The organism is Buchnera aphidicola (Brachycaudus cardui), from assembly GCF_005081945.1.
GTDB classification, from domain to species: domain Bacteria; phylum Pseudomonadota; class Gammaproteobacteria; order Enterobacterales; family Enterobacteriaceae; genus Buchnera; species Buchnera aphidicola_AN.
Map to the genome: position 1 here is coordinate 57,672 of NZ_CP034879.1, position 115,343 is coordinate 173,014.

General features: G+C 25.1%; 104 protein-coding genes, 4 tRNA genes, 1 other RNA gene and 2 pseudogenes (1 of these 111 only partly in view). 74 read left to right on the top strand and 37 right to left on the bottom strand.

Annotated features, from left to right (window positions below):
- Positions 1 to 5: 5 nt before the first annotated feature.
- The 3 genes from D9V67_RS00265 (at position 6) to cysE (ending at position 1,938) form a co-directional block, all read left to right on the top strand.
- A complete protein-coding gene (locus D9V67_RS00265) occupies positions 6 to 437 on the top strand; it encodes a rhodanese-like domain-containing protein (RefSeq protein WP_158358943.1) in 432 nt (143 codons plus the stop codon).
- A gap of 142 nt (positions 438 to 579) precedes the next feature.
- Positions 580 to 1,026, top strand: a complete 447-nt coding sequence (gene secB, locus D9V67_RS00270; protein ID WP_158358945.1) for a protein-export chaperone SecB — start codon at positions 580 to 582, stop codon at positions 1,024 to 1,026.
- 87 nt (positions 1,027 to 1,113) lie between these two features.
- Positions 1,114 to 1,938 carry a serine O-acetyltransferase gene (gene cysE, locus D9V67_RS00275; protein ID WP_158358947.1) on the top strand — a complete coding sequence of 275 codons (825 nt, stop codon included), beginning with the start codon at positions 1,114 to 1,116 and terminating at the stop codon, positions 1,936 to 1,938.
- Between the two features lie 96 nt (positions 1,939 to 2,034).
- On the opposite strand, the gene rpoD is transcribed toward cysE, so the two are convergent.
- From rpoD to rpsU, 3 genes are all read right to left on the bottom strand, one after another.
- Positions 2,035 to 3,873: an RNA polymerase sigma factor RpoD gene (rpoD, locus tag D9V67_RS00280; RefSeq protein WP_158358950.1), complete on the bottom strand. Its 1,839-nt coding sequence runs from the start codon at positions 3,871 to 3,873 to the stop codon at positions 2,035 to 2,037.
- A gap of 157 nt (positions 3,874 to 4,030) precedes the next feature.
- Positions 4,031 to 5,764 carry a DNA primase gene (dnaG, locus tag D9V67_RS00285; RefSeq protein ID WP_158358952.1) on the bottom strand — a complete coding sequence of 578 codons (1,734 nt, stop codon included), beginning with the start codon at positions 5,762 to 5,764 and terminating at the stop codon, positions 4,031 to 4,033.
- A 73-nt stretch (positions 5,765 to 5,837) separates the two neighbouring features.
- Complete coding sequence (rpsU, locus tag D9V67_RS00290) at positions 5,838 to 6,053, bottom strand: 30S ribosomal protein S21 (protein ID WP_009874014.1); 216 nt, start codon at positions 6,051 to 6,053, stop codon at positions 5,838 to 5,840.
- Between the two features lie 191 nt (positions 6,054 to 6,244).
- Between rpsU and tsaD the strand changes: the two genes are divergently transcribed.
- Entirely contained in the window at positions 6,245 to 7,249 is a 1,005-nt protein-coding gene (gene tsaD / locus D9V67_RS00295) for a tRNA (adenosine(37)-N6)-threonylcarbamoyltransferase complex transferase subunit TsaD (RefSeq protein WP_158358954.1), read from the top strand.
- A gap of 39 nt (positions 7,250 to 7,288) precedes the next feature.
- On the opposite strand, the gene ribB is transcribed toward tsaD, so the two are convergent.
- Both ribB and rfaE1 read right to left on the bottom strand, forming a co-directional pair.
- Positions 7,289 to 7,927, bottom strand: coding sequence for a 3,4-dihydroxy-2-butanone-4-phosphate synthase (gene ribB / locus D9V67_RS00300; protein WP_158358956.1), 639 nt, complete (start codon positions 7,925 to 7,927; stop codon positions 7,289 to 7,291).
- Positions 7,928 to 8,134: 207 nt separating this feature from the next.
- A complete protein-coding gene (gene rfaE1, locus D9V67_RS00305) occupies positions 8,135 to 9,082 on the bottom strand; it encodes a D-glycero-beta-D-manno-heptose-7-phosphate kinase (protein WP_158358958.1) in 948 nt (315 codons plus the stop codon).
- 192 nt (positions 9,083 to 9,274) lie between these two features.
- Between rfaE1 and D9V67_RS00310 the strand changes: the two genes are divergently transcribed.
- Positions 9,275 to 10,501: a tRNA CCA-pyrophosphorylase gene (locus D9V67_RS00310; RefSeq protein WP_158358961.1), complete on the top strand. Its 1,227-nt coding sequence runs from the start codon at positions 9,275 to 9,277 to the stop codon at positions 10,499 to 10,501.
- Positions 10,502 to 10,568: 67 nt separating this feature from the next.
- Here D9V67_RS00310 and D9V67_RS00315 read toward each other — a convergent pair whose 3' ends face one another.
- The 5 genes from D9V67_RS00315 to cysK all read right to left on the bottom strand — a co-directional run bounded on the left by D9V67_RS00315 (position 10,569) and on the right by cysK (position 15,219).
- Entirely contained in the window at positions 10,569 to 11,366 is a 798-nt protein-coding gene (locus D9V67_RS00315; protein WP_158358963.1) for an undecaprenyl-diphosphate phosphatase, read from the bottom strand.
- Positions 11,367 to 11,448: 82 nt separating this feature from the next.
- Positions 11,449 to 11,952, bottom strand: coding sequence for a PTS glucose transporter subunit IIA (gene crr, locus D9V67_RS00320; RefSeq protein ID WP_158358965.1), 504 nt, complete (start codon positions 11,950 to 11,952; stop codon positions 11,449 to 11,451).
- Between the two features lie 49 nt (positions 11,953 to 12,001).
- Positions 12,002 to 13,717 (bottom strand): phosphoenolpyruvate-protein phosphotransferase PtsI, encoded by a 1,716-nt coding sequence (ptsI, locus tag D9V67_RS00325; protein WP_158358967.1) that lies wholly within the window; start codon positions 13,715 to 13,717, stop codon positions 12,002 to 12,004.
- A 150-nt stretch (positions 13,718 to 13,867) separates the two neighbouring features.
- Entirely contained in the window at positions 13,868 to 14,125 is a 258-nt protein-coding gene (locus D9V67_RS00330; protein WP_158358968.1) for an HPr family phosphocarrier protein, read from the bottom strand.
- Positions 14,126 to 14,250: 125 nt separating this feature from the next.
- Entirely contained in the window at positions 14,251 to 15,219 is a 969-nt protein-coding gene (cysK, locus tag D9V67_RS00335) for a cysteine synthase A (protein ID WP_158358971.1), read from the bottom strand.
- Between the two features lie 260 nt (positions 15,220 to 15,479).
- Here cysK and ligA point away from each other — a divergent pair, with 260 nt between their 5' ends.
- Positions 15,480 to 17,501, top strand: coding sequence for an NAD-dependent DNA ligase LigA (gene ligA, locus D9V67_RS00340; protein WP_158358973.1), 2,022 nt, complete (start codon positions 15,480 to 15,482; stop codon positions 17,499 to 17,501).
- Positions 17,502 to 17,506: 5 nt separating this feature from the next.
- Here the strand turns inward: ligA and D9V67_RS00345 are convergent.
- Positions 17,507 to 17,579 (bottom strand) — tRNA-Lys (locus D9V67_RS00345).
- Positions 17,580 to 17,598: 19 nt separating this feature from the next.
- Positions 17,599 to 17,674 (bottom strand) — tRNA-Val (locus D9V67_RS00350).
- A 193-nt stretch (positions 17,675 to 17,867) separates the two neighbouring features.
- On the opposite strand from D9V67_RS00350, the gene gltX reads away from it, so the two are divergent.
- Positions 17,868 to 19,295: a glutamate--tRNA ligase gene (gltX, locus tag D9V67_RS00355; protein ID WP_158358975.1), complete on the top strand. Its 1,428-nt coding sequence runs from the start codon at positions 17,868 to 17,870 to the stop codon at positions 19,293 to 19,295.
- A 202-nt stretch (positions 19,296 to 19,497) separates the two neighbouring features.
- A tRNA-Ala gene (locus D9V67_RS00360) sits at positions 19,498 to 19,570 on the top strand.
- A 146-nt stretch (positions 19,571 to 19,716) separates the two neighbouring features.
- On the opposite strand, the gene fliE is transcribed toward D9V67_RS00360, so the two are convergent.
- A complete protein-coding gene (gene fliE / locus D9V67_RS00365) occupies positions 19,717 to 20,031 on the bottom strand; it encodes a flagellar hook-basal body complex protein FliE (protein WP_158358977.1) in 315 nt (104 codons plus the stop codon).
- Between the two features lie 253 nt (positions 20,032 to 20,284).
- On the opposite strand from fliE, the gene fliF reads away from it, so the two are divergent.
- From fliF to fliR, 12 genes and pseudogenes are all read left to right on the top strand, one after another.
- On the top strand, positions 20,285 to 21,952 hold the full coding sequence (fliF, locus tag D9V67_RS00370; protein WP_158358979.1) for a flagellar basal-body MS-ring/collar protein FliF: 1,668 nt from the start codon (positions 20,285 to 20,287) through the stop codon (positions 21,950 to 21,952).
- Positions 21,949 to 22,944: a flagellar motor switch protein FliG gene (gene fliG, locus D9V67_RS00375; protein ID WP_158358981.1), complete on the top strand. Its 996-nt coding sequence runs from the start codon at positions 21,949 to 21,951 to the stop codon at positions 22,942 to 22,944. The genes fliF and fliG overlap by 4 nt, the downstream gene beginning before the upstream one ends.
- Positions 22,937 to 23,605 carry a flagellar assembly protein FliH gene (locus D9V67_RS00380; RefSeq protein WP_158358983.1) on the top strand — a complete coding sequence of 223 codons (669 nt, stop codon included), beginning with the start codon at positions 22,937 to 22,939 and terminating at the stop codon, positions 23,603 to 23,605. The genes fliG and D9V67_RS00380 overlap by 8 nt, the downstream gene beginning before the upstream one ends.
- Positions 23,563 to 24,960, top strand: coding sequence for a FliI/YscN family ATPase (locus tag D9V67_RS00385; RefSeq protein WP_158358985.1), 1,398 nt, complete (start codon positions 23,563 to 23,565; stop codon positions 24,958 to 24,960). Before D9V67_RS00380 ends, D9V67_RS00385 begins: the two co-directional genes overlap by 43 nt.
- 33 nt (positions 24,961 to 24,993) lie before the next feature.
- Complete coding sequence (locus D9V67_RS00390; protein WP_158358988.1) at positions 24,994 to 25,437, top strand: flagellar export protein FliJ; 444 nt, start codon at positions 24,994 to 24,996, stop codon at positions 25,435 to 25,437.
- A gap of 8 nt (positions 25,438 to 25,445) precedes the next feature.
- The gene (locus tag D9V67_RS00395) at positions 25,446 to 25,757 is read left to right on the top strand and encodes a hypothetical protein (RefSeq protein ID WP_158358990.1); all 312 of its coding nucleotides are present in this window, start codon (positions 25,446 to 25,448) and stop codon (positions 25,755 to 25,757) included.
- The gene (locus tag D9V67_RS00400) at positions 25,754 to 26,587 is read left to right on the top strand and encodes a flagellar hook-length control protein FliK (RefSeq protein WP_158358992.1); all 834 of its coding nucleotides are present in this window, start codon (positions 25,754 to 25,756) and stop codon (positions 26,585 to 26,587) included. Before D9V67_RS00395 ends, D9V67_RS00400 begins: the two co-directional genes overlap by 4 nt.
- Positions 26,588 to 26,706: 119 nt before the next feature.
- Positions 26,707 to 28,029: a flagellar motor switch protein FliN gene (gene fliN, locus D9V67_RS00405; RefSeq protein WP_261979688.1), complete on the top strand. Its 1,323-nt coding sequence runs from the start codon at positions 26,707 to 26,709 to the stop codon at positions 28,027 to 28,029.
- Positions 28,030 to 28,040: 11 nt separating this feature from the next.
- Positions 28,041 to 28,367: pseudogene (gene fliO / locus D9V67_RS03200) on the top strand (flagellar biosynthetic protein FliO); the annotation flags it as partial.
- A gap of 78 nt (positions 28,368 to 28,445) precedes the next feature.
- The gene (gene fliP / locus D9V67_RS03205) at positions 28,446 to 29,180 is read left to right on the top strand and encodes a flagellar type III secretion system pore protein FliP (protein WP_261979704.1); all 735 of its coding nucleotides are present in this window, start codon (positions 28,446 to 28,448) and stop codon (positions 29,178 to 29,180) included.
- A 64-nt stretch (positions 29,181 to 29,244) separates the two neighbouring features.
- Positions 29,245 to 29,514: a flagellar biosynthesis protein FliQ gene (fliQ, locus tag D9V67_RS00420; protein WP_158358997.1), complete on the top strand. Its 270-nt coding sequence runs from the start codon at positions 29,245 to 29,247 to the stop codon at positions 29,512 to 29,514.
- Positions 29,514 to 30,290 (top strand): flagellar biosynthetic protein FliR, encoded by a 777-nt coding sequence (gene fliR, locus D9V67_RS00425; protein WP_158358999.1) that lies wholly within the window; start codon positions 29,514 to 29,516, stop codon positions 30,288 to 30,290. Before fliQ ends, fliR begins: the two co-directional genes overlap by 1 nt.
- A 157-nt stretch (positions 30,291 to 30,447) precedes the next feature.
- On the opposite strand, the gene rpmG is transcribed toward fliR, so the two are convergent.
- Both rpmG and rpmB read right to left on the bottom strand, forming a co-directional pair.
- Entirely contained in the window at positions 30,448 to 30,615 is a 168-nt protein-coding gene (gene rpmG, locus D9V67_RS00430) for a 50S ribosomal protein L33 (RefSeq protein ID WP_158359001.1), read from the bottom strand.
- Positions 30,616 to 30,618: 3 nt separating this feature from the next.
- Positions 30,619 to 30,855 carry a 50S ribosomal protein L28 gene (gene rpmB / locus D9V67_RS00435; RefSeq protein WP_158359003.1) on the bottom strand — a complete coding sequence of 79 codons (237 nt, stop codon included), beginning with the start codon at positions 30,853 to 30,855 and terminating at the stop codon, positions 30,619 to 30,621.
- A gap of 331 nt (positions 30,856 to 31,186) precedes the next feature.
- On the opposite strand from rpmB, the gene D9V67_RS00440 reads away from it, so the two are divergent.
- Complete coding sequence (locus tag D9V67_RS00440) at positions 31,187 to 34,054, top strand: translocation/assembly module TamB (protein WP_158359005.1); 2,868 nt, start codon at positions 31,187 to 31,189, stop codon at positions 34,052 to 34,054.
- Positions 34,055 to 34,059: 5 nt separating this feature from the next.
- Here the strand turns inward: D9V67_RS00440 and ppa are convergent, their stop codons facing one another.
- The gene (gene ppa / locus D9V67_RS00445; protein WP_158359008.1) at positions 34,060 to 34,593 is read right to left on the bottom strand and encodes an inorganic diphosphatase; all 534 of its coding nucleotides are present in this window, start codon (positions 34,591 to 34,593) and stop codon (positions 34,060 to 34,062) included.
- Positions 34,594 to 34,784: 191 nt separating this feature from the next.
- On the opposite strand from ppa, the gene pmbA reads away from it, so the two are divergent.
- Positions 34,785 to 36,125: a metalloprotease PmbA gene (pmbA, locus tag D9V67_RS00450; RefSeq protein WP_158359014.1), complete on the top strand. Its 1,341-nt coding sequence runs from the start codon at positions 34,785 to 34,787 to the stop codon at positions 36,123 to 36,125.
- An 87-nt stretch (positions 36,126 to 36,212) separates the two neighbouring features.
- On the opposite strand, the gene rnpB is transcribed toward pmbA, so the two are convergent.
- Both rnpB and rsmI read right to left on the bottom strand, forming a co-directional pair.
- Positions 36,213 to 36,590, bottom strand: an RNA gene (gene rnpB, locus D9V67_RS00455) — RNase P RNA component class A.
- Between the two features lie 20 nt (positions 36,591 to 36,610).
- Positions 36,611 to 37,471: a 16S rRNA (cytidine(1402)-2'-O)-methyltransferase gene (rsmI, locus tag D9V67_RS00460; protein ID WP_158359017.1), complete on the bottom strand. Its 861-nt coding sequence runs from the start codon at positions 37,469 to 37,471 to the stop codon at positions 36,611 to 36,613.
- A 108-nt stretch (positions 37,472 to 37,579) separates the two neighbouring features.
- Here rsmI and D9V67_RS00465 point away from each other — a divergent pair, with 108 nt between their 5' ends.
- The 4 genes from D9V67_RS00465 to dapE all read left to right on the top strand — a co-directional run bounded on the left by D9V67_RS00465 (position 37,580) and on the right by dapE (position 43,261).
- On the top strand, positions 37,580 to 38,800 hold the full coding sequence (locus D9V67_RS00465; RefSeq protein WP_158359019.1) for a beta-ketoacyl synthase N-terminal-like domain-containing protein: 1,221 nt from the start codon (positions 37,580 to 37,582) through the stop codon (positions 38,798 to 38,800).
- A gap of 244 nt (positions 38,801 to 39,044) precedes the next feature.
- Positions 39,045 to 39,995, top strand: coding sequence for a transaldolase (gene tal, locus D9V67_RS00470; protein WP_158359021.1), 951 nt, complete (start codon positions 39,045 to 39,047; stop codon positions 39,993 to 39,995).
- Positions 39,996 to 40,033: 38 nt separating this feature from the next.
- Positions 40,034 to 42,031 carry a transketolase gene (gene tkt / locus D9V67_RS00475; protein WP_158359024.1) on the top strand — a complete coding sequence of 666 codons (1,998 nt, stop codon included), beginning with the start codon at positions 40,034 to 40,036 and terminating at the stop codon, positions 42,029 to 42,031.
- Positions 42,032 to 42,133: 102 nt separating this feature from the next.
- Complete coding sequence (gene dapE / locus D9V67_RS00480) at positions 42,134 to 43,261, top strand: succinyl-diaminopimelate desuccinylase (RefSeq protein ID WP_158359026.1); 1,128 nt, start codon at positions 42,134 to 42,136, stop codon at positions 43,259 to 43,261.
- Positions 43,262 to 43,385: 124 nt separating this feature from the next.
- On the opposite strand, the gene D9V67_RS00485 is transcribed toward dapE, so the two are convergent.
- The 3 genes from D9V67_RS00485 to aroC all read right to left on the bottom strand — a co-directional run bounded on the left by D9V67_RS00485 (position 43,386) and on the right by aroC (position 46,265).
- Complete coding sequence (locus D9V67_RS00485) at positions 43,386 to 43,637, bottom strand: outer membrane protein assembly factor BamC (protein ID WP_158359028.1); 252 nt, start codon at positions 43,635 to 43,637, stop codon at positions 43,386 to 43,388.
- Positions 43,634 to 44,518, bottom strand: coding sequence for a 4-hydroxy-tetrahydrodipicolinate synthase (gene dapA / locus D9V67_RS00490; RefSeq protein ID WP_158359030.1), 885 nt, complete (start codon positions 44,516 to 44,518; stop codon positions 43,634 to 43,636). The genes D9V67_RS00485 and dapA overlap by 4 nt, the downstream gene beginning before the upstream one ends.
- A 682-nt stretch (positions 44,519 to 45,200) precedes the next feature.
- Entirely contained in the window at positions 45,201 to 46,265 is a 1,065-nt protein-coding gene (aroC, locus tag D9V67_RS00495; protein WP_158359032.1) for a chorismate synthase, read from the bottom strand.
- 236 nt (positions 46,266 to 46,501) lie between these two features.
- Between aroC and smrB the strand changes: the two genes are divergently transcribed.
- The 12 genes from smrB to metG all read left to right on the top strand — a co-directional run bounded on the left by smrB (position 46,502) and on the right by metG (position 58,725).
- Complete coding sequence (gene smrB / locus D9V67_RS00500) at positions 46,502 to 47,041, top strand: endonuclease SmrB (RefSeq protein ID WP_158359034.1); 540 nt, start codon at positions 46,502 to 46,504, stop codon at positions 47,039 to 47,041.
- 254 nt (positions 47,042 to 47,295) lie between these two features.
- A complete protein-coding gene (gene hisG, locus D9V67_RS00505) occupies positions 47,296 to 48,195 on the top strand; it encodes an ATP phosphoribosyltransferase (protein ID WP_158359036.1) in 900 nt (299 codons plus the stop codon).
- A gap of 6 nt (positions 48,196 to 48,201) precedes the next feature.
- Positions 48,202 to 49,515: a histidinol dehydrogenase gene (gene hisD, locus D9V67_RS00510; RefSeq protein WP_158359038.1), complete on the top strand. Its 1,314-nt coding sequence runs from the start codon at positions 48,202 to 48,204 to the stop codon at positions 49,513 to 49,515.
- Positions 49,505 to 50,584 carry a histidinol-phosphate transaminase gene (gene hisC / locus D9V67_RS00515; protein ID WP_158359040.1) on the top strand — a complete coding sequence of 360 codons (1,080 nt, stop codon included), beginning with the start codon at positions 49,505 to 49,507 and terminating at the stop codon, positions 50,582 to 50,584. The genes hisD and hisC overlap by 11 nt, the downstream gene beginning before the upstream one ends.
- A gap of 19 nt (positions 50,585 to 50,603) precedes the next feature.
- On the top strand, positions 50,604 to 51,665 hold the full coding sequence (hisB, locus tag D9V67_RS00520; RefSeq protein WP_158359042.1) for a bifunctional histidinol-phosphatase/imidazoleglycerol-phosphate dehydratase HisB: 1,062 nt from the start codon (positions 50,604 to 50,606) through the stop codon (positions 51,663 to 51,665).
- The gene (gene hisH / locus D9V67_RS00525) at positions 51,665 to 52,255 is read left to right on the top strand and encodes an imidazole glycerol phosphate synthase subunit HisH (protein WP_158359045.1); all 591 of its coding nucleotides are present in this window, start codon (positions 51,665 to 51,667) and stop codon (positions 52,253 to 52,255) included. The genes hisB and hisH overlap by 1 nt, the downstream gene beginning before the upstream one ends.
- A 4-nt stretch (positions 52,256 to 52,259) precedes the next feature.
- Complete coding sequence (gene hisA / locus D9V67_RS00530) at positions 52,260 to 52,997, top strand: 1-(5-phosphoribosyl)-5-[(5-phosphoribosylamino)methylideneamino]imidazole-4-carboxamide isomerase (protein WP_158359047.1); 738 nt, start codon at positions 52,260 to 52,262, stop codon at positions 52,995 to 52,997.
- Positions 52,979 to 53,755, top strand: a complete 777-nt coding sequence (gene hisF / locus D9V67_RS00535) for an imidazole glycerol phosphate synthase subunit HisF (RefSeq protein ID WP_158359049.1) — start codon at positions 52,979 to 52,981, stop codon at positions 53,753 to 53,755. The genes hisA and hisF overlap by 19 nt, the downstream gene beginning before the upstream one ends.
- Positions 53,749 to 54,363 carry a bifunctional phosphoribosyl-AMP cyclohydrolase/phosphoribosyl-ATP diphosphatase HisIE gene (hisIE, locus tag D9V67_RS00540; RefSeq protein WP_158359051.1) on the top strand — a complete coding sequence of 205 codons (615 nt, stop codon included), beginning with the start codon at positions 53,749 to 53,751 and terminating at the stop codon, positions 54,361 to 54,363. Before hisF ends, hisIE begins: the two co-directional genes overlap by 7 nt.
- A 393-nt stretch (positions 54,364 to 54,756) precedes the next feature.
- Complete coding sequence (gndA, locus tag D9V67_RS00545) at positions 54,757 to 56,169, top strand: NADP-dependent phosphogluconate dehydrogenase (protein WP_158359053.1); 1,413 nt, start codon at positions 54,757 to 54,759, stop codon at positions 56,167 to 56,169.
- Positions 56,170 to 56,353: 184 nt separating this feature from the next.
- A complete protein-coding gene (dcd, locus tag D9V67_RS00550) occupies positions 56,354 to 56,935 on the top strand; it encodes a dCTP deaminase (RefSeq protein WP_158359055.1) in 582 nt (193 codons plus the stop codon).
- A 146-nt stretch (positions 56,936 to 57,081) separates the two neighbouring features.
- A complete protein-coding gene (metG, locus tag D9V67_RS00555; RefSeq protein ID WP_158359057.1) occupies positions 57,082 to 58,725 on the top strand; it encodes a methionine--tRNA ligase in 1,644 nt (547 codons plus the stop codon).
- Positions 58,726 to 58,768: 43 nt separating this feature from the next.
- On the opposite strand, the gene tilS is transcribed toward metG, so the two are convergent.
- Together tilS and D9V67_RS00565 are read right to left on the bottom strand one after the other, a co-directional pair.
- Positions 58,769 to 60,094: a tRNA lysidine(34) synthetase TilS gene (gene tilS, locus D9V67_RS00560; RefSeq protein ID WP_158359060.1), complete on the bottom strand. Its 1,326-nt coding sequence runs from the start codon at positions 60,092 to 60,094 to the stop codon at positions 58,769 to 58,771.
- 43 nt (positions 60,095 to 60,137) lie between these two features.
- Positions 60,138 to 60,211 (bottom strand) — tRNA-Val (locus D9V67_RS00565).
- 169 nt (positions 60,212 to 60,380) lie between these two features.
- Between D9V67_RS00565 and D9V67_RS00570 the strand changes: the two genes are divergently transcribed.
- The 11 genes and pseudogenes from D9V67_RS00570 to tyrS all read left to right on the top strand — a co-directional run bounded on the left by D9V67_RS00570 (position 60,381) and on the right by tyrS (position 70,441).
- Positions 60,381 to 60,992 (top strand): riboflavin synthase subunit alpha, encoded by a 612-nt coding sequence (locus D9V67_RS00570; RefSeq protein ID WP_158359063.1) that lies wholly within the window; start codon positions 60,381 to 60,383, stop codon positions 60,990 to 60,992.
- A 99-nt stretch (positions 60,993 to 61,091) separates the two neighbouring features.
- Positions 61,092 to 61,673: an electron transport complex subunit RsxA gene (gene rsxA / locus D9V67_RS00575; RefSeq protein ID WP_158359065.1), complete on the top strand. Its 582-nt coding sequence runs from the start codon at positions 61,092 to 61,094 to the stop codon at positions 61,671 to 61,673.
- A 2-nt stretch (positions 61,674 to 61,675) separates the two neighbouring features.
- Positions 61,676 to 62,173 carry an RnfABCDGE type electron transport complex subunit B gene (locus tag D9V67_RS00580; RefSeq protein WP_158360063.1) on the top strand — a complete coding sequence of 166 codons (498 nt, stop codon included), beginning with the start codon at positions 61,676 to 61,678 and terminating at the stop codon, positions 62,171 to 62,173.
- A 109-nt stretch (positions 62,174 to 62,282) separates the two neighbouring features.
- A pseudogene (gene rsxC, locus D9V67_RS00585) lies at positions 62,283 to 63,779 on the top strand (electron transport complex subunit RsxC); the annotation flags it as partial.
- Positions 63,780 to 63,843: 64 nt separating this feature from the next.
- Complete coding sequence (locus tag D9V67_RS00590) at positions 63,844 to 64,875, top strand: RnfABCDGE type electron transport complex subunit D (RefSeq protein ID WP_158359069.1); 1,032 nt, start codon at positions 63,844 to 63,846, stop codon at positions 64,873 to 64,875.
- Entirely contained in the window at positions 64,872 to 65,492 is a 621-nt protein-coding gene (rsxG, locus tag D9V67_RS00595) for an electron transport complex subunit RsxG (RefSeq protein ID WP_158359071.1), read from the top strand. The genes D9V67_RS00590 and rsxG overlap by 4 nt, the downstream gene beginning before the upstream one ends.
- Positions 65,493 to 65,499: 7 nt before the next feature.
- Positions 65,500 to 66,186, top strand: coding sequence for an electron transport complex subunit E (locus D9V67_RS00600; RefSeq protein ID WP_158359073.1), 687 nt, complete (start codon positions 65,500 to 65,502; stop codon positions 66,184 to 66,186).
- 7 nt (positions 66,187 to 66,193) lie between these two features.
- Positions 66,194 to 66,826, top strand: coding sequence for an endonuclease III (gene nth, locus D9V67_RS00605; RefSeq protein ID WP_158359075.1), 633 nt, complete (start codon positions 66,194 to 66,196; stop codon positions 66,824 to 66,826).
- Between the two features lie 24 nt (positions 66,827 to 66,850).
- The gene (locus D9V67_RS03210) at positions 66,851 to 67,297 is read left to right on the top strand and encodes a hypothetical protein (protein ID WP_261979692.1); all 447 of its coding nucleotides are present in this window, start codon (positions 66,851 to 66,853) and stop codon (positions 67,295 to 67,297) included.
- A gap of 176 nt (positions 67,298 to 67,473) precedes the next feature.
- Positions 67,474 to 69,024 carry a primosomal protein N' gene (priA, locus tag D9V67_RS00610; protein WP_261979693.1) on the top strand — a complete coding sequence of 517 codons (1,551 nt, stop codon included), beginning with the start codon at positions 67,474 to 67,476 and terminating at the stop codon, positions 69,022 to 69,024.
- 145 nt (positions 69,025 to 69,169) lie between these two features.
- Entirely contained in the window at positions 69,170 to 70,441 is a 1,272-nt protein-coding gene (tyrS, locus tag D9V67_RS00615; RefSeq protein WP_158359077.1) for a tyrosine--tRNA ligase, read from the top strand.
- A gap of 1 nt (position 70,442) precedes the next feature.
- Here the strand turns inward: tyrS and D9V67_RS00620 are convergent, their stop codons facing one another.
- Positions 70,443 to 70,841 (bottom strand): iron-sulfur cluster assembly accessory protein, encoded by a 399-nt coding sequence (locus D9V67_RS00620; RefSeq protein ID WP_158359079.1) that lies wholly within the window; start codon positions 70,839 to 70,841, stop codon positions 70,443 to 70,445.
- A 144-nt stretch (positions 70,842 to 70,985) separates the two neighbouring features.
- Here D9V67_RS00620 and ydiK point away from each other — a divergent pair, with 144 nt between their 5' ends.
- The 12 genes from ydiK to yajC all read left to right on the top strand — a co-directional run bounded on the left by ydiK (position 70,986) and on the right by yajC (position 83,223).
- Positions 70,986 to 72,068 carry an AI-2E family transporter YdiK gene (gene ydiK, locus D9V67_RS00625; protein ID WP_158359081.1) on the top strand — a complete coding sequence of 361 codons (1,083 nt, stop codon included), beginning with the start codon at positions 70,986 to 70,988 and terminating at the stop codon, positions 72,066 to 72,068.
- A gap of 238 nt (positions 72,069 to 72,306) precedes the next feature.
- Entirely contained in the window at positions 72,307 to 73,353 is a 1,047-nt protein-coding gene (locus D9V67_RS00630) for a 3-deoxy-7-phosphoheptulonate synthase (protein ID WP_158359083.1), read from the top strand.
- Between the two features lie 160 nt (positions 73,354 to 73,513).
- Positions 73,514 to 75,442, top strand: a complete 1,929-nt coding sequence (gene thrS, locus D9V67_RS00635; protein ID WP_158359086.1) for a threonine--tRNA ligase — start codon at positions 73,514 to 73,516, stop codon at positions 75,440 to 75,442.
- A 3-nt stretch (positions 75,443 to 75,445) separates the two neighbouring features.
- Positions 75,446 to 75,985, top strand: a complete 540-nt coding sequence (gene infC / locus D9V67_RS00640) for a translation initiation factor IF-3 (protein ID WP_158359088.1) — start codon at positions 75,446 to 75,448, stop codon at positions 75,983 to 75,985.
- 91 nt (positions 75,986 to 76,076) lie between these two features.
- Positions 76,077 to 76,274: a 50S ribosomal protein L35 gene (rpmI, locus tag D9V67_RS00645; RefSeq protein WP_158359090.1), complete on the top strand. Its 198-nt coding sequence runs from the start codon at positions 76,077 to 76,079 to the stop codon at positions 76,272 to 76,274.
- 41 nt (positions 76,275 to 76,315) lie between these two features.
- Positions 76,316 to 76,672 (top strand): 50S ribosomal protein L20, encoded by a 357-nt coding sequence (rplT, locus tag D9V67_RS00650; protein ID WP_158359092.1) that lies wholly within the window; start codon positions 76,316 to 76,318, stop codon positions 76,670 to 76,672.
- Positions 76,673 to 76,900: 228 nt separating this feature from the next.
- Positions 76,901 to 77,890, top strand: coding sequence for a phenylalanine--tRNA ligase subunit alpha (gene pheS / locus D9V67_RS00655; RefSeq protein WP_158359095.1), 990 nt, complete (start codon positions 76,901 to 76,903; stop codon positions 77,888 to 77,890).
- Positions 77,891 to 77,899: 9 nt separating this feature from the next.
- On the top strand, positions 77,900 to 80,284 hold the full coding sequence (pheT, locus tag D9V67_RS00660) for a phenylalanine--tRNA ligase subunit beta (protein WP_158359097.1): 2,385 nt from the start codon (positions 77,900 to 77,902) through the stop codon (positions 80,282 to 80,284).
- A gap of 4 nt (positions 80,285 to 80,288) precedes the next feature.
- The gene (locus D9V67_RS00665) at positions 80,289 to 80,588 is read left to right on the top strand and encodes an integration host factor subunit alpha (protein ID WP_158359099.1); all 300 of its coding nucleotides are present in this window, start codon (positions 80,289 to 80,291) and stop codon (positions 80,586 to 80,588) included.
- 51 nt (positions 80,589 to 80,639) lie between these two features.
- A complete protein-coding gene (gene queA / locus D9V67_RS00670; protein ID WP_158359101.1) occupies positions 80,640 to 81,707 on the top strand; it encodes a tRNA preQ1(34) S-adenosylmethionine ribosyltransferase-isomerase QueA in 1,068 nt (355 codons plus the stop codon).
- 47 nt (positions 81,708 to 81,754) lie between these two features.
- A complete protein-coding gene (tgt, locus tag D9V67_RS00675) occupies positions 81,755 to 82,864 on the top strand; it encodes a tRNA guanosine(34) transglycosylase Tgt (protein ID WP_158359103.1) in 1,110 nt (369 codons plus the stop codon).
- 26 nt (positions 82,865 to 82,890) lie between these two features.
- Positions 82,891 to 83,223 (top strand): preprotein translocase subunit YajC, encoded by a 333-nt coding sequence (gene yajC, locus D9V67_RS00680; RefSeq protein ID WP_158359105.1) that lies wholly within the window; start codon positions 82,891 to 82,893, stop codon positions 83,221 to 83,223.
- A 15-nt stretch (positions 83,224 to 83,238) separates the two neighbouring features.
- Here the strand turns inward: yajC and glyS are convergent, their stop codons facing one another.
- Entirely contained in the window at positions 83,239 to 85,317 is a 2,079-nt protein-coding gene (glyS, locus tag D9V67_RS00685; protein WP_158359107.1) for a glycine--tRNA ligase subunit beta, read from the bottom strand.
- Positions 85,310 to 86,230, bottom strand: coding sequence for a glycine--tRNA ligase subunit alpha (gene glyQ, locus D9V67_RS00690; protein ID WP_158359109.1), 921 nt, complete (start codon positions 86,228 to 86,230; stop codon positions 85,310 to 85,312). Before glyQ ends, glyS begins: the two co-directional genes overlap by 8 nt.
- A 184-nt stretch (positions 86,231 to 86,414) precedes the next feature.
- Here glyQ and folE point away from each other — a divergent pair, with 184 nt between their 5' ends.
- From folE to rplY, 3 genes are all read left to right on the top strand, one after another.
- Positions 86,415 to 87,083, top strand: a complete 669-nt coding sequence (gene folE, locus D9V67_RS00695) for a GTP cyclohydrolase I FolE (protein ID WP_158359111.1) — start codon at positions 86,415 to 86,417, stop codon at positions 87,081 to 87,083.
- Positions 87,084 to 87,303: 220 nt separating this feature from the next.
- Positions 87,304 to 88,146 carry a deoxyribonuclease IV gene (gene nfo, locus D9V67_RS00700; protein WP_158359113.1) on the top strand — a complete coding sequence of 281 codons (843 nt, stop codon included), beginning with the start codon at positions 87,304 to 87,306 and terminating at the stop codon, positions 88,144 to 88,146.
- 40 nt (positions 88,147 to 88,186) lie between these two features.
- A complete protein-coding gene (gene rplY / locus D9V67_RS00705) occupies positions 88,187 to 88,471 on the top strand; it encodes a 50S ribosomal protein L25 (protein WP_158359116.1) in 285 nt (94 codons plus the stop codon).
- Positions 88,472 to 88,546: 75 nt separating this feature from the next.
- On the opposite strand, the gene D9V67_RS00710 is transcribed toward rplY, so the two are convergent.
- On the bottom strand, positions 88,547 to 89,317 hold the full coding sequence (locus tag D9V67_RS00710; protein ID WP_158359118.1) for a DedA family protein: 771 nt from the start codon (positions 89,315 to 89,317) through the stop codon (positions 88,547 to 88,549).
- Positions 89,318 to 89,483: 166 nt separating this feature from the next.
- On the opposite strand from D9V67_RS00710, the gene D9V67_RS00715 reads away from it, so the two are divergent.
- The 3 genes from D9V67_RS00715 to D9V67_RS00725 are packed head-to-tail and all read left to right on the top strand — an operon-like array spanning position 89,484 to position 92,487.
- Positions 89,484 to 90,767 (top strand): peptidylprolyl isomerase, encoded by a 1,284-nt coding sequence (locus tag D9V67_RS00715; protein ID WP_158359120.1) that lies wholly within the window; start codon positions 89,484 to 89,486, stop codon positions 90,765 to 90,767.
- A 47-nt stretch (positions 90,768 to 90,814) separates the two neighbouring features.
- Positions 90,815 to 91,627 (top strand): 16S rRNA (adenine(1518)-N(6)/adenine(1519)-N(6))-dimethyltransferase RsmA, encoded by an 813-nt coding sequence (gene rsmA, locus D9V67_RS00720; RefSeq protein ID WP_158359122.1) that lies wholly within the window; start codon positions 90,815 to 90,817, stop codon positions 91,625 to 91,627.
- Positions 91,628 to 91,671: 44 nt separating this feature from the next.
- Entirely contained in the window at positions 91,672 to 92,487 is an 816-nt protein-coding gene (locus D9V67_RS00725) for a symmetrical bis(5'-nucleosyl)-tetraphosphatase (RefSeq protein WP_158359124.1), read from the top strand.
- Positions 92,488 to 92,520: 33 nt separating this feature from the next.
- On the opposite strand, the gene folA is transcribed toward D9V67_RS00725, so the two are convergent.
- From folA to ribF, 8 genes are all read right to left on the bottom strand, one after another.
- Positions 92,521 to 93,003 carry a type 3 dihydrofolate reductase gene (folA, locus tag D9V67_RS00730; protein WP_158359126.1) on the bottom strand — a complete coding sequence of 161 codons (483 nt, stop codon included), beginning with the start codon at positions 93,001 to 93,003 and terminating at the stop codon, positions 92,521 to 92,523.
- 96 nt (positions 93,004 to 93,099) lie between these two features.
- Positions 93,100 to 96,321 carry a carbamoyl-phosphate synthase large subunit gene (carB, locus tag D9V67_RS00735; protein ID WP_158359128.1) on the bottom strand — a complete coding sequence of 1,074 codons (3,222 nt, stop codon included), beginning with the start codon at positions 96,319 to 96,321 and terminating at the stop codon, positions 93,100 to 93,102.
- A gap of 17 nt (positions 96,322 to 96,338) precedes the next feature.
- Entirely contained in the window at positions 96,339 to 97,499 is a 1,161-nt protein-coding gene (gene carA / locus D9V67_RS00740; protein ID WP_158359131.1) for a glutamine-hydrolyzing carbamoyl-phosphate synthase small subunit, read from the bottom strand.
- Positions 97,500 to 97,622: 123 nt separating this feature from the next.
- Positions 97,623 to 98,441, bottom strand: a complete 819-nt coding sequence (dapB, locus tag D9V67_RS00745) for a 4-hydroxy-tetrahydrodipicolinate reductase (RefSeq protein WP_158359133.1) — start codon at positions 98,439 to 98,441, stop codon at positions 97,623 to 97,625.
- Positions 98,442 to 98,446: 5 nt separating this feature from the next.
- Positions 98,447 to 99,409, bottom strand: coding sequence for a 4-hydroxy-3-methylbut-2-enyl diphosphate reductase (gene ispH, locus D9V67_RS00750; RefSeq protein ID WP_158359136.1), 963 nt, complete (start codon positions 99,407 to 99,409; stop codon positions 98,447 to 98,449).
- A gap of 69 nt (positions 99,410 to 99,478) precedes the next feature.
- Positions 99,479 to 99,934 carry a signal peptidase II gene (lspA, locus tag D9V67_RS00755; protein WP_158359139.1) on the bottom strand — a complete coding sequence of 152 codons (456 nt, stop codon included), beginning with the start codon at positions 99,932 to 99,934 and terminating at the stop codon, positions 99,479 to 99,481.
- A complete protein-coding gene (ileS, locus tag D9V67_RS00760; RefSeq protein ID WP_158359141.1) occupies positions 99,934 to 102,753 on the bottom strand; it encodes an isoleucine--tRNA ligase in 2,820 nt (939 codons plus the stop codon). The genes lspA and ileS overlap by 1 nt, the downstream gene beginning before the upstream one ends.
- Positions 102,754 to 102,783: 30 nt before the next feature.
- Positions 102,784 to 103,725 (bottom strand): bifunctional riboflavin kinase/FAD synthetase, encoded by a 942-nt coding sequence (gene ribF, locus D9V67_RS00765; protein ID WP_158359144.1) that lies wholly within the window; start codon positions 103,723 to 103,725, stop codon positions 102,784 to 102,786.
- Between the two features lie 199 nt (positions 103,726 to 103,924).
- On the opposite strand from ribF, the gene rpsT reads away from it, so the two are divergent.
- On the top strand, positions 103,925 to 104,194 hold the full coding sequence (gene rpsT / locus D9V67_RS00770; protein ID WP_158359146.1) for a 30S ribosomal protein S20: 270 nt from the start codon (positions 103,925 to 103,927) through the stop codon (positions 104,192 to 104,194).
- A gap of 53 nt (positions 104,195 to 104,247) precedes the next feature.
- Here the strand turns inward: rpsT and dnaJ are convergent, their stop codons facing one another.
- Positions 104,248 to 105,384 (bottom strand): molecular chaperone DnaJ, encoded by a 1,137-nt coding sequence (gene dnaJ / locus D9V67_RS00775; RefSeq protein ID WP_158359148.1) that lies wholly within the window; start codon positions 105,382 to 105,384, stop codon positions 104,248 to 104,250.
- Between the two features lie 113 nt (positions 105,385 to 105,497).
- Positions 105,498 to 107,411 (bottom strand): molecular chaperone DnaK, encoded by a 1,914-nt coding sequence (gene dnaK / locus D9V67_RS00780; RefSeq protein WP_158359150.1) that lies wholly within the window; start codon positions 107,409 to 107,411, stop codon positions 105,498 to 105,500.
- 386 nt (positions 107,412 to 107,797) lie between these two features.
- Here dnaK and ndhC point away from each other — a divergent pair, with 386 nt between their 5' ends.
- The 6 genes from ndhC to nuoG all read left to right on the top strand — a co-directional run.
- Positions 107,798 to 108,175 carry an NADH-quinone oxidoreductase subunit A gene (gene ndhC, locus D9V67_RS00785; RefSeq protein WP_158359153.1) on the top strand — a complete coding sequence of 126 codons (378 nt, stop codon included), beginning with the start codon at positions 107,798 to 107,800 and terminating at the stop codon, positions 108,173 to 108,175.
- 124 nt (positions 108,176 to 108,299) lie between these two features.
- Positions 108,300 to 108,965, top strand: a complete 666-nt coding sequence (locus D9V67_RS00790) for an NADH-quinone oxidoreductase subunit B (protein ID WP_158359154.1) — start codon at positions 108,300 to 108,302, stop codon at positions 108,963 to 108,965.
- Between the two features lie 123 nt (positions 108,966 to 109,088).
- A complete protein-coding gene (gene nuoC / locus D9V67_RS00795) occupies positions 109,089 to 110,891 on the top strand; it encodes an NADH-quinone oxidoreductase subunit C/D (protein WP_158359156.1) in 1,803 nt (600 codons plus the stop codon).
- A 31-nt stretch (positions 110,892 to 110,922) separates the two neighbouring features.
- The gene (gene nuoE, locus D9V67_RS00800; RefSeq protein WP_158360065.1) at positions 110,923 to 111,402 is read left to right on the top strand and encodes an NADH-quinone oxidoreductase subunit NuoE; all 480 of its coding nucleotides are present in this window, start codon (positions 110,923 to 110,925) and stop codon (positions 111,400 to 111,402) included.
- Positions 111,399 to 112,733, top strand: a complete 1,335-nt coding sequence (gene nuoF, locus D9V67_RS00805; protein ID WP_158359158.1) for an NADH-quinone oxidoreductase subunit NuoF — start codon at positions 111,399 to 111,401, stop codon at positions 112,731 to 112,733. The genes nuoE and nuoF overlap by 4 nt, the downstream gene beginning before the upstream one ends.
- A 57-nt stretch (positions 112,734 to 112,790) precedes the next feature.
- Positions 112,791 to 115,343, top strand: partial view of an NADH-quinone oxidoreductase subunit NuoG gene (nuoG, locus tag D9V67_RS00810; protein WP_158359161.1) — the 5' portion only. Its footprint extends 177 nt past the window's final position; only the first 2,553 of its 2,730 coding nucleotides appear in the window; the start codon lies at positions 112,791 to 112,793; its stop codon lies off the right edge, out of view.

Below are 115,343 nucleotides of genomic sequence, written 5' to 3' on the forward strand. Positions count from 1 at the left end.
AATTTATGCAGGATATAATGTTTTTTATTAGTGAACATTTCATACTGAGTAGTATATGGTTTGTTTGTCTAATAATTTTAACATTGTTAATGATTAAAAATTTATTTTTACAATGTAAATTTATTAATAATATAGAAGTGATCAAATTAATAAATAAAAACAATGCTATTGTAATTGATACCCGTTCTTTAGAACTTTTTAAAAAAGGTCATATTATTAATTCTATTAATATACCATTAAAAAATTTTTGTTTAAAAAATATTCAAGCAGTAGATACATATAAATCTTCTCCTATTATTCTTATATTAAATGAGACATATCAATATAATAATTGTATCAAAGAATGTATCAAGAATGGTTTTCATCAGATTTATATTTTTAAAAATGGCATATATTATTGGAATTTAGATCATTTGCCACTTGTTGTTAAAGATTGATACTGGTAATAAATATTTTTTGTTTATAAATTATTTTGAATAAAATTTATTATCAGAAATATATTATCTGTATACAAATAACAATATAAATATAATTTTATTTCTTAAATAGATCAATATTTATTAAATTTATGGATATATTATGTCAGAAGAAAAAGTAAAGAAAAAATCCTTTGAAATTCAACGTATTTATATAAAAGATGCTTCTTTTGAAGCACCAAATACACCTAGTGTGTTTCATTTAGACTGGAAACCTATTGTTAAATTTCATTTAAATACTTTTTTTAAAAAAATAGAAAAAAATATTTTTGAAATTGTTTTACAGATAAAAATTATTGTTAAGATTAAAGAAAGTCTAATATTTTTATGTGATGTAGATCAAGCTGGTATTTTTTTTATTGCAGATTTAAACGAAAAAATATTAAATTATTATTTATATTCTTATTGTCCTAATATTTTATTTCCTTATGCCCGTGAATGTATCTCTAGTTTAGTTTCGCATGCTAGTTTTCCACAGATGAATCTTGCTCCTATCAATTTTGATGCTATGTATGATAATCATATGAAATTTAAAAAAAATAGTGAATAAAAATCATCTATTAATTTAATTTTATTACAGATGATATAAATATTTTTTTAATAATAAAACATAATAAATATTGTTTTGGAGAAAATTATGTATTTTTTAGAAAGATCAAAAATATGGAATAAAATAGTCCGTCAAGCTTCTTTTTTATTAAATGAAGAACCAATTTTATCAGATTTTTATACAAATAGTATATTACAACATAATAATTTAATTGATTCTTTGAGTTATATATTAGCAAATAAATTATCTACATCTATGCTTTCTGCAAAAAAAATGCAAAGTATATTTCATGATATATATTCTAATAATTCTTCTATGTCAAATATTGTAGTAAAAGACATAAAAACTATATTAAAAAAAGATCCAGTAGTAAAAGACTATTTAACACCCTTATTATATTTTAAAGGTTTTCATGCGTTAGAAGCTTATAGATTAAGTCACCACCTGTGGAATCTAAAACAAACATCATTCTCTATATATTTACAAAGTAGAGTATCTACTGTTTTTGCAGTTGATATTCATCCAGCTGCTCGTATTGGTTCTGGCGTAATGTTAGATCATGCTACTGGTATTGTGATTGGAGAAGGTGTGATTATAGAAGATGATGTTTCTATTTTTCATTCAGTTACATTAGGTTCAACCGGTAAAAATAATAGTGAAAATAGACATCCTACAATTAGGAAAGGAGTTATTATAGGTGCTGGAGCAAAAATATTAGGAAACATTGAAGTAGGTTCAGGTGCAAAAATAGGTGCTGGTTCTATAGTATTAAAAAACGTTCCTTCATATGTAACAGTCGTTGGAGTACCAGCAAAAATTATCGGTGAATTAGATAGTAAAAAATATTTTTCGATAGAAGAAAAAAGTAATTTATCATGCACAAATAGATTTCAATATGGAGATGGTATTTAATTGATAATTTTTTATAAAATAAAAACTTCTGTTTTTATTTAAAAAATAGTATACAAAATATACCAGCACAGAAGTTTTATTTTATATTGAATAAATTTAATCATCTAAAAAACTACGTAATACTTCAGATCTACTTGGATGACGCAGTTTTCTCAGTGCTTTTGCCTCTATTTGACGTATTCGTTCTCGAGTAACATCAAATTGTTTACCAACTTCTTCTAAAGTATGATCAGTATTCATATCAATTCCAAAACGCATACGAAGTACTTTTGCCTCGCGTGCTGTAAGACCTGATAAAACATCATGTGTTGCTGATCGTAGACTTTCAGATGTAGCTGAATCTAATGGTAGCTCTAAAGTAGTATCTTCTATAAAATCACCTAAATGTGAATCATCATCATCACCAATTGGTGTTTCCATTGATATTGGTTCTTTAGCTATTTTTAATACTTTTCTAATTTTATCTTCAGGAATAAGCATTTTTTCAGATAGTTCTTCTGGAGTAGGTTCGCGACCTATTTCTTGTAACATTTGTCTAGAAATACGATTTAGTTTATTAATTGTTTCAATCATATGAACTGGAATACGAATGGTGCGAGCTTGATCAGCGATAGATCGAGTGATAGCTTGTCGAATCCACCAAGTTGCGTAAGTAGAAAATTTGTAACCACGACGATATTCGAATTTATCAACTGCTTTCATTAGACCAATATTTCCTTCTTGAATTAAATCCAAGAATTGTAATCCTCTATTTGTATATTTTTTTGCAATAGAAATGACTAAGCGCAAATTAGCTTCGACCATTTCTTTTTTTGCACGTCTAGCTTTTGCTTCTCCAATAGACATACGTTTATTGATATCTTTAACTTGTGCAATTGTTAAACCAGTTTCTTCTTCAATTTCAATTAACTTATTCATACTAATAAAGACAGCTTCTTTTACTTTTTTTAAATTTTCAGACCATGGTTTATTGGTATTTTGTTCTTTTATAAACCAGTTGTTATTAATTTTGTTTTCTGAAAAAATTTTAATGAAGTTTTTTTTAGGCATTTTACATTTTTCGACGCATAATTTCATAATAATTCTTTCTTGGACTCGCACTCTTTCCATCATATATCGCATATTATTAACTAAATGATCAAATTGCTTCGGCACTAATCGAAACTGTTTAAAAACTTCTGAAAGATTATAAATTTCTAATAATGCATCTTTATGCGTTCTATTTTTATTTTTTATTGCATTATTTGTATTATTATACTGCATTCGTAATTCAGAAAATTTTTCATTGGCTAATTCTGGATCAATACTATGATCATCTTCATTCTCTTCTTGATGATTTTCTTCATCTTCTTCAGAATTTTGCTCTTCATCTAAAAGTTCAGAGCCTATATGAATAGATGCGCTAGAAAAAACTTCCTCTACGTTTGGATCTACAAAACCAGTTATTATATCCGATAATCGTATTTGTCCAGTTTTAATGCGATCATATTGTTCTAAAAGATAAGTAATTGCTTCTGGATATTCTGAGACTGAACATTGAACTTGATTTATACCTTCTTCAATACGTTTAGCTATATCAATTTCTCCTTCTCGTGTTAATAATTCTACTGTTCCCATTTCTCTCATATACATGCGGACAGGATCAGTAGTTCGTCCTAATTCTGATTCTACGCTAGATAATACTTGTGTTGCTGCTTCGACTGCATCATCATCTGTATCTGTATTTATTTCGTTTAAGATTAGATCATCAGCATCAGGTGCTTCTTCAACGACTGGAATTCCCATATCATTAATCATCTGAATAATATCATCGATTTGTTCAGAATCAATAATCTCTTCTGGTAAATGATCATTAACTTCAGCATATGTTAAATATCCTTGCTCTTTACCATGTGTGACAAGGAGCTTGAGTTGTGATTTTGGGTTGTGATCCATAAGATGGCATCCAAATTCTGTTAATTTTATGAAAATTAATTGACTATATTGTCAATGATGAACAATAATGAAGTTATTTTAAATATATAAAAAAATATTTTTTATTTCAATTGGTAATAAGATGAATGGCTATTTATTTTTTTGAAAGTGTTGTATATTATTTTTTTGATAATGCTTTATTAATAGACCAAATCTCTTTTTTTTCAATTATAGTTAATCCTCTTATTCTTTCTTGAGCAATGAGATATTCTTGTCTTTCTTCAAGAATTTTATCATATATATTCATTAATAAATCTAAAAACATATTTTGAATTTCTTCTTGAATAATCATATGATCCCATCTAGCTAAAGTTTTTAAAATATTAATTATTTTAGTATCTCTATAAAATTCTAATAATTGACCTGTATTAATATGAGGATTAGAAAGACATGTTTTTAATATTTCTAAAAAAATTGGTAATCCCTTTACTTTTAAATTTTTAAATTTTATTATTGAAGGTGCTACTGTCGATAAAGCAGGATTTTGTATCAGTAATGCTATAAGAACTCTCATAGGAGTTCTTTTAATTTGAAATTGTGATCTATATGTTTTTTTAATTTCATATTCATAGAGAAATTTTTCAAATTGATGATCATCTAAAATTCCTATTAGTCTACCTAATATTTGACGTAAATAAATACGTATTGTATCACTAGAAATACTATTGATTAATGGTAATGCACGTACACTCAAACTGAACTTATCTTCAGATGAAGATAAATTGAAATTACGTAATAGACATTTAAAAAAAAATTTTGGCATAGTAATTGCGTTATTAATACGTTTCTGAAAAGCATCTCTGCCTTCTTTTCTTATAATTGAATCAGGATCTTCATTTCTCGGTAATAATATAAATTTTAATGTTTTTTGATCTGATATATATGGTAAAGCTTTTTTTAAAGTCCGCCAAGCTGCATTTTTACCTGCATCATCACCGTCATAGCAATACACGACGATATCAGTATTCTGAAAAAGAAGTTGAATGTGTTCACTAGTTGTTGAGGTGCCTAATGGAGAAACTACATAATTAATATTATATTGTGTTAATGTTATAACATCAATATAACCTTCGACTACTAATAAATATTTTGGTTGTTTGCATTTTTTTTTAACTTGATATAGTCCATAAATATATTTTCCTTTATGAAAGATATCTGTTTCAGGTGAATTAAGATATTTTGGTAAACTATTATTTAGTGAACGACCACCAAAACCTATAATTCTTCCATGAAGATCTTGTATAGGAAATATTATACGTCCTTGAAATTGATCATATTTATATCCTTTTTTGTTAATATGAATTATATTATAATGAATAAATTTTTCTTCTAATTCTTTACTAATATGAAGATTTGTAGAAAAATTTTTCCAATTAAAACTAGAAAATCCAAGTAAAAAAAAATCAATCATTCTTTGATTAATACCTCTTTCAGCTAAATAATGGTAAGCTGAATCAGTAATATTTATATTTTTCTGATATAATTTACATAGTTTTTCCATAAATAAATATAAATTTTGTTTTTTAATATAAAAATTATTATTTATTTTATTTTCAAATGGTATTTTTACACCATGCATTATTGAAAGTTCTTCAATACTTTCAATAAAACTTAAATTTTCATATTTTATTAAAAAATCAATAGCATTTCCATGTGCATTACATCCAAAACAATAGTAAAATTGTTTTTCATAACTTACAGTAAAAGATGGAGTTTTATCATGATGAAAAGGACAGTTGGTTTGATAATTTTTACCATATTTTTTTAATGTTATGCGTGTATTAATTAGTTCTACAATATTGGTACGAGATAGTAGTTCAGTAATAAAATATTTAGGTATTTTTCCAGACATATACTTTGATATTATAGAATTTATGTCCGTTCTTAAAGAAGAACGGTTTTTTAATAGTTTTTTAAAAATACATTTAATACATACGAATACGTCTTGCATTTTCTCGTGTAAGTTTTTTTGCAAGACGTTTTACTGCAGAAGCTTTAGCTCTTTTACGTTCTGTAGTTGGTTTTTCATAAAATTCTCTTCGACGAATTTCTGCTAGAATTCCAGCTTTTTCACAAGAACGTTTAAACCGACGAAGTGCTACATCAAATGGTTCATTTTCGCGAACTTTTATGATAGGCATATAAACATTTACCTCAAAAATTTGTTTTACTAAATTAAATGCATATTACAATATCTGCTTAAGAAAGTAGATTAATAGATCCTATATCAATCTGTATGATATTGTAAAGTAGCATTTTGTATCTTTAATATAGTTTTTAATAAATTATTTGTTAATTATTAAAAAATAAGCTTATAAGGTTGTAAATAATTATGAAAGTATTAGGCATTGAAACTTCCTGTGATGATACAGGAATTGCTGTATATGATAGTGAAAAAGGTTTATTGATTAATAAAATCTATCATCAAAAAAAATTATATAATATGTATGGAGGCGTAATTCCTGAGTTATGTTCTCGTGAACATATACGGTCAATAACTATTTTATTAAAAAAAATATTTCAAAGTGATAGTATTATTCAGGATATTGATATTATTGCATATACTGCTGGACCTGGTTTAGTCGGATCTTTATTAGTTGGTGCTACATTTGCATGTTCTTTAGGATTTTCTTTAGACATTCCAGTTCTTCCTATTAATCATATGGAAGCTCATTTATTATCACCTATGTTAGAATGTAAATCAATTGAATTTCCATTTATTGGATTATTAGTATCAGGAAAACATACTGAAATTATTGCTGTTCATGCATTAGGTAAATATGAAATACTCGGAAATTGTTTAGATGACGCAGCAGGAGAAGCATTCGATAAGATTGCAAAATTATTAGAATTGCCATATCCAGGTGGATCTGAACTATCTAAATTAGCATGTCAAGGAATTAAAAACCATTTTTATTTTCCTCGTCCTATGATAAAGCATCCAGGATTAAATTTTAGTTTTTCAGGATTAAAAACTTTTACTACTCAAGTTATCCATGAATCTGGTAAAAATATGCAAGAAAAAGCTAATATTGCAAGAGCTTTTGAAGATGCAGTAATTGATATATTGTTAATTAAAACTAAAAAAGCATTAAAACAGAAAAGATGGAAAAATTTAGTTATAGCTGGTGGTGTAAGTGCAAATCATCTTTTACGCAAAGAAGCAGAAAAAATGATGGAAAAATATTTTAATGGCCAAGTATTTTATAATAGTTTAGAATTTTGTACAGATAATGGTGCAATGATTGCATATGTTGGATTTTTACGCCATCTAGAAGCAAAAAATCCTCAATTAGATATTTTAGTTAATCCAAAATGGTCTATTAGTGACTTATAACCTTTATTTTATTCTATAGAATAGTTGCTATCAATATAATTATATATTTTTAATGTATAAGATTAAATCTTGAATAGTTAATATTGGCATTTTATTTTTTTTAGAAAATATAATTACTTCAGGTGTACGAGCCATAGTTCCATCTTTATTGGTTAATTCACATATTACTCCAGCTGGTTTAAAACCTGCTAATGAAACAATTTCAATAGCAGCTTCTGTATGTCCTGCTCTTGCTAAAATTCCACCGCTATTGGCTCTTAATGGAAAGACATGTCCTGGTCTATTTAAATCACTAGGTTTAGCGTGATCTGCGACTGCAGTTTTTATAGTAGTAAGTCTATCTTGAGCTGATACACCAGTAGAAACACCTTTAGCAGCTTCTATTGTCACTGTAAATCCTGTACGATATTTACTAGTATTTTTTTTAACCATCATAGGTAAATCAAGTTTTTTTCTTCTAGATTCTGTAATACAGAGACATACGATACCGCTACCATATCGAATGCTTAAAGCCATTTGTTCTACTGTCATATTTTCACATGCAAAAACAAGATCTCCTTCATTTTCACGTGTTTCATTATCTAATATAATAATACCTTGACCAGATTGTAGAGCAAATATTGCTTTTTTAATTCTCTCTATAGGTGTTCCAAATTGATATAAGAGCGCTTGGTTCATTTTAAAAAACCTTTTTTATGTATTAATACTCATTATTTAAAAAATAACATTTGTAAAATAAATGGCTTATATAATTAATATCTTATAATTGAAATATTTTTTTATAAATAATAGTTATTATATATTGAAATAAATGTGAGATCAATGTAGAAAATTATAGCTCTGATTTAGAGATAATATTTTTTGAATAAATATAAACATATTTTTTTATTGAAAATTTAATGCAGAATTTAATTCATTAATTGTTATAGTTTCAGTGCCAACTTTTTTAATAACTATACTAGCTCCAACATTAGCATAAAAACATGCTTCTTCTAAAGAATATCCTATAGATAAAGAAGCAGCAATTATAGAAATTACAGTATCTCCGGCTCCAGTAACATCTCTTGTTATTTTTGATATAGCAGGAAAATGAATTGGTTTTTTTTCCGATTGAAATAAAGTCATGCCATTTTTAGAACGAGTGACTAATAATGCTGATAAATTTAATTTAGATAATAATTTTATCCCTTTTTGTAAAATTTCTGTTTCTTTATAACATTTTCCAACTATTTTTTCAAACTCAGAAAGATTAGGTGTTAATAAGCTCGCTCCAGAATATTTTTTAAAATCCATTCCTTTAGGATCAATAAGTATAGGAATAGACATTTTTTTTGCTAAATGAATTATTCTGCTAATATGAACTAAAGTACCTTTTGCATAATCTGATAATATTAAAACTTTACAATATGGCAATGAATGAATAATTTTTTCATATAAAAAATCAATTTTTTCAGTAATATATTTTTCTTGAAAATCCACTCGAATTAATTGTTTATTTTCTGAAAAAATACGAATTTTAGTAATTGTTTTATTTTTTTTTATGGAAATAAGATCGCAATAAATTCTAATATGATTTAAAAGTTTTTTTAATATGATACCTTCATTATCTATTCCAATAAAACCAATTATTTTAGAATTACCACCAATTTCTGCAATGTTTTTTGCTACATTTGCAGCACCTCCAGGTTGTTTATTTATGCTATGAATTTTAATGATGGGAGCTGATTTTTCAGAAAGCATAGAATTATTTTTACTATACCAATAGCAATCTAATATTAGATCTCCCACGACAAGAACAAATGAATTTGTAAAATCAATATTTTTTTTTTTCATGATTTTATCTCTCAGATTAAAAGTATTTTAATAATTTATTTATTTTATAAATAAAAAATAATTATATTTTATATATCTTATCTATAAGATAATTACAAGATTTAATTACTGAAATCAATATTTTTTTAAAAAAAGTTTTATTTTTTTTATATTCTAGAATAGAATTTTATTCTTTATTACGAGAAAAAAATTATGAAAATATATTTAGTAGGAGGAGCAGTTCGTGATGCTTTACTAAACTTACCTATTAAAGACAAGGATTGGGTCGTAGTCGGTGGAACAAAAGAAATACTATTAAAAAAAAATTTTCAACAAGTTGGAAAAGATTTTCCAGTATTTTTACATCCAGAAACACATGAAGAATATGCTCTAGCAAGAAAAGAAAGAAAATCTGGAAGAGGCTATACTGGATTTGATACTGATAGTAACACTAATGTAACTTTAGAAGATGATTTAATAAGACGAGATTTAACAATTAATGCTATTGCTCAAGATGAATATGGTAATTATATTGATCCTTTTGAAGGAAAAAAAGATATTGAATGTCGTTTAATACGTCATATTTCTGAATCTTTTATAGAAGATCCATTACGTGTTTTACGTACAGCAAGATTTGCTGCTGCTTTAGTACATTTAGGATTCACAATTGCAAAAGAAACGATTGATTTAATGTCTATTATAGTGAAAAAAAAAGAGTTATTGTATTTAACTGCGAATAGAATATGGAATGAAACGGAAAAAGCTTTTCAAACTTCTAATCCTCATGTATATTTTCAGATACTACATACTTGTAAAGCACTTCAATTTTTTTTTCCAGATATGTATTTTTTATATGAAAACAATTTTTTTTTAAAATATAATACGTTCAATAAACATATTATATTGATGGGATTAGCAAAAATATCAACATTTGAAAAAAAAATTGATATACGTTTTTCTTATTTATGCCAGTTTTTATCTATTAATCAAATGTTTTTAAAGACTTCAAAAATTTTTTATGATACTCATTCTGCTTCTATGATTAAAAATTTATGTAAGCGTTTTAATATTCCATCTTATATTCGAGATATAGCTGTTTTAAATACTGGTTTTTGTATTTTTTTAAAGACTATTAATTATCAATCATCTAAAAATATTGTCAGAATGTTTTATAAAATTGATGCGTGGAGAAAGCCAAATCGTATAAAAAAATTATCATTTTTAATTAATTTTAATTCTTTCAATATTTTTAAATCTAATTTTTTCCCTTCTCAATCAAGTTATTTTTTAAAAAAATATTTTTCTGTTGTACAAAATGTTTCTATTCAACTAATTCTAAATCAAGGATTTACAGGATCTGCAATTAAACATGAATTAATACGTTTAAGAATTAATAAGCTTGAATCGTGGCGTTTTAAAAATATGAAATATTATAATTAGGTATATAGGTATCAAAATTAAAAGTATAACTATATTTTTTTTATTTTTTTTAAAATATATTATGAATCTAATTTATTAAATAAATTAATCCAACTATTATAAATCGATATATTGCAAAAAATATTAGTGACTTTTTATTAATTATTTTTAATAATTTTTCTATACATAATATAGAAACTATAAAAGAAATAATAAATCCAATAAAAAATATTGGATATTCTGATATGTTAACGTTTTTAAAATTGTTTATTAATTCGAAAAAAGATGATCCCATTAGTAATGGAATAGAGATAATAAAAGAAAAATCTATTGCCACTGAACGTTTAATCCCCAATAGTACTCCTGCTCCTATAGTTGCGCCAGATCTTGAAAAACCCGGACATAAACAAAAAATTTGGAACAAACCTATGATAATAGCTTCATAGAAATTGATTTGATAAAGATTTAATGTTCGATATTGTTTAGGTTTAAATATTTCGGAAATAATAAGAAACAAACCACCAAATATTAATGAATACATAACATTATTAGTATTAAAAAGTAGTTTAATCTGTTTATAAAATATCAATCCTAAAAATATTGTAGGCACAATCGAAATAAAAATATGTAAAAAATTAGTTTTTTTATTTTTAATATTGATTTTAACCTTTAATATTTTAATGATTTTTTCACGAAAAAAATATAACATTGCTAATGAAGAACCAAATTGAATAAACATTTCTAATATGTTCGTATTATTATTTTCTATTCCTAACCAATGAGAAGCAATAATCATATGTCCTGTAGAAGAAACTGGAAGAAATTCTGTTATACCTTCAATTATTCCAATAATAATAGAAGTAACAATTTTATATACATCAATCATATTTTTCCTACTATTTTTTTAAATTTAATGTTAAATAGATTAAAACGGTACTAAAGAATAGCACCGTTTTTCTATTGAAAAATTAATTATATAAGGTAATAATAATTGATTTTCCAGCAATAATAGTACCTGATGATTTTTCTATTTTTTTAAAATTTTCCATATTTGAAATTACAACAGGAGTTAATACAGAAAAAGATTTTTTTGTTAAAAAATCTAAATCGAATGAAATAATTTCATCTCCTATTTTTACTTTTTCATTGTCTGTTGCTATTTTTGTAAAACCTGACCCTTTTAATTTCACAGTGTCAATGCCAAAGTGAACAAATAATTCAACGTTGTCTTCTGAAATAATTGAAAAAGCGTGTAGACTTTCAAATATTTTTCCAATAGTTCCATTAACTGGTGCAACTATTTTATTTCCTGATGGTTTAATTGCTATTCCATCACCTACTATTTTCTTAGAAAAAACAAGGTCTGGTACATCTTCGATATTGACTATATCACCTGATAAAGGTGCGATAATGTCTATTTTTTTAGAAAAAATGGGATTTTTACTTTTAAACAAATCAGAAAAGAAATTCATTTTTGTCTCCTAAGTACTTTTTGATTATGTTTTAGTGTATTATCACCTCTTAATAATTCATAAAATTTTTTACTAAATTAAGTATTTCTTTAGTAGTTGGCAACGTTAGTGCTTTTTGTGCTAATTTTTTAGCATCAGAAAAAGATGTTTTACGAATAATTTCTTTTATTTTTGGAATACTTATTGAACTCATACTAAATTCATCTAGTCCCATACCTAATAATAGAACAGTAGCACGTTCATCTCCTGCAAATTCTCCGCACATACCTGTCCATTTTCCATTCTTATGTGAAACATCAATGACTTTTTTGATTAATTTTAAAATAGATGGATTCATAGGATTATAGAGATGTGAAATTAAATCATTTCCTCTATCAACAGCTAAAGTATATTGTGTTAAATCATTAGTCCCAATACTAAAAAAATCCACTTCTTTTATTAAATAATCAGAGATTATAGCTGATGCTGGTGTTTCTATCATAATGCCAATTTTGATATTTTTATCAAATAAAATGTTGTTATTATGTAGTTGATTTTGAATGTTTTTAATCTCTAATTTTAATATTCTAATTTCTTCTACAGAAATTATCATAGGAAAAAGAATATGTATTTTACCAAACGCAGAAGCTCTAAGAATAGCTTTTAATTGTGCTTGTAAAATCTCTTTTCTATCCATTGATATTCGTATTGCGCGCCAGCCAAGAAAAGGATTATCTTCTTTTGGTAGGTTCATATAAGGAAGATCTTTGTCGCCACCAATATCCATTGTTCGTATAATGACAGGTTTATTTTTCATTAATTCTGCTATTTTTTTATACGACTGAAATTGTTCATTTTCAGTTGGTAAAGAGGTTCTTCCCATAAATAAAAATTCTGTACGATAGAGACCAATACATTCTGCACCATTATTCTGTGCAGAATTAATTTCCTGTATATTACCAATATTAGAACCAATTTTAATATTATGTCCGTCAAGAGTAGTAGCAGGTAAATTTTTTAAATTTATCAATTTATTTTTTTTATAAAAATAAATATTTTTTACTTCTGTTTTTTGGTTTATTAATTCATTAGAAGGATTTATGAAAATTTCGTTTTGAATACAATCTAAAATAATATAATCATTATTTTTTACTATATTGGTTACGTTACCAGTACCCACAATAGCAGGAATTTCTAGTGATCTTGCCATAATTGAAGTATGTGATGTTCGACCACCTAAATCAGTAATAAATCCTAAAACATAGTTTAAATTTATTTGTGCTGTTTCTGAAGGAGTTAAATCTTTTGCAATTAAAATAACTTCACGTGTGATATGATTTAAATCAATAATATTTAGATGGAGTATGTTTTTTAACAAACGTTTTCCAATATCTCTTACGTCAATTGCTCTATTTTTTAAATATTCATCTTTAAGTTTTTCTAAAGCTTTTGCTTGTCCTTCAATAATAAATTCAGTAGCTGCTGCAGCACATATTTTTTTTTCTTTAATTAAAGAGATTATTTCTTGTTCTAATTCTTCATCTTCGAGAAGCATAATATGACCTTCAAAGATACTTTCCTTTTTTTCTCCAAATTTTTCTCTAGCTGTAATTTTAATTTGTGTTAGTTGTTCGATTGATTTTTTTCTACCTTTAAAAAAATTTTCTATTTCTTGTTTAATATTTTTAATATCAATTGTTTTCCGGTTAATAACAATTTCTTCTTCTTTTAATAAAAGAGCATGTCCAAAAGCTATACCCGGTGATGCTAAAATGCCTGAAATCATAACATTACCTTTAATAAAGTTTATCCATTCAGAGAGGAAAAATATGGCAGGTCAGGCGAATATATTTTTTCATAAAATAATCCGGAAGTTATTTTTTATATAACCTCCGAGATCCGCGTAAAAATTTATAAATTATCTCTGTATGATAATTTATTCTAATTCTGTCATTATTTTAGATAAATGTTCAATTGATTGTTTTTCATCTTCTCCTTCAGCAGATAATGTAATAATACTACCTTGAACTAATCCTAGTGTTTGAATTTTAAATAAACTTTTTGCATTAACTGTTTTGCCATTAAATATAATAGAAATATCAGAAATAAATTTTTTTGCTTCTTTTACAAATTGAGCTGCAGGACGGGTATGTAATCCATGTGGAGCAGTTATTGTGATTTGGTTTTGAAACATTTTTTTCCCTTAAATAGTTTTAGTAAAATAGTGTTCAGGTTTATATTTTTTCAAATAATGAAAATACAACTTCTGCAATAAAAAATACTAGATAATCAAGTTTTTTATTACAGAAGTTGTATTTTTTAAAAATATTTTTTACATTCAAACAATGTAGAAAATAATTCTGTACTTAAATAACGCTCTCCTGAAGACGGTAATATAACAACTATTTTTTTGTTTAAAAATTTTTTTTGTTTTTGAAGTTTAAAGGCAGCAAATAAAGCTGCACCTGAAGAAATACCTGCTAATATTCCTTCTGTTTTCATTAATTGTTGAGCGGTCAGTATTGATTCTTCACTTGAAACAGTAACGACTTCATCAATTAATGTTAAGTCTAAATTTTTAGGGATAAATCCAGGTCCGATACCTTGAATTTTGTGTGGTCCAGGTTTTATTTTTTTTCCAGATAAAAATTGTGTAATTACAGGTGATTCAGAAGGTTCAACTGCAATACTGATAAAATTTTTATTTTCCTTGTTTTGTTTTATATATCTCGAGATACCTGTAATAGTGCCTCCTGTTCCTACAGCAGAAATCAAAACATCTACATCACCATTAGTATCATTCCATATTTCAGGACCAGTGGTTTTTTGATGAATTTCAGGGTTTGCTGGATTTTCAAATTGTTTTAACAAAAGATATTTTTTAGTATCATATGATACAATTTCATCTGCCTTAGATATTGCTCCTTGCATTCCGAATTTTCCATTTGTTAATACTAAGTTGGCACCTAAAGATTTGAGTAGTTTTTTTCTTTCCATAGACATGGTATCTGGCATGGTAAGAGTTAAGCGATAGTTTCGAGCTGCAGCAACATAAGCTAATGCTATTCCAGTATTTCCACTAGTCGCTTCTATTAATTCTATATTTTTAGTCAGTGTTCCATTTTTTTCTGCATTCCATATCATATTAGCACCAATTCTGCATTTCACACTAAAACTAGGATTTCTAGATTCTATTTTGACAAAAATGTTTCTATTTCCTATATTTTTTAAGCGAACTAAAGGTGTGTTTCCAATAGTTAAAGAATTATCTTCATATATTTTACTCATCTTTTTCTCTTAATTTTTTTAAAGCTATTTTAATAAAAAGTTTTTAGTATGTAATAAGAATCTTATTTTTTTATAAAATTTTTTTTATTATACTGCTTTTTGTCTATTTTAAAAAAACCTATCTTTTATATTTTAAAAATAAATATTTTTTTATTATAAGTAAAAATTATATAATAAAAAATATTTTGAAATACAAATATTATTAATTTATAACATTTGAGATAATTTAAAGTTCATCTTTTTAAGCATATAATAAATTTATGACATCTATTAAAAATAAAATCGATCAATTACGAAAAAATATTTTGAAATATGAATATTTTTATCATAAATTAGATCAACCAATTGTTTCTGATGCAGAATATGATTATTTACTTCACAAATTGTATAATCTAGAATTAAAGAATAAACAATTTATTACTGCTGATTCACCTACTCAAAAGATAGGATCTAACTTATCAAATAAATTTCAAAAAATAACACATTTTTCTCCTATGTTATCTTTAGATAATACATTTAATGTACAAGGATATTTAGATTTTGAAACAAGAATTAAGAAATTTCTAAATGTTAATCTTGAAATTTCTCTATGTTGTGAATTAAAAATAGATGGTATAGCTATTAGTATTATCTATGAAGAAGGTATATTTATACGAGCAGCAACTCGAGGTGATGGCTATAAAGGAGAAAATATTACTGTAAATGCAAAAATGATTAAATCTATTCCATTAAAATTAACAGGATGTGATATACCTAAAAGATTAGAAATTCGAGGGGAAGTATTTATGTTAAAATCTGATTTTTTAGAATTAAATGAGATATCTCAAATTGAAAAAAATAAATCTTTTTCTAACCCTCGAAATGCAGCTGCAGGTTCATTACGTCATATCGATCCAAAAATCACAGCTGAAAGAAAATTAATGTTTTTTTGTCATGGTTGTGATTTTTTCTCAGAAATAGAAAAATTTACTACTCATTATGAACGATTGATGCAGTGTTCAGTATGGGGATTACCAGTTAATAAAGAAATGAAAAATTGTTCTAATTATACAGAAGTATTTGATTTTTATAAAAAAATTGAAAAAAAAAGACATGTTTTTAATTTTGATATAGATGGTATTGTTGTCAAAGTTAATTCATTAGAATTACAAAATAAATTAGGTTTTAATAGCAAATCACCAAGATGGGCTATAGCTTTGAAGTTTTCTTCTTTAGAAAGAATAACGCGATTGAATAGTGTAAAATTTCAGGTTGGTAGAACAGGTGCAATTACTCCCGTTGCGTGTTTTGAACCAGTTTATATATCTGGTGTTACAATTCGAAAGGCTTCATTGCATAATAAAAATGAAATAGAGCGATTAAATTTACATGTTAATGATTTTATTGTGATATGTCGATCTGGGGATGTTATACCAAAATTGTTAAGTGTTGTTACAGCTACACGTTCTAGTTATTCAAAGAAAATTATTTTTCCTGTATTTTGTCCAATTTGTAATACAAAACTTCTAGAAAGTAAAGAAGACAAAGTAATTCGTTGTCATGCTGGATTAATATGCGATGCTCAGAAAAAAAAATCATTACAACATTTTTTTTCAAAAAAATCTTTAAATGTAAGAGGTTTAGGTCCTAAAATTATTAATGAATTAGTTGACAAAAAATATGTTAATAACCCAATAGATTTTTTTTATCTTAGAGAGATTGATTTAATTAAATTAAAAAAAATAGGATCTAAAAAAAGTCTAGAAATTATTAGTGCTATTAATCAATGTAAAAAAACTACTTTTAAACGTTTTATTTATGCTTTAGGAATATTAAATGTAGGTGAGATTGCTGCAGAAAAAATTGCAAACTATTTTTTAACGTTAGATAAGTTAATTAATACTAGTATTCTAGATCTAAATAATATAGATGGAATCGGAAAAGTTATTGCATATAATATATGGAACTATTTTTCTATTGATTCAAATCGCGATATGATTTTTAATTTAGTAAAAAAAGTAGGAATTTCTTGGGATGATCGAGAAATTTTCATGAAAAAAAAGAAAAATACATATTTTTCTGGTAAAAAAGTGGTTTTAACAGGTATTTTTGATAATTTTCAACGAATAGAATTAAAAAATATTTTAATTAATTTAGACGCTATTGTTTTAAACCATATTTCTAAAAATACAGATTTATTGATTGTTGGAAAAAAATTTGGTTCTAAATTTTTTCAAGCTAAATTATTAAAAATAAAAACTATTAATGAAGACGAGTTTCAATATTTAATATCATTAAAATAATATTTTGGGTCGTGCAGGATTTGAACCTGCGACCAATTGATTAAAAGTCAACTGCTCTACCAACTGAGCTAACGACCCTATTTTGTTATTTTTATTTTGGTGGGTGATGACGGACTTGAACCGCCGACTTCCTCCGTGTAAAGGAGGAGCTCTACCAACTGAGCTAATCACCCTAAAACTGAATTTATAGCTTTATTGTAAAGCTAGAAGAAATAGAGTCAACCTTTTTTTAAAAAATAATATTTGTTTGTTGTAAATTTAATCATTATGATTAAATTATAGTCTATATTTTTTATTGAAAATTAATAATAAATATTATGAAAAGATTTATTATTTTTTATAATATCAAATATTTTTAAGGTATACATGAAAATAAAAACGCGTTTTGCTCCTAGTCCTACTGGAAATTTACATATTGGAAGTATTCGTACTGCGTTATATTCTTGGTTATTCGCAAGGCATAATAATGGAAAATTTATACTTCGCATAGAGGATACAGATCTTGAACGTTCTCAACAAGTCTCTGTTGATTCTATTTTTAATGGATTAAAATGGTTAGGATTAAATTGGGATGAAGGACCTTATTTTCAAAGTCAAAGATTAGATCGATATAAAAAAGTTATTAATAATATGATAGATAAAGGTGATGCATATAAATGTTTTTGCTCATCTGAAAAATTAGAAGAAATACGAAAAAACCAAATTCAAAAGGGTTTTAAACCACGCTATCCTGGAATTTGTAGGAATTTAAAATATAAAAATATATTTAATCAAGATTATGTCATAAGATTTAAAAATCCTAGTACTGGAAAAGTAGTTTTTAATGATAAAATTAGAGGTAATATTGTTTTTGACAATAAAGAATTAGATGACCTTATAATTCAACGTTCTAATGGCATGCCTACTTATAATTTTTGTGCGGTAATAGATGATTTAGACATGCAGATTACTCATGTGATTCGTGGAGAGGATCACATTAATAATACACCTCGTCAAATTAATATCATGAAGTCTTTAGGCGCCGAAATACCAATTTATGCGCATTTATCAATGATTTTAGATGAAGATAAACATAAAATTTCTAAAAGAAAAAATGCTTTAAGTATAACTGAGTACTATAAAAAAGGATTTTTACCAGAGGCGTTATTAAACTATATAGTTCGATTAGGCTGGTCTTATGGTGACAAAGAAATTTTTAGTGTATTAGAAATGCAAGAATTATTTAGTTTAAAGTCTATAAGTAAATCTTCTAGTATTATTAGTACAAAAAAACTGTTATGGCTAAATAAATATTATATTAACAACCTATCAGTAAGTTATATCTGCAATCTTCTTAAAATTTATATGATAGAAGAAAATATTATTATAAGTAATGGTCCTAATTTAGAACTACTATTTAAACTGTTAAGAAATCGTTATCATACATTGAAAGAAATAGCTAAATCTTGTCGGTATTTTTATGAAGAATTTAATGATTTTAACAAACAAGCAGCAGAGAGATATTTGCTAATAAATAATTTTTCTATTTTAGATAAATTATATAAAAAAATAAAAAATTTAATTGTTTGGAATCATTATGCAATCTCTGAAGTTATTAATAATTTATCTGAAGATACCTTAGTAAATATAAAAGAAATTAATATGATTTTAAGAGTAGCGATAACAGGTAATGTGTGTTCACCTAGTATAAGTTCTGTTATTGATTTAGTTGGTCGAAAAAAAACTTTATTAAGAATAAAAAAAGCAATGGACTATATTAATCATTTATCTATTAATAAAAAAATAGATAATTAAGTATCCTTTAAAAAAATAAACTTTAAATTATTTATAAAAAATTTGACACATATAATTTTTAGTAAGATTATAATGAAGTTTTTACTAATAAAAATATATCCTTAAATAATTTACATAAATTTTTAAAGCTTTGTTATATATAAATTATTTTATGAAGAAATAAATTGACAGAATTCACCTGTTTTTATATTGTAATATTTTTGGGGTTATAGCTCAGTCGGTAGAGCACTTGCATGGCATGCAAGATGTCAGCGGTTCGATTCCGCTTAGCTCCATAAAATTTGTTTTTATATTAAATATTATTAAATATTTAACTAAAAAATTAAAATAAAATAGAATATTAGTCTTAATAAATTTTTAATCTAAAAAAATATTTGTCATATTATAATGTGCTGAATAAGATTCAGCACATTATTAAAAATCAAATTTGTTGGCTCATTATTTCTTGATATGCTGATACAATTTTATTTCTTACTTGAATTGCCATTTGCATAGAAAGAGAAGATTTTTGTAAGTTTATCATGACATCATTTAAAGATATTCCTGATTGATTTAATACAAATTTTTCAGCATCTTTTGTTGCGTGTTTTTGAATTTTGCTTATTTCTCCCAATGCTGTTTTTATACAGTCAATGAAATTATTAGATTCTACATTATTTTGTGAGATATTTTTATATTTGTCTAAAAAATTGACTTTTGTATGCAAATTTTGATAATCAATATTATTAATTAACATAATCTTCCTCTATAAATGATATTTATTTAAATGATACTTATTTTTTTAAGATTTACAAAGATTATTATATCTTAATATAAAATAAATGAAGAAAAAGTTTTTTTTATACTAAAATAATAGTTTTTTATATATTATTAATAATAATTTACTTGAAAACAATTGAACAAGAAATTTTTTTATTTCATACTATTAGTACAATTATTTCATTGTTACTAAATTGTAGTTAGAACTAACTATCAGATAGGAAGATTTCATGAATTTTAGTGCTATAGAAGATTCAGTGTTAGAAGAGAAAAAAAAATTTAATAATTTTTTATCTCGTTTTTTGAAAAATTCTCGTGTTTTAATCATTTTATTAACAGCTACAGTGATTACTGCTGTTTCTGTTTCAATATGGATAAAATCTCCTGAATATCAAATTTTATATAATCATTTATCTGATGAAGATAGTGGAGCTATTGTAAATCATTTAAATCAAATGAAAATTCCTTATCAATTTACTGATGCTTCAGGTGCAATATCTGTTCCAAAAAACAAAGTTTATGATATTCGTTTGCGTTTAGCAGAAAAAAATCTTCCACGAGGTAGAGAAATTGGTTTTGAATTATTAGATAAAGAAAAATTTGGCATAAGTCAATTTAATGAACAAATCAATTATCAGCGTGCTTTAGAAGGAGAACTAGCTCGTACTATACAACGAATTAATATTGTAAAAAGTGCTAGAATACATTTAGCATTCTCTAAACCATCATTATTTTTACAAGAAAATAAAAAACCATCAGCTTCTGTGATTTTAGAACTGCAAAATGGAAGAGCATTAAATATAGAACAAATTAATGCAATATTACATTTAATTTCAAGTAGTGTTTCTGATCTTTCTATTGAAAATATCACTATTGTTGATCAATCAGGACAATTGTTAAATCAGCCTTTTTCAAGTCATCAACAAATTAATAATTTACAGTTTAAATATTCTGAAGATATTGAATCGCGTTATCGAAATAGAATAAAAAATATTTTAGAGCCATTAGTCGGTATTGGTAATGTTTATGCACAAGTCACTGCTCAGATAGATTTTAATGATCAAGAAGAAACACAAGAAAAATATTTACCAAATACTAATCATAAAAATCAAGCAATACGATCTTATCAAAATAGCATTCACGATGAAATAAATCATAAGAATATACCAACAGCGTTATCTAATAATATTACATTTGATAAAAATATTAGAAATATGAAAAATGATAATCTCATTAGAAAAAGAAATTTTTTAAAGAATACTAAAAAATTAGATAATACTTATGATCCTTTAAATTCTAATATTAATCGTGATAATACAGTTAATTATGAGTTAAATCATAGCGTATCACATATTAAAATGAATATAGGAGAAATTAAAAGATTATCAGCTGCAGTTTTACTTAATTTTGTTAAAGATAAAAACGGAAAAGAAATTCCTTTTACTGCAGAAAAAATAAAAAATATTGAATATTTAATACGTGAAACAATAGGGTATTCTAAAGTACGAGGTGATAGTATTCACGTTGTTAATGCATCTTTTACTAATAATAAATATCATAAAAAAATTCCTGTTCCATTAAAGAATTTAGATTCATTTGAATCTTCAAATTTTCTATTTAATTCTGCACCATGGTGTGTTGCTATTATCTTTCTCTTTTTCTTATTAAAAAGATATATTTGTCCTTTTTCAAGAAATGATTCTACTAAAAATAGTATAAAAAACGAAAAAAAACATATAGAAAATTATGAGAATATAGAAAAAAATATTGCTGAACAAGAAGATATGAAGAATAATTTTCATACAGATAAAATAATTCATCAAATTTGTAATATATCTAATCAGAATCCACGTACTATAGCGTTGATTATTCGTGAATGGATGAGTGATAAAATATGATTTTAAATGGTACTGAAAAAAGTGCATTATTATTAATGTCCATAGGAGCTGAACAAGCAGGGAAAATATTAAAACATTTAACTCCTTTTGAAGTACAAGAACTTCTCACTTCTATGGTAAACATAAAAAGAGTTTCAACAAAACAATTAAATGAAACATTGCATGAATGTTATAATCTTGCAATAAAAAATAATGCTTTTAATTTTAATAATAGCGATAATTATCTTGTAGATATGTTAGAAAAAGCATTAGGAGAAAAGAAAGGAAATTCTTTATTACAAGAAGCACTAGATATTCGCAATGCTAAAATATGTATTAAAGCGCTTAATTGTATGGATCCTGAAAAACTTGCTTTTTTATTAAATCAAGAACATCCTCAAATTATTACAACAATACTTATATATCTAGATAGAAAACATTCTGCTAAAGTGCTTTCTTTTCTTAGTAATACAAAACGTGCTGAAATTATATTGAAGATTACAGAATTTCATGGAATTGAAGAATCTAGTTTAGTTGAATTAAATAAAGTGATTGAAAATTTAATGCAGAATAAGAAATTAATTTTATCAGAAAAAGGAGGTATAAAAACTGCTGCTAAAATTTTAAATTCTATGACCATTAAAGATGAAAAAGAAACAATAAAAAAAATTAGCGCATTTAATAAAAAATTATCAAATGACATTATTAATGAAATGTTTTCATTTGAAAATGTAGTGGATTTAGATGATAATTATATTAAAATTCTTATTGAAAATATTGAAAAAGAAAAATTATATATTGCACTTCAAAACACAAGCTCTATTATTAGAGAAAAGTTTTTTAAAAATATGACTGAAATAGAATCAAAACAGTTATCTTTAAGTTTAGAAAAACAATCTTATATTTCTAATCTTTCTATAAAAAACGAACAAAAATTAATTTTGATAATGATTAAAAGTATTATAGATAAGGGGTATTTTGCATTAAATAATTTAAGAGAGTATTATGCCTAATTTAATATTAGAAAAAAAATGGACACGATGGTATCCAAAAAAAATATTTTTCAAAAATAAAAAAAATAATAAAAAATTTTTATATAGTTCAGATCAATATACTCAAGACGACTTTTATTTAGATGTACATAATAAAAAACAATGTCATCAAGACGAAAAAAATAATATATCAACAATAGATATAACAACGACAAAAGAATATACAATAGGTTTTGAAAAAGGATTGTCAGAAGGTGTACAAGAAAATATTTTATTAAAAAATCAACTAAATAATTTACTTTTAGATTATGAAAAATCTTTCTCTGAACTTGAAAAAATACTATATTCTCGTGTATTAAAAACAGTATTAATAGTTTCATCCTATGTCATTGGACATAAAACTAATATTGATGAATTAATTTTGCTGAAGTCTATCAAAAAAACTATCAACAAAGATGGTATGTTTTTGAAAAAACCGCATCTAATTATTCATTCTAATAATAGACTTTTAATAGAAAAAACATTCAAAAATTTTTTACATACTTATAAATGGAAATTAGTATGTGATGATAATATAGATATAAATAGTTTTAAAATTACATCAGAAAGCAGTGATATAGATGTTACAGTTGATGCTAGATGGCAAGAATTATGTCGTCTTCTTTATTCAGAGGAATATTAATGCATTTAAGATTTACTCAATTGTTAAATAAGCTTTCTTCATTTGAAAACAGAGTGAATAAACTTCCTCATTCTATTATTTATGGTCGTCTTATTAGTATTAATGGTTTAGTTTTAGAAGTAGTAGGATTAAAAGTTCCTATTGGGGCTCAATGTGTTGTTGAAAGAATAATAGATGGAAAAAACTTGAATATTGATACTGAAGTAGTAGGTTTTTCACAAGAAAAAACATTATTATTATCTTTAGAAGAAATTCAAGGTGTATTTCCAGGTGCTCGCGTTTTTTTAAAAACAAGTAGCAATATAAATTATTTTATAAAGAAAATCCCATTGGGAATAGAATTGTTAGGAAGAGTCGTAGATGGAAGAGGTCAGCCATTAGATGGATTATCTCCATTAAGCGATGAATGTTATTCTATAAATAAAATTAATAGCATTAATCCATTAAATAGAAAGCCAATTACTAAAATTTTAGACACTGGAATACGTGCGATTAATGCGCTTTTAACTATTGGACAAGGCCAAAGAATAGGTATATTTTCTAGCTCTGGAATCGGGAAAAGTATTTTACTTGGTATGATAGCAAAATATACTCAAGCAGATATTATTGTTATTGGATTAATTGGAGAAAGAGGACGAGAAGTAAAAGATTTTATAGAAAATATACTCGGTAAAAAAGGATTAAAACGATCAGTAATAGTGGCGGCTCCTGCAGATACATCACCTTTAATAAGAATACAAGCAGCGTCTTATGCCACTAGTATTGCAGAATATTTTTGTAATAATAATAAGCATGTATTGCTAATTATGGATTCTTTAACTCGTTATGCTATGGCACAACGAGAAGTGTCCTTGTCTTTAGAAGAGCTACCTGTTTCAAAAGGTTATCCATCTTCAATATTTTCAAAAATTCCTAGTTTAGTAGAACGTATAGGTAATACTAATAAGGGTTCAATTACTGCTTTTTATACAGTTTTAACTGAAAGTGAAGATGATCAAGATCCTATTTCATATTTAGCACGTTCGATATTAGATGGACATATTATTTTATCTCGCTATTATGCTGATTTAGGTCATTATCCTGCAATTGATATTGGATCTTCTATTAGTCGTGTCATGCCAGATATTATCGATTCTCAACATTATAGAGAAGCCTGTTATTTTAAAAAATTAGTTGCTTCTTATCAAAGAAATCGAGATTTAATAAATGTTGGCGCTTATGTTTCTGGAACTGACGCAGTATTAGATAATGCTATTAAACTTTGGCCGAAATTAGAAAAATTTTTACAACAGGAAGTATCAGAAAAAAGTAATTATTCTATTGCTCGTCAAGATTTAAAGAACATATTATTTTGATATGTCAAAATATTGGATATATATATTACACTAATGAAATATAAAAAACATTTTTTATCTATTTTAGAGAAAATAGAAATACAAAAAATAGAAAAAGAAATCATTAATCTTAAAAATATGTTCTTAAAACAAAAACATAATAATCAACAATTAGAATTGTTAGTTGAGTATGAAAAGGAATATATAAAAAAAACATACAATCAATTGTTATCAGGAATGTGTATATATCAGTGGAAAAATTATAATAACTTCATTTCAATGTTACGTGTAATTATTAAAGATAATCGAGATATGCTTAAGAAAAATCAAGAAGTAATTAAAGAAAGATTAAACATTTGGTCTAAAAGTCAAAAAAAATTACAATTTTGGAAAAATTTAAATTTTATAAATAAAACACAAATATTAAATATCAAAAGAATAGAAGAACAGATACTTAATGATAATTATATTCAATTAAAGTTTTTTAAAAAAGGATAAGCATTATAATGTTAGAAATTATTGATAATACAACATCACAAAAAAATATTTTTTCTAATATTAAAAATAATACTTTTAATATTATTAACGAATTATGCAGATCTAAATCTTTATTTTATGAATTACAAAAAACTTTACTTACCCAAGCAATAGAATTTGAAAACGTCTCTACAGAAGATAAAAAAAAAGATGACAAAAATATTATATGTAATAATTTTGTCATTAATAATTTATTAAATATTTTTAATAAAGAAAAAAAAGATATTAATGAAAGTCATTTAAAGAATGTTCGATGTAAAAATATAAAAAAAAAAAAATGACCCAACATAAAAATATTTTATTAGATAATTTTTATTTTTTAAAAGATATAAAAAATTGTAAAATAAACAAGAATAAAAATCAATTTCAAAATATATACATTAGATCACCATCAAATTCATCAGATGCATGTAAAAATATAACTAGTCAAGAACATAAGTTAAATATAATAAATAACGCATATTTAATAAAATCCAATCATCACTATAATCATAAAAAAATAAATTTTAATAATATAAATCAAGATAGATGTAAAAATATAAAAAACAAGGAAAACGTCATTTCTTTTCTAAACATCAAGCATCATAAAAATAATTTATTTCCATTAAAAAATATAAATAAAATTGATACTTGTATGCGTAATACATATCTTTTAAAAGAAAATAATAAAAAAGAAGTGATCAGAACATATACAGAACCATTTTTTTTTCATTCTTCCAAAAATTCTATAGAATGGAAGAAATCAATTAGTCAAAAAATACATCTAGCTATTGCTAATAAAGAAAATCAAGCAGAAATATATTTAAAACCAGAAAGTTTAGGTGCTATATATATTAAAATCAATATGAAACATGATCAAGCAGTACTAAGTTTTATTTCTAATAATAATGAAGTTAGAAAATTTTTAGACGAATATGTTCCTTATCTACGTAATTCATTAAATAAAAGTCGCATTTTATTAAAAGAAGTAAATATTTATAGTTCCATAAAAAATTATAAAAGTATTTTAAATAAAAATATTTTTAATGTGCATCAATTTAAAAAAACCTTGAATATATATAAAAAAAATATAGACATGATAAAATATCAAGAAATTGATATCTATGTGTAATAAAGAAGATAATATATATCTAATACAAAAGATATACAATTATATTGTTGTTATATAAATTACAAATTCAATTGTAATCTTGTGTTCTAGTCACTTTTACCTGTGAGGTATATATATAAATGGGGAAAAGTAATAATTTACATAATGATTTTAAAAAATATTCTCATAGAGAAAAAAAAATAAATCATTTTTTCAAAAAAGATGAGATGAAAATATTAGAAAATATTAACAATTTTTTTATAAATCAGATCATAATAGATTTTTCTAATTTTTTCAAAAAAGATGTAAAGTTAATGTTCCATGATATAAAAATAGAGCTTGATAGTGAAAATAATATAAAAAATTATAAATGTATTAACTTGATAGAAATATTACCTTACAAAGATCAATCTTTTATAATTTTTTCTTCAAGTTTTTTATCTTTTATGACAGATTTTTTATTTGGAGGAAATGGTAATACTATAGATAAAATGTATCAAAAAAAAGATATGACATCTACTGATTTTTTAATTAATAAAAAAATTACCACACTAATTATAGAATGCCTTTCTAATGTTTATGCAAAGTTTTTTTCTCTGGATATAAAATTTATTAATGTAAAAGTGCTTATTGATTTTAAACAATCTAATGTTCATTCTAATGAATTGTTTTTAATTAATCATTTTAACTTTAAAATTAATAATATAAAAATTTTTTTTAGTATTTTAATCCCTGTGTCAACAATTAAAAAATTAAATCAAAAGCAAGTTACTTCAATTACAAATAATCATAAATTAGATAAAGACAAAAATTGTTTAAATAGTTTTTCTTTTAAAAATATATATAATGTAAAAATAGATATTACAGCTAGAATAATTGATATTTCTATTGCTTATAAAAAATTAAATAATTTATCAGTAGGAGACATTTTATCTATCAACAAACCTAATAAAATTATATTATTTATAGAAAATAAACCTGTATTTTTTGCTGAATATAAAAGATTTAATAAACAATCTATTATTTTTATAAAAGAATTTATTAGTAATAATTTAGAGTCTAATCAATATAAGGAAAACACTCTAATGAGTAATATAGAAGAACAATTAGAAGAAAAATCTAATAATGAAGTATTTATAGATTCTAAAGAAAATACACATGAATATAAAAATACTGATAAAAATTATTTATCTCAAAAAAATATGGATAATAAAAAAATTTTACTTGATACATTAATTAATGTAACAGTAGAATTAGGAAAAACAAAAATAAAAATTAAAGATTTTCTTAATTTATCAAAAGGGAGTATGTTAATTTTAGACAAGTTAACAATAGAACCATTAGATATTTTCATAAATGATTGTTTAATTGCTTCTGGTGAAATTGTGGTTTTAGATAAGAAATACGGTCTTCGTATTACTAATGTAAAACAATCTTTAAAAACGGTTAATATTTTACCTTGAATATAAATTTTATGAAAAATAACGTATCTTTTCAATCAATATCGAATACTTTTCAACCAATATTTAATAACGAAAAATTTTTTCAAATAATCAGTTCACTATCTCAAATAATATTACTAATATTAGTTTTAAGTTGGATTTTAAAAAAAATTTCTTTTTTTAAAGTTAATAATATGCTTTCTTGTATGAAAATTATAGATAGATTGTCTGTTGGACCGCATGAATCTATTGTTATAATAGAAGTACAAGAAGTAAAATTAGTATTAGGTGTAACAACTAAAAAAATTAGTCATTTATATACATTATCATCTCATTTTAAAGATAAACCAGTTAGTCAAAGAGATAATGATTTTTTGAAAACAAACACTTTAAATTATTCTTTAAAAAAATTTGCTAAAATTTTTTGGAAAAAAACAATGTTTTATCGAATCATTCCATTTTTAGTTTTATTATTATTTTGTCCAACAGTACGTGCTGATATTCCTGCATTAACCAGTCATCTACTAGATGACGGAGGACAAACTTGGTCTGTTTCAGTGCAGACATTAGTTTTTTTGACTTCATTAACTTTTCTGCCAGCTTTTCTTTTAATGATGACTAGTTTTACAAGAATTATTATTGTTTTTGGTTTATTACGTAATGCTTTAGGTACTCCATATGCCCCTCCAAATCAAATACTACTTGGTTTAGCATTGTTTTTAACTTTTTTTATTATGTCTCCGACTTTTGATGAAATTTATAAAGATGCTTATATACCATTTAGTCAAGAAAAAATAAATATGGAAGATGCTATTATAAAAGGTTCAAGTCCTTTAAAAAAATTTATGTTAAATCAAATACGTATACCTGATTTAGAATTATTTTCGAAATTAGCACATATTTCCTCTTATGAAAATAAAAATGATATACCAATGCGAATTTTATTACCTGCATTTATTACTAGTGAATTAAAAACCGCTTTTCAAATTGGATTTACTATTTTTATACCTTTTTTAATTATTGATTTAGTTATAGCTAGTGTATTGATGGCTCTTGGTATGATGATGGTACCGCCTTCAACAATTTCTTTACCTTTTAAATTAATGTTATTTGTATTAGTGGATGGATGGCAATTATTAATCACTTCATTGGCACAAAGTTTTCATACATAATATCTTCATAAATATTTTTACATCATCAATAATTTTAAATTAATTTTAAAAATAGGAGATGTTTATGACCTCTGAACATGTAATGGAATTATTTCATAACGCTATGAAAGTGACGTTAATTCTTGCATCACCATTACTCTTAGCTGCTTTAATTAGTGGTTTAATTATTAGTGTATTACAAGCAGCTACACAAATTAATGAACAAACTCTATCTTTTATTCCTAAAATTATTTCTGTTTTAGGCGTAATGGCAATACTTGGACCTTGGATGTTAGGTGTTATGCTAGATTATATGCATAATTTATTTAACAATATACCATTGATTATTAAATAATGTTAACATTTAGCAGCTTTCAATTTATAACGTTAATTGGTAATTTTTTTTGGCCTATGGTGCGTATTTTATCTTTTTTTTCTGTAGCACCTATTTTTAACGATAAACTAATAAATAAAAAAAGTAAAATATTATTGTCTGGTATAATTAGTTCGTTAATCTTTCCTTTTTTACCTGAAGTACAGACAGTTTTATTTTCTTATGTTGGTTTTTTATTGCTAACACAGCAAATATTAATCGGTATCGTTTTAGGTTTTACTGCGCAATTACTATTTGTTACAGTAAATTTGTCAGGAGAAATAATAGGTTTACAGATAGGTTTGTCATTTGCAACTTTTTTTAATAATAATAGTCATATTGGTATTTCAATAATATCTCGTTTATTAAATATTTTTTTTCTATTTTTTTTCTTGGTACTTAATGCTCATCTTTATTTAATTTCTATATTAATTGATAGTTTTTATAGTATTCCTATTGATGGCTATTTTATAAATAAAAATATTTTTTTTTCTTTGTTAAATTTTTCTAGTCATATATTTTTAAATAGTATTTTATTTGTTCTTCCAGTAATGATTGTATTATTAGCAATTAGTTTTATAATGAGTTTATTAAATCGTTTATCTCCTCAGATATCTATTTTTTCCGTCGGTTTTCCACTAAACTTATTAGTAGGAATGTTAGTATTATACTCTTTAATATCGATTATTTTCCCTTTTTTCGAAAAATTATTAAATGAGTTAATGTTTTTTATATCTCATATTTTTTTAAATACATGATTTATAAGTAATATATAATTCTATTTTTTTAATATACTAAAAAATTATTTTTTTATATATTTTGAAAAGCTATAAATTTTTTTTATAAATAAAGTATAATTTTGAAAAAAATTATACTTTAATTTTTACAAATGATTTTTTTAAACAATAATTGTTTTTATTTTATTTTTCCTTCATTGTATAAAACATGTTTACGAATTACAGGATCATATTTTTTAAATTGTAGTTTATCTGGTGTATTTCTTTTATTTTTAGTTGTAGTATAATAGTGACCAGTACCTGCAGATGAAATCATTTTTATTTTTTCACGATTTTTTTTAGCCATAAATTAGCCTTTATTTTTTTTATATTTTATTTTTTTTATAATTTTTTCAATGCCATATTTATCAATACAACGCATACCATTAGTTGAAATACGTAATTTAATAAACCTTTTTTCATCAGCAATCCAAAATCGATGATATTGAATATTAGTTAAGAACTGTCTTTTAGTTGCATTCATAGCATGAGATCGGTTATTACCAACCATTCTTTTTTTACCAGTAACTTGACATATACGTGACATAATTTTGTCTCTTTTAAATTAAAAACTTAATAGATGTTGCTTAATAAATACTGTAAAGATAATAGTTATATCAAAAAAAGATTTTAACATATTATAAAAAACTATAATAGCCGTTTAATATTTTCTCATTTTTGTAAAATTTATAATGAATATTTTTGATTAATTTTTCTATATGAAATACGTATTTGTAATTTTTTAAAATTTACGAAACAAAACAATATTTTTTTGCAATTTTTAATATATAGAAGATACTTTTATATTAAACATTAATTAATTTATCATGAATGTATTTTTTAAGTGAATAATTTAATATTAAATCAGGACAATTTTTATGAGTATATATCAGAGATATTTGTCTAAATCTTTGATTATTTTTTCTAGTATTTGTATTATTTTGTTATTATGTATAGAAAGTAATATAGGATTCAAGTGGATTTTTAATCTTACTAGTCAATTTTTTTTAGGATTAAAAGTAGAAAAAGTATCAGGTAATTGGCGTGATTTTACATTAAAAAACATTCATTATGATAATTTTAAAATGTCTATTAAAGCTGATAGTATTCATGTAATATTAGATCTTCAATCATTATTTAAGATTTCAACAGTATGTAAAGAATTGGAAACTAAGAATATAATAATTGTATTAAAAGATCAGACATTGCTTTATCCTTATGAGAAAAAAGTATCTTCTAAGATTATACAACATAATATATTAATTAAATATCCTATAATTTTTGAAAAAATACATGCAGATAAGATTTTGTTAAAAACAACAGATAGAAATGTATTTCTATCAAATTTTTCTAGTGGTGTAAAATTTATAAATCATACTATTACTTTTTTTCCTACTTATATTGATAATATTCACGTAGTACCTTCAAATATTGAACTAAAAAAAAAATTTAAAAAAAATACTTTAGAAATTATAAAGAGTATCGATAATACTACAAAAACAAATAGTTTTTTATATTGTTTATCTACTCAATCAAATATTTTTATTCCATTTAATATTGATATAAAATTTTTAAAATTAAATAATTTAAATCTATCAAGCAATACATTCAATACTTTATTATCCATAGAATTAAAAGCGCAGTTTAATCATAATATTTTAAACATAAAAAGAGTAAAAATAAATTCTAATTTATTCAGAATTGAATCTTATGGAAAAGTTTTTTTTAATAACAATTCTATTGTATGTAACATAAAGAATAAAATATTATTACCTAATATTTATAATAAAATTATAAATGTTTCATTTAAATCTCGTTTGAACAATAAATTTATATTTCAATTAAAATTTCATAATTTATATAATATTCATATAAATGGTGCAGTGGTACTCCAAAACTTTAATCATTTATTTTATATACACTTCAAAAGTAATAATTTATTTTTTTCTATAAAAAAAAATGTAACACTACAATTAAAGAATTTTAATCTAATTTTAACAGGTAAAAAAAACAACTATTCTTTATCTTTAAAGAATATTTTAACTATACAAGGTATGCCATCAATTTTTATTGATATTGATGGATATGGTAATTTAAAAAATATTTTTTTAAAAAAAATCAATTTTTTTCTTATAAAAAAAATAATTCCTTTAAAAAATATTATCAAATACCATGAATCTATTTTTCAATTAATGGGAAAAATTAATTTATCAGGTAAATCTAATAATAGTATATATAATATATGTGCTTCTAAAATACATTTAGACGCTAATATGATAGAAAAGAAATTATCTATATTAGGTTCTTTATGCTATAACAAATTTAATTTCTTAGAAATTCCTGGAATAAATATTTTAGCAGGAACAAATAAATTATATTTAAATGGTTTTTTAGGAAAAAAATTTAATCTTTATTCATCTATTTATGCTGATGATCTAAATTATTTTTTACCTAATCTAAAAGGTAAGATTAAGTCTAAATTAAATTTATATGGTAACTATAGACTACCGATAATAACTAATAAAATTTTAGCCAGTAATTTAAATTGGAATAATATATACTTAAAAAAGATGAAAATACTTTCGAATATAAATAAAAATAATTTGCTTTCAGGGAAAGTATTAGTTGATATGAAACAATTGAGACTTTATAAACTTTATATTGATTCTTTGAATATGACTGCTAATTGGAATAATAAAAAACAAAATTTTTGTTTTTTATTAAAAAGTCCAACTGTATATGTAAATATTATATTAAATAGTATTTTTAATCATAAAACAGGTCATTGGTATAGTTTTTTTAAGAAAATCAATATTAAAACATGGTTAGGTGAATTTATTATTCAAAAAAGTCCATTTTTTTATTACTATAATAAAAATAATAACCATATAAAAAAAAATAAAATAAAAAATAGTTTTTTATATTTTTTGTATGATACAAAGAAATCTATTTTTAATATATTAAATCAACATCATGTTAATTTTAAAAGTGAATTATCTCTTGAAGCAAAAGCAAATTGGATATCAGGAAAAAATTTTTTTTCTAATGCAAAAATATCTTTAGAAAGTAAAAATATTAGATTAGAAAAAAAAACTAAAGAAGCACTATTTTATGAAGATATAAATAATTTAAAAGTTTTTCTTAATCTGAAAGACAACGATATTACAAGTAAATGGATAATAAAAAAATATATTACTTCGTTAGAAAAAAATATTTCTGGATATTTCAATGTTTTAGACATTTATAATAAAAAAAATATACAAGGTAATTTTATTATTTCTAATTTTCCGATATCTTTTATCAATTTTTTTTCTACAAATTTTAAACAGGTACAAGGTGTATTTAATAGTAATATAAGTTTTTTTGGAACTTTATATCGGCCTAAAGCATCAGCCGATGTTAGTTTAAAAAATATTTTTATTAAAAGTGATAATATATTACAGTATATAACTTTATTTTTTCCTTATTTTTTAGGGAAAACAGATCATATAAAAATTAATCAAGAGATTACAATTAAGAAAGCTAATATATTATTTACATTAAATACATTTTTAAATGATTATAATCCAGAATGGCGACTTTCGTTTTATAGTAAAAACATACTAGTAGAAATCTTACCTAAAATAACAGTAAAATTTTCTTCTCAATTATATTTACATTATTTATTTGAAAAATACGATTTGATTGGATATATAAAATGTTCTTTATTTTACTTGAGAATAAATGAAAAAAATTTTATATTTTGAGAATATTATTCATGTTTTTTAGAGCGATTATATGCAGTACTAATTTCTTTTTTTGCATCTAGATGATTTCCCCATCCTATAATTTCAACCCATTTTTTTGTTTCTAGTTTTTTATAGTGTTGGAAAAAATGTGAAATCTGGTTTTTTAATAATTCTGATATATCTGATATATCATTTATATTTTCATATTCTTTACAGATTTTGCTATTAGGTACAGCTATAATTTTAGCGTCGTCTCCTGCTTCATCATGCATATTTAATATTCCAATAGGTTTACAATGAATAACAGAATTAGATTGTATTGGATAATAAGAAGGCACTAATACATCTAAAGCATCACCATCTAAAGATAAAGTTTGATTGATATAGCCATAGTTGCAAGGATAAAACATTGGAGTTGATATAAAGCGATCTACAAATAACATTCCTGATTGTTTGTCCATCTCATATTTAATAGGAGATGAATTTGATGAAATCTCTATTATAACGTATATGTCATGTGGTATGTTATCACCGGCAACAATTTTATTCAAATTCATGGCTGTTCCTTTATAAGTATTTAATTGAGTTTAAGTGAATTTCTTGTAATATAATATAGATATATTATATTAAATGCATTTTAGCATTCAGGAATAATTATATCTATTTTTTTATATAAAGTAATTTATTTTCGTTTGTATTTTTTAATATAATATAAACATACAAAAAATATGTTTTTAAGGATTTATATATGCAAATAATAAAAGACATAGAAAAAGAAGAAGGATTTCTGATAAATACAGTAAAAAAAACATTAGAAATTGCTAAAGAGCAAATAATTTCTATCGAAGTTTCTGTAAAAAAAACAATAGGTATTAGTGTTAATATAAGAAATAATATTGTTGAAAATGTTGAATTTAATAGTGATGGAGCACTGTTTATAACAGTATATAATAAGTTTTCTAAAGGTAGTGTTTCATCTAAAGATTTTAGTGTTAACGGTATTAAAAATATGTTAAGTATGGCTATTGATATTTCAAAACACTCCTCTTCTGATTTTTTTTCGGGCTTACCTGATATAAATTTATTATGTTTTCATCCTATAAAACTTGATTTATTTCATCCATGGGAATTTAATATAGAACATGCAATTAAATATGCATCTATTGCAGAACAAGAAGCCTTTAAATTTGATAAAAGAATTGTTAATAGTGAAGGTAGTTTTTTTAATAGTCATATTACTATAAACGTTTTTGGTAATAGTTTAGGTATGTTAGAAAAATATAAATCTACTCGTTATTCAACATATAATTGTATGATTGCTCGAGATCAAAATTCTATGCAAAGAGATTTTGATTATTCTATTTCAAGAAAAATAGAAAATTTAGAAAAATCAGAAATACTAGGCAAAAAAACAGCTGAACGTGCTTTATCTCGATTAGGTTCAAGAAAAATTTGTACCATGAAGTCTCCAGTAATTTTTTCTGCAGAAATAGCTTATATTTTTTTTTCACATCTTGCTAATGCAATTAGTGGTGAAAATGTTTATCAAAAATCCACGTTTTTAATTAATGATTTAAAAAAGAGTATTTTCCCTGAATGGCTTAATATAGAAGAAAATCCTCATTTAAGAGAGGGTTTAGGTAGTAAACCTTTTGATAATGAAGGTGTTACAACTCAGATTAAACATATTATTAAAAATGGAATTTTACAAACATGGTTATTAAATAGTTATAGTAGTCGTAAATTACAATTAGATAGTACAGGTAATTCTGGAGGGATTTATAACTGGCTTATTTCTAATAATGATATATCGTTTGAAGAATTATTAAAAAAAATGCATCAAGGTATATTGGTAACTGAATTAATGGGACAAGGCGTGGATATTGTAAGTGGTAACTATTCACGTGGAGCAATAGGTTTTTGGATTGAAAATGGGAAAATTTCATATCCTGTTAATGAAATTACTATATCAGGAAATTTAAGAAGAATGTGGAATAATATTCTTAATATTAGTAATGATATTGATAAACGTAATAATATTCAATGCGGTTCTATTTTATTATCTGAAATGCAAGTGTCTGGAAACTAATATTTTATATTTTTTTAAATTTAAAAAAATTTTATTAAAGGTAATAAATTTATTACCTTTATAAGAGTCATTAATTTTTTTATATTTTAATGAAGTTGACCTATAAGCCGGGTTCTGTTTTAACAGTCATTCATCTAGATTAGTAATCACTTACTAACTCAAGCAGCCTACCCAGGTTTACATAGTACGAGCAATACGAGTAAAAACAACCTATATTTGGCTTTGCTCCAGGTGGAAGTTTACCATGCCATAAATTGTTACCAACTATGCGGTGTGCTCTTACCACACCTTTTCACCCTTTCCATATTTTAATTATATAATACAAAAAATAGGTGGTTTTTTTTCTGTTGCACTAGTCATAAGCTTACGCTTTCCAGATGTTATCTGGCACCTTGCTCTATGGAGCCCGGACTTTCCTCTTTTTAATTTTTTTAAAAACTAAAAAGCGACTGTTTAGTCAACTTCACTATCTCATTATATATTATTTAAATAATTTTGTCATGTTTATTTTTGATTGCATACTGATATAGAGTATTTTTACTGACATCATGTATTTTAGAAGTAATCATCACAGCTTTTTTTAATGAAAAACTATTTCTTAATATAAAAAATGTATCTAATATTTTTTTTGATATAAAAGTAGTTTTTAATGGTTTAAAACCATCTATAATTACTACCATTTCGCCTTTATAACGATATTTATCTTCTTTGAGCCATTCTAGTATTGAAGTTGCTGTTGCTCCATAAATAGATTCCCATTTTTTAGTAATTTCTCTTGCTATTACTATATGTCTATTTTGATCTATTTGTTCTATTATATCTTGTATACTTTCAAGTATTCTATATTTTGTTTCATAAAATATAATTGTTCGTGTTTCCTCTTTTAGAGAATGTAGTAAATCACATCGTATTTTTTTTTTAGAGGGAAGAAAACCTTCATAACAAAAACGATTTTTATTTATCCCAGAAGCACTTAATGCCGTAATAGCAGCACATGCTCCCGGAAGCGGAATTACTTGAATATTAAAAAAATGACATTTTTTAATTAATATATTACCAGGATCATTAATAATTGGAGTACCTGCATTAGAAACTAAAGCAATTATTTTTCCTTGTTTTAGTTCTTCAATTAAATTATCACTTTTATTTTTTTCATTCTCTTTATTCATTGATACTATATAGTTTTTAATATTGAAATGTTGTAGTAAAATATTAGTATGTCTGATGTTTTCAGCTGCAATCATATTGACATTTTTTAGAACTTCTAATGCTCTATAAGTAATATCTGAAAGATTACCAATAGGTGTGGGCACAATATATAAAGCACCTTTATATAATTTATTCATTTTTTTCCATGAAATATTTTTTATATAAGTGATAATAAAACGTTTATTTAATTAAAAAAATTATATTTGTATTATATACATAATTTTTTATGAATATAAGGATTATAAGTGAGACGAGTAGTTATTACCGGTTTTGGTATTATCTCTAGTATTGGCAATAATAAAAAAGAAGTTTTAAATTCTTTGTATAATGGAACTTCTGGCGTTATATTTTCAAAAGAAATGAAAGATTTTGGTATGCGTAGTCAAATTTGGGGGAATATTAGATTAAAAGATACCAGTTATATTACACATAAAATGAATCGGTTTATGAACAGTGCTTCTACATATGCTTTTTTAGCTATGATGGAAGCCATTCAAGACTCTAAAATAAGTAGTAAAGTATATCAAGAAAATCCTCGTGTGGGACTGATTGCTGGTTCAGGATGTAGTTTTTCAAAATATTATGTAGAACGTGATATAAAATCTATAAAAAAGACACGTTTTTTAAATACTATTAGTCCTTATTTTGTAATAAAAACAATGCCTTCTGGAATATCAGCATGCTTATCTACAATATTTAAAATTCATGGGATAAGTTATTCGATAAGTTCCGCTTGTACAACTTCTGCTCACTGTATTGGCAATGCATTTGAACTAATAAAATTTGGTAAACAAGATCTTGTTTTTGCAGGTGGTGGTGATGAAATCAGCTTAGAACTAGCTAGTGAATTTGATGCAATGAGAGCACTTTCTACTCATTTTAATGATACTCCTATACAAGCATCACGTGTTTATGATATTAACCGTGATGGTTTTGTTATTTCTGGTGGAGCAGGAATTTTAGTGATTGAAGAGTTAAATTTTGCTTTATCTCGTTCTGCTAATATTTATGGAGAAATCATTGGATATGCTACAACATCTGATGGTTATAATATGGTTTTACCTTCAAGAAAAGGTGCTGTTCGTTGTATGAATCTAGCAAAAGAAGATAAAAATATTTCTATTGATTACATTAATGCACATGGTACATCTACAAAGAGTGGTGACTTAATAGAATTAAAAGCAATTAAAGAAGTTTTTTATAATCAAAAACAACCAATGATTTCAGCAACCAAATCAATAACAGGTCATGCATTAGGAGCATCAGGAGTACATGAAATTATTTATACATTATTAATGTTAAAATATAATTTTATTGCTCCAACAATTAATATTCAAATATTAGAACCTTATGCTGCTAATATGAATATTGTACAGAAAACTATAAATACAAAAATTAGTACGGCTATGTCTAATAGCTTTGGATTTGGTGGTACTAATGTATCGTTAATAATTAAAAAATATTAATATTTGTCTGTATTATTATTTTTATATTATTCGATATATGTTAAAAATTTTATTAAATAATTGCTGTTTTTAATATGTATAAAAACGCATACATTAAAACAGTTAAAAAAAATAGAATCATTTTAATATTTTACAGTATTAAAATGATTTTTTTCTTATTAAAAATTTACTATATATTAGTATTAAATAAAATGTATATTTTATATATGATTTGAATTTTTTATTATAAAAAAGAGATTGAAATATGAATCAATTAAATGCATTAAAAAACTTTACAACTATTGTTGCAGATACTAGTGACATAAAATCTATTTGTAAGTATAAACCAGAAGATGCCACTACTAATCCATCTTTAATACTTCAAGCAGTAAACGCTAGTACTAATAATCATGTTATTGATCAAGGAGTACAATATGCAAAAAAGAAAGGAGGTCTCTATAAAGATCAAGTAATTAATGCTAGTGATAAAATATTAGTAGATCTAGGAATTGAAATTTTAAAACATATACCGGGTTATATTTCCAGTGAAGTTGATGCACGTTTATCTTTTAGTACAGAAAAATGTATTTTAAAAGCAAAGAAATTAATTAGTCTATATGAAGAACAAGGAATTTCTAGATCAAGAGTTTTAATTAAATTAGCTGCTACATGGGAATGTATAAAAGCTGCAGAAGAACTTAAAAAAGATAATATCCTCTGTAATTTAACTCTTTTATTTTCTTTTGCTCAAGCACGTGTTTGTGCCGAATCAGGTGTATTTTTAATTTCGCCTTTTGTTGGACGTATTTATGACTGGTATGTTTCTCAAAAATTAATATCAAAATCTTCTATTAAAAAAGATCCTGGTGTTATATCTGTGTATAAAATATACGATTTTTATAAAAAATATAATTATAAAACTATAATTATGGGTGCAAGTTTCCGTAATATTGAGCAAATATTACATTTATCTGGATGCGATCGATTAACTATTTCACCTATTTTATTACAAGAATTAGAATCTTGTAATAAAAAATTAGAAAGAAAACTTATCCCGCCGACTACTTTTTTAACTCCTCCTATTCCATTATCTCAAGAAGAATTTAGATGGGAACATAATCAAGATGCTATGGCTGTTCAAAAATTATCAGAAGGTATAAGAAATTTTGCAAAAGATCAATATTCTTTAGAAAAAATAATTTCTAAAAAAATATAGTTTTTTGATTCTTTATATTTCAAATTCAAGGAAAATATATGTGCTCACGAATAGAACTATCTAATGCAATTCGAATGCTAAGTATAGACGCTGTACAGAATGCAAAATCAGGACATCCTGGTATGCCGATGGGTATGGCAGATATTGCTGAAGTATTATGGAGAGATTTTTTAAAACATAATCCAGAGAATCCTAATTGGAATGATCGTGATCGTTTTGTACTGTCTAATGGACATGGTTCGATGTTATTATACAGTTTATTACATCTTACCGGATATAACTTATCTATAGAAGAGTTAAAAAATTTTAGAAAGCTTAATTCTAAGACTCCTGGGCATCCTGAAATAGGTGTAACACCTGGTGTTGAAACAACTACTGGTCCTTTAGGACAAGGATTAGCTAATGCTGTTGGTATGGCTATTGCAGAAAAAACTTTAAGTGCTTATTTTAATCGCCCAAATTATGATATAGTCAATCATTATACTTGGGTTTTTATAGGTGACGGTTGTTTAATGGAAGGTATTTCACATGAAGTATGTTCTTTAGCTGGAACTTTAAATCTTGGTAAATTAATTGTTTTTTATGATAAAAATGGTATTTCAATAGATGGTAAAATTTCTAATTGGTTTACAGATGACACAGTAAAACGTTTTGAATCTTATAATTGGCACGTACTAGATCAAGTGAATGGTCATGACTATAAATCTGTTAGAGATAGTATAAAAAAAGCAAAATCAATACAAGATAAACCATCAATTATTATTTGTAATACAATTATTGGTTTTGGTGCGCCTAATAAATCAGGTACTGCAGAATCACATGGAGCTCCTTTAGGAGAAAAAGAGATTATTTTAACTAGAAAAAAACTAAATTGGAAATATTCTCCTTTTACAATACCTGATGCAATATATGAAAAATGGAATTTTATTAAACAAGGTTCTAAACTTGAACAGGAATGGAATAAAAAATTTTCTTTATATCAATTAAAGTATCCAGATTTATCAGTTGAATATTTAAGACGAGTAAATAAAGTCTTGCCTATCAATTGGAGTGATGTATCTAATGATTACATTTATTCCTTACAAAGAAATACGCGAAATATTGCTAGTCGTCAAGCTTCACAAAATGCATTAGAAGCATTTGGTAAAATATTACCTGAATTAATAGGTGGATCAGCAGATTTATCTCCTAGTAATTTAACTCAATGGTCTTGTTCCCGTTCTATTTTTAAAGATCCATCTGGAAATTATATTCACTATGGAGTTCGCGAGTTTGGAATGACGGCTATTGCAAATGGTATTGCTCATCATGGAGGATTTATTCCATATACTGCTACATTTCTAATGTTTGTAGAATATGCACGAAATGCAGTACGTATGGCTGCTTTAATGAATACTAAACATATTTTTATATATACTCATGATTCTATCGGACTAGGAGAAGATGGGCCTACGCATCAGCCAATAGAACAATTGTCTAGTTTAAGAATGACACCTAATATAGATGTTTGGCGGCCTAGTGATCAAGTAGAAACAGCAGTAGCTTGGAAAAATGCTATTGAAAAAAAAACAGGACCAACAGCATTAATTCTATCACGTCAAAATCTTTGTCAATTCGATAGAGATTCTCAACAATTAGAAAATATTTCTAATGGAGCATATATATTATATGATTCTAAAAAAAGACTTGATATTATTTTTATTGCTACTGGATCAGAAGTTAATATTACTTTACTTGCTGCTAAACAACTAGTTTCATTAGGATATTCTACACGTGTAGTTTCAATGCCGTCTACTAATGTTTTTGATAGACAAGATGTTTCTTATAAAGAATTAATACTTCCCTCTTATGTTACTAAAAGAGTTGCAGTGGAAGCGAGTATAGAAGATTTTTGGTATAAATATGTAGGTATTAACGGTTTAATTATTGGTATGAAAACATTTGGTGAATCAGCTCCAGCAGAAGATTTGTTTAAAAAATTTGGTTTTACTGTAGAGAACATAGTTAATAAATCAATAAATTTATTAAATTCTTAATGTTTATTTTAATTTTTTAGTGGTGGGGTTTTATTATGCCCCATCTATTTTTTTATAAAATATAAATAATAATAGAATTTTAAGAATATATTAGGAATAGAAATGATTTGTTCAATAACTAAATTAGCACAAAAACTAATTCGTATTCCATCTATTAGTCCAAGAGATTTAGGTTGTCAAGATATTATTATAACACGTTTACGTAAAATAGGATTTATAGTTGAAACAATTAATATAAACGATACAAAAAATTTTTGGGCAGTAAGAGGTACTGGTAAAACTTTAACTTTTCTAGGTCATACAGATGTAGTACCACCAGGTGAAAATAAAAATTGGCATAGTGATCCCTTTGATCCAGTTATTCATAACGGATTTTTATTTGGTCGAGGGGCTTCTGATATGAAAGGTGCTTTAGCTGCTATGATTATCGCAGTGGAAAATTTTATTATAAAATATCCACATCATGAAGGACGTTTATCTTTTTTAATTACTTCTGATGAAGAGTCTAGTGCTATTGATGGAACTATTAAAGTAGTAAAATATTTAATTTCTAAAAATGATATAATTGATTATTGTTTAATAGGAGAGCCATCTAGTGATAACATTGTTGGTGATGTCATAAAGAATGGTCGACGTGGTTCACTCACAGCTAATCTTATTATTCATGGAATACAAGGTCATATTGCTTATCCTGAATTAGCTGATAATCCTATACATAAAGGATTACCTATTATTTTAAAAATATTATCTATAAAACTAGATAATGGTAATTCATTTTTCTCACCAAGCAGTATTAATATTGCAAATATTCATGCAGGAGATGGAACTAATAATATTATTCCAGGATCTTTATCAGTTCAATTTAATATTCGTTTTAGTACAGAAGTATCTGATCTAGATATTAAATCTAAAATTAAAAATATATTAGATGAAAATAATGTTAATTATTCAATAGAATGGTGTCTTTCAGGAAAACCATTTATTACTAAAAAAGGTGTACTATTAGATACTACTATAGCATCTATTATGAATTTTAACAAAATAAAACCAGTTTTATCTACTTCTGGTGGTACTTCTGATGGTCGATTTGTTTCATTGATGGGTTCTGAAATAGTAGAATTAGGATTGACTAATCATACCATTCATAAGGTAAATGAATGTGTTAAGATATCTGATTTACAAATTTTAAGTTTAATTTATGAAGACATAATAAAAAAGTTGCTAACTTAATTAATTCTATAAAAAATATTTTTTGAATAAAACTATTATGTTAAAATCGTGATTGTTAAGGATGCAGAATATCATAAGGATAATCTGCACCAACTACTATTAATATTATTTTTGAAAAAATTTTTTATAAAGGAGGAAATATATTATAACTTTTTTTGTTTAAATCTTCTTTTTCATAAGGGATGTTATATTCTTTATCTTGATTAGGGCTAGTTATTCCTTTCGGGATAGTTAAATTTTTTAATTGATGTTGTTTTTTTGTATCAAATAAAATATTATCATTTTTAAAATCTTTTAACGCACAAGATGTTATTAAAAATAAGTTAATAATTTGAAATATTATTGTAAGTTTTAAATATTTTTTTATATTATTCATAACCTTTGAAGATTTGCGTATTGAAAAGCTGTTTTAAGTTTTAAGCGTGTTGTTTTTAAAATCGGAGTTAATGGTAAACGCAGTGTATCATTTTTTATTAATCCAATTTCTTTAGCTAACCATTTTACTGGAATAGGATTAGGTTCTATAAATAATGCCTCATGTAGTAGTGTTAAACGTTTATTTATAGATCTTGCATTAATAAAATCTCCTTTTAGTGCATATGAACAAATTTGCATCATTTCTCTTGCAGCAATATTAGCTGTAACTGATATTACACCTTGACCACCTAGTTGCATAAAATCTAAAGCAGTTGCATCATCTCCGCTAATTAATAAAAAATTATTTTTAACTAGCTCTTTTATTTTATTAATTCTTGATAAATCACCCGTAGCTTCTTTAATACCGATTATATTTTGAAAGTTGGATAGTTTTGCAACTGTTTCTGGAAGTAAATCACATCCAGTACGGCTAGGAACATTATATAGAATTTGTGGTAATTCAGTGTTTTCTGAAATAGCTTTAAAATGTTGATATAATCCTTCTTGAGTAGGTCTATTGTAGTATGGTGTTACGGTTAAACAGGCTGAAATACCAGATTTTTCAAATCTTTTTGTTAAAGATATAGCTTCTGTTGTAGCATTTGCTCCTGTTCCTGCAATAATCGGAATTCGTTGATCTGCTAATTCTAAAGTCATCATAACAACATTTATATGTTCTTCTTGACTTAGTGTCGCGGATTCTCCAGTAGTACCAATAGAAACAATAGCTTTAGTTTTATTAATAACATGATAATTTATTAGTTTTTTTAAACTAGAACGACAAATCTGACCTTTTTCATCCATAGGGGTAATAAGTGCAACAATACTTCCTGTGAACATTAGTTTTCCTCCATAAAAAGTACTTTATGTTATATGTGACATATATTTAAAATAAAGTATATAAAAATTATGAATATAATGTATGGAAATATTATTTCATTTTAAATATAAAAGTATTAGAACATATGATATATATAATCAAGTATTAAATAACTTTAATACGATAAAAAATATGTATTGTATGTTAATATACATTTATTTTTTTAACTCATGAAATATATTTCATATTCTTATCAAGAACAAATATAATATTTTTTTAAACTACTATGATAATTTAAGAAAAGAACTTATTATAAGATATTTTTATAAGTAATATGGTATGAATATAATTATTTCTGAAATTATCGTTATTTAACGATTTAACTGATATTTTTAAAAAGTAGTAGATAGTAAAATCTTTATATTTTGTAAAGGAAAAAATTATTGATGTAATGATTTAAGTTATCTTTAATAAAATTATTTATTGTAAGTAAAAGTTATATATAAAATATTTATTGTGCTATTTTTAGTATATTTCTATTAAAGCTATTGTAGAAGTATTTTATAAGATATATTTTAACAATTTTTAATTAATTTAAGTTAATTGTAATCAATGAAATATTTTTTATATAATATTTATCATTAATAAGCTACTAAATACTTATAATTTAGTAGCATTTTTTTAAAAAAAGAGTTATATAAACTATTTTTTACCACATTGCGCTCGAAATCTTAATAAATGATCCATTAATACAATAGCTACCATTGCTTCAGTTATTGGAACTGCACGCAATCCTACACATGGATCATGTCGACCCTTAATAGTAATTGGCACTTTTTCATTCTTATTATTTATAGTATTTCCTGTTTTTTGAATACTTGATGTTGGTTTAAATGCAGCTTTTAAAATAATATTTTCGCCATTACTAATACCACCTAAAATACCTCCAGCATGATTACTTGAAAAACCTGCAGATGTTATTTCATCACGATGTTCACTTCCTTTTTGATTTACTACTAAAAAACCATCTCCAATTTCTATACCTTTTACGGCATTAATACTCATTAAAGCATGCGCTAAATCAGCATCTAGACGATCAAATACTGGTTCTCCAAGACCTATTGGTACATTTTCAGCAATAATTGTTATTTCTGCGCCAATAGAATCTCCTGTTTTTTTTAGGTGTTTAATTAAAGTTTCTAGTTCTAAAATTTTTTGAGGATCAGAACAGAAAAAAGGATTTTTTTCAACTTCTTTCCAAGATTTAAAAAGACATTTTACATTACCCATTGCGGATAAATAAGCGCGTATGGTAATACCATATTTATCGTTAAGATATTTTTTTGCAATTGCACCAGCGGCAACGCGCATAGTTGTTTCACGAGCAGAGGATCTTCCTCCACCACGATAATCTCTAATTCCATATTTTTTTTCATAAGTATAATCAGCATGTCCAGGTCTAAATAAATCTTTTATATCATTATAGTCTTCTGATCGTTGATCACTATTATAAATCATTAAACCAATACTTGTACCAGTTGTAACACCGTTAAAAATTCCAGAAAGTATATGAACATTATCTAATTCACGACGTGCTGTTGTATAACGAGAAGTACCTGGTCTTCTACGATTTAAATCATCTTGTAAATCTTTATGAGATATTTTTAAACCTGGTGGTGTGCCATCAATTATACATCCTAATGCTTTTCCATGTGATTCACCAAAAGTAGTGACACAGAATATTTTACCAATTGTATTTCCAGACATATATATTCTTCTATTTATTAAAGTGAAATAATGCAACTATACAGAATAAATACAAAAAAATGGGTTTTTATTTTTTAAAAGTTAATAGGATGATCATTTTTTATGAAATATGTAATATAAAAGTTTAATAATTTAATCATGTTTTATTTGTTGTTTTTATAAAAACTAAATTATATAATTAAAAAAATAAAAAAATTATGTGCTAAATATTATTAATCTTTTTGGTAAAAATAATTATGAGTAAAAATAGCGAATGTACTATTAATGCTAGTATGTTATTTCGTCGATTCTTAAATGATACTCGTGAAATAGTACAAGATACTATTTTTCATACTAGAATTGATAAAAAAAATAATATGAATATGACATCTAAGCGTATTATCTTTGAACAAGATGCTCATATTCATTACTTTTCTTATAGTAATAAAAAAGATTTATTTAAAGATAATCCAGTTTCTTATGTTCGACATAAGAATGCATATAATATCTTAAAAAATTTAAAAAAAGGAAAATATAATCCAGATATTTTTCTTGATTTACATGGATTAACACAATATCAAGCACAAAAAGCATTAGGTGAATTGATTACAATATGTCAAAAAGAAAAATTTTGTTGTGCCCATATTATGCATGGATATGGTAAAAATATTTTAAAGCAACAAATACCTTTTTGGTTGTCCCAACATCCAGATATCATAGCTTTTCATCAGGCACCGAAATTTTTTGGAAACGATGCTGCAATTATAGCCATCATTGAAATTCACTCTTCAATATAAATATTTTAAAAAATAGAAATACTTTTATAACTTTAATAAAATCAGTAGTTTTATTATTGTAAATTCTATTTATTATATATACATTTTACGATAATATTATTTATATCTTGTATAATTTTAAATTATTATATGTCTTCTACTTAATAAAAAAGAATTTTTTTAAAAACCCGTTTTTTTGGGTTTTTTTATTTTGTAAAAGTAAGAATTAATATTTTTATTTTATCTAGTACAAGATATTTTAAGGAATTTTAAATATGTTTGATAATAATCGTGTGCGTATAGCTATGCAAAAAACTGGTCGTTTAAGTAGTGATTCCATAAAGTTACTTACATGTTGTGGAATTAAAATTAATTTAAAACAACAAAAACTAATAGCTTTTGCTGAAAATATGCCTATTGATGTCATGTTAGTTCGTGATGATGATATTCCTGGATTAGTTATGGATGGTGTCGTAGATCTTGGAATTGTTGGAGAAAATGTTCTTGAGGAAGAGTTATTAAAAAGAATATCTCAAAAATCAGAGTATTCTTATATTACTTTAAGACGACTAGATTTTGGAATTTGTAGATTATCTTTAGCCATACCAGTAAGTACTATATATTCTGATATTACATGTTTAAAAAATATTAGAATTGCCACTTCATATCCTCATTTATTAAAAAAATATTTAGATGAAAAAAAAATTAGATTTAAATCATGCATGTTAAATGGTTCAGTAGAAGTGGCGCCAAGAGCTGGATTGGCTGATGCTATTTGTGATTTAGTTTCTACAGGAGCAACATTAGAAGCAAATGGTTTACGTGAAGTACAAGTTGTATATCGTTCACATGCTTGTCTTATTTGTAGGACTGGAGATATTAATCATATAAAAAAAGAAGTTATTAATAAATTAATGACGCGTATTAAAGGTGTAATTAAAGCTCGTGAATCTAAATATATTATGTTACATGCCCCTGTAAACAAGTTAGAAGAAGTTATTTCTTTATTACGAGGAGCCGAAAGACCAACAATTTTAAAATTAGCTGGTGATGATAAGAGAGTAGCTATGCATATGGTAAGCAGTGAGACTCTTTTTTGGGAAACAATGGAAAAATTAAAATCTTTAGGAGCTAGTTCTATTTTAGTTTTACCAATTGAAAAGATGATGGAGTAAAAAATAATGCAATATTTTAGAAATATTGTTTATTGGAATAAATTAAATTCTAATAATCAAAAAAAGATATTATTAAGACCTATTTTAAAAACTAATTATTCTATAAAAAATACTGTACAAAAAATTATAGAAGATGTCAAAAATAAAGGTGATAAAGCTTTAAAGAAATATAGTTTGTTACTTGACAAGTATCAAGATGATACATTTCAAGTGCTGCAAGAAAATATTTCTAGATCTTCATCTGATATCAGTAGAGAATTAAAGGAAGCAATTGTTACTGCAAAAAATAATATTACATGTTTTCATGAAGCTCAAAAACCTTTAAAAATAGATATTGAAACACAAATTGGCGTACGTTGTCAGCAAATTCATTTACCTTTAAATTCTATAGGAATTTATATTCCGAGTGGAATAGCACCTTTATTTTCAACTGTACTAATGCTTGCAATACCTGCTCAAATTGCTGGTTGTAAGAAAATTATACTCTGTTCTCCTCCTCCTATTAGTAAAGAAGTGCTTTATGCGGCATATATTTGTGGTATTAAAAAAATTTTCCAAATCGGGGGTGCTCAAGCTATAGCAGCACTTGCTTTTGGTACTGAAACCATTCCGAAAGTAGATAAAATATTTGGACCTGGAAATACTTATGTTACAGAAGCTAAATTACAAGTTAGTTCTATTTTTAATGGACCTGCAATAGATATGCTAGCAGGACCTTCAGAATTATTAGTTATTGCTGATCACTTTGCTAATCCTGATTTTATTGCTGCTGATTTGTTATCACAAGCTGAACATGGTATTAGTTCTCAAGTAATATTACTCACTCCATCTGAGGATCTGGCACAACGAGTCATTATTTCTATTAATGAACAATTAAAAAAATTAACTAGATTATCAGAAATACTAATAGCGCTGAAACATAGCACTATTATCATTACTGAAGATTTATTGCAATGTGCTAAAATATCAAATATATACGCACCTGAACATTTAATTATTCAAACTAAATCACCAAGAAAAATACTTGATTATATATTCAATGCTAGTTCTATTTTTTTAGGTTCATGGTCACCTGAATCTGCAGGTGATTATGCATCTGGAACTAATCATGTTTTGCCTACATATGGTAAGTCTCTTACTAATTCCGCTTTAGGATTAGCTGATTTTCAAAAACGTGTACTAGTACAAGAACTAACTTCTCAAGGCTTGATAAATTTATCTAATACTCTTGAAATTTTATCTTCTGCAGAAAAACTTGAAGGACATAAAAATGCTGTAAAAGTTCGTATCGATTTTTTAAAGGAAAAATATAATGGATAATATTATTAAATTAGCTAGAATTAATATACAAAAATTACAACCCTATCAGTCAGCACGACGTATTGGAGAAGGACATATTGGTGAAATATGGTTAAATGCAAACGAATCACCCATGTCCGTATTTTTTAAATTAAAAAAAAAATCATTTAATCGTTATCCAGAATGCCAGCCAAAAGATTTAATCTCTTATTATGCTAATTATTCTAATCTATCTTGCAACCAAATTTTAGTTACCAGAGGAGCAGATGAAGGGATTGAATTATTAATTAAAACTTTTTGTGAACCAGGAAAAGATGCAATCATTTATTGTCCTCCTACATATGATATGTATCGCGTGAATGCAAAAATACATGGAGTAGCAATAAAAGAAATTCCAACAATTAAAGATACTTGGCAATTAGATTTATTAAATATTAAATTAAATTTAACTAAAGTCAAGTTAGTATATATTTGTAATCCTAATAATCCGACTGGTAATACTATTATAAAAAAAGATCTTATATCATTATTAAAAATGACTTTAGGTCATGCTTTAATTGTTATAGATGAGGCTTATATTGAATTTTCTCCTCAAGATACTATGACAAATTATTTAAAAGAATATCCGAATTTAGTAATTTTAAGAACACTATCAAAAGCTTTTGCTTTAGCTGGAATAAGATGTGGTTTTACTTTAGCAAAAAAAGATATTATTGATACTTTAAATAAAGTGATTGCTCCTTATCCAATATCTGTTCCTGTCGCTGATATAGCTGTTCAATCTTTAGAAACAGATTATATTAAGTTTATGAATAATAGAGTATTAGATTTAAATTCAAATCGTATTTGGTTAGTAAATGAATTAAATAAGCTTTCTTGTGTAGAAAAAGTTTTTAAGAGTAATGCTAATTATATATTAGTAAAGTTTTTTATGTGTGAAACAGTATTTTCTGCTTTATGGGACAAAGGAATTATTATAAGAAATCAAAATGATAAAATTAATTTAAATAAATGTCTAAGAATATCTATAGGAACACGTTTAGAATGTTTACGTTTAATTCAAGAACTTCAATTTTTTTCTAAAAAATAATGTTTGCAAAGAGGTATTAATGAAAAATAAAATATTATTTATTGATCGAGATGGTACGTTGATAGAAGAACCCAGTGATACTTATCAAGTAGATTCGATCAGTAAATTAGTGTTTAAAAAAAATGTAATTTCTTCATTGCGTAAATTAATCAAATTAAAATATAAATTAATCATGGTCACAAATCAAGACGGATTAGGTAGTGAAAAATTTCCTTTGATAGATTTTAATATACCCCATTTTTTTATGCTAAATATTTTTCGTACAGAAGGAATAATATTTGATGATATATTAATATGTCCACATTTTTTAGAAGATAACTGTATGTGTCGTAAACCAAAAATAAAAATGATAGAACCATGGTTATCAAAAATAGATAAAGAACATAGTTATGTTATTGGTGATCGAGATACAGATATAACATTATCAAAAAATATTCAAGTTAAGGGGATTCAATATAAAGAAAATAAATGTGATTGGACAGATATTACACAAAAAATTATAAAGACAAATAGATGTGCAGAAATTTCTCGAATTACAAAAGAAACTAATATATATATAAAAGTTTATTTAGATTTAGAAGAAACAAGTAAGATTAATACTGGTATAAAATTTTTTGATCATATGTTAGAACAGTTAGCAGTACATAGTGGTATTTGTATGCATATTTTTGTTAAAGGTGATCTACATATTGATGATCATCATACAGTAGAAGATACTGGTATTGTATTAGGAGAAGCCTTATTACAATCTTTAGGAAAAAAAAATGGTTTATGTAGATTTGGTTTTTATTTACCTATGGATGAAAGTAGATCAAATTGTATCATAGATTTATCAAATCGTCCATATTTAAAATTTCAGGCTAAGTTTAATCATCAAATGGTTGGTGATCTAAATACTAGTATGATTGAACATTTTTTTTATTCTCTTTGTTACTCTATGAAGATTACGCTACATTTATTTGCAGAAGGTCAAAATGATCATCATTGTGCTGAAAGTTTGTTTAAAGTATTTGGACGAGCATTACGACAAGCTATTAAGATTGAAGGAAATATGTTACCAACTTCTAAAGGAATTCTATAATGAATATAGTGATCATAGATACTGGTTGTGCTAATTTAACTTCAATTAAAGTAGCGATTAAAAGATTAGGTTATAATGCTATAATTACTTCCGAACCTTCAAGAGTGCTAAAATCTAATAAAGTTTTTTTACCTGGAGTAGGTACTGCTTCTGCAGTTATGAACTTTTTATTTGAAAAAAAATTAGTTCATATTATCAAAAAACTTACACAACCAATTTTAGGCATATGTCTAGGAATGCAACTGCTTTGTGATTTTAGCGAAGAATGTCACGGAGTTCACACGATCGGCATAATACAATCTTCTGTATTACGTTTAAAGACAAATAATTTACCTCTACCACATATTGGATGGAATAAAATTAAATTTAATGAATCACATCCTTTATTTAAAAATATACGCAATAATGAAAGATTTTATTTTGTTCATAGTTATATAGTACCTATTAATAAATATACATTATCTACTACAGATTATGGTGTGAATTTTAGTTCGTCTATACAAAAAAATAATTTTTTTGGAGTTCAATTTCATCCGGAAAAATCTGGGAATATAGGATCACAATTATTAAAAAATTTTTTGGAGATGTAATTTTATGATTATTCCTGCATTTGATTTTATTAATGGTGAAGCAGTACGTTTATATCAAGGTGATTATTCTAATAAAAAAAAATATAATATAAATTTACAGTGTTGTTTAGAAGAATATAAATATAAAGGAGTTAAAAATATTCATTTAGTAGATTTAGATGGAGCAAAAAATAGTCAAAATAGACAATTAGAACTATTTAAAAATATATTATCTTATACTAATATTCCTATCCAAATAGGAGGAGGTATAAGAACTACAGAAGATATAAATATTCTTTTAGATTTAGGCGTAAAAAAGGTGGTTATTGGTTCTGCTGTAATTCAAAATAAAATTCAAGTTAAACAATGGTTAAAACAATACGGTGCAGATAAAATTGTTTTAGCGTTAGATATACACATTGATAGTGATAATAAAAAAGAAGTATATATTCATGGTTGGAAAAAAAAAACTAAAATTACTTTAGAAGAAATTATTGAATATTTTTCACCAAGTGGATTACAACATGTATTATGTACTGATATATCTAAAGATGGAACATTATTAGGACCTAATATTAAATTATATCAAGAACTTTCAAATTCTTTTAAAAAAATAAAATTTCAAGCATCTGGAGGAGTTGGTACGTTACAAGATGTTATATCTTTAAATAATACTGGAATTCATAGTGTAATTATTGGTCGTAGTTTATTAGAAAAAAAAATTAAAATAGAAGAGGCATTAGAATGCTGGCAAAACGAATAATAGCATGTCTAGATGTTAGCAATGGTGTAGTAGTTAAAGGAATACAATTTCAGAATCATAGAATCGTCGGTGATATTATACCTCTTGCTCAACGTTATGCAAATGATGGTATAGATGAATTAGTTTTTTATGATATTACTGCTTCAACAAATAATACATTAGTTGATCGAAGTTGGATAAAACGTGTTGCTAAAGTAATAAATATTCCATTTTGTGTTGCTGGAGGAATTAAAAGTATAGAAGATGCACAAAATATTCTATCTAGTGGTGCAGATAAGATATCAATTAATTCTTCAGCATTGATAGATCCTAATTTAATAACAAAGATTTCTGAACGTTTTGGTGTTCAATGCATGGTAGTTGGAATTGATTCTTGGTTTAATCAAACTGAAAATAGTTATATGGTGCAGCAATATACAGGAGATGTTAGTAAAACTTATCAGACTCATTGGAAAACGTCTGATTGGGTGAAAGAAGTTCAAAAAAAAGGTGCAGGTGAAATTGTTTTAAATATGATGAATAAAGATGGTTTACAACAAGGCTATGATCTTTTACAACTGAGTGCAATAAGAGCTATTTGTAAAGTTCCTTTAATTGCTTCAGGAGGTGCTGGAATTATAGAACATTTTTATGATGCGTTTTATCAGTCTAATGTTGATGGTGTTTTAGCTGCATCTGTTTTTCATAAAAATATAGTCAATATAAAAACATTAAAAAACTTTTTAATTCAAAGAGGAATGGAGATTAGAGCGTGTTGACTTCACAAGATTTATTAAATCTAAATTGGATCAAAACAAATAGCATGATTCCTGTAATTATACAAAATATTTTTTCAAATGAAGTTTTAATGCATGGATATATGAATGAAGAAGCTTTATTAAAAACGCAAAAAAATGGTTTAGTGACATTTTATTCTCGTACTAAAAAACGTCTATGGACGAAAGGAGAAAAATCAGGAAATTATTTAAAAGTCATTGAAATTACAGCAGATTGTGATTATGATACATTATTAATTTTAGTTAAACCTATAGGTAAAACATGTCATTTTGGAAATACAAGTTGTTTCCTTCCTAAAAAATATAATATTGATTTTTTATTCGATTTAGAAAATATTATAAAAAATAGAAAAAGTGTATACAAACATGATTCGTATACATCTGAATTATATAAGTCTGGAACGAGTCGTATAGCACAAAAAGTAGGTGAAGAAGCTATAGAAACTATTTTAGCAGCTATGAAAACTAATAAAAATGAATTAATTAATGAATCTTCAGATTTAATTTACCATTTAATTGTACTATTACACGACCAAAATTTAAATTTAAAGATTGTTCTAGATAACTTAAAAAAAAGAAGTCAAAAATAATTATTTTTTAATTTTAAATCATGGTAATGATTTTTTAATAAAAAAATATTACTAAAAATTAATTTATAGTATTTCAATTTCATAAAACATTCAATTATAAATATATATATCTTATATAATAATCTCTATTACTTGAAAAGTATTAAATTATATAACTTGTAATATACAAGTAACATTGTCTTTTTTTATTTATATATCTCATATAAACAATCATATAAAAATTTATCTGCACTGTAAATTTATATAAGTACTGTTGTAATATTTTATTTTAATCAATGAAAAATTGAAAATGTTTATAATATCATTTATTGTGTAACAGATTAAATAAAACATATTAATATAAAAGAATATGGATTTATTATATATTTTAGCATATTTGAGTTGGAGAAAAAAATGTCAAAACAACAAATTGGTGTTGTGGGAATGGCAGTAATGGGACGTAATTTAGCATTAAATATCGAAAATAAAAATTATACTGTCTCTATATTTAATAGAACATCCTCAATAACAGAGGACGTCATAAATCATAATTCAGGAAAAAATATTTTTCCATATTTTTCTATTAAAGATTTTGTTAATTCACTTATAAAACCTAGATGTATTTTATTAATGGTTCAATCAGGAAAAGCTACTGATGATACTATTCAAACGATTATTCCTTATTTAGACAAAGAAGATATATTAATTGATGGAGGAAATACTTTTTATAAAGATACTATGCGAAGAAGTGATGAATTATCTAAATATGGTATTAATTTTATTGGCATGGGAGTATCTGGAGGTGAATCAGGAGCATTAAATGGTCCATCGATTATGCCAGGAGGTCAAAAAAAAGCATATCAACTTGTTTCTTCTATATTAGAAAAAATATCGGCAAAATTTAAAAATGAACCATGTGTTAGTTATATTGGTCCAAATGGAGCAGGTCATTATGTAAAAATGGTACATAATGGTATCGAATATGGTGATATGCAATTAATTGCAGAGTCATATTTTTTATTAAAATATTTATTAAATATGAACAATAAAGAATTATCAAAAACATTTTCAGAATGGAATAAAGGTGAATTAAATAGTTACTTAATTGAAATCACAAAAAATATTTTTATTAAACAAGACAGTGATGGCAATGATTTGATAGATATTATTTTAGATATAGCAGAAGACAAAGGCACTGGAAAATGGATAAGTCAAAATTCTTTAGAACTACGTGAACCGCTTTCGTTAATTACTGAATCTGTTTTTTCACGTTATTTATCATCTCTTAAAAAACAACGTATAACAGCATCAAAAATATTAAAAGGACCGGATATAAAACCATTAATTAAAGATAGACATGACTTTATTGAAGAAGTAAGACGGGCTTTATATTTAGGAAAAATCATTTCTTATGCACAAGGATTTTCTCAATTAAAAAAAGCTTCAGAGAAATATTCTTGGAATTTAAAATATGGTGAAATAGCTAAAATTTTTAGATCAGGTTGTATCATTCGTGCAAATTTTTTACAAAAAATAACAGAAGAATATTCTCATAATGTAAATATAGTTAATTTATTATTAACACCATATTTTTCAAAAATAGCTAATAAATATGAAGATTCATTACGTAAAATTGTTATTTATGCAATAAAATATGGTATTGCTGTTCCTGCTTTTTCTGCTGCTATATCATATTATGATAGTTATAGAGCATTATATTTACCAGCAAATTTAATTCAAGCTCAAAGAGATTATTTTGGATCTCATACTTATCAAAGAATTGATAAAAATGGTTATTTTCATACAAATTGGTCTATAAAAGAATAATATTAATTCTTATACTTTTAAAATCATGTGTATATTTATATTATAGTGAATATGTCATCGATGTTACTCAATTATTAAACAATTAAATAGCAGACGATGTAAAAAATATCTCTGCTATTGTAATTTAATATATTATAGTTCAATGCAATTTTTAAAAATATATCTATTATATGGCAGGTATAACATGCGTTTATGTGATAAAGATATTCAAGAATGGTTAAAAAAAAAGAAATTAATTATTGAACCTTATCCTCAAAAAAAATTAATTCATGGTATTACTGTTGATATACATTTGAGTGATAAATTTCGTATTTTTTATGATCATACTAGAGCATGCATTGATTTAAGTGATTCTAAAAAAAATATAGCATTATCATTATCTGAAGTCATGAGTAGAGAAATAGTTTTTTCTCAAGAAAAACCTTTATTTTTACAACCAGGTGCTTTAGTTTTATCATCTACATTAGAATATATTAAAATTCCTAATAATTTAGTTGGTTGGTTAGATGGTCGATCATCTTTAGCTCGTCTTGGTTTAATGATTCATGCTACTGCACATCGTATTGATCCCGGATGGGAAGGGAATATTGTTTTAGAGATCTTTAATGCTGGAAAATTAACTTTAGTATTGCGTCCTACAATGAGAATTGCAGCACTTAGTTTTGAAGTTCTTTCTCAATCAGTATTATATCCTTATTATTCTCGTTATGAATCTAAATATAAAAATCAAATTGGAGTTGTTACTAGTCGTATTGATAAAGAATAAATTTTTTTATATGAAAATATATGTATGTTATTTTTTTATAAAAATATATTTCTAAATATAGATAATAATATATTTATTTTAAAGGAATAGTTTACGATTGATTTTAATTTGTATATGATATTCTTTATTTAAAGAATTATAATATTATGTCAACTGTATTGAGAAAAATTTTAGTTACTTGTGCTTTCCCTTATGCTAATGGTTCTATTCATATAGGTCATATGCTCGAACACATTCAAGCAGATATTTGGGTTCGTTATCAGAGAATGCGTGGTCATGAAGTTTGGTTTATTTCTGCTGATGACGCTCATGGTACTGCTATCATGTTAAAGTCTGAGACGTTAGGAATATCTTCTCATAAATTAATTAAAAATATCCAAAAAGAGCATCAAATAGATTTTATGAATTTTAATATTTCTTATGATAATTATCATTCTACACATAGTATAGAAAACTTATATTTATTAAGAAAAATATTTACATGCTTAAATAATAAAGGTTTAATTCAAGAAAAGATAATTTCTCAATTTTATGATAATATTAAAAAAATATTTCTTCCAGATAGATTTATACAAGGTATATGTCCAGTTTGTAGATCAGATAACCAATATGGTGACAATTGTGAAGAATGTGGTGCAACTTATGAACCTATAGATTTAATTAATCCAATATCTGTGATTTCAAAAAAAAAACCTATTTTAAAAAATACAAAACATTTATATTTTGATTTAACTTTTTTTACTGATTTTTTAAAAAAATGGATATACTCTGGTGTTTTAGATGATTCAGTTATTAAAAAAACAGAAGAATGGTTAAAAGTAGGTTTAAAATCATGGGGTATTTCTCGAGATGCACCATATTTTGGATTTAAAATTCCTAATTTTCCTAATAAATATTTTTATGTGTGGCTTGATGCTCCCATCGGTTATATCAGTGCTTTTAAAAATCTTTGTTTTAAAAATAAGGAATTAAATTTTAATGAACTTTGGCATAAAGAATCTAGTTATGAACTATACCACTTTATTGGAAAAGATATTATTTATTTTCATACTTTATTCTGGCCTTCAATACTAGAAGCGGTTTCTTTGAGAAAACCTAATGGTATATTTGTACATGGTTATCTTACGATGAATGGATTGAAATTATCAAAATCACGTGGATTTTTAATTAAAGCAAGTGATTGGATAAAATATCTTGATTCAGATAGTTTACGTTATTATTATGCTAGTAAGTTATCTAATAATATTAATGATATTGAAATGAATTTAGAAGATTTCGTTCAAAAAATAAATAGCGATATTGTAAATAAATTAGTAAATTTAGCATCAAGAAATGCTAGTTTTATTAATAAATATTTTAATGGATATTTATCTAATAAATTAAATGATAATGGATTATATCAACATTTTATTGATATGAGTAACAAAATAGAGAATTTTTTAGAAAAACGTGAGTTTAGTTTTGTTATAAAAGAATCTATGAAATTAATAGATATAGCTAATCAGTATATTAATGAAAAAAAGCCATGGAAAATTGAGATAATAGAAACAAATATGAATGAATTGCAAAATATTTGTACTATGGGAATTAATTTATTTAGAATAGTAATGATTTTTTTAAAACCAATATTGCCTGATTTAGCAATAAAAACAGAGTTTTTTTTAATTTCAAATTTAACTTGGGAAAGTATTAAAAAACCTCTTTTATCTCATAAAATAAATAAATTCACACCATTATATGAACGTATTAGTTTTAAAAAAATTTCTCAATTAATAAATCTATATAAATAAAACATATCTTTTAATAAAAAAGAATGGTATATATTAAAAAATTTTAATAGAATGAAAAAATATATCTATGATTAGATAATAAATTATTTTTCCATGCTATAGTCCACGTTTCTTTGTTTATATTATCTATTTTTATAATAAAAACTCCTAATGCGCCAATAAAAATATTATTGTAAAATAAAAGTGGAATTTTATTTCGCAACCAAGGAGGAATATTTTTTTCTTGCCATATTTTTTTTATTTTTCGTTTTTGATTTCTTCCTAAAATTAATATTTTACCTTCATATTGAAATCGAATATTAATTAATTCATTATTTTTAGGCTTAGGAAGAATAATACCATTATTATCTTCTTCCAAATAACCTAAATTATTAGGAAGAGTAAGGGGAAGATTTATATTATGCCAAAATAAAAAACGATTTGTAAAATTTGGTTGTGCTTCAATTAAATAAAGTGATTTTTTATATCGTCTAATTTCATTATTTTTTAAAATAATTTTAGGATTCGCATCTTTTCGACTAAAAATCATTTGATAATAAATAGATTGAATATTTTTATATGATGGTGCTTTAATTTTTTTTAAAGAGATCCAATGTCTAATTAGAGCTGTAGCAAGTTCTTTTTTCATATTTTTAAAAGTGATAATATTTAAAGAACCATCAAATTTTATAAGACCATGAATCATTTTATTAAGAAAATTTGTTAGTAGTTCTGTTTCTTCTTGACATATTTTAATAGTACGTAAACAATTTTTTAAAAAGAAAGGCCATCTTTCTTCAAAAATAGGAATAATTTTTTGTCTTATAAAATTACGATCATAATTTATATTTGAATTACTAAAATCTTCAATCCAATTTAAATTTTTATGGTAAGCCCATAATAATAGAGTTTTCTTTGTGATGTTTAAAAATGGTCGGATTATTTTTTTAGAACCAAACATAGTTTCTAAAGACATTCCAGATAGACCAGTCGGACCACTGCCTCTTTTTAAAGATAAAAAAAATGTTTCACATTGATCATTCATATGATGACCGGTAAGTAGAACGTCATCAAAAAGTAAGTGTTTATAAATAACATTATAGCGTTTTATTCGTAATTTTTCTTCAATATTTTTTTCATTTAGATCAATATAAATATTTTCAATAATTAATGGTATTTGATGCTTTATACAAGTTTTTTCACAATGTTGAACCCATTTTTTTGAATGACAAGTAAGATTGTGATTAATATGAATAGCACGTATTTTAATTTGAGGTATTTTTTTTTTTATTTTTAATATTTGATAAAGAAGAACGGTAGAATCTAATCCACCACTATAAGCTATTAAAAATGATTTATTTTTATATCGATGAATAATTGTTTCGATCAAATAAAAGTGCCTATATAAAGAATTATGTTTTAATATTGTTTTATACGTTCGAGTGGACTTGAACCACCAACTTCTACCATGTCATGGTAGCGCTCTAACCAATTGAGCTACGAACGTAAATAATTAAAAGAACAATATTAATGTATATTTTTATAATTCAAATTATATATGATTATTGATACAATATACAAATGTTTTATTTATACAAAATAAAAATTTTTTTAATAGTTTATTATTAAAATGTATAACTTGAATTGATTTAACAATATCATATTAAGGAAAAATTATGTTTACAGGCATTGTAAATGGAATTGGTACTATTATATCTATAAAAAAGAAAAAAAAAAGCAATAGTTATATGGTTCAGATCCCATCTATTGCTTCTAAAAATTTAAAAATAGGTGCTTCAATAGCTCATAATGGATGTTGTTTAACTGTAACAATAATTAATGACAATTATATAGTATGTGATGCTGTACAAGAAACTTTGAAAAATACTAATTTAGGGATGTTAAATGTTGGAGATGATATCAATATTGAAAGATCAGTAAAATATGGAGATGAAATTGGTGGACATATAATATCTGGTCATGTTATGAATACACTTGAGATTTCTAAAATATTGCAATTTGATAATAATTATATTGTATGGTTAAAAGTTAAAAATATTAAATTAATGAAATATATTTTTTATAAAGGATTCATCTGTATTGATGGAATTAGTCTTACTGTTGGAGATATTATTCAGAATGAATTTTGTGTAAATATTATACCACACACTTTATTATCCACTACAATAGGAAATAAAAAAAATGGTAGCATAATGAATGTAGAAATTGATTTTTATACACAAACAATTGTAGATACAACAGAACGTTTTATTTGTAATAAGATGTAAAAATTTTTTATTAATTTATTTATTTTTTAAAAAAATAATTATTTAATATTGTGTGAATAATAAAAATTATATAAATATATTTGATGTTAGGCATTGTAAATGAAACATTATCTTTTGTTTTTTATTTCTAATATATTAATTGAAAATTTTATTTTAGTAAAGTTTCTTGGTTTATGTCCTTTTTTAGGAGCTTCAAGTAAAATAGAAACAGCTATTGGAATGAGTTTTGCAACTACTTTTGTTGTTTTTATATCATCTTTATTATTATGGTTATTTAATTTTTTTATTTTGTTACCTTTAAATTTAGTTTATCTTAGAATTATAGCTTATATGTTAATTATTTCAGTAAGTGTTCAGTTTTTAGAAATAGTATTACGTAAAACTAGCCCTATTTTATATCGTTTACTCGGAATTTTTCTGCCTTTAATTACCACTAATTGTACAGTTTTAGCTATTCCGTTATTTAGTTTATATGCGAATTATATGTTTATTGAATCTGTTTTATACAGTATAAGTGCATCATGTGGTTTTACTTTAGTAATGATTATTTTTGCTTGTATTCGTGAACGTATAGTATCATCAGATGTTCCTCTACCTTTTCAAGGTGCGCCTATTATTTTAATTACTGTAAGTCTAATGTCTATTGGATTTATGGGGTTTCAAGGTTTGGTGAAAATGTAATGATATTTACAATTTTTATTTTTAGTGTATTGTCTTTTTTTTTAGGAATGATATTAAGTATTGCTGCTTATAAATTTCAATTAAAAAAAGATCCTGCTATAGAAATAATTAATGAATTACTACCTCAAAGTCAGTGTGCACAATGTGGATATTCTGGATGTTATCCTTATGCTGAAGCAATAGTTTCTAATTCTGAAAAAATTGATAAATGTATTCCAGGTGGAGCTGATCTTATATCACAAATTGCAAAAGTATTAAATATAGAAATACCTTTAGATATTTTACTAATTAAGAATAAAGAAATATTTAATACTACTGTATTAATTGATGAAAAAAACTGTGTTGGATGTGCAAAATGTGCTACTTTTTGTCCAGTCGATGCAATAATTGGTGCTCCTAATTTTATGCATACAGTTTTACAAGAATTTTGTACTGGTTGTAATATTTGTTTATCACATTGTCCAACTAATTGTATTCAAATTAAAAAAAGAGATCTATGAAAAATATAATACTTATACAATGTAAAAAATTTTTTAAAAAATTATTTTTGATGAAATGTTGGATTAATTCGATTATTAATTTTTTCAATATAAAAAAAAATATAATTTTAAAGGTGGTTTAAAATGTTTGACTACGCATAAGAAGTATAGTGATTATTTACCACAAAATTTACCACTCGCTAAAAGATTTTTTATTTTTATTGACAGTAGTATTTGTAGTGTAAGGTTACGTGTTAAGATCAATCAGAAAGTATTACGTGGACAACCTTTAATTTTTGGTGATATTTTTAATGTTCCTGTTCATGCACCTACTTCTGGATGGATAGAAGATATTTCTATCTATTCAAATTCTTTTAATCAAAATAAAAAAAACATAAAAATTATTATTTTATCTGATCATTTAGATAAATGGATTAGATTAAAACCTATTAAAAATTATAAAAGATACACTTCTGAACAATTAATTAAAATTATTTATCAGTCAGGTATTGTTGGTCTTGGCGGGGGGCAATTTTCATCTTCAAAAAAATTAATGTTAAGTATGAATAAAGTACATACTTTAATCGTCAATGCTGTAGAAAGTGAACCTTATATAACAGCAGATAATTGTTTAATAAATAATTATATACACGAAATTTTAAAGGGATGTAAAATTATATCCTGGATCGCTAATATTAAAATAGTTTTAATTGCCATTCAAGAAGATAAAATTGAAACAATTTCAAAAATTTATAGTTTCATTAAAAATGAACCATTATTTAAAGTTTGTATTCTTAAAAAAAAATATCCTGGAGGAAGTAGTAAAATACTTATAAAATCTTTAACAGGACAAGAAATTCCTCACGAAAAACATGCTGTAGATATTGGATATCTTATTTTTAATGTTGCAACAATATATGCTATAAAAAGATCAATTATTGATGGAGAACCCCTAACTGAACGTATTGTTACTGTTTTAGGCGACGAAAATTTTTTATCCGGAAATTTTTGGACTAGAATTGGAACTCCAGTTAAACATTTTTTAACTAACTATAAAAATAAAATATATCTTAATATTATTGTGTATTTTGGTGGTTTATTCATGGGAAAAAGAATTTATGATTTAAATTTATCTATATTAAAGAATACAAATTGTGTTTGGATTCAACTAAAAAAAAAAGAGAATAATAAGACTATTGAGTATAGCTGTATTCGATGTGGATATTGTTCTTTTGTTTGTCCAGTAAATTTACTTCCACAACAGCTTTATTGGTACAGTAAAAATACTGACCATAAAAAAACAAAAAAATATGATATACTAGACTGTATAGAATGTAAGGCATGCGAAAAAGTATGTCCAAGTCATATTCCCTTAGTCAAATATTTTAAAATAGAAAAAAATATTATAAAAAATATTGAATTGAATGATATTCGTAAAAAAATATCATATTTACGTTTTACAAAAAGAGAAAAAAGATTATTAAATTATAAAGTAATAACTCATGAAAACAATATTAAAAGTACTAATATTCTTAAAATACAAGATAACAAAACAAATGATATTAAAAGAAATATAAGGAAAGCAAAAGTACAAGCAGCAATAGCACGTATGAAATCTAAAAAATAAATTTTTATTAAAATTTTTTTTTAAAAACATACTATTATATAATAACATACTAAATAAGAAAAAAATGAATTTTCCTTATATATATCATCTTTATAGTGTTAGAAAAATAATGTTTTTAGTTATTACTGCTTGTATTCCAGCTATTTTAACTAAATATTATTTTTTTGGCACCGGTACATTAATACAAATCTTTATTTCTGTAATTATTGCAATTCTGATAGAAATTATCATTTTAAAAATTCGTTCAAAAAATATAAAAATACATTTATGGGATAATTCAGTAATTTTAACTGCTATTTTATTTGGAGTAAGTATACCTTCTTTATTGCCTTGGTGGATTACTGTTTTTGGGGTATTTTTTTCTGTTCTTGTTGGTAAACATTTATATGGTGGACTTGGTCAAAATATATTTAATCCAGCTATGATTGGTTACGCAGTATTATTAATATCTTTTCCTGTTTATATGAATAATTGGAATAAAATTAGTACAGAAACATCTTTCTTAAAAGATATGGAACAATCTTTGAATATTATTTTTTCTAATCAAAGTACTCTTAATAATTTAAATACTTCTGTTAATAGTTTCACAGAAGCTACTCCTTTAAATGATTTTAAGATAAAATCTCATTTTTTAAATAACGATTATATAGAAGATAATGGGTCTCATCATAAAACCATTTCTCTTCAAAAGAGTTCAACATATATTAATATTAGTTTTTTTTTAGGTGGATTTTTTTTAATTCTTAAAGGAATTATTTGTTGGCGTATTCCAATAATTTTTTTATTTTCTTTAGGGTTTTTATCGAGTATCACTTATTTTTTTTCACAAGATCTATTTATGTCACCATTAGTTCATCTTTTTTCTGGAGGAACAATGATATGTGCTTTTTTTATTTCTACAGATCCAGTGACTACTGCCTGTACTAATGTAGGAAAAATAATATTTAGTATTATTATTAGTTGCTTAGTTTGGATTATACGTAATTACAGCGCGTATCCAGATGGAATTGCTTTTGCAGTATTATTAGCAAATATGCTAGTACCATTAATTGATCATTATACAAAAACATCTGGATATGGTCATAATAGAATATGAAAAAGAAAAATAAAATATTAAAAAATGCTTTTTTAATTAGTTTGTTTTCTACGGTATGTGTAGCTGGTACAGTATTAATTAATCATATAACAAAAAATAAAATAATTCTTCAAAAAGAAGAAGAAAAAAAAATTTTATTACAGCAAGTTGTTCCTAAAAAAATATATGATACATTTACAAAAAAATTATATAAAATAAAAAATAAATATTTAGGAGATGATAAAACGCATAATTTATGGTTATTATTTAATAATAAAAAAAATCAACCAGAAGCAGCAATTGTTGAAACTACTGCTCCTGATGGATATTCTGGTTCTATTAATATGTTAGTCGCTGCATATTTCAATGGAAAAATCATTGGTGTAAGAGTTGTTTCTCATAAAGAAACTCCAGGTATTGGAGATAAAATTGAGTTATCTATTTCTGATTGGATTAAAAAATTTACTAATATGCATGTATCTTCTTTAGAAGATAAAAATTTTTCATTAAAGAAATATGGAGGAAGTATTGACCAATTTACAGGGGCTACAATAACACCGCAATCTGTAACTAATTCTGTTAAAAGAACCGTTGTTTTTATTAAAACCATACCATTAATTTTTAATTTTTTAAATTAAGATATTTATGAATATTAAAACTTTTTTAAAGAATAGATTATGGACAAATAATTCTTCTTTAGTTCAATTATTAGGACTATGTCCGGTTCTAGCGATGACGACAAATGCTATTAATTCTATAGGTTTAGGAATAACAACTACTGTAGTCTTAACAATTACTAATACCATTATTTCTATTTTTAAAAAATTTATACCTAAAGATATCAGAATTCCTATTTATATGATGATTGTTTCTTCAGTTGTCACATCTATAGAAATGTTAATGCACGCTTATGCTTTTAATTTATATCAGTCATTAGGTATTTTTATTCCATTAATAGTTACTAATTGTATAATTGTAGGTAGAGCGGATTTCATTGCATATAAAAATTCTATATTAGTGTCTTTTATGGATGGTTTGTGGATAGGATTAGGTTCAACTTTTGCTATGTTTTTAATAGGTTTCATAAGAGAAATATTAGGAAATGGAACATTATTTTTGGGTATTCATAAATTAATTTTTTCTATAGATAGTTCTTCATTTATTCAATTATTTGATAAAAATTTTACAGTATTTTTAATTATTTCTCCTCCAGGTGGTTTTTTTATATTAGCTTGTATAATTGCTATTAAAAATTTTATAGATATAAAAAGCAATAAAAAAATTATTTTGACTAGTGCACAATGTTCTTGTATTAGTCAACTCAAAAAATAGTTTGATTATGAATAAAAAAAAACGTTATAAAATTTTATCATTATTTTATACTCAAGATTCAGATCCTAAAACAGAATTGATTTTTTCTTCTGATTTTGAATTATTATTATCTGTTATTCTTTCGGCTCAGTCTACTGATCTTACTGTTAATAAAATTACTAAAAAATTATTTAAAATAGCTAATACTCCTGAAAGTATCGTTTTTTTAGGTTTAGAAAGACTTACAAAGTGTATTAAAAATGTTGGATTGTATAATACTAAAGCATTAAATATCATTCGTACTTCTTTTTTAATTGCATATAAGTACAATGGAAATATTCCAAATAATAGAACTATATTAGAGTCTTTACCAGGTGTAGGAAGAAAAACAGCGAATATTATTTTAAACACTATATTTAAAAAAAATACTATTGCTGTAGATACTCATGTTTTTAGAGTTGCAAATCGCACTAATTTTGCTAAAGGTAAAAATGTTCAAGATGTTGAAAAAAAATTAATGAAAGTAGTTCCTCCATTTTTTAAATTAAAAATTCATTCTTGGTTTGTATTACATGGTCGTTATATTTGTACTGCACGTAAAGTTAAATGTAATATGTGTTTAATATATAACTTATGTGAATTTAATGAAAAAAAAATTTAACATATTTTTTTTATAGGTATATATGTGATTATTGTAGAAGTTATTTTACCTTTTCCTATTAGACAGTTTTTTAAATACTGTATGCCTGATATAATGCGTCCTGTTATCGGCGGTAGAATAGTAGTACCTTTTCGATCTAAAGATATTGTGGGTGTTGTTATTTCATTTTCTAAGATAAAAGATACAAGAAAGTTAAATTTCAAATGCGTTAAATCATTAATTGATTCCAAATCACTATATAGTAATGTTTTATTGAATCTTATTATTTGGATAAATAAGAATTATCAATGTTTTATTGGAAATTTATTTTTTTCTATTTTACCAAAATTATTGCGTAATAAGTATATAATAAAAAATAAATATATTCATCAGTGGATAATTACGAAAAAAGGAAAAGAAATCAACTCTCAAATTTTTTTAACAAAAAAACAATTGAATGCTTTAATTATATTAAAAAAAAAAGTATTTTAAGCTCAGAATTAAAAAAACATAATATATCTAAAAGTATTTTGAAACAGTTAGAAATACAAGAATTATGTATACAAAGTTTTTATTTAAAACCTATTGTAAAATATACTTACTCTTGCAAGAACAGAAAAAATTTTTTTTTAAATCCAAAGACTTTACTATATATTCGTAGTATCTTGATGAAAAAAAAATTTTCATCTTGGTTGTTAACCAAAATTAGTTTATATGAAAAAGTAAAATTTTATTTAGGACTAATTAGATTAGCATTAGAAAAAAATATGCAAATTTTAATTATCGTTCCTTATTTTAAAAATATTAATGTAGTTTTAGTTTTTTTAAATAAATTTTTTAATGTTCCTATTGATATTATAGATTCAAAATTAAGTAATCTACGATACTTAAATCATTGGATTAGAATAAAAAATGGTGAAAATTCTATTATTATAGGAACAAAAAAAAGTATATTTTTACCTTTTTTGAATTTAGGTCTAATTATTATTCTTGAAGAACATCATTTAAACTATAAAAATACAGATAAATGCAGATATAATATTAGAGATATAGGAATATTAAGAGCTTATAAAGAAAATATACCTATAATTTTAGATTCAGATACTCCTTCATTAAAAACATTATATAATATTTTATTAAAAAAATGTTTTTATATCGTAATAAATCAAAATATGCAAAGAACAAACTTTAATAAAAAGATTATTGATTTAACAAAAGAAAAAATAAAATTGCATTTATCTACTACTTTAATAAATGAAGTGAATAATAATTTTAAACAAAAACAAGTTTTGTTTATTTTAAATAATTTTAATGCATCTTTTTTAGTTTTAATTTGTAGTATTTGTGGTTTTATATCAACATGTATTAATTGTGATAATTATTTTGAAGTAAATCAATATCGTAATATTTTATTTTGTAGATTTTGTTTAGTCAAAATGAAACAACCATTATTGTGTGATCATTGTGAATCTTTATCTTTAGGTGTAAAAAATATAAGAATAGAAAATTTTAAAAATAAAATACAAGCAATTTTTCCTAAAAAACCATTACTGTTTTTATTAGATAAAAACAGTATCAATAAAAATATTATTGATCAGAAATCTTTTGAATTTTTTAGTTCTACTCCTTATATTATTTTTTCAACAGAAGATATTGCGCATAATTATTATTTTCCTTATGTTAGGTTAATTAGTTTAATATGTATTGATAATTATTTTCTTTATTTTCAGTTTCGTGCTATAGAATATTTCGCACAATTTTATATTAATTTAAGAAAATTAACAAGAACAAACAAAAAATCATTAACAATATTAGTACAGACATCATTTTGTAATGATTTAAATTTAAAGGAATTATATAAAAATGGATATTTTTCTTTAGCAGACAAAATTTTAGCAATAAGAAAAAAATTTTTATTACCTCCTTGGACTGTTCAAACTATAATTTATACTGAAAGCATAGATTCTCAAAGAAATATGAATTTTTTGAATTTAATGCATACTATTTTAAAAAAAATATCTAAAAAGTATAATTATTGCTTATGGTTTGTAGGTCCTCATCCTTCTTATTTCAAAAATAAAAAAAATGTTCATCAATTATTAATTCAATGTTCTTCATATATATATTTAAACCATTTATTAAATGAGTGTATAGATATAATGAATTATTTTTCTATTTCTAAAAAAGTAAAATGGTTTATAGATGTAGAACCAAATTAAAAATGTACATAATGCATCATTAAGAAATAATTTTATATTTTTTACTCGTTGAAGTTCTAATAAAACTAGCATAAAATATACAAAATAAAAACTACAAAAAAATATTTTTTAATGCAATATATTAATATTAAAAATGAGGTTCTTAATGAGTGAATTTAATTTAATTAACGAATTACGAAATCGAGGTTTAATATCTCATATTACTGATGAAGATAATTTAAACAAACTCATTAATAATCGTGCTATTTCTGTTTATTGTGGTTTTGATCTTACAGCAGAAAGCTTACATATCGGTCATTTATTACCCTTAATTACTTTGAAAAGATTTCAAATGGCAGGCCATAAACCTATAGCATTAATAGGTGGTGCAACTAGCTTAATTGGAGATCCGAGTTTCAAAAAAAAGGAAAGAGTATTTAACAATATTAATAATATTAGTATATGGACAGAAAAAATCAGTAAACAAATTTCTTATTTTTTAAGTGTTAATGATGATAAAGAAAATAGTGCTTTATTATTAAATAATAAAAATTGGTTTAATAATATTAATATATTATCATTTTTACGTGATGTAGGAAAATATTTTTCAATTAATACGATGATAAATCGATCAGCAGTTAAACAACGTATTAAAAGACCAGATCAAGGAATTTCATTTACAGAATTTTCTTATAATTTATTGCAAGCATATGACTATTTTATTTTACATAAAGAACATAAAGTACAATTACAAATTGGAGGTTCTGATCAGTGGGGTAATATTTCTTCAGGTATGAATCTAATACATCGTAAATGTAAAAAAGAAGTATATGGTTTAACAGTACCTCTTCTTATCCAATCTAATGGAATTAAATTCGGGAAAACAGAGTCAGGTGCTATCTGGTTAAATGCTAAAAAAACTAGTCCGTATAAATTTTACCAATTTTGGATGAATATAGAAGATACAAATGTTTATAATTTTTTAAGAATGTTTACTTTTATTGATTTATCAGAAATAAAAATAAGAGAACAAGCAAACAATATTAATAATCAAATCATAAATGATAAATCTTATCTTGCTAGAAATATGACTCGTCTTGTACATGGAAAGAAGGAAATGATAGCAGTAGAAAGAATTACAGAGTTTCTCTTTTTAAAAAATATTAATGATATCAAAGAGTCTGATTTAGAACAATTACAACAAGATGGTATACCATCAATTCGAATAGATCAAATACAGGATTTACAAGAAGCCTTAGTATTATCTGGCTTGTCAAAATCTAGAACACAAGCCAAATATATGATAATGTCTAATGCTATATCTATTAATACAAAAAAAATAAATAAAAATCATATATTTAATAATAATGATAAATTATTTAAAAAATTTACTTTGTTATCTAGAGGTAAAAAAAATCATTGTTTATTGTGCTGGTAATTTAATTAGTATTTATTGAAAAACTTTCACCACAACCACAAAAACTTTCTACTTTGGCATTATGAAATTTAAATATTTTATTAATATTATTTTTTATAAAATCTATTTTAATTCCTTCTATAAATGGCATTTCTTCAGAAGAAATATATATAAGAATATTTTGATAAAAAAATATAATTTCTTTTATATTTTTTTTTTGGTTTAAATCTGCATCGGTAATTAATTTCATAGTATAGCGAAATCCTGCACATCCTGATTTTTTTATACCTAACCTTATTCCTTTACTATCAGAATTTGAATTAATTAAAAATAAAATTTGCTTAACAGCATTATCAGTTATTGAAATTTTTTTCCATATATTTTTATTTGGAAAATAAGTATTAATATCGTTTTTCTTCATGTTATTCTCTCTTTTAAAACGCATGTGTAATAATCAAAAATATTTTTTTTATTAATCATTTTTGTAAAATTTAATGCTATAATTATTTCATATTTTAAAGAAATAAAAAAATTTTTTATAAAAATATTGAGGTAAAACAATTATATGCAAAATCCAAAAGAAAAAATGGATGTATCGCAGTCTATTTTATCACTGATATTTATTATTTCGATAGGTGTGATAAGCTTTTTAGTAATTCATCCATTTATATTAGGATTTTCTTGGGCTAGTATGATTGTAATTTCCACTTGGCCTCTAATGTTAAAAATACAAAAATTTTTAGGTGGCAAACGTTCTCTTGCAGTAGCAATTATGATCATAATTTTGCTTCTTTTATTTATTATTCCAGTATTTTTTCTAGTTAATAGTTTAATTGCAACAAGTATTCCTCTTATTCATTGGTTTAGTTCAAATAACCTAGAATTTCCAGAGTTAGTTTGGCTTCAAGATATTCCACTCATCGGTAAAAAAATATTTATTAGTTATCAAGATTTACTATCTGGTGATGGAGGTGAATTAATTCGTGAGGTACGACCTTATATGGGACGTACAACTGAATTTATTATCCTTCAAGCTAAAAATTGTGGACTATTTGTGATACATTTGATGCTTATGCTTTTTTTCAGTGTCTTATTGTATTGGAATGGTGAAAAAATAAGTAAATCTATTCGTCATTTTGCATGTCGCCTTAGTTCAAAAAATGGAGATGCTATTATTTTTTTAGCTGTTCAAGCTGTCAGAGCTGTTGCTTTAGGTGTTGCAGTCACAGCTTTAATTCAAGCTATATTATCTGGTATAGGACTATTAGTTTCTGGTGTTCCTTATTGGGCATTATTAATGATAATAATTGTTTTTTCTTGTTTAGTACAATTAGGACCGTTACCTATTTTAATACCTTCTATTATATGGCTCTATTGGAATAATAATACTACTTGGGGAACAATATTATTAATTTGGAGTTGTCTAGTATTTATACTAGATCATATACTTAGACCGTTTTTTATACGAATGGGAGCAGATTTACCTATTTTATTAATTTTATCTGGAGTTATTGGTGGGTTATTGGCTTTTGGAATAATTGGTTTATTTATTGGTCCAGTTGTATTAGTAATATTTTATCGTTTAATAATATCATGGATTTATGGTATTTCTATCGCATCTATTTTAAATAATACATCATTAAAATAAATCGTTTTATTCATATAAATATAACAGATAGAATAAATACTTTTAATTCAACATATTCTAAATTATGATAATATAAAATATGATTTTTAATCAGATGAATAATTAATCAAAAAAAATATTTTTTCTATATAAAATTTTAAAAAAAGATTATAAATAAATTTATAACTATTTTGTTTTTTTTAATTATTATCATATCTTGCTATTCTTTCCAGCATAAATAATTCATTTAGAGAACAAAATGAAAAAAACAGATGAACTACGTACAATACGAATTGATCCATTAGTAACTCCATTTGAATTAGCGAAGGAATATTCTATTACTTCAGATATTATGGATAATGTTATCACGACAAGACAAAATATTGCTCGTATCATGACTGGAGAAGATTCGCGATTACTTGTTGTAATAGGACCATGTTCAGTTCATGACCCTATTGCTGCAGTAGAGTATGCACATCGATTATATGAATTACGTATAAAATACAAAGATCGTCTTGAAATTATAATGCGTACATATTTTGAAAAACCAAGAACAGTTGTGGGTTGGAAGGGATTAATTTCAGATCCTGATTTAAATGGTAGTTTTCGAGTTAATCATGGTTTAGCAATTGCTCGTAAATTATTATTAGATATAAACGCATTAGGAATGCCTGCAGCAACCGAATTTCTTGATATGGTAATAGGGCAATTCATTGCAGATCTAATTAGTTGGGGTGCTATTGGAGCACGAACAACTGAAAGTCAAATTCACAGAGAAATGGCTTCTGCTCTTTCTTGTCCCGTTGGTTTTAAAAATGGTACTGATGGTAATATACGAATTGCAATTGATGCTATTCGTGCAGCACAAGTTAGACATTTATTTTTAGCACCTAATAAAAATGGACAAATGACAATTAATCATACTAGTGGAAATCCTTATGGACATATAATTATGAGAGGTGGTCGTTCTCCTAATTATCATGCAGATGATATTGATTTAGCAGTAAAACATTTACGTGAATTTGGTTTATCAGAACATTTAATGATTGATTTTAGTCATGGTAATTGTTTAAAGGAACATCTTCGTCAAAAACATGTTGCTAAATCTGTTGCTAATCAAATTTATAATGGTTCTAGAGCTATATTTGGTGTTATGATTGAAAGTTTTTTAGAAGAAGGTTTTCAAAAAGTAATTAATAATCAGCCATTAATATATGGAAAATCAATTACTGATGCTTGTTTAAACTGGAAGGATAGTACTTTAATTATTAAACAATTAGCAGACGCTGTAGACATGCGTTTTTAATTTATATGCTAGTCAAAAAAATTTTGACTAGCATCTTTTTGTTAATGTAATTTTTTATTATGTAAAATAAAAGAATATCTTACATTTAAAGTAATAGTATGCAGAATTATTTTCTTTTAGACAACATGTGATTAATATTTTTAATTAAGGATTTTAAAGAATGCCTGTAATAAGATTTTGTGATGGAAGTCAGCAGGTGTACGAGCATTCTGTTCCATTGATAGAGATCATTAAAAATAAAAAACCTAGTATTATCAAATCTATTATTGCAATTTCTGTTAATAATAATTTTTCAGATTTGCATACTGTAATAAAAAAAGATTCTACTATAGAATTTATTCATAGAAAACATCATAATGCATTAAATATTATTCGACGCTCTTGTGCGCAACTTTTAAGTTATACTATAAAAAATATGTGGCCTATTTCTAAAATTGCTGAAAGTAACATTTTTAGAAATGGATTTTATTGTGATGTAGATTTAGAAAAAAAAATTTCAATACAAGATCTTGTATTATTAGAAAATAATATGAATGCTTTTATAAGAAAAGAATACGATATTCTTAACAAAAAAGTTTCTTTTTCTGAAGTATTGAAAATTTTTGAAAAATATTCTGAAACATATAAAGCATCTTTAATCAATAAAATAGTTGATCGGAAAAATAATATTTCTTTATATTATCACGAAAGTTATGTAGATCTTGATATAGGAATGCAAGTTTTTAATATAAAATTTTGTAAATATTTTAAATTACAAAAAATTGGAGGAGTTTATTGGAAAGGTGATAATAAAAATAAGATGTTACAACGTATTTATGGTACCGCTTGGTCTAATAAAGAAGAATTAGATAAACATCTAAATTATTTAACCGAATTAGAAAAGAGAGATCATCGCAAAATTGGAAAGTTTCTTGAATTATATCATATGCAAGAAGAATCTCCAGGTATGATTTTTTGGCATCATAATGGTTGGATTATATTTAATGAATTACAAAATTTTGTTCGAGAGAAATTAAAAGAATATCAATATAAAGAAGTTAAAACGCCATTATTAATAGATAAATTAATGTGGAAAGAAAGTGGACATTGGGATAATTATAAAAATGCAATCTTCACGACATTATCAGAACATCGAGAATATTGTATTAAACCTATGAATTGTCCAGGACATGTACAGATTTTTAACAATATATTAAAATCTTATCGAGATTTACCTGTTCGTATGGCAGAATTTGGTAGTTGTCATCGTAATGAACCATCAGGTTCTTTACATGGTCTTATGAGAGTAAGAAATTTTACTCAAGATGATGCTCATATATTTTGTAGTTCTGAACAAGTACGTCCTGAAATTAATAATTGTATTAAAATGATATATGATTTGTATAGTACATTTAATTTTAAAAAAATATTAGTCAAGCTTTCTACTCGTCCAGAAAAACGTATTGGTAGTGACTCTATGTGGGATCAATCAGAAAAAGATTTATCCGACATGCTGATAGAAAATCATTTATCATTTGAATATCAATTAGGTGAAGGTGCTTTTTATGGACCTAAAATTGAATTTATTTTACAAGATTCTTTAGATAGAAATTGGCAATGTGGTACGATTCAACTTGATTTTTATTTGTCATTACGTTTAAATTCATTTTATATTAATGAAAATAATGAACGTAAAGCACCTATAATTATTCATCGTGCTATATTGGGTTCAATAGAACGTTTTATTGGTATATTAATTGAAGAATGTTCCGGTAATTTACCAACATGGTTATCCCCTATACAAGTTATAATAATTAGTATTTCTAAGATTAGTATAGATTATGTTAAACAATTATCTAAAAAAATTTCTGATGCAAATATTCGTGTAGAATCAGATTTAAGAAACGAAAAAATAGGTTTTAAAATTCGTGAACATACATTACGTCGAATTCCATATATAGTAATTTGTGGTGAAAAAGAAATAGAATCTAAAAAAATTTCTGTTAGAAATAGAAATGGTTATAATTTTGGAATGATTGATATTAATATATTTATTGAAAAGTTACAAAAAGAAATATTTATGCGTAACTTTTTTCAAATGGAGGAATGAAGTATTAAAGGTGGAAAAAGAATTCAATTAACACGTCCTAATCGAATTAATAGTGAAATACGCGCTATTAAAGTTCGCTTAACAGGCGTTGATGGTGATCAAATTGGCATAGTTCATTTAAGGGAAGCTTTGTCAAAATCTGAGGAATTAGGATTAGATTTAGTAGAAATTAGTCCAAATGCTGAACCTCCAGTTTGTCGTATCATGGATTATGGAAAATTTCTTTATGAAAAAAGTAAATCTTCTAAAGAACAGAAAAAAAAACAAAAAGTCATTCAAATAAAAGAAATAAAATTTCGTCCTGGAACAGATGAAGGAGACTATCAAGTTAAATTACGTAATTTAACAAGATTCTTAGAAGATGGCGATAAAGCAAAAATTACTTTGCGATTTCGCGGTCGTGAAATGGCACATCAAAAAATAGGTGTAGATGTTTTAAATAGAGTGAAAAATGATCTAATTGAATTGGCAGTAGTTGAATCATTTCCATCTAAAATTGAAGGCCGTCAAATGATCATGATTTTAGCACCAAAGAAAAAATAGTAATTTTTGACTAGATGTTTTAAAAATAAATATATGATTTTTTTAAAAAATATCTTATATTTTTCTTTTTATAATTTAAATGAAATATTTTATGCCAAAAATTAAAACTTTAAAAAGTGCAGCTAAACGCTTTAAAAAAACTGCATCTGGTAAATTTAAACGTAAACAAGCAAATTTACGTCATATTTTAACTAAAAAAACTACAAGTAAAAAACGTCATCTTCGTCCTAAGATTTTAGTATCTCAAGGAGATATAGATAGCGTGAAATCTTTTTTACCGTATGCGTAAATTCATTTTTTTATTAAGATTTTACGAATAGGAGAGCATAAATGGCTCGTGTAAAACGTGGCGTAATTGCTCATGCTCGTCACAAAAAAATTTTAAAACAAGCAAAAGGTTATTATGGCGCTCGTTCTCGTATTTATAGAGTTGCATATCAAGCAGTAATTAAAGCTGGTCAGTATGCTTATCGTGATAGACGTCAAAGAAAAAGACAATTCCGACAATTATGGATTTCACGAATTAACGCTGCAGTTCGTCAAAGTCAAATGTCTTACAGTAATTTTATATTTGGTTTAAAAAAAGCTTCAATTAATATTGATCGAAAAGTATTATCTGATATTGCTATATTTGATATTTTTTCATTTAATGCATTAGTTAAAAAAGCAAAAGAAGCTTTATTATAAATAATTTTTTAAGTATCTTAAGAGAATAATAACTTAAGAGGAGGAATTATAATCTCCTCTCTGTTATTGTAAATAATATTAGTACATGGTTGAATATTTTTAAAAAACTGAAAAAATATTTTTTTTAAATTTTAAAGCATGTATTTTTAAAAAATGAGCTTCCTTTATGGAAGCTTTTTTAGTATTTTAAAGATATGTTCAAAAAACGTACAGAAGTAAGAAAATAAAATGTTAACTTTAAATAAATTATTTGAGTCTATTAAAATAGATATTCAAAAAGCTAATTCAATCAATGAAGTAGATGCAATTCGGATTAAATATTTAGGTAAAAAAGGAATTTTAACCACTTATATGAAAAATATGAAAGATTTTTCTTTTGAAGAAAAAAAAAAATACAGTATGATTATCAATCATATAAAAAAAAATATTATTATTGAAATTAATAAACAAAAGAAAAAATTACATGTATTTTTATTAAATCAACGAATTCAAAAAGAAAAAATTGATATTTCACTTCCTGGTCGTCGTACTGAGCATGGTTCTCTACATCCTATTACACATACCATTAATGCTGTTAAAAAATTTTTTTTAAGATTAGGTTTTCAATCTATTAATAGTCCTGAAATAGAAGATGAATATCATAATTTTGATGCTTTGAATATTCCTAAAAATCATCCAGCACGAGATTCTCATGATACTTTTTGGTTTGATAGAAATCGTTTATTAAGAACTCAAACTTCAAATATGCAAATTCGTATTATGAAGAAAGAAAAACTTCCAATTAGATTTATTTTTCCTGGAAAAGTGTATCGTAATGATTACGATCTCACACATACACCTATGTTTCACCAAATTGAAGGTTTAATAGTCGATAAAAATATTAATTTTTCTCATTTAAAATGGATTATATATAATTTCTTATATGATTTTTTTGGTAAAAATATTATTATTAAATTTCGTCCATCATATTTTCCTTTTACTGTTCCTTCTGCAGAAGTGGATATTATTAATGATCATGGACAATCACTAGAAATATTAGGATGCGGAATGGTTCATCCTAAAGTTTTAAAAAATGTCAATATTAATTCTAATTTATATTCTGCTTGTGCTTTTGGGATAGGAATTGAAAGAATTACAATGTTACGTTATGGCATTTCTGATCTTCGATCTTTTTTTGAAAATGATATAAGATTCTTAAAACAATTTAAATATAATTAGTGAGATCAAATGAAATTTAGTGAAAAATGGTTACGTGAATGGATAAATCCAAAGGTAGATAGTAGTATTTTATATGATCAAATTTCAAATTCTGGTATAGAAGTAGAATCTGTAAAAAAATTTGAACCTATATTTAGTGGCGTTGTAGTCGGTCAAATAGTAAAGTGTATTATTCATCCCGAATTAAATAATTTAAAAATATTAAAAGTAGATATAGGTAATAAAAAATTATTAAACATTATATGTAGAGCACCTAATTGTCGTAATAATATTAAAGTTGCAGTTGCTATTGTCGGTGCTATTTTACCAAAAAATATTAAAATTGATAAAAGAAAGTTTAAAGAAGAAATATCTGAAGGAATGTTATGTTCTTTTTTTGAATTAGGTTTGTTTAATGCTAGTAGAATTATTGAATTTTCTAAAGATACACCTATAGGTATTGATGTTAAGAATTATTTAGAATTGAAAGATAATATTATTAAAGTATCTACTACATCTAATCGTCCAGATGGTTTAAGTATTTTAGGAATATCACGTAATATTGCAGCTATAAATAACTTAAAAATATCGACTTTAAAAAATAAATTAATTTCTATCACTACTGAAAAAAATATTGATGTTGATATTAAAACTAAAAAAACATCTATTAATTATATTGGAAGAATTATCAAAAATGTCAATGTAAATATTGATACTCCTTTTTGGATGAAAAAAAAGTTATTTCTTGCTGATAGTTTATCTGAAAATATTATTACAAATATTATAAATTATATTTTAATTGAAATTGGACAACCATTAAATGCATTAGATGCAGATAATATTAATGAGCATATTATTATACGAATGGCAAATAATACAGAAAACATAATTTTAAAAAATAATATTAAAATAAATTTAAATGAAGATATATTAGTTTTTTCTGATAAAGATAAGATATTATCTATTCCTGGTAATATAAATGGTGATGGATCAGAGATTAGTACACATACTAAGAATATATTTTTAAGTACGTTTTTAATCGATAAAAAAATAGTTATGAATATTCTAAAAAAGATAAATTCTAATAAAATATTAGAATATTATAGATATGGTATTGATCCTTGTTTGCAAAAATATGCTCTTGAATATGCAACGGATTTAATTATAAAGATATGTGGTGGTGAGCCTGGTCCTATTAATAAAAAAAATAATTTTTCATCTTTGTCGACTCATAATTCAATACGTTTACATCATAACAGATTGAATAAAATTATTGGTAAAGTAATTGATACAGATATTGTATCAAATATTTTATATAATTTAGAATATCAATTAGTTTTTCAAAAAAAATATTGGGATGTAATTCCTCCTAGTTGGCGATTTGATATACTAATTGAAGAAGATGTAATAAGTGATATACTTAGAATATATGGTTATAACAATATTTCTTTAAATCCTTTACAGGAATCAGTATTTTTTAGTCAAAAAAATGAATTAACGGATTTATTTTTAGACAAATCTGCTATGATATTAATTAATCAAGGTTATCATGAAGTTATAACTTATGGTTTTATTGATCCAAATATACAAGAAATTATGTTTCCTAATAAAAAAAGATTATTGCTATCTAATCCTATTTCTCAAGATATGTCATGTATGCGCTCATCATTGTGGCCTGGTTTACTTAAAACAGTTTCTTACAATAAAAATCGTCAACAACATAATGTTCGTTTTTTTGAAAGTGGTCTGTGTTTCTCAATTGATAAAAAAGAAAACCTTGGTGTTCGACAAGAAATGTTTTTATCAGCAGTAATAAGTGGTGATTATATTAAAGATAATTGGTATTCTTCTGAAACAAGAAAATTAGATTTTTATGATTTAAAAGGTGACTTAGAATTGATATTAGAAGAAATATGTGGTTTAGAAGATATAGAGTTTAGGCGTAAAAATATAAATGGACTACATCCAGAACAAAGTGCATCTATATATCTTAAAAATATTTTTATTGGTAGTATTGGAGCGATAGATCCAAGATTAGAAGAAGAACTAAATATAAATAATACAACATTTTTATTTGAAATATTATTAAATCATTTTTCAGATGTTAAACTATTAAAAATTCAAGAAATTTCAAAATTTCCTTCTATTAGACGAGATCTTGCAATATTAATATCAGAAGATATTCCTGTATCTGATGTTATTAAGCAATGTAAAAAATTTTTTATTAAAACAGCAGTAGAAATTAATCTCTTTGATTTATATTCTTGTCAAGAATTTATTAATAAAAAAAGTTTAGGTATTCGATTTATTTTTCAAAATCAGAAAAGAACTTTACAAGAAAATGAAATTAATTTAATGATGAATGATTGCATAGGAGCATTAAAGAAAATATTTCAAATTATCTTAAGGAAATAAATTTATGGTGCTTACAAAAGCTGCAATTTCAGAAAATTTATTTGAAAAATTACAATTAACTAAAAAAGATTCAAAAAAATTTGTAGAGTTTTTTTTTGAAGAGGTTAGGAAATCTTTAGAAAAGGGAGAAAATGTCAAATTATCTGGATTTGGAAATTTTAAATTAAAAGATAAAAAAGAACGTCCTGGCAGAAACCCACGAACAGGAGAATCTGTTCTTATAACAGCTAGACGAGTAGTGACTTTTAAAGCTGGTCAAAAATTAAAAAGTAGAATTGAAAATTATTTATCAAACAAAAAATAATAATATTTATATATAATAAAAATTATTTTTCTTTTTTATAAGACGCACAGTATGCAACTTTCTGATTTTTCTTTTGTTTTACCAAAATCACTTATATCTTTTTATCCTTGTTTTGTTCGAAGTAAATGTCGTTTAATGATTATAGATGGACAAAATGGAAAAATATCTCATAAACGTTTTTTTAATATTATAGATGAAATTGATTCTAATGATTTAATTATTTTAAATGATACTGAAGTAATTCCAGCTCGATTTTTTGGATATAAAAAAAGTGGCGGTAAAATTGAATGTTTAGTTGAAAAAATAATAGATTTTAATAGAATATTAGTCAGAATTAAAAATTCTAAAAATATTTATATTGGAAGTGATATTTTTTTTGGGGAACATAATGAAATTAAAAGTTCTATAATTAATTATAGAAATTCTTTTTTTGAAATTTTTTTTCATAGCAAATATTATTCATCTATTGATATTATTTACAAAATTGGACATATACCTTTACCTCCTTATATTAAAAGATTTGAATCTACGTTAGATATAGACTTGTATCAAACTGTGTATAAAAATAAAATAGGTTCAATTGCTGCTCCTACTGCCGGATTACATTTTGATTTACCTTTATTAGAGCGTCTTAATAAAAAAGGAGTAGATATAGATTATATAACATTACATATAGGTTCTGGAACCTTTGAACCTATTAGAAAACAAAATATTAAAGAGCATATTATGCATTCTGAATTAGTTACAGTATCTTCTATATTAATAAACAAAATTCAATCATGTAAAAAAAAAGGTGGTCGTATTATTGCAGTCGGTACTAGTACACTCCGTGCGTTAGAGAGTGCATATCACTCTCCTCAATGGAATCATACAAATAGTTTTATAGGAAATACTAATATATTTATATATCCTGGTTATAAACATAATATTGTTGATGCATTGATTACTAATTTTCATATTCCTGAATCCACATTAATTATGTTAGTAGCTTCTTTTTTAGGTTATAAAAACACTATGAATGCTTATTTTGAAGCTATAAAAAATAAATATAATTTTCTTAGTTATGGTGATGCCATGTATATAACATATAATACATATGCACCATATGAAAAGTTATAATTTAATATTTAAAATAACAAAATATCATGAAAAATAATGGAGAAAGAATGAATTTTCAAGTTGTGCATCAAGATGGTAATGCTAGATATGGTGCATTTATTTTTAATCAGGATATAATAGAAACACCTATTTTTATGCCAGTTGGTACTTATGGTACAGTTAAAAGTCTTAGTACAGAAGAAATTAAAGAGACAGGTAGTAAAGTTATTTTAGCTAATGCTTTTCATTTATATTTACGACCCGGTCAAGAAATCATAAAATTACATGGGAATTTACATAATTTCATGAATTGGTCAGGACCTATTCTTACTGATTCTGGTGGATTTCAAGTTTTTAGTCTTTCAAAATTTTGTAAAGTTAATAGAGAAGGAGTTTTATTTAAAAACCATATTAATGGTAAAAGTTTTTTTTTAACTCCAGAAATTTCTATGAAAATTCAGTTAGATTTAGGTTCTAATATTGTTATGGTTTTTGATCAATGCATTGCATATACCCATGATTGGGAAAGAATAAAAAATGCTATGGAAAGATCTTTATATTGGGCAAAAAAAAGTCGTACATATTTTGATTTATATCAAAATAAAAATTTATTATTTGGTATTATCCATGGAGGAATCTATCCCTCGTTACGAGATATTTCACTGCAAGAATTAATAAAAATAGATTTTGATGGATATGCATTAGGTGGTTTAGCTGTTGGAGAATCTAAAAAAGAACTACATGACATGTTAGAACATATTTGTCCTCAAATACCAAGAAATAAACCTAGATATTTAATGGGAGTAGGTAGACCAGAAGATTTAGTAGAAGGAGTAAGTCGTGGCATAGATATGTTTGATTGTGTCATGCCCACTCGAAATGCTAGAAATGGATATTTATTTGTTACACATGGTCTAATTAAAATTAGAAACAAAAGATATAAAAAAGATTTATCTGTATTAGATAAAAATTGTACTTGTTATACCTGTAAAAATTATACAAGATCTTATTTACATCATTTAGATTCATGTAATGAAATATTAGGAGCTCGTTTAAATACTATACATAATTTACATTATTATCAAACATTAATGTTTAATATTAGAAATGCGATAAAAAATAATACATTTGATAAATTTGTTTTTAATTTTTATAATCAAAAACAAAATACTATATAATATTTAATATATAAGGATAATAATAGATGAATTTTTTTATTCAAAGTGCTAACGCTGCAGTAAATCAGTCATCAGAAAGCAATTCATATTCTCTTATATTTATGCTTGTCATATTTTTATTAATTTTTTATTTTATGCTCTTTCGTCCTCAACAAAAGAAAGATAAAGAACATAAAAGTCTTATGGATTCTTTAAGTCAAGGAGATGAAGTTATAACAACTAGTGGTTTGTTAGGTAGAATAAATAAAATTACTAAAAATGGATATATTTTACTACAATTAAACGATAATGCAGAGGTATTTATAAAAAAAGATTTTATAGCATCATTATTACCTAAAGGCACTTTAAAATCTTTATAATTTTTTTATTCTTATTTAATATAAATAAGAAAAATTAATAATTTTAGTAAAAATTTTTTCTAATTTCTTTAATAAAACGAATCGATTATTTCGTATTTCTAAATCATCATCATAGATCTTGATGTTTCTAAAAAAGTTATCTATAGGTTTATCGAGTTCTTTTATTTTTAATAAAATTTCTTTGTATTTTTTTTCTTCAAATAATCTTTTTGTATTATTATTAAAGGTATCAATATGAGTAAATAATTCTATTTCTTCTGTTTTTTTGATTAATTTTATATTAATTTTTCCAGTAATTTTTCTATCTTCTTGTTTTAAAATATTAGATATTCTTTTTACAGATAATATTATTGATTTTGAACAATCTAGTGTTTTAAAAAAAGAAATAGCTTTTATTTTTTTATCAATATCTATTAGTTGTGTTGATTTACATGATAATACTGATTTTATAATTTGTATATCGTATCCCGTTTTTTCATACCAATAAATAAGTCTTGTCATAAAGAATTTAATTATTTTTTTACATAAGAATAAATGATCAACATGTTTTTTATTATATAAGTCAAGACTTTTTTTGATTAAATTTTTTAAGTCTAATGGTATATTTTTTATTATAATGATACGAAGTATACCTATAGCTAAGCGTCTTAAAGCAAAAGGATCTTTTTCTGAATTTGGTATCTTACCAAGATAAAACATTCCTGATATAGTATCTATTTTATCAGCAATAGATAATGCACAGCCTATTATAGTAGATGGAAGTTTATCACCTGAAAAAGATGGTAAATATTGTTCTTTTAATGCGATTGAAATATCTTTTTTCTCTTGATCTTGCGCAGCATAATACATTCCTACAATACCTTGTAATTCTGGAAACTCACAGACCATATTAGTCACCAAATCACATTTAGACAGATAAGCTGCCCTAATTGAGGTTTTTATTTTTATATCACCAATACTATGTTGTACAATCCATTCTATTAGTAATTGAAGACGGAGTGTTTTTTCATATAATGAACCTAAATTTTTATGAAATAAAACTTTTTTTAGAGACAAACGATAATCTTCTAATTTCATTTTTCTATCATTTTGCAAAAAGAATTCAGCATCTGAAAGTCGTGCGTGCATAACTTTTTCATTTCCTATAATAATTTCATTAGGTTTTTTTGAATTAATATTAGAGATAAAAATAAAATATGGAAGAAGTACATTTTTTATATCATATATCGGAAAGCATTTTTGTTGGTATTCTATAACATGTACTAATATTTTTTTAGGTATATTAAGGAATTTTTTTTCGAAATGAGCTAAGAATGCTACAGGAGATTCCACTAAAGCAGTAACCTCTTCAATTAGAGCATTATTGTTCTTAATAAAGCCATCTTTTTTTTGTGCTAGTATATTAATTTGTTTGATAATTTCTTCTTTACGGATTGTATAATCGGCTATAATATTATTCTTATACCAAAGAATATTAGGATATTCATTTGCATTTTTAATTCGTAAGTTTTTTTCTTTTGAAGAAATATGATGATGAAGAAAATTATTTGAATCTATATTAAAGACTTTTCCTTTAATAATTTTATTATTTAATAAAATAACAACATTACGGATAGGACGAGAGAATTTTTGCTTTTGTGATTCCCATCGCATTGGTTTGATGATAATAATTTTTTTAAGTGCTATTTCAGTTATTTTAGGTAGTAAGAGTTCTGTTTTTTCTTGTTTGATTATTGTATTATAACATAACCATTCACCTTTTTTAGTTTTTAAACGCTGAGCTTGATCAAGATTAATTCTACAATATTTTGCCCAACTGTTAGCTGCTTCTGTTGGTAAACCATGTTTATCATAAGAATCTATTATTAGCGGACCTTTTTTATTTATTTGTATTGTTTTATCAGATGTATCAATATCTATAACTTTTAAGGCTAGTCTTCTAGGAGTAGAAAAATATTTAATACTTGTATATGAAATATTATATAGTTTTAATTGCTCATTAAAATTATTATAAAAAGATAAAGATATTGTATTGAGTATTTTAGCTGGAATTTCTTCAGTTCCAATTTCTACTAATAATGTATTTTTAGTCATATGAATCTCTTTTTTTTTGACATAATGGAAAGCCTAATTTTTCTCTTAAATCAAAATGTTTTTGAGCAATTTGTTTAGTTAATTTACGTACACGTAAAATATAATTTTGACGTTCATTTAAAGATATAGCTTTTCTTGCATCTAATAAATTAAATATATGATTGGCATGTAGTGTTTTTTCATATGCTACTAATAATAGTGGTGGTTTTAAATTTATTAATTTTTGTGCTTCTGATTCATATCTTTCAAAACTATTAAATAAGAAATCAAGATCAGAATATTGAAAATTATATTTTGACTGTTCTATTTCATTTTGTTGAAAAATATCACCATAAGTGATTTTTTCGTTTTTGTTTTCATTCCAAAGAAGATCATATACATTTATTTTTTTTTGCATATGCATAGCAATTCTTTCCAATCCATATGTTATTTCAATAGTAACAGGATCACATTCTAATCCACCTACTTGTTGAAAATATGTAAATTGAGTAATTTCCATTCCATTTAACCAGACTTCCCAACCAATCCCCCAAGCACCTAATGTAGGATTTTCCCAATTATCTTCTACAAAACGTATATCGTTTACTTTTTTATTGATATTCAATAAATTTAATGAATTTAGATATATTGTTTGTATATTATGTGGAGGAGGTTTTATAATAACTTGAAATTGATAATAATGTTGTAAACGATTAGGATTTTCTGCATATCTTCCATCAGAAGGACGGCGACAAGGTTGTACATATGCTGCTTTTATTGGTTCAGGTCCAATAGCACCTAAAAAAGTTTTAGTATGAAATGTACCTGCTCCTATTGGTAAGTCTAGTGGTTGAAAAATAGTACATTCTTGTTCCATCCAGTATTTTTCTAAAGTTGTAATTAGATTATAAAAAGTATTATGATAATTTTGCATTTTACATCCAGAAAGAGATAATAGAAGATATATTGTATTTTTTTTATTATTATATGTAATAATAAGTTTATGTATTTTTTGTGTTAATAATTTACTTATATTAATAATTTTTTATATATTCTAGTGATTTAAATAATTAAAAATAGAAATAAAAACATACTCTTTATAAAAAAGTAAAATAATCATGATAAAATTTAGTGAAGAAGCTAATTTAGCACACAATGCACTTTTAGAAAAAAAAATAGAAAACTCTATTATAAGAGAATACAATGATATAAATGAAAAAGAAAGAGAATTATTAATAGGTAAACATATATATCAAATTATGCTTTTACTTAATTTAGATTTAAAAAATGATAGTTTGAAAGATACACCAGCTCGTATATCAAAAATGTATAATCATGAAATATTTTCCGGATTAAATTATAAAAATTTTCCAAAGATTACATTTATCGATAATCAAATGAATATGAATGAGATAATTATAATTAGAAATATAGTATTAATCAGCACTTGTGAACATCATTTTATTACAATGAACGGACAAGCTACTATTGCATATATTCCTAAAAATAAAATTATAGGATTATCTAAAATTAATAGAATTGTACAATTTTATGCTAAAAGACCTCAAATACAAGAACGTTTAACAAAACAAATATTGGTCGTATTGCAAGTTTTATTGCAAACTAAGGATGTTGCAGTTGTTATTAACATGGAACATTTTTGTGTTAAAGCACGTGGTGTTTGTGATGTGAATAGTAGTACTATGACTTCTTCTTTAGAAGGTCGATTTAAATCCGATCAAAATGTTCGTGATGAGTTTTTTTATAAAAAAAATATTTGTAAATGAATTAAATATATTTTATCAATTTCTATTGATTAAAAAAGACTTTCTCAGTATTATATTATTTTTATAATAAATTTTTTTAATTTACATATTTGATATATGCCTATTATATAATTCTTTTTTAGTTTTTTTATTTAGATCTATTAGATCTATAAAAATATTTTTAAAACAAATATTTTTAACAAAATACAGTAGATAATATTGTTATAGGAAAAAATAAAAAATGAAGTATATTGGTGCGCATACTAGTGCTTCTGGAGGTTTAGAAAAAGCAATTTTTCGAGCTGTTCAAATAAAAGCAACAGCTCTTTCTTTTTTTACTAGAAATCAACGTCAATGGATTTCTCCTTCATTAACTCAACAAAAAATATATGATTTTAAACGAGCTTGCATTGAGTATAAATTTACACCTCAACAGATTTTACCTCATAGTAGTTATTTAATTAATTTAGGCCATCCTATTGATAGTTTATTAGAAAAGTCACGAACTTCTTTTATTAATGAAATATTACGTTGTAATCAACTTGGTCTAATTTTTTTGAATTTTCATCCAGGTAGTCACTTAAATAAAATTACTGAACATGATTGTTTGTTAAGAATTGCTGAGTCTATTAATATCGCTTTAGATAAAACTAAAAATGTAATTGCAGTTATAGAAAATACTGCAGGACAAGGTACAAATGTTGGGTATTGTTTTGAACATTTATCTGAAATTATTAAACATGTTAATAATAAATCTAGAGTTGGTGTTTGTATTGATACCTGTCATTTATTTGTTGCAGGATATGACTTACGAACTGAAGAAGATTGTGAAAATACATTTAAAAAATTTAATGATATAATAGGATTTAAGTATTTAAAAGGTATTCACTTAAATGATTCTAAAAAAAAAATTAATAGTCGAGTAGATCGTCATGCAAATTTAGGATTAGGTGAGATAGGAAGATTAGCTTTTACATGGATTATAAGAAATAATAATTTTCATAATGTTCCTATAATTTTAGAAACGACTGATTCTATGCTATGGGAGAATGAAATTTCCTGGTTAAGATCACAAAAAATATAATGAAATACATTTGTTTTTTTATACTAAAAGAGAGAAAATTATGTTAATAGTTAATGCAGAATTAAGAGAAGAAAAAGGTAAAAGTATTAGTAGAAGATTACGTGTTAAAAATAAATTTCCAGGTATTTTATATGGAGCAAATCAAGAGAGTACTCTGCTGATACTAGATCATAATTCTATTTTTAATTTACAAAAAAAAATAGAATTTTATAAAGAATATTTATTGTTAATTATTCAAGATCAGAAATATACAGTCAAAGTTCAAGCAGTTCAACGTCATTCTTTTAAATTAAAATTATTACATATTGATTTTTTACACGTTTAGTAATTTTAAACTAATATAATTGAATTCCTAGTAAATACTCATGCTAATACTTAGCATTATTAAAATTTAATTTTTTTATTTAATACCAAATAATATAGAAAATAATATTTTTTTAAAAACAAACATTGTAGGATGAAATTGTATAAAAATTAAACTAGTAATTGCAGAAATAACTGTTATTATTGCTAGCCAACCAGTATTTGTTTGGTTGAAGAACGAAGAAGTATTAGTTCGATTTTTTTTTATTTTCCACCACTTGGATACTAGCCATATTCCAATCCAGATTAAAATTGAAATAATTAATAAAAACCATTTAAAATAGTCATTTTCAGGATTTTGAGGTATATTTATAGTGATACCAGTGACTATTCCAGGGAAAAAATAGACTGGAGGCCATAGTATACATCCAATAACACTAGGTAAAAAAAACTTATTTAATGGTAATTTTAGCATACCAGAAATCATTGGTATTAAAGGTCTCGTTGGACCTATAAATCTACCTATAATAATAGTTATAAAGCTATGTTTATGCAGTAAAGATTTTGTTTTATTAAATAATTTTTGATTTTTTTTTAAAAATTTAAAATCGCATAACCAATTTTTAAAATATAATCCAATATAGTATGAGATCCAATCTCCTAGTGCACATCCTATTGTGCCGGATATCCAAGCGGGATAGAATGATAATCTTCCATCACCTATAAAAGTACCTAGTGTAGTCATTAAGATAATGCCAGGTAATAACAATCCTACTAAAGCAAGAGATTCTAAAAAAGATACTATGCCAACTACTAATAGTGAATAAGTTAAAGATTGTGTGATAAAGTTTGTTAACCAAGATTCCATAAATTCTCATTATTTTCGATGTTATGTGACAGGAAAAATTGTTTTTATGAATATTTATACTTTATATAATTTTCAAAATAACCTCAAGAAAAATTTTTTTAATTTTATTTAATAAAAATATTATATTATTAAAAATTTAAAAATAGAATAAAAAAGAAGAATTAAAATGAAAGTATGGATTTGTATAATTTTATATGTTTTTAGTACTATATTTTGTGTTGCATCTAAAGAATTAGAAATAGATAATATTACAGCTATTATAAATGATCAAATTATATTAAAAAGTGATATTAACAAGATTCTCTCTTTATTTGAAAAAGAAGATGAACATTTTAAAATACCTTTAAAAATTAATTTTTTAAAAGAAAAAGTAATTCAAAAATTAATTTTAGAGAATTTAATTTTACAAGAAGCAAGTAATATGCATATAGTAGTTACTAAAGAACAAATAAATACTATGATTCAAAAGATAGCTTTGAAAAAAAAGATTAGTGTTGATCAGTTGAAAAATAATATTTTATTTAATAGTCATTTTACTTATAAAAATTATATCAATAATATTAAAAAATTATTAACAATTAAAATGATACAAGATTACGAGCTTAATAAACGTATTAATATTTCAGAAAAAGAAGTGAATTTTGTTTTTAAAAAACTTATAGAAAATAATAAACAATTAAAAAAGATAAATTTAAGCTATATTTTATTACCTTTTTTGAAAGAAAATTCTAATTTCGATATAAATAATAAAAAGAAAATAGCAGAGAGTATTATCATAAAACTTAAAAAAGGTTATGATTTTGAAAAATTATATGCGGAATGTAAAAAGAAGAATAGTCTTTTTTTGGTAAAAAAAATGTTTTGGATGAATTTTCAAGATATACAAAATAGTTTTTCTAATGCTTTTAATATTATAGAAAAAGGACAAATTTTAGGACCTATTTTAGGTAATAAAGGACTTTATATTTTTAAAGTAAATAATATTAATAATAATCAAGAAAATGTTATAACTGAATTTTATATACAACATTGTTTAATTAAACCTTCTATTATTCTAACAGATTTAGAATCAAAAAATAATATTTTAGATATATATAAAAATATTAAGAAAGGAATTTATAGCTTTGATTATGCTGTGAAAAATTTTTCTCAAGATTTTTATTCATCTAATAAAAATGGTGATATAGGATGGATTTCTGAAGAATCATTTAATTCTAATGTTAATAAAGTATTATTATCTTTAAAAAAAAATGAGATAAGTAAGCCGATTAAATCTAACTTCGGATGGCATATAGTTAAATTACTAGATAAACGTCAAGTAGATAAATTTTATCATTTAAAAAGAAGAGAAGCATATAATATTTTATTTCTCCAAAAAATGACATTAGAAAAACGTCATTGGATAGAAAATCTTAAACACTTATCTTATATAAAAATCATAGGATCATAGTATATGTTTTCTATTTATTAACATCATAAAACAATAAGTATTTATTTATGAGTATAAAAATTTTTAAAAAACATTTTCCTTTAAAAAAATATGGACAAAACTTTCTTATTAATAAAAATATAGTAGATAATATTATTAAAAAAATACATCCAGAAATAGGGCAAACATTAGTAGAAATTGGGCCAGGATTAGCTGCTTTAACTGAACCTATGTGTCAATTATTAGATCAATTATTTGTCATTGAAGTAGACTATAATTTATTACTTTTATTAAAACAAAAATCATTCTATTCTAAATTAGTAGTTTTTTGTCAAGATGCTTTAACTTTTAATTTTACACAACTTTTTTATAAAAAAAATCAATTAATTCGTATTTTTGGAAATTTACCATATAATATTTCTACTTCTTTGATTCTTTTTTTATTTAAACATATTCAAGTAATTCAAGATATGAATTTTATGTTACAGAAAGAAGTTGCTGAGAGATTAATAGCTTTACCTGGAAATAAATCTTACGGTCGTTTAAGCATTATCTCTCAGTATTATTGTGATATTAAAATATTGTTAAATGCTATACCTGAAGATTTTTATCCTATTCCTAAAGTGCATTCTATATTTGTCAAATTGATACCTCATAATATTTCTCCTTATTTTGTTTATGACATTAATATTTTAAGTCTTGTTACAAATAAATCATTTCAAAATAGAAGAAAAATATTACGACATAGTTTAAAAGATTTATTTTCTGAAACAATTTTAGTACAATTAGATATTAACCCTAAATTAAGAGCTGAAAATGTATCTATATTGCAATATTGTCAATTAGCTAATTATTTATATAAAAAAAATCTTAAAAAATAATTTTTTTAAAATATTTTGATTTTAATTCAAAGAGAATAAGCTATATGAGTACTTATTTTATTAGCGATATCCACGGTTGCTATAAAGAATTTAAACTGCTTTTAGAAAAATCAGGTTTTAATAATAAAAAAGATTATTTATGGATTGCAGGTGATTTAGTATCAAGAGGACCTGATTCGCTTAAAGTTTTAAGATATCTATATACTTTTAAAAGTAGAGTAAACATAGTACTTGGTAATCATGATATAAATTTAATTGCAGTGTATTCTGGTATAAAAAAGAATAAAAAAGAAAATTTATTTGATGAATTACTTGCTTCTAAAGATAGTTTTAAACTAGTAAATTGGTTAAGACATCAATCTTTAATAAAAATTGATAAAAAACGTAAAATTATTATGGTTCATGCAGGTATTAGTCCACAATTAGATATCAATGCTTTGAAAATATATGCATTAGCTATTGAAGAGTTTTTATCTCATGACAATTATTCTTTATTTCTTGAAGCTATGTATAGTAGCAATATAATTTTTTGGGAGTCAAAATTAAATAGATTAGATCAATTAAGATATAGTATGAATATTTTTACAAGAATGAGATATTGTTATCCTGATGGTCGATTGAACATGTTTTATAAACAATCTCCAAATTTTATTAAGTATCCTCTTCAGCCATGGTTTTTAATGAAACAAAAAATTCCAAAAAATTACTCTGTTTTTTTTGGGCATTGGTCTTCTTTAAAAGGAACTTATATTCCTCAACCATTTTTTTCATTAGATGGTGGTTGTTGTTGGGGTGGAGATTTAAAAATATTTCGGTGGGAAGATAAAAAATGGTTTTCTCAATCTTCTTTACTTAAATAATAAAGTAAAATTTAATATTTAAAAGTATTGATATCATCTTGATAAGATTTCATAATGATAATTATAAGGATTGGAATCATTTTTAGTAAAATGTTTTCTAAATAGTACTTTCCAATAAGGATATAATTGATAATTAGGAAAATAAACATCGCCAATAATATCAATATCTATGTGAGTTAAATATAACTTATTCGCATAAAATAGCATTTTTTTATATATTTCACCTCCTCCGATAATCATGATTTCTTGATTATGTTTTGAAGAAATAATAGCATTAGATATAGAATTAGCCCAAATTATATCTTTATGTAGAATTTTTGTTCTACTAATTACTATATTAGTACGCATAGATAAAGGTTTCCCAATAGACTCCCAAGTCAAACGACCCATAATCACATTTTTATATAGTGTATTTTTTTTAAACCATTTTAAATCTTCTGGAAGATACCAAGGTATTTTATTATTACATCCAATTACTAAATTTTTAGAAACTGCAGCAATTAAACTTATATTCATATAAATAAAAACGTCCATAATATACATTATAAATATGTTTTACAACATATTTATAAATATTTAATTATATAAAAAATATATAGAAATTTTTTAAATTTAATGTATTTTTTTATGCATTTCTTGAAGTGATTTTACATTTTTAGTTGGTTTTTCATTTAAAGCCATAACAGTTGCAAACGCACCATTTATAGTTGTATCATAATGTACTTTGTATTGAAGAGCACTACGACATATTAATTTAGAATCTTTGATTCCTTGATAACATGCAGTTGTATTAATAATATAAGAATACTCTCCGTTTTTTAATCGATCTTGTATATGAGGACGACCTTCATGTACTTTATTAACAAGTCTAGAAGAAATTCCAGATTTTTTTAAAGCCATAGACGTTCCTTTAGTTGCGTCAATTTTAAATCCTGATTTTTTTAATTTAACTGCTAAATTTATAATATTATTTTTATCATCATCTCTTACTGAAAGAAGAACACGTCCTGATTTTTTCATGTTTGTATGTGCACCAAGCATTGCTTTAGAAAAAGCTTCCGAAAAGTTATTTCCGATACCCATAACTTCTCCTGTAGAACGCATTTCCGGACCCAATATAGGATCAACACCTTGAAATTTATCAAAGGGAAGAATAGCTTCTTTTACTGAAAAATATGGCGGAATAATTTCTTTTGTAAAACCTTGTTCTAATAGTGTTTTTCCATACATCACTCGTACAGAAATTTTTGCTAGTGCAAGACCAGTTGCTTTTGAAACAAATGGAACTGTTCGTGCTGCTCTCGGATTTACTTCAATAATATATATTTTATTTTTTTTAATAGCAAATTGTACATTCATTAATCCTTGTACAGATAATTCTATAGCTAGTTTTTTTACTTGTTTTCTAATTTCATATTGAATTTTATTTGTCAATGTGTATGCTGGTAAAGAACATGCAGAATCTCCTGAATGAATTCCAGCTTGTTCAATATGTTCCATAATGCCACCAATAAGTACTGTTTTTCCATCACATATAGCATCAACATCAACTTCTGTAGCATAATCTAAATATTGATCTAGTAAAATTGGAGTAGTATTTTTTTCTTTTAAATTTATTTTAAAATAATTTTCTAAACCATATACATTATAAACGATTTCCATTGCTCTACCACCTAGTACATAAGATGGTCTTACCATAATTGGATAACCAATTATTTTTGCTTGTTTAACAGCTTCTTCTAAAGTAAAAACTGTGGCATTTAAAGGTTGTTGTAGTTTTAATTTGTTGACAGTTTTTTGAAAACGATTTCGATCTTCTGCATTATCAATAGAATCAGGACTAGTACCAATAATTGGTACACCTTCTTTTTCAAATTGACGAGCTAATTTCAATGGTGTTTGTCCACCATATTGAATAATAACACCTTTAGGTTTTTCTATTCTGACAATTTCTAAAACGTTTTCTAATGTAATGGGTTCAAAATATAATCTATCTGAGATATCATAGTCAGTAGATACTGTTTCAGGATTACAATTAATCATAATTGCTTCAAAACCATCTTCTCGTAAAGCTTGAGCAGCATGTACACAACAATAATCAAATTCTATACCTTGTCCTATTCTATTAGGTCCACCACCTATTATAATAATTTTTTTATCATTTTTATTTGGATAGGATTCACATTCATCTTCCCATGTTGAATACATATATGCTGTTTCTGTTGAAAATTCTGCTGAGCATGTATCAATTCTTTTATATACAGGATGTAAATTGAGTTCATAACGTAGTTTTCTTATTTCACTTTCTTTTTTATTAGTGAGTATTGCGATTCGTTGATCAGAAAAACCTTTTCTTTTAATAAAATAAAAGAAATTATATTTTAATCCAATAAATTTATTTTCAATGATTTTCTTTTCTAAAAATATAAGTTCTTGAATTTGAATAAGAAACCATGGATCAATAGATGTTAATTCAACTACATCTGTTACAGACATACCTGCACGGAATGCATCTCCTATATACCAAAGACGTTCAGCTCCTGTTTCTTTTAATTCATGTCTAATTTTTATTAAATATTCTGGATCAGAAGAAGATATTTTAGAATCAAATCCGCTAGCACCGACTTCTAAGCCACGAATAGCTTTTTGGATAGATTCTTGAAAAGTACGACCTATTGCCATTACTTCTCCAACAGATTTCATTTGTGTAGTTAATCTATCGTTACATCCTGGAAATTTTTCAAAATTAAATCTAGGTATTTTTGTTACTATGTAATCTATTGATGGTTCAAAAGATGCAGTAGTATTTGTGCCTGTAATATCGTTGGCAAGTTCATCTAATGTATATCCTACCGCTAATTTAGCAGCAATTTTAGCAATGGGAAATCCAGTAGCTTTAGAAGCTAATGCAGAGGAACGAGAAACTCTAGGATTCATTTCAATAACAATCATTCTGCCATTTTTTGGATTAATAGCAAATTGTACATTAGAGCCACCAGTTTCTACTCCTATTTCTCTTAAAATGGACATAGACGCATTTCTCATTACTTGATATTCTTTATCAGTAAGAGTTTGTGCTGGTGCTACAGTAATAGAATCACCTGTATGAATACCCATCGGATCTAAATTTTCAATGGAACAAACAATAATACAATTATTATTTTTATCTCGTACGACTTCCATTTCGTATTCTTTCCAACCTATTAGAGATTCATCAATTAAAAGTTCTGTGTTAGGAGATAATTTTAGTCCTCGTTCACAAATTTCTTCGAATTCTTCATGATTATATGCAATTCCTCCTCCATGTCCACCCATAGTAAAAGAAGGTCGAATAATACAAGGAAAACCTACATTTTTTAATACTAAAAAAGCTTTTTTAATATTATGTGCAATACCACATCTTGCAGTTTCTAAACCTAATTTTTTCATAGAATGTTCAAATAATTTTCTATTCTCAGCTTTTTTAATAGCGTCAACTGTAGCACCTATTATTTGTACATTAAATAAATTTAAAATTCCTTTTTTATCTAATTCTAAAGCACAATTTAGAGCTGTTTGTCCTCCCATTGTTGGTAGTAATGCATCAGGTTTTTCTTTTTTAATAATTTTTTCTACTATTTTCCAATGAATAGGTTCAATATATGTCGCATCAGCCATTCCAGGATCTGTCATAATAGTAGCAGGATTAGAATTAACAAGAATTATTCTATAGCCTTCTTCTTTTAAAGCTTTACAAGCTTGTGCACCAGAATAATCAAATTCACAGGCTTGGCCAATTACTATTGGACCTGCTCCAAGAATTAAGATAGATTTTATATCAGTAGATTTAGGCATTTTTTTTCCCTAATAGATTACTGAGTTTTAGTTTTATGATAAATAATTAATTGAATAAAATGATCGAATAAAGAAGAAGCATCGTGTGGTCCAGGACTAGCTTCTGGATGTCCCTGAAAACTAAAAGCTAATTTATTTGTCAAAGATAATCCTTGTAACGTACCATCAAAAAGAGAACTATGTGTAATTTTTATATTATTTGGCATATTTTTATTATCTACGGTAAAACTATGATTTTGGGATGTAATGATCACTCGGTTCGTATGAATTTCTTTTACAGGATGATTGCCTCCATGATGTCCAAATTTCATTTTTACAATTTTAGCTCCACTAGCTAAAGCCAATAGTTGATGTCCTAGACATATTCCAAAAATTGGGATGTTTATTTTTAAAAAGTATTGAATAGCTTTAATGGCATAATGACAAGGTCTTGGATCTCCTGGTCCATTAGATAAAAAAACTCCATCTGGAAATAAATTTAATACTGTTTTAGGATCAGTAGATGCTGGAACAATTGTCAAATAACAACCTCTATCTACAAGCATTCGTAGTATATTTCTCTTGACTCCAAAATCATATACTACAACATGGAATAAAGATGTTTCTTTTTTAATAGAAAAGAATTTTTTTTTCTTTAGTAGAAAGCTTCCTTCACTCCAATTATAAGTAATTTGTGTAGATACTTCTTTTGCTAAATCTAAACCTTGTAAACTTAAAAAATTTTTAGCATTGTTATGTGCTATACAATAATTTTCTTTTTTATCTTCTATGATACATCCATTTTGTGAACCTTTTGTACGTAAAATACGCGTAAGTTTTCTTGTATCAACATCAGATATTGCAACAATATTATTTTCTATTAAATAAGAAGAAAAACTTTTTTTGTTTCTATAATTACTTGCAATAGGTGATAAATCACGAATAATCAGTCCTTTTGCATGAATTTTAGATGATTCTTCATCGTTAGAATTAGTCCCTACATTTCCAATATGAGGATGGGTTAATGTTATAATTTGATGTGAATAAGAAGGATCAGTGATGATTTCTTGATAACCAGTTATTGATGTATTAAACACAACTTCACCTACAGTTATTCCCTGTGCTCCAATAGCTCGTCCGTGAAATCTAGTCCCGTCTTCTAAAACTAGTACTGCTAATTGGCTCAAAACATCCTCCATTAAAAAAGTACTTTTTATGTTGATTTTTTTATATAAAACGTTTTTTATATTTTAACTAAAATTAATATTTTTGTCTATTATGATAATGAATATTTACATATTGGAAAATATTATAATAATTTATTACGTAGATGATAATACATCTGTCATATCAAATAAACCCATCTTTTTTTTATGTAACCATATTGCAGATTGTATAGCACCTTTAGCAAAACAGATTCTATTAGATGCAGTATGAGTAATTTTTATTTCTTCACCAGAACTAGAAAACATAACAGTATGTTTTCCTACAATATCACCAGAACGTACAACAGAAAAACCAATTTTTTTTGTTTTTCTAATTCCAGTAATTCCTGGTGTATAGTATATAGAATGTTTTTGTAAATCCCAGTTCATCACTTTTGATATTACTTTTCCTATTGATAATGCTGTACCTGAAGGAGCATCTATTTTATTACGATGATGAGATTCCATAATATTAATATCAGAATTTTTTCCTATAATTTCTGTAGATTTTTCCACTAGTTGAAAAAGCAGATTTATTCCTATACTAAAATTTGATGATATAATTATACCAATTTCTTTAGAGTGTATTTTTATAGTATGTATTTCTTCTTCTGAAAAACCAGTAGTACCAATAACAATATTTTTTTTTAATTCACTGCAATATTTTAAATAATGTAATGTAGTACTAGGATTAGTAAAATCAATTAAAACATCAAAGTCTTTGTTTTTTTTATGATTTAATTTATCAGTTGCAATTATACCTATTTTTCCTATTCCAAGTGATTCTCCAATATCTTTATTGATTAATGGATGATGTTTTTTTAATAATGCTAGTGTTAAACATGTGTTTTTATTTTTTTGTATTTCTTTAATAAGTATTTGACCCATTCTTCCCATAGGACCAGTAATTGCAATTCGTGTTTTGATTTTATTCATTATTTTTATTCTCCATTGTTATCTAATAATGTTTTTATAGATAATAGTCTTTTAGGTATTTTAAAGACTGTTTTTTCTTCAGTGCCTATAACTTCTATTGTCTGATTAGCACCTATTTTTTTTAAATACTGAATTACTTCTTTTACTAATATTTCTGGTGCAGAGGCACCAGCGGTAATACCAATATAATTAATATTTTTTAACCATTTTGTTTTGATATCAACATAAGAATCAATGAGTTTCGTAAATGTTCCTGTTTCTTTTCCTAATTCTGCAAGTCTATTAGAATTAGAGGAATTTTTTGATCCTACTACAAGTATCATATCGGTTATTTGAGATAGTTTCTGAACTGCTTTTTGACGATTAGTTGTTGCATAGCATATATCTTCTTTAACAGGACCAATAATGTTAGGAAATTTTTTTTTTAAAGCAGAAATAATGTTTTTTGTATGTGAAATTGATAAAGTAGTTTGGGTTACAAAATTTAATTGTTGATTATTTTCAATAGATAAATTATTTACTTCTTTTACATCTTGAATAAGATGTATTTTTCCATTTTTATTATCATATTGTCCTATTATACCTTCTACTTCAGGATGACCTTTATGACCAATAAGAATCGTTTCTGTCCCTTTTAAACTCAGTTTTGATACTTCTACATGTACTTTGGTAACTAGAGGACAAGTAGCATTTAAAATGATTAATTTTTTTTTAAGAGCTTCTTTTTTTACCTTTTTTGAAACTCCATGAGCTGAAAAAATTACTATAGAAAAGTCTGGAATTTGTGAAATTTCTTCAATAAAAACGACTCCCTTACGACATAATTGTTTGACTACATATTGATTATGTACTAATTCATGTTTAACATATATTGTTTTTTTATACATTTTTAATGCATTTTCAACTATTAAAATTGCTCTCTTAACACCTGCACAAAAACCTCTAGGATTAGCTAATATAATATCCACTATATATCTCTCCATAAATATTCATGTTGATGATAATAATTGAACATTATATAAAACTATTCAAACAATTTAATGATTTTTTCGTATCAGCATAAGAATACCAAAAAAAATACTACAATCAGCTATATTAAATGTAGCAAAATGCCAATTATTAATATGTATATCAATAAAGTCTATTACAAAACCATAAAAAATACGATCTATCAAGTTACCTATTGCACCTGCGATAATAAAAGAATAAGCTGTTATTTTATTATTTTCTTTTTTTTTAGTTTGTATGATGATTAATATAGTTAAAGTACTAATAATTGATAGCAACCATCTTTGTGATTTTCCCTGTGTAGATAACAAGCTAAATGCTGCACCATAATTGTGTATATGAAATAAATTTAATATCGAAAAAATTTTTTTTACATTATGTATCTTAATATGATTGGAAATCCAATATTTACTCAAAATATCAATAATAATAATGATTACTATTAAGATATAATTCCAATCTTTTTTTTGAATATTATTTTTCATTATATAAATGTACGTTTTTCACCATTTCCAACTGTATTCAAAATACAACGATTACAGATATCAGTGTTGTTTATATAATTTTCAATATCAATAGAATAATGCCAACATCGTAAACATTTTTGTTTTTTAATTTTTGTTAGAGATATTTTAAAATGAGCAATAGTTTTACTTGTTTTAGTGTTAGTAGGTGCACTCTCATAAGTTTTAACTATAACTTCAGATGTTAAAAATATAAATTTTAACTCTGTTCCTAATGATTTCAATTTTTTGGACAATTCAGGTAATACATACAGTATTATAGAAGCTTCAAGTGAATTATTAAGATTTTTATTTTTAATTTCTATCTCTAAAAATTTATTTACTTCATTTTTAATATTTATTATTTCATTCCAAAATTGATAATTGAAAAAATCATCTTGGTCTAAATGAAATAGTTTGTCAAACCACTCTTCTGTAAATACATATTTAGATTTTTTTTCTGGTAAATAATGCCAGATTTCATCAGCTGTAAAAGATAATATTGGAGCTATCCATCGAACTAATGAATGAATTATATAGTACATGGCTGTTTGACAGCTACGTCTTTCTTTACTATTAGTTTTTAAAGTGTATTGTCTATCTTTTATAATATCTAAATAGAAAGAACCCATTTCCATAGAACAGAAATACATTATACGTTGTATTACTCCATGAAAATTATAACTATTATAGAATTTAATAATTTCTTCTTGAACTATTTTAGTTTGACCTATAGCCCATTTATCTAAAGAAATCATTTCATTTTTATCTACTATATGTTTGTCAGGTTCAAAATCATTTATATTTGCAAGCAAAAAACGTGCTGTATTTCTAATTCTACGATATGTATCTGATGAATTTTTTAATATTTCGTCAGAAATAGAAATATCATTACAATAATTAGAAGATGCAACCCATAATCTTAAAATATCAGCTCCTAATTTCTGAACTATATCATTAGGACTAATAGTGTTACCAATAGACTTAGACATTTTTTGCCCTGTTCCATCAACTACAAATCCATGAGTTAATACTTTAGAATAAGGTGCTTTTCCAGAGATTAATGTTGATATTATTAAAGAAGACATAAACCAACCTCTATGTTGATCTGAACCTTCTAGATACATATCTGCACTATTTTTAGTATATTTTTTATTTGTATATTTGATTGAAGTATGTGTATTTCCTGATTCAAACCATACATCTAATATATCTAATATTTGAATATATGATTGATACTCTTGACCTAATATTTCTTTTAAATCTAAGTTCCAACACACTTGTATTCCTTCTAATTCTACTTTTTTAGCTATTTTTTCCATTAAAAAAGAGATTTTAGGATGAATTTCTCCTGTTTTTTTGTGTATAAAAATTGACATCGGTACACCCCATTTTCTTTGTCTTGAAATGCACCAATCAGGTCTTTTTTGAATCATATCTTTTATTCGAGATTCACCCCATTCAGGTATCCAAGATACTTTTTTTATTTCTTGTAAGCATTGATTCCTTAATTTAAATTGATCAATATTTATAAACCACTGGGGAGTTGCTCTATAAATAATTGGGCTTTTATGTCTCCAACAATGTGGATAATTATGCGTCAAAGATTCATAATGTAATAAAAGATTTTTATCAATTAGTAATTTGATAATAATTGGATTAGCTTTAAAAACATTTATACCATCTAATTGGGAGTGTGTTTCAGCAACATAGTTTCCATCAACATTTACGAAATGACTAGTTTTAATATTATATTTTTGACTGATTGTATAATCATCAGGACCGTGATCTGGTGCTGTGTGAACAGCTCCTGTACCAGACTCAAGATTTACATGTTTTCCTAAAATAACAGGTAGATAAATATTTTTTAGTAACGGATGTAAAAATGTTGTGTTTTCTAAAAATTTGCCTTTTATAGAATTAATTATCAACCATTTTTTTATTTTTAATTTATTAAATACATTATTAACTAATTCTTTTGCTATAATAAAATTTGATTTTTCAGTTTCTATTAATTCATATTCAAAATCTGGATGTATTGTAATTGCTTTACTAGATGGAAGAGTCCAAGGTGTTGTAGTCCAAATAGGAAGATATATTTCTTTATTATTTGATTTAGAAACATTAAATAATGTGTTTATTGTGAAATCACACTGACTCTTTAATGCTACAATAATTGAATCAGATTTTTTTTTAGAATATTCTATTTCTGCTTCAGATAAGGAAGAAGAACATTTTAGACACCAATATATAGGTTTAAAATCTTGATATAAATGTTTTTTTTTAATTATTTTAGATAAAGTTCTAATTATATTTGCTTCGTTTTTAAAATCCATTGTAAGATGAGGATTATTCCAATCACCTATAACTCCTAATCTTATAAAATCTTTTTTCTGTTCTTTAATTTGACTCTGCGCATATTGTCTACATTTTTTTTGAAATTCTAAAGTAGATATTGCTTTATTACATATTATTAATTTTTCTACTTTTTGTTCAATTGGAAGTCCATGACAATCCCATGATGGAATGAAAGGTGCATCAAAACCTGACATATTTTTAGATTTTATGATAATATCTTTTAAAATTTTATTAACTGCATGTCCAATATGAATATTACCATTAGCATACGGTGGACCATCGTGCAGAAAAAAAATTTTTTTCCCTTCATTTTTTTTTCTAATTAATTGATACAGATGATTTTCATTCCAATTTTTTAATATTTCTGGTTCTTTTTGTGCAAGATTTCCTCTCATAGAAAATTTTGTAATAGGTAAATTTAAAGTTTTTTTATAATCATTCATTATCTTCTCTTTATTTATTTTTTTTTGATATTAATAATTATGAATTTTAAAATAGTTTTTAACTATTAAAATATCTTGATAAATCTGATCTTTTAAAGCTTGTTTTGAAATAAAAATTTGTTCATTGCGTATTTTTTTATATAGCATTACTTCTATATATTTTCCATATAAATCTATGTTTTTATCGAATAAATAAACTTCAAGTATTTTATTTTTTTCTGTATTTATAAAACTAGGCTTAATACCAATATTACATATTCCTATACATATTTCATTAAAAGAATAACGTACTTTTACTGCATACACTCCATTTTTAAATAAAGCTTTTTTTTTTAAAAAAATATTTGCTGTAGGATAACCTAAAGTTCTTCCTCTTGCCTGACCATGAACTACACGACCAGAAATACTTACTGGACGACCAAGAAGTAGAGACGCCAGTTGTATATTATTTTTAGACAATGCAGCTCTAATATTTGTACTACTAATTTTAATATGATTTTTATATAAAGCTTTTATTTGTATAATTTTAAAGTGATATTGATTTCTTAATTTTTTTAAAAGATTAAAATCTCCACTTCTTTCAGCACCAAATCTAAAATCATCCCCTATGACTATAAATTTCATCTTTAGTTTATTTATAAGTATGTTTATGATAAAATCTTCTGCAGTTAAAGATTGAAAAGAACGATTAAATTTAATACATATAATTTTATTAATCTTATAAAATGAAATACGTTGTATTTTTTCTCGAAATGTTGTAATACGTATTGGAGAATTATAGTGTTTTAAAAATTCTAATGGTTGAGGTTCAAATAAAATTATGATGGTAGGTATTTTGTATTGCTTACCTATTTCACATACACAAGAGAATAATTTTTGATGACCTAAATGTATTCCATCAAAATTACCAATAGTAACAATTGAACGAGAAATTATTTCTTTAATATTATGAATACCTCGTATAATCTTCATTTTTAAAGTTGCCTTATTAATTAAATAAAGAAAATTATATAAAGATATTTATTATTTAAAATATTAGATATAATCTCTTCTATATACTATTTTTTATAGTATTCACAATAGTTTTAATAATAAAATATATTTTTAGTATATTCGTTAATATTAAATTTTCAAATAAATGTTTATTTTTTTAAAATTTAGAGGTAAAAAATTGGCTAATATTAAATCTGCTAAAAAAGATTCAGTAACATCTGAAAAGCGTCGAAAAAAAAATACTAGTCGACGTTCTATGATTCGTACTTTTATTAAAAAAGTACGTATGGCTATTATGTCCGGAAATAAAAATACTGCTCAAAATGCATTTAAAAAGATGCAACCTATTATTGATAGTCATGTAAATAAAGGGTTAATACATAAAAATAAAGCCGCACGTTATAAATCTAATTTATCGTTTCAGATCAATAAAATGTGTCAAGATTAGTATATGATAGTATTGCCTCTAATTTTAATTAAGAAGCAATACTTTATAATTTTTTATCGTGTTAAATCGTCAAAAAATCTTTTAACTCCATCAAAAAATCTTTTAGAACGAGGGCTATTATTTTCGCCTCTAAAACCATTTAAACTTTTTCCTAATTCATGTAAAAGATTTTTTTGTTGTTCGTTAAGATTTACTGGTGTCTCTACAACAACACGACATAACAAATCACCTTGATTTCTATTATGCATTGATTTTACTCCTCTTCCACGAATACGGAAAAGTCTTCCTGATTGTGTTTCATATGGTATTTTTAGTTTTACCCTTCCATCTAGTGTAGGCACTTCTATTTCACCACCTAATGCTGCCATAGTAAAATTTATTGGTACTTCACAGTATAAATTATTTTCTTCTCTTTCAAAAATAGGATGTTTTTTAACTGAAATCTGTACGTAAAGATCACCAGATTGCGCACCATGAGATCCAGCTTCCCCTTCGTTGTTTAGGCGAATTCTATCATTGTTATCAATACCAGGTGGAATTTTAACTAATAGTTTTTTATAGGTTTCTACTCGTCCTTGTCCATGACATCCATTACATGGATCTTTAATTATTGTACCGCTTCCTTGACATGTAGGACAAGATTGTTGAACAGTAAAGAATCCTTTTCTAATATGTATTTGACCTTTACCATGACATGTAGAGCATGAATGAGGTTTAGTTCCAATATTAGCACCACTTCCATGACATCTTTTGCATTTTTGAAGAGTTGGAATACGAATTTCTTTTTTAGTTCCTTTTACTGCTTCTTCTAACAATATTTCCATTTTATAGCATAAGTCAGATCCTTTTTTAGCTCTTTGAGATCTATTTCCACCAAAAATATCACCAAACACATCTCCAAAAATATCACCAAAATCTGAAGAGCTAGTAAATGTACTATATGTATTATTACTAGAATGACCATTTTCAAAAGCAGCATGTCCATATTGATCATATGCAGTTCGTTTTTCTTCATTAATTAAAATTTCATACGCTTCCTTTACTTCTTTGAATTTATTTTCAGCAGTTTTATCTCCTTGATTTCGATCAGGATGATATTTCATCGCTAGTTTTTTATATGCTTTTTTAATTTCACGTTCTTCAGCTGATTTTGTAATTCCTAAAATTTGATAATAGTCTTTTTTTGCCATGCTTATTTACTCGTCATCATTTTAAAATAATTACACGGGCGTAGATAATTTTCTACGCCCGTGTTAGTTTGAAGTCCGTTATAATTTTTTATTCTACTTTTTATCAGAAGTTATTATTTTTTAGGATCTTTAATTTCTTCAAATTCTGCATCTACGACATTGTCGTCTTTTTTATCAGATGATGTATTTTCTTCGTTTGATTTTTCTTGTGATTGTTTTTGATTAATTTCTACTAGCTTTGATGATAATTTTAAAAGCATTTGTATATTATTTTCAATTTCAGATTTATTTTCTCCTTTTAATGCTTTTTCTAATTTTTCTAAAGCCAATTCAATTTCTTTTTTATCATTTTCTTGAATTAAATCTTTATTTTCATTCAATTGTTTTTTTGTACTATGAACTAATTGATCACCTTGATTTCTGGTTTGAACAAGTTCTTCAAATTTTTGATCAGCTTCAGAATTAGCTTCTGCATCATTTACCATTTTTTGAATCTCTTCTTCATTCAGTCCAGAAGATGCTTTTATCGTAATTTTTTGCTCTTTTCCTGTTTTTTTATCTTTTGCAGATACATGGAGTATTCCATCAGAATCAATATCAAATGTTACTTCGATTTGAGCTGTACCTCTAGGTGCAGGTTGAATTCCATCTAAGTTAAATTGTCCTAAAGATTTATTATCTGATGATTTTTTACGTTCACCTTGTAGTACATGTATAGTTACTGCTGATTGATTATCTTCTGCTGTTGAAAACACCTGACTATGTTTAGTAGGAATTGTAGTGTTTTTATTAATGAGTGAAGTCATAATACCACCCATTGTTTCAATACCTAGTGATAAAGGAGTAACATCAAGTAATAAAACATCTTTAACATCTCCAGATAACACTCCTCCTTGAACTGCAGCACCGACTGCTACGGCTTCATCTGGATTGACATCTTTCCTAGGTTCTTTTCCAAAAAAATCTGCAACCTTTTTTTGTACCATAGGCATTCTTGTTTGGCCACCTACTAATATTACATCATTTATATCTGAAACTGATAGTCCTGCGTCTTTTAATGCTACTTTTAAGGGTTCTATAGATCGAGTAATGAGATCTTCTACTAAAGATTCTAATTTTGAACGAGTCACTTTAATATTTAAATGTTTAGGTCCATTAGAGTCTGCTGTGATATATGGAAGATTAACATCTGTTTGTTGCGCAGATGATAATTCTATTTTTGCTTTTTCTGCAGCTTCTTTTAAACGTTGCATAGATAATGGATCATTTCTTAAATCTATACCTTGTTCTTTCTTAAATTCTTGGACTAAATAGTTGATTAATCTACTATCAAAATCTTCTCCTCCAAGATGAGTATCTCCATTAGTAGCAAGTACTTCGAATGTTTTTTCTTTATCTACGTCGTCAATTTCAATAATAGATATATCAAATGTACCACCACCTAAATCATAGACAGCTATAGTTCTATTACCATTTCCTTTGTCTAAACCATAGGCAAGCGCAGCTGCTGTTGGTTCATTAATAATTCTTTTTACTTCTAATCCTGCTATTCTTCCAGCATCTTTAGTTGCTTGACGTTGTGCATCATTAAAATAAGCAGGAACTGTAATTACAGCTTCTTTTATTGGTTCTCCTAAATAATCTTCAGCAGTTTTTTTCATTTTTTTTAATACTTCTGCAGAAATTTGAGGAGGTGCCATTTTTTGTTTTTTTATATCAATCCATGCATCACCATTATCAGAATTAATGATTTTATAAGGCATTATTTTGATATCACGTTGCACTTCATCATCTTTAAATTTTCTACCAATTAAGCGTTTTATTGCAAATAGCGTATTTTGTGGATTAGTTATAGCTTGACGTTTAGCAGGTTGTCCTACTAAAACTTCTCCTTCTTGAGTATATGCAATAATTGAAGGCGTCGTACGATCACCTTCAGCATTTTCTAAAACACGTGGTTTGTTGCCATCCATAATGGCAACACAAGAGTTGGTTGTTCCCAAGTCAATACCAATAATTTTACCCATTAAATTTTCTCCTATTTAATATCTTGATCAATTGGGTTATCAACCTTTATGCGGCCATTTTTTTGGCTTTTAATAAGCTACATAGGATTGTATTGTTGTTTATCTTATTATCTGTAAAGTTGAATGATTATTAGATGGGGTCGCTTTTTCCGTCATCAAGGGTAGAGAGCAAAAAAAAATGAAGTAGAACTAATAGATTATCTGAATAATAATTTTTTAAAGATATATAACATGGAGATAATATATTTATTAAAATATTTAATATATAGTAAATTAGTAAATTTTATTTTTTTTACTATATGATTTAAATATATAAAATGATGTATATACTTTTTAAAATATCAATTTTTTAAATATCAATATATTTTAATTTTTTAGGATAATATATGTTAAGAAATACAGAAGTAATGACTGAGTATTTATCTTTTTTTATTTTTATAACATCTTCTTTAGGATTTTGTTTCTTTATGCTTTTTTTAAGTTGGATATTAGGTGGTAAATCTTCATCTAGATATAAGAATACACCATTTGAATCAGGTATTGTATCAGTTGGAAATACTTATCTTCATTTTTCTGTAAAATTTTATTTAATTGCTATGTTTTTTGTAGTTTTTGATGTTGAAGCACTTTATTTATATGCATGGTCTATTAGTATATGTGAATCTGGATGGGCGGGATTTATTGAAGCTGCTATGTTTTCTATATCTCTTTTATTATCTCTATTTTATTTAATTCGTATTAAAGCATTAAATTGGTCATACTGATTTTTAAAAAGAATATTTAAATTTTTTTAAATTATAAAGTAGCTTATATATACAATATGATTTATATGAATGTAGTTTATATTATTAAGAGATAAAATTGAGAGATAAAAATATGATGTATAAAATGAATTACACTTTAACAAAAGTAGATACTGAGAAAAATATTAGACAGTATCCGAAAAGAACCGTTGAATCTACTGTAGATCCTGTAAAAGAATATTTAAAAAAAAATATTTTTATGGGAAAAATTAATCAATTAATGCATAAATTAGTTAATTGGGGGAGAAAAAATTCTCTTTGGCCTTATAATTTTGGATTGTCTTGTTGTTATGTTGAAATGGTATCAGCTTTTACTTCTGTACATGATATTGCACGTTTTGGATCTGAAGTATTACGTGCATCTCCTAGACAAGCTGATGTTATGGTAATTGCTGGTACACCATTTATTAAAATGGCTCCTGTTATTCAGCGTTTATATGATCAAATGTTAGAACCAAAATGGGTTATTTCTATGGGTGCATGTGCCAATTCTGGCGGTATGTATGATATTTATTCTGTTGTACAAGGAGTAGATAAATTTTTACCAGTAGATATTTATATTCCTGGTTGTCCACCTCGTCCTGAAGCATATATACAAGCTTTAATGCTATTACAAAAATTAATTAAAGAAGAAAGAAGACCATTATCTTGGATAATTGGAGAACAGGGTATATATAATAAAAAAATGTTATCTGAAAGAGTAAAAAAAAGAAGTAAAAGAATTAATGTAATTAATCTTCCAATTTCATAATTTGTTAAACAACAGAATGAAATTAAAGAATATAAACTGCTTTAATGTTGCTGATATTTTTTTAGATAATGCTAATATATAAATAATATAATATTTTTTTAAATTAATTAGAACGATAAATATATGACAGATTCAATAAAAAAAGATCATAACTTGTTCTTTAAAAATAATTCTGAAGAAAAATTAAATAATTCAGTAATGAAAAAATTATTTGATTTTTTTGGAAAAGATTTTTGTTTTCATCAAATAACTTTAACTGGTTTTCCTATAATATGGATAAATAAAATATTATTAATAGAAGTAGGAAAATTTTTATGTAATTTATCTCGTCCTTATATCATGCTTTATGATTTACATGGTGTAGATGAACGTATTAGATTAACTCGTAATAATTTACCTAAAGCTGATTTTTCAGTTTTTTATCATTTAATATCTATTGAACGTAATTCTGATTTTATGATTAAAGTACCATTATTAGAACAAGATTTAAGCGTGCCAACATTGACGGGTTTATTTTCTAATGCTAATTGGTATGAACGTGAAACTTGGGATATGTTTGGTATTATTTTTGATAAACACCCTAATTTAACTCGTATTATTATGCCTAGTACTTGGAAAGGGCATCCGTTAAGAAAAGATTATTCTGCAAGAGCAACTGAAAATAAACCTTTCTATTTAAATGAACAAAAAGAAGACATTCAAATGGAAGGATTAAAATTTAAACCTGAGTTATGGGGTATGAAACGTAAAAACAAAAATGTAGAATTTATGTTTTTAAACTTAGGACCTAATCATCCTTCTGCTCATGGTGCTTTTAGAATTATTTTACAGCTAGATGGTGAAAATATCGTAGATTGTGTACCAGATATTGGATATCATCATCGTGGAGCTGAAAAAATGGCAGAACGTCAGTCTTGGCATAGTTATATACCATATACTGATCGTATAGAATATCTTGGCGGTTGTGTTAATGAAATGCCTTATGTGTTATCTGTCGAAAAATTAGCTAATATATCAGTACCAGAAAAAGTAGAAGTTATTCGTGTCATGATGTCAGAATTATTTCGAATAAATAGTCATTTATTATATATTTCTACTTTTATTCAAGATGTTGGTTCTATGACTCCTGTTTTTTTAGCATTTACCGATCGTCAAAGGATATATGATTTAGTTGAAGCAATCACAGGTGCTCGTATGCATCCTGCTTGGTTTCGAATTGGTGGAGTAGCTAATGATTTACCAAAAGGTTGGAATGTTTTATTAAAAGAGTTTTTAATTTGGATGCCAAAAAGATTAAAATTTTATGTAAAAACTGCTTTACAAAATAGTATTTTAATTAATCGATCTAAGGGTATTGCTACATATAATAAAAAAGAAGCATTACAATGGGGTGTAACGGGAGCAGGTTTACGTGCTACAGGATTAAATTTTGATGTGAGAAAGTGGAGGCCATATTCTGGATATGAAAATTATACTTTTGAGGTGCCAATAGGAGGAGGAATTAGTGATTGTTATTCAAGAGTAATGATTAAAGTTGAAGAAATTTATCAAAGCCTTATTATTTTAAAACAATGTTTAGATAATATGCCAGAAGGGCCGTTTAAATCAGATCATCCTTTAACTACACCTCCTGATAAGGAATCGGTTTTACAGAATATCGACACGATGATTTCTCATTTTTTACAAGTATCTTGGGGGCCAGTTCTTCCAGAAAATGAAAGTTTTCAAATGATTGAAGCAACTAAAGGAATTAATAGTTATTATTTAATTAGTGATGGTGGTACGATGAGTTATCGTACTAGAATACGAACACCTAGTTTTCCACATTTACAACAAATACCTTCAGTAATTCGTGGAAGTTTAATATCCGATTTAATTGTATACTTAGGTAGTATAGATTTTGTAATGTCTGACGTGGATAGATAATTATGCATAAAAAAAAAGTGAATTTCGAGAAATTTCTATAAAATTTAAGTTAACAAATGAAGAAATAAATGCCATAGAAAATGAAAAAAAATTTTATGAAAATTCCAGAGCAGTTTCTATAGAAGCACTAAAGATTGTTCAAAAAAAACGAGGTTGGATTTCTGATCAAGCTATTTATGCCATTGCTGAAATACTCAATATTCATCCTAGAGATGTCGAAGAAGTAGCTACGTTTTATAGTCAGATCTTTCGTCAACCTGTCGGTCGTAATATTATTCGTTATTGTGATAGTGTAGTTTGTTTTTTAACAGGTTATCAAATAGTAAAAAATACTTTAGAAAATTATTTAAACATAAAGATAGGAGAAACTACAAAAGATAAAAAGTTTACTTTATTACCAGTTTGTTGTTTAGGTAATTGTGATAAAGGTCCAACTATTATGATAAATGAAGATACATATTCTTTTCTCACTCCAGAATCTATACCACGTTTACTGGAGTCATATACATGAAGACAATTTTACGTATTGAAGAGACACATCCTTTAACTTGGCGGTTAAGAGAAGATAAAAAAACTATTTATATTAAAGAATATTGCCAGAAGAATGGTTATGCGGCTTTAAAAAAAGCATTAAAAAATATATCTCCACTAGATATTATTAAAGAAATACAAGCATCAGGTTTAAAAGGAAGAGGAGGTGCAGGGTTTTCAACTGGTTTAAAATGGAGTTTAATATCTCAAAGTAAATTTTCTGAAAATTGTCGATATTTAATATGTAATGCAGATGAAATGGAGCCGGGTACATATAAAGATAGATTGCTAATTGAAAAAATTCCTCATCAGTTAATTGAAGGAATAATATTAAGTGCATATGCTTTAAATGTTTCCCGTGGTTATATTTTTTTAAGAGGAGAATATATTCAAGCTGAATATATTTTAAAAAAATCTATACAAGAAGCAATAGATTTTGGTTATATTGGTCCTAATATTTTAGGAAGCGGTTTTAATTTTGAATTAATTATACATACTGGTGCTGGTCGATATATTTGTGGAGAAGAAACAGCTTTACTTAATTCTTTAGAAGGTCGTAGAGCTAATCCTAGATCTAAGCCACCGTTTCCAGGGGTATTCGGTTTATGGGGAAAGCCAACATGTATCAATAATGTTGAAACATTATCTAATATTTCATCTATTATTTTGCATGGTGCTGATTGGTATAAATGTTTATCTAATAGTGTAGACACTGGCACTAAATTAATGGGTTTTTCAGGAAAAGTAAATAACCCTGGTGTTTGGGAATTACCCTTTGGAACTACTGCTCGTGAAATTTTAGAAGATTATGCTTGTGGAATGAAGCCTGGTTTATCTTTAAAAGCTTGGCAACCTGGTGGTGCAGGAACTGATTTTTTGACTGAAATGCATTTAGATGTACCAATGGATTTCAATCATATTAAAGAAGCAGGTAGTCGATTAGGCACTGCTCTTGCTATGGCTGTTGATCATCAAACGAATATGGTATCTTTAGTATACAATTTAGAAAAATTTTTTGCTCGTGAATCATGTGGTTTATGTACTCCATGTAGAGATGGACTTCCATGGATTGTAAAAATATTAAAAAGTTTAAAAGAAAAAAAAGGCCAACAAAATGATATAAAACATTTAGAACAATTATGTGTTCATTTAAGTCCAGGAAAAACATTTTGTGCTCATGCACCGGGAGCAATCGAACCTTTGCAAAGTGCCATAAAATATTTTCGTCATGAATTTGAAGCTGGAATTAATACAAAAAAAATAGATTTAAATAAAAAAATTATTGGAATTCAATCTAATTATTTTAGTTAAAATGTTTAAATTTTTTTATATATTTATCTAAATAAAAGTTTTTGGAATTATCTTATTATGGCTATAATTTATGTAGATAGAAAAACGTATAATGTTGATTCGTCAGATAATTTATTGCAAGCATGCTTATCAGTAGGTATTAATATCCCTTATTTCTGTTGGCATCCTTTATTAGGTAGTGTAGGAGTCTGTCGTCAATGTGCTATAACTCAGTACAATAACTTTGAAGATCATCAAGGTCGATTGATTATGTCTTGTATGACTCCTGTTACAGATGGAGCAATATTATCTGTTAATAGTACTGAATCAGAACTTTTTAGAAGTTCCATTATAGAGTTATTATTAACTAATCATCCACATGATTGTCCAGTATGTGAAGAAGGTGGTCATTGTCATTTACAGGATATGACTGTGATGACTAAGCATAGCATGCGTCATTATAGATTCAAAAAAAGAACACATAAAAATCAATATTTAGGATCTTTTATTAAACATGAAATGAATCGTTGTATTACATGTTATCGTTGCGTTAGATATTACAATGATTATGCTGATGGTATTGATTTTGGAGTTTATGGAGCTAATAATAATATTTATTTTGGACGTGTAGAAGACGGTGCTTTAGAAAATGAGCACTCCGGTAATTTAATAGAATTATGTCCTACTGGTGTATTTACTGATAAAACTCATTCTAAAAGATATAATCGAAAATGGGATATGCAATATGCTCCAGGTATATGTAACAATTGTAGTGTTGGTTGTAACATTAGTATCGGAGAACGTTATGGTGAAATACGGCGAATAGAAAATAGGTATCATGAAAATATAAATCATTATTTAATTTGTGATCTTGGTCGTTTTGGTTATTTACAAAATAATTTAACTGTTCGTCCAAAACAACCTATTCATAATGATAAAGAACAAACTATATTAAATTTTACACAAGCGATAGAACTTGGAGTTCTTTTTTTTCAACGATATAAGCGTATAATTGGTATTGGTTCTACTCGATCTAGTATAGAAAATAATTTTTCTTTACAAGAACTGGTAGGAAAAGAAAATTTTTCTCATGGAATGATTGAAAAAGAACAAAATTGCACTAAATTAATTTTAAATGTTTTAAAAAATAATCACATATATATTCCATCTTTAAAAGAGATTGAAAGTTATGATGTAATTTTAATCTTAGGAGAAGATTTAACACAAACTTCTCCTCGTATTGCTTTAGCAGTACGTCAAGCAATTAAGAAAAAAGCACAAGATATTACAAGCTTATATGGAATACCTAAATGGAATGTTTCTCCTATCAAGCAAATTATAGAAAATCATAAAAATTCTTTATATCTTATGCATACACATGAAACGAAATTAGATGATATTTCTGAGTGGTCTTATTTTGCATCTATTCGTGAACAAGTGAATTTAGCATGTGCTATTGCACATGAAATAGATAAAAGTTTACCTCCAGTTTTACATTTAAATACTTTTTTAAAAGAAAAAGCATTATTAATTGCTAATCGTTTAATGTTATCTAAAAAAGCATTAATTATTTCAGGTGTACATTCTTTTGATAGTTCAATTATAAAGGCTTCTATAAATATAGCTAAAGCTATTAAAATTAAAAATTTGAATAACCATGTTGGTCTCACTTTATTAACAGCTTCTTCTAATACTTTAGGTGTGGGATTGATGGGAGGTATGTCTTTGGAATCTGCATTAGAAGAATTTAAGCAAGAAAAAGCAGACGCTATCATTTTTATGGAATACGATTTATATCGTTTTATATCTGAATATGATTGTGATTTTTTATTAAAAAATAAACAAAAAATAATGACTTTAGATCATCAATCTACTAAAACTTATAAAAAATCTGGATTAACTCTTTCCTCAACTAATTTTACAGAAAGTTCTGGAACAATAATAAACTTTGAAGGAAGAGCTCAGCGTTTTTTTCAAGTATATGATCCTAGTTTTTATAATAAAAATAATTGTGTTTTAGATAGTTGGAAATGGTTGCATTGTATCAAATCAAAGATTGATAATGTAGAAGAATCTTGGTCTAATTTAGATGATGTAATAAATGCGTATACTGAAAAATATGAAATTTTAGAATCAATAAAAATAAAAGAATTAAGTTCTAGTTTTCGTATTCATGGTCAAAAAATTGCTCGTTCTCCTATTCGTTCTAGTGGTAGAACTGCTTTACATGCTAATATTAATATTCATGAGCCTTCTCAACCAAAAGATTTAAATACTATGTTTTCGTTTTCTATGGAAGGATATAATCAACCTAATAAATCTGTATCTCATATTCCCTTTGCTTGGTTTCCTGGATGGAATTCTCCTCAAGCATGGAATAAATTTCAGGAAAAAATAGGTAAAAATTTAATATCTGGAGATTCAGGAATACATATTTTTAAAAAAAATACAAATGTAATACAAAATTATTTAAATTTAATTCCTTTTCATTTTATAAAAAAAGAATACTGGTACATAATCCCTTATTATCATATTTTTGGAAATGAAGAATTAACTCAGTATTCATCTGTAATACAAGAAAATATTCCTTTATCATATGCCTTAATTAGTTTACTGGATGGAATTGAATTA

Bases quoted from the DNA above. Each gene is read 5' to 3' on its own strand.
- fliP (WP_261979704.1), top strand. From the start codon at position 28,446: ATGTTTTATCGAATCATTCCATTTTTAGTTTTATTATTATTTTGTCCA.
- dnaJ (WP_158359148.1), bottom strand. From the start codon at position 105,384: ATGGCAAAAAAAGACTATTATCAAATTTTAGGAATTACAAAATCAGCT.
- D9V67_RS00715 (WP_158359120.1), top strand. From the start codon at position 89,484: ATGAAAGTATGGATTTGTATAATTTTATATGTTTTTAGTACTATATTT.
- thrS (WP_158359086.1), top strand. From the start codon at position 73,514: ATGCCTGTAATAAGATTTTGTGATGGAAGTCAGCAGGTGTACGAGCAT.
- fliF (WP_158358979.1), top strand. From the start codon at position 20,285: ATGAATTTTAGTGCTATAGAAGATTCAGTGTTAGAAGAGAAAAAAAAA.
- D9V67_RS00330 (WP_158358968.1), bottom strand. From the start codon at position 14,125: ATGTTTCAAAACCAAATCACAATAACTGCTCCACATGGATTACATACC.
- ptsI (WP_158358967.1), bottom strand. From the start codon at position 13,717: ATGATTTCAGGCATTTTAGCATCACCGGGTATAGCTTTTGGACATGCT.
- ydiK (WP_158359081.1), top strand. From the start codon at position 70,986: ATGCAAAATCCAAAAGAAAAAATGGATGTATCGCAGTCTATTTTATCA.
- D9V67_RS00600 (WP_158359073.1), top strand. From the start codon at position 65,500: ATGAATATTAAAACTTTTTTAAAGAATAGATTATGGACAAATAATTCT.
- dnaK (WP_158359150.1), bottom strand. From the start codon at position 107,411: ATGGGTAAAATTATTGGTATTGACTTGGGAACAACCAACTCTTGTGTT.
- hisD (WP_158359038.1), top strand. From the start codon at position 48,202: ATGCAATATTTTAGAAATATTGTTTATTGGAATAAATTAAATTCTAAT.
- rplT (WP_158359092.1), top strand. From the start codon at position 76,316: ATGGCTCGTGTAAAACGTGGCGTAATTGCTCATGCTCGTCACAAAAAA.
- rfaE1 (WP_158358958.1), bottom strand. From the start codon at position 9,082: ATGAAAAAAAAAAATATTGATTTTACAAATTCATTTGTTCTTGTCGTG.
- D9V67_RS00395 (WP_158358990.1), top strand. From the start codon at position 25,446: ATGTTAGAAATTATTGATAATACAACATCACAAAAAAATATTTTTTCT.
- metG (WP_158359057.1), top strand. From the start codon at position 57,082: ATGTCAACTGTATTGAGAAAAATTTTAGTTACTTGTGCTTTCCCTTAT.
- D9V67_RS00315 (WP_158358963.1), bottom strand. From the start codon at position 11,366: ATGATTGATGTATATAAAATTGTTACTTCTATTATTATTGGAATAATT.
- D9V67_RS00385 (WP_158358985.1), top strand. From the start codon at position 23,563: ATGGCAAGAATTATGTCGTCTTCTTTATTCAGAGGAATATTAATGCAT.
- nfo (WP_158359113.1), top strand. From the start codon at position 87,304: ATGAAGTATATTGGTGCGCATACTAGTGCTTCTGGAGGTTTAGAAAAA.
- smrB (WP_158359034.1), top strand. From the start codon at position 46,502: ATGAGTAAAAATAGCGAATGTACTATTAATGCTAGTATGTTATTTCGT.
- dapB (WP_158359133.1), bottom strand. From the start codon at position 98,441: ATGAATAAAATCAAAACACGAATTGCAATTACTGGTCCTATGGGAAGA.
- yajC (WP_158359105.1), top strand. From the start codon at position 82,891: ATGAATTTTTTTATTCAAAGTGCTAACGCTGCAGTAAATCAGTCATCA.
- D9V67_RS00440 (WP_158359005.1), top strand. From the start codon at position 31,187: ATGAGTATATATCAGAGATATTTGTCTAAATCTTTGATTATTTTTTCT.
- queA (WP_158359101.1), top strand. From the start codon at position 80,640: ATGCAACTTTCTGATTTTTCTTTTGTTTTACCAAAATCACTTATATCT.
- pheS (WP_158359095.1), top strand. From the start codon at position 76,901: ATGTTAACTTTAAATAAATTATTTGAGTCTATTAAAATAGATATTCAA.
- dnaG (WP_158358952.1), bottom strand. From the start codon at position 5,764: ATGTCTGGAAAAATACCTAAATATTTTATTACTGAACTACTATCTCGT.
- D9V67_RS00665 (WP_158359099.1), top strand. From the start codon at position 80,289: ATGGTGCTTACAAAAGCTGCAATTTCAGAAAATTTATTTGAAAAATTA.
- fliE (WP_158358977.1), bottom strand. From the start codon at position 20,031: ATGTTAATTAATAATATTGATTATCAAAATTTGCATACAAAAGTCAAT.
- rpmG (WP_158359001.1), bottom strand. From the start codon at position 30,615: ATGGCTAAAAAAAATCGTGAAAAAATAAAAATGATTTCATCTGCAGGT.
- tal (WP_158359021.1), top strand. From the start codon at position 39,045: ATGAATCAATTAAATGCATTAAAAAACTTTACAACTATTGTTGCAGAT.
- nuoC (WP_158359156.1), top strand. From the start codon at position 109,089: ATGACAGATTCAATAAAAAAAGATCATAACTTGTTCTTTAAAAATAAT.
- D9V67_RS00725 (WP_158359124.1), top strand. From the start codon at position 91,672: ATGAGTACTTATTTTATTAGCGATATCCACGGTTGCTATAAAGAATTT.
- ndhC (WP_158359153.1), top strand. From the start codon at position 107,798: ATGTTAAGAAATACAGAAGTAATGACTGAGTATTTATCTTTTTTTATT.
- tyrS (WP_158359077.1), top strand. From the start codon at position 69,170: ATGAGTGAATTTAATTTAATTAACGAATTACGAAATCGAGGTTTAATA.
- rpoD (WP_158358950.1), bottom strand. From the start codon at position 3,873: ATGGATCACAACCCAAAATCACAACTCAAGCTCCTTGTCACACATGGT.
- rplY (WP_158359116.1), top strand. From the start codon at position 88,187: ATGTTAATAGTTAATGCAGAATTAAGAGAAGAAAAAGGTAAAAGTATT.
- tsaD (WP_158358954.1), top strand. From the start codon at position 6,245: ATGAAAGTATTAGGCATTGAAACTTCCTGTGATGATACAGGAATTGCT.
- dcd (WP_158359055.1), top strand. From the start codon at position 56,354: ATGCGTTTATGTGATAAAGATATTCAAGAATGGTTAAAAAAAAAGAAA.
- D9V67_RS00790 (WP_158359154.1), top strand. From the start codon at position 108,300: ATGAATTACACTTTAACAAAAGTAGATACTGAGAAAAATATTAGACAG.
- rsmA (WP_158359122.1), top strand. From the start codon at position 90,815: ATGAGTATAAAAATTTTTAAAAAACATTTTCCTTTAAAAAAATATGGA.
- D9V67_RS00390 (WP_158358988.1), top strand. From the start codon at position 24,994: ATGAAATATAAAAAACATTTTTTATCTATTTTAGAGAAAATAGAAATA.
- pmbA (WP_158359014.1), top strand. From the start codon at position 34,785: ATGCAAATAATAAAAGACATAGAAAAAGAAGAAGGATTTCTGATAAAT.
- fliR (WP_158358999.1), top strand. From the start codon at position 29,514: ATGTTAACATTTAGCAGCTTTCAATTTATAACGTTAATTGGTAATTTT.
- D9V67_RS00590 (WP_158359069.1), top strand. From the start codon at position 63,844: ATGAATTTTCCTTATATATATCATCTTTATAGTGTTAGAAAAATAATG.
- rsxG (WP_158359071.1), top strand. From the start codon at position 64,872: ATGAAAAAGAAAAATAAAATATTAAAAAATGCTTTTTTAATTAGTTTG.
- fliG (WP_158358981.1), top strand. From the start codon at position 21,949: ATGATTTTAAATGGTACTGAAAAAAGTGCATTATTATTAATGTCCATA.
- folE (WP_158359111.1), top strand. From the start codon at position 86,415: ATGATAAAATTTAGTGAAGAAGCTAATTTAGCACACAATGCACTTTTA.
- fliQ (WP_158358997.1), top strand. From the start codon at position 29,245: ATGACCTCTGAACATGTAATGGAATTATTTCATAACGCTATGAAAGTG.
- hisH (WP_158359045.1), top strand. From the start codon at position 51,665: ATGAATATAGTGATCATAGATACTGGTTGTGCTAATTTAACTTCAATT.
- cysE (WP_158358947.1), top strand. From the start codon at position 1,114: ATGTATTTTTTAGAAAGATCAAAAATATGGAATAAAATAGTCCGTCAA.
- priA (WP_261979693.1), top strand. From the start codon at position 67,474: ATGAAAAAAAAATTTTCATCTTGGTTGTTAACCAAAATTAGTTTATAT.
- gndA (WP_158359053.1), top strand. From the start codon at position 54,757: ATGTCAAAACAACAAATTGGTGTTGTGGGAATGGCAGTAATGGGACGT.
- pheT (WP_158359097.1), top strand. From the start codon at position 77,900: ATGAAATTTAGTGAAAAATGGTTACGTGAATGGATAAATCCAAAGGTA.
- D9V67_RS00265 (WP_158358943.1), top strand. From the start codon at position 6: ATGCAGGATATAATGTTTTTTATTAGTGAACATTTCATACTGAGTAGT.
- D9V67_RS00630 (WP_158359083.1), top strand. From the start codon at position 72,307: ATGAAAAAAACAGATGAACTACGTACAATACGAATTGATCCATTAGTA.
- ribF (WP_158359144.1), bottom strand. From the start codon at position 103,725: ATGAAGATTATACGAGGTATTCATAATATTAAAGAAATAATTTCTCGT.
- rpmI (WP_158359090.1), top strand. From the start codon at position 76,077: ATGCCAAAAATTAAAACTTTAAAAAGTGCAGCTAAACGCTTTAAAAAA.
- gltX (WP_158358975.1), top strand. From the start codon at position 17,868: ATGAAAATAAAAACGCGTTTTGCTCCTAGTCCTACTGGAAATTTACAT.
- D9V67_RS00485 (WP_158359028.1), bottom strand. From the start codon at position 43,637: ATGAATAATATAAAAAAATATTTAAAACTTACAATAATATTTCAAATT.
- cysK (WP_158358971.1), bottom strand. From the start codon at position 15,219: ATGAGTAAAATATATGAAGATAATTCTTTAACTATTGGAAACACACCT.
- ribB (WP_158358956.1), bottom strand. From the start codon at position 7,927: ATGAACCAAGCGCTCTTATATCAATTTGGAACACCTATAGAGAGAATT.
- hisG (WP_158359036.1), top strand. From the start codon at position 47,296: ATGTTTGATAATAATCGTGTGCGTATAGCTATGCAAAAAACTGGTCGT.
- ligA (WP_158358973.1), top strand. From the start codon at position 15,480: ATGACATCTATTAAAAATAAAATCGATCAATTACGAAAAAATATTTTG.
- carB (WP_158359128.1), bottom strand. From the start codon at position 96,321: ATGCCTAAATCTACTGATATAAAATCTATCTTAATTCTTGGAGCAGGT.
- rpsU (WP_009874014.1), bottom strand. From the start codon at position 6,053: ATGCCTATCATAAAAGTTCGCGAAAATGAACCATTTGATGTAGCACTT.
- secB (WP_158358945.1), top strand. From the start codon at position 580: ATGTCAGAAGAAAAAGTAAAGAAAAAATCCTTTGAAATTCAACGTATT.
- folA (WP_158359126.1), bottom strand. From the start codon at position 93,003: ATGAATATAAGTTTAATTGCTGCAGTTTCTAAAAATTTAGTAATTGGA.
- hisB (WP_158359042.1), top strand. From the start codon at position 50,604: ATGAAAAATAAAATATTATTTATTGATCGAGATGGTACGTTGATAGAA.
- crr (WP_158358965.1), bottom strand. From the start codon at position 11,952: ATGAATTTCTTTTCTGATTTGTTTAAAAGTAAAAATCCCATTTTTTCT.
- ppa (WP_158359008.1), bottom strand. From the start codon at position 34,593: ATGAATTTGAATAAAATTGTTGCCGGTGATAACATACCACATGACATA.
- nuoF (WP_158359158.1), top strand. From the start codon at position 111,399: ATGAAGACAATTTTACGTATTGAAGAGACACATCCTTTAACTTGGCGG.
- rsxA (WP_158359065.1), top strand. From the start codon at position 61,092: ATGAAACATTATCTTTTGTTTTTTATTTCTAATATATTAATTGAAAAT.
- D9V67_RS00380 (WP_158358983.1), top strand. From the start codon at position 22,937: ATGCCTAATTTAATATTAGAAAAAAAATGGACACGATGGTATCCAAAA.
- tgt (WP_158359103.1), top strand. From the start codon at position 81,755: ATGAATTTTCAAGTTGTGCATCAAGATGGTAATGCTAGATATGGTGCA.
- aroC (WP_158359032.1), bottom strand. From the start codon at position 46,265: ATGTCTGGAAATACAATTGGTAAAATATTCTGTGTCACTACTTTTGGT.
- glyQ (WP_158359109.1), bottom strand. From the start codon at position 86,230: ATGCAAAATTATCATAATACTTTTTATAATCTAATTACAACTTTAGAA.
- tkt (WP_158359024.1), top strand. From the start codon at position 40,034: ATGTGCTCACGAATAGAACTATCTAATGCAATTCGAATGCTAAGTATA.
- D9V67_RS00710 (WP_158359118.1), bottom strand. From the start codon at position 89,317: ATGGAATCTTGGTTAACAAACTTTATCACACAATCTTTAACTTATTCA.
- dapA (WP_158359030.1), bottom strand. From the start codon at position 44,518: ATGTTCACAGGAAGTATTGTTGCACTTATTACCCCTATGGATGAAAAA.
- rsmI (WP_158359017.1), bottom strand. From the start codon at position 37,471: ATGAATAAATTATATAAAGGTGCTTTATATATTGTGCCCACACCTATT.
- D9V67_RS00570 (WP_158359063.1), top strand. From the start codon at position 60,381: ATGTTTACAGGCATTGTAAATGGAATTGGTACTATTATATCTATAAAA.
- lspA (WP_158359139.1), bottom strand. From the start codon at position 99,934: ATGAAAAATAATATTCAAAAAAAAGATTGGAATTATATCTTAATAGTA.
- glyS (WP_158359107.1), bottom strand. From the start codon at position 85,317: ATGACTAAAAATACATTATTAGTAGAAATTGGAACTGAAGAAATTCCA.
- carA (WP_158359131.1), bottom strand. From the start codon at position 97,499: ATGGAGGATGTTTTGAGCCAATTAGCAGTACTAGTTTTAGAAGACGGG.
- ileS (WP_158359141.1), bottom strand. From the start codon at position 102,753: ATGAATGATTATAAAAAAACTTTAAATTTACCTATTACAAAATTTTCT.
- nth (WP_158359075.1), top strand. From the start codon at position 66,194: ATGAATAAAAAAAAACGTTATAAAATTTTATCATTATTTTATACTCAA.
- hisF (WP_158359049.1), top strand. From the start codon at position 52,979: ATGCTGGCAAAACGAATAATAGCATGTCTAGATGTTAGCAATGGTGTA.
- dapE (WP_158359026.1), top strand. From the start codon at position 42,134: ATGATTTGTTCAATAACTAAATTAGCACAAAAACTAATTCGTATTCCA.
- hisA (WP_158359047.1), top strand. From the start codon at position 52,260: ATGATTATTCCTGCATTTGATTTTATTAATGGTGAAGCAGTACGTTTA.
- D9V67_RS00310 (WP_158358961.1), top strand. From the start codon at position 9,275: ATGAAAATATATTTAGTAGGAGGAGCAGTTCGTGATGCTTTACTAAAC.
- D9V67_RS00620 (WP_158359079.1), bottom strand. From the start codon at position 70,841: ATGAAGAAAAACGATATTAATACTTATTTTCCAAATAAAAATATATGG.
- fliN (WP_261979688.1), top strand. From the start codon at position 26,707: ATGGGGAAAAGTAATAATTTACATAATGATTTTAAAAAATATTCTCAT.
- rpmB (WP_158359003.1), bottom strand. From the start codon at position 30,855: ATGTCACGTATATGTCAAGTTACTGGTAAAAAAAGAATGGTTGGTAAT.
- D9V67_RS00400 (WP_158358992.1), top strand. From the start codon at position 25,754: ATGACCCAACATAAAAATATTTTATTAGATAATTTTTATTTTTTAAAA.